The organism is Streptomyces sp. NPDC014891 (genome assembly GCF_043081085.1).
Taxonomy (GTDB): Bacteria; Actinomycetota; Actinomycetes; order Streptomycetales; family Streptomycetaceae; genus Streptomyces.
Genome location: NZ_JBIBWF010000015.1, coordinates 1 through 113,167, shown reverse-complemented (window position 1 = coordinate 113,167; position 113,167 = coordinate 1). Strand labels below are relative to the sequence as shown.

Here is a 113,167-nt window from a genome sequence, read left to right as displayed (position 1 = left end):
TGCACGAACGTCACGTCGCCGCGCCGCTTGGCCATGAGGGTGAGGGCGGCGGTCATGTTGCCGCCGACGGAGTCGCCCGCGACGGCGACCCGGGTGCCGTCGAGACCCTCGTGGTGGCCCTCGCGGGCGATCCACCGGGCGACGGTGTAGTTCTGCTCGATCGCCACGGGGTAGCGGTTCTCGGGCGACAGGTCGTACTCGGGGAACACGACGGCCGCTCCCGCACCGACCGCGAGTTCGCGGACGAGCCGGTCGTGGGTGTGGGCGTTGCCGAAGACCCAGCCGGCTCCGTGCAGGTAGAGGACGACGGGGAGGACACCGGTGCTGCCGTGGGGGCGGACGATCCGGGCCCGGACCTCGCCGGTGGGGCCACCGTGCACGGTCACCCACTCCTCGTCGACGGCGGGCATCGCCGTGCCCTCACCGCTCTGCACGTCGTCCACCGCCTTGCGGCCTTCGGCGACGGGTATCTGGTAGAGGAACGGCGGCTGGGCGGTGGCGTCCGCGAACGCACGGGCGGCGGGTTCGAGTACGGGCTGGTCGGTCATGGGGTTCTCCTTGAAGGGTGTGCGCGGCGCTCCGCCGCGCACGGCTCGGGCTTGTGGGGGGCTTCAGACGAAGCGCAGGTCGGCGAGCTGCTGCTCGTAGGCGGTGATGTCGTCCGTGGGCTCGTCCCGGGGCGGCCGGGCCGCCATGAGCGCGGCGAGTTCGGTGCCCGCCCGGCGGACGCGGCCGGACAGACCGTCGTCGTGCGCGGTCCCGCCTGCGCCCCAGTCCTCGGAGGCCGCGAAGACGGCGGTGGGGACGACGACGGCGCGGAGGTAGGAGAAGAGGGGCCGCACGGCGTGTTCGAGGACCAGGGAGTGGCGGGCGGTGCCGCCCGTGGCTCCCGTCAGGACCGGCGTCCCGGTGAGGGCGTCCGGATCGATCACGTCGAAGAAGGACTTGAAGAGACCGCTGTACGAGGCCGCGAACACGGGAGTCACCACGATCAGGCCGTCGGCCGCCGTCGTCGCGTCGATCGCGGCACCCAGCCGGGGTGCGGGAAAGCCGGTGAGGAGGTGGTGGGCGATGTCACCGGCCAGCTCGCGCAGCTCCACGATCTCCGTGGTCGCCTCGTGGCCCCTTCCGGCGAGCGCGTCGCGGGTGGCCTCCGCCAGCCGGTCCGCGAGCAGCCGGCTGGAGGAGGGCGTGCTCAGTCCCGCGGAGACGATGGTCAGCTTCACGCGGCGGGCACCTCCCGGAGAGCGCGGAGGGACGCGTGCGTGGGCGCCTCCGGCACACCGGCCGGGCGCCCCTTGGCGAACTCCTTCCGCAGCACCGGCACGACCTCCTCGCCGAGGAGGTCGAGCTGTTCCAGGACGGTCTTCAGGGGCAGCCCGGCGTGGTCCATCAGGAAGAGCTGCCGCTGGTAGTCGCCGACGGTCTCCCGGAAGGCCAGGGTCCGTTCGACGACCTGCTGGGGTGAGCCCACCGTGAGCGGGGTCTCCTCGGTGAAGTCCTCCAGGGACGGCCCGTGGCCGTAGACGGGTGCGTTGTCGAAGTACGGGCGGAACTCCCGCACGGCGTCCTGGGAGTTCCTGCGCATGAACGCCTGTCCTCCGAGGCCGACGACGGCGTCCTCCGGACGGCCGTGACCGTGGTGGGCGAACCGGCGGCGGTACAGCTGCACCATGCGCCGGGTGTGGTGGGCGGGCCAGAAGATGTTGTTGTGGAAGAAGCCGTCGCCGTGGAAGGCGGCCTGCTCCGCGATCTCGGGGGACCGGATGGACCCGTGCCAGACGAACGGCGGGACGCCGTCCAGCGGCCGCGGTGTCGAGGTGAAGGCCTGGAGCGGCGTACGGAAGGTGCCCTCCCAGTCCACGACGTCCTCGCGCCACAGCCGGCGCAACAGGGCGTAGTTCTCCTGGGCGAGCTCGATGCCCCGCCGGACGTCCTGCCCGAACCACGGGTAGACCGGGCCGGTGTTGCCGCGTCCCAGCATGAGGTCGACCCGGCCGTCGGCCAGGTGCTGGAGCGTCGCGTAGTCCTCGGCGATCTTCACCGGGTCGTTGGTGGTGATCAGCGTGGTGGCGGTGGAGAGGATCAGCCGCTCGGTGCGTGCGGCGATGTAGCCGAGCAGGGTGGTCGGCGACGACGGGACGAAGGGCGGGTTGTGGTGCTCCCCGGTCGCGAAGACGTCGAGGCCGACCTCCTCGGCCTTGACCGCGATGGCGATCATCGCCTTGATGCGCTCGCGTTCGGTCGGGGTGCGCCCGGTGGTGGGGTCGGGGGTCACGTCCCCGACGGTGAAGATGCCGAACTGCATGGGTGGTTCGCTCTCTGGACTCGTACGGTTCCCCCGCGGGGAACCGTGGGGCCGGGGTGACGGCGGAACCCGCGCGTCGCCCCGGCGGATCAGCGGTGGGACGTCACTTCGCCAGGAAGGCGAGGAGGGCGCTGTTGACCTCCTCGGCGTGCGTCCACAGCAGACCGTGCGGGGCGCCCTCGATCTCGACGTAGTCGGCCGAGGGGAGCGCCTTGTGGAAGGGGCGCGCGGTGCCGTCGGCCGGCAGGATGCGGTCGGCCGTGCCGTGCAGGATCAGGGCCGGCACGTCGACCGCCGGGATGTCGGCGCGGAAGTCGGTGTACCAGGTCGCCGGCGCGGCGGACGCGGCGAAGGAGCCGCCGCGGGCAGCGGTGTCCCAGCTGTTGCGGAGGGCCTCCTCGCTGATGCGGGTGCCCAGGTTCTCGTCGAGGTTGTAGAAGTCGTTGAAGAAGGCCGTGTAGTAGGCGTAGCGGTCGGCCTTGACGGAGGCGACGACCCCGTCGAAGAACTCCTGGGGGGCGACACCGTCCGGGTTGTCGTCGCTCTTGAGCAGGCAGGGCTCGAGGGAGGCCAGGAAGGCGACCTTCGCGACGCGACCGGAGCCGTACGTGGAGACGTAACGGGCCACCTCGCCCGTGCCCATCGAGAAGCCGACGAGAACGGCGTCGTTCAGGTCGAGGGTCTCCAGCACGGTGTTCAGGTCGGCGGCGAAGGTGTCGTAGTCGTAGCCGGTGGTCGGCTGGGAGGACTGCCCGAAGCCGCGGCGGTCGTACGTGATCACGCGGTGTCCGGCATCGAGCAGCGCCGCGGTCTGCCGCTCCCAGGAGTGGCCGTTGAGAGGAAAGCCGTGGATGAGGACGACGGGCCGCCCCGCGCCCTGGTCCTCGTAGTACAGCTCGATCGGGGCGGTGTTCTCCTGGCCCACGGTGATGTACGGCATGAGTGTCTCCTCGGTGTGTCGTGGCTGGTCCGCGCCTCTGTGCGGTGCGGATGACCGTCACGCTACGAGCGGGGAGAGGGCGCCTCTTGTCGCGTCACGCACTGGGTCTTGTCCGTGAGCGCAGTGTTCGGGCGCGCCCACTTCTGCCTGCGGTTCTGCCTGGAGAGGGGCTCGGGCCGCTGCTTGGCTGTGAGGAACGGGAGGGAACCGGCGGACTGCGGCCTTCCGGGCGGATTCGGCGCCTGGTTCCCCGACCCCGGCCTCCCTCGACGACTCCCCTGAACGACTTCCCTCGAACGGACATGACGTGAGCGTGCTGGTGACGACCGCAACCGTGCCGGCCCCGGACAGGGCCGCCTACTGGAACGACGCGGTGAGCAGGACGCTGGTCCCGGTCGAGGTCTCGCCCCGGGGCGACGGACCGCTCGACGGCCGGATCACGACCGACCGCCTCGGATGTCTCCAGGTCTCCACGGTGGCGGCCGACGCACAGCGGATCCGCCGCACGCAGGCGCTGATCGCCAGGTCGCCGCAGGCACGGGTGGCGGTCGCCGTCCAGATCTCCGGCACCGCCACCTTCAGCCAGGACGGCCGATCCGCCGAGACGGGGGAGGGGGACCTGGTGCTGTACGACACGACCCGGCCCTTCTCCTTCGACTGCCCACGGCAGTTCGCCATCCGCGTCTTCCACCTTCCGCGCCGTGCGCTGGGTGTCCAGGACACCGCGATCCGCCGGGCCACGGGTCGCACCATCGGCACCGGGGACGGCTTCGGCGCGGTACTCCTCCCGTTCCTGACCAACCTCGCCTCCTCGGCCGCCGGCCACCCGCCGGCCGTCGCGCACCGGCTGGCGGGCATGGTCGTGGAACTCTTCGAGACCTTGATCGCCGAGCAGGCGTCCCGCTCCGGCGCCGGGGACGCGGACACACCGGGCCACCTGGTGCAGCGGGTCCGCGAACACGTCGACCGGAACCTGGTCGACCCGGACCTGTGCCCGGAGGGCCTCGCCGCGGCGCACGGGATCTCCGTCCGCTACCTGCACCGGCTGTTCGAGGCCGAGGGGATCACGGTCAGCCGGCTCATCAGGCAACGCCGCCTGGAGGAATGCGGCCGTGAACTGGCGGGCCGCGGCAGAACGGCTCCCACGGTGTCCGCCGTGGCCCAGAGATGGGGCTTCGTCAGCCCGGCCCACTTCAGCCGCGCCTTCCGCGCGGCCTACGGGGTGACGCCCAGCGAATGGCGCGCCGGGGGCAGGGGACGGCCGGAGGCCGACCTGGTGTCGGCTGCCGGGTAGATACGAGCGGGGCCCTCAGCCTTCCCTCCGCGACCGGCGGGCGGCCGCGGCGTCACCGATCGCGGGCCACAGGCTCTCCAGCCAGGCTTCGGCACTCCGCGCCGCAGGGAGACCTGGTGGCAGGAGGTCATGCACGGCGACCGTCTCGGGCTCCACGTCTCGGCAGCGAGCCACGGTTGCCGGCTCCTCCGACCCCCGTGCGGCCGCCGACACACTGCGGAGGAACATGACGTTGGCCGCCACGAGCCAAGGCTGCCGTTCCATGCCCGCCACACCCGAGGAACCGTCGTTCCCGCTGGCCAGGGCCCATGGATCCGGCGCCAGGTAGCGCACCGTCCCCACGCCCGTGAAGGCCGCGGCGGCCGTGCACATGGAGCAGGGCTCCTGCGTGCTCCACAAGGTGAGGACGCTGAGATCCCACTCGGTGCGTGCCGCGGCCAGAGCGTTCATCTCGGCGTGCGCAAGCGGCGTACCCCGCAGCGGGCCGCCTCCGGGGGCGTCGTCATAGGCCTGGTTACGGCCTTCGGCCCGCACCATGCCGACGGAGTCGGCGAGTACGGATCCCACCGCCAGCCCGCCGGCGACGAGTGCCTCGTACGCCAACGCCAAGCAGCGCCTCACCGCGTCAGGCGCGGCTGCCCACTCCACATCGAAGTTCCCCACATGGGCAAAGATCTCATGCCGCCGGACGACCCGTGTCGTACGGGGGCGGACCATCGGCAGCGCTCGATCCACGAGCTGAGATGCGTGGTCTGGCACGGGTTACGGGGTGCCACCCCGTCGCGTGAACGGATCACCTCGGGGTCGAACGACGGCGAGGGTGCACACGAGCGCCGGGTCAGTCACCGGCCTCGTTCGCGGACTTCCTGCTCAGGAACTGCTTCGCCGCCGCAACCGCTTCTCCGGGCGAGCACCGTGCCGCGGGTGTCTCCCGGCGCGACGACGACCGCGCCGGCCCCGCCCTCGGGGGCGTGGACCGGCGCGTAGATGCCGCGGGCAGCCGTCTCGTCCGGGTCGATCTCCTCCCACCGTCACCCCGGCGGCCGGCGACTCCGCCGACGGCCATCCGCACGGCGATGGTGCCGGCCCGGCCGCCGGCCCGCCTGGCTGCTGCGGCCGCTCCGGCGGCGGGCTGCATCGCCGCCCGCCGGCCCCGAGCACGACGGCCTCGTCCTCGTCCGCGTCCGTCAGCCGCGTACCAGCGGAGTGTCCACCAGGTGCTCGGCCAGGAACCAGACCTGCGCCTCGCCTGTGCGGATCACGTCGGAGACCAGCAGATCGGCGCTGCCCTCGTCGCCCTCACCGGAGAGCCTGGCAGCCGCGTCCCGGGCGTCGATCAGGATCCGTTCGTGCGCGTCGAGCAGCCGTGACAGCATGACCGGCACCGGTTCCACGCCGTCCGGCGGCCGGGGGATCGCCGTCAGTTCCGCGACGTGCCGCGGGTCCCCGACGGCCACGCCTCCGAGGCTCTGCACCCGCTCGGCCAGCGCGTCCACGATGGCCAGCTGGGTCTCCGCGTGCTTGTCCAGCATCAGGTGGAGCGAGTAGAAGGTCGCTCCGCGCATGAGCCAGTGGTGCTTCTTGTAGAGGGAGAAGAGGATCTGGGTGTCGGCGAGAACACGGTTGAGGCGCTGGCAGGCGTACATACGTGTGTCATGGCCGAGGCCGATCGGCAGCTGCTTGAGGGTGCCGAACGCCTGGATCTCTGCGCCCTTCTGATGCAGCAGCGGCTGACCGCCACCGGCCTGCGTCGTCGTGAGGGTGTTCATGGGTGCTCCGATTTCGGAAGGAGGGGAGAGGGAAGGGGACGGCCGCCCGGTCGGGGGTACGCGGGCGACCGGCCCCGGTCCGAGGGGGGCCGCGCCGGGCCGTCAGCGTTCGGCGGGCGCCGGGGCGGCGGGGCGGTGCAGGACGAGCCGCGCGAGCAGGCCGGATCCGACACCGGCCCCGAGCACCACGGCGGCCCACCACAGGGGGTACGGCGTGAGGCCGAGGGCCGCGTCGAGGGACCATGCCCCGGGACCCAGGGCGGCGAGCGCCGCGGCGGTGCCGATGAGGACGAGCGGGTACTCGTACCCGTCGTGCTGCACCCACAGGCCGTTGTGCCACTTCACGGTGAGCGCCACGGTCATGACCCCGACGGTTCCCGCCGCGGCGAGCGGCGTGAGCAGACCGGCGGCCAGCAGCAGGCCGGAGCCGATCTGGCCGCCGCCCGCCGCGAGGGCGGTGAGGACACCGCCGCGGAAGCCGTCCGCGCGGAACTCCTCGGCGCCGCCGTCGAGTCCGTCGCCTCCCAGGTGCGAGCTGACCTTCTGCACACCGTGGCCGGCGACGAGCAGTCCCACCAGCAGACGCAGGACCAGAATGCCGGTGTCCACGGAGGTCAGCCGGCCGCGTGCGCGCCGATGACGGCCTGCGCGTACACGACCCCCAGGCCGTACGCGCCCGCGTGGGCCTTGACGATCTCCATGACCGCGCCGTACGTCTCCTGGCGTGCCCAGTCGCGCTGCAGCTCGAGAAGGACCTGCACCCAGGTCACGGGGACGGCGCCGGCGGCGGTCATGCGCTGCAGCGCGTGCTCGTGGGCGGCCGGGGTGACGCCGCCGGAGGCGTCGGCGACGACGTACACCTCGTATCCCTGGCCGAGGGCCGAGAGGGCGGGCAGCACCAGGCAGACCTCGGTCCACAGCCCCGACAGGACGATCTTCCTGCGCCCGGTCGCCCTCACCGCCGCCACCAGTGCCTCGTCCTCCCAGGCGTTCATGGTGGTGCGGTCGATGATCTCGTTCTCGGGGAAGACCTCGGCGAGCTGGGGCAGCAGGGGACCGGAGAAGGACTCGGCGGCCACCGTGGTCAGGACGGCCGGTACGCCGAACGCCCGGGCCGCCTTGGCGAGGCCGACGGTGCTGTTGATGATCGAGGCCCGGTCACCGCTGCCGGTGCCGAAGAACATCTGCGGCTGGTGGTCCACGAAGAGCATGACCGCGTTGTCGGGCGTGAGCAGGTCCTCGCTCGGGGCGGCCTGCACCTGGGCGATGTCGAACATGAGGGGTCCTTTCGAAGCTGTCGGAGCGTGCCCGCCGCGTGGCGCGACGCGGCACTCCCGCAAGCTACGAGCGGCCGGAGCGGTCGCGTTGCCCTCCCGCGCACAGGGGCTGGCACGTCAGCGCACAACCGGTCGAGAACCCCGTGCCGCGCCGCGGACGGCGTCGCGGCGGGGCACACGTCAGGTCGCCGGGGCTGCCCCGTTCCGCATCGGGGGGACCGGGCACGGACCGCGTCACCCCTCCGACTCGGCGAGGCGCTCGCGGGCCTCCGTGAGGCGGGTGGGATCGGCGGTCGTGCCGAGGGCGAGGCACCGGGAGAAGGAGTCGCGGGCCTCGTCACGGTGGCCGGCGCTCAGCAGGCAGTTCCCCAGGTGGACCAGGGCCCGGCTCTCCATGGCCGTGTTGCCGCTGCTGCGGCAGAGTTCCACGGCACGACGCAGGTGATCCGCGGCGTCGGACCAGTTCCCCAGGCTCGCGTGGGCCCCACCGATGGTCACCTGCAGATTGGTCCGGGTGAACGCGGCGATGTGGGGCTCGATCCGCTCACCGGCGTGGTCCAGGAACGCAAGGGTGTCCAGGATCTCCTTGATCGACTCCTCGTGCAGCCCTCCGTCCACGAGGATCTGCCCGTGTTCCACCCGGCACTGGAGAGCGCCGTGGAGGTCACCGGCGGTCTCGAAGAACGCGGCCGCCTCCCGGTTGTGACGTGCCGCCTCCGCGTAGTCGCCGAGCAGTCGGAAGGCCCAGGCGGTGTACTTGTGGGCCCAGCCCTGCTGCGGGAGGTCGCCTGCGCGCTGCGCGGCCGAGAGCGCCTGCGCGGAGCGGTCGAGACTGTCCTGGTGCCGGCCTTCGCAGACGAGCAGCGCCCAGGCGTGGTAGTTGAGGTGGGTGGACTGGAGGAGGGGGTCGCCCAGGGCCTCGGCGCTGCGGGCCGCGGTGGCGAACACCTCGGGCCAGTGCCCCCAGAAGATCCACTGGTCGGAGAACCAGTGCAGGGCCTCGGCGACCTCGACGACCCGCGCGTGGTCGCCCTCGGCGGCAGCCGCGCGCAGGGCGGCCAGCCAGTTGGGACCCTCGGCCTGGAGCCAGTGGCGGGCCTTGTCCGCCGTGGACAGGTCGATCGTCCCCCGCCACGTGGCGGGCGGAGCCCCGTGGTCGGGCTCGTACCAGCGGCCCGCCATCACCGTGTTCTCCAGCAGCCAGCGGTGCAGCGCGGACCGTGCTGCCTCCGCCACGCCCGAGGACTCCTCGGCCCGCAGACGGCCGCGGGCGTACAGGCGCAGCAGATCGTGGAAGCGATAGCGGTCCCGGTCCGTGTTCAGGAGACCCGTCTCGACGAGCTCCTCCAGCGTGTCCTCGGCGTCGAACAGCGACTGCCCGGTCAGCTGCGCGGCCCCCGCGGCCCCCGCGTCCGGGCCGTCGACGAGCGACAGCAGCCGGAACATGCGGGCCGCCGTGGGGGTGAGCTGGCGGTACGACAGATGGAAGGCGGTGGACACGTGGACGTCGCCGGCCGTCAGCGTGTCCAGGCGGTGCTCCTCCATGGACAGCCGGTCGGCGAGGCGGCGCACGCTCCATCCGGTGCGCGTGGCCAGCCAGTTCCCGGCCACTCGCAGGGCCAGCGGAAGGTTTCCGCAGTGCCGGGCCACCTCGGCCAGGGCTCCCGGATCCGACTCCGCGCGCTCCCGTCCCACCAGAGTGGTCAGCAGCGTGTCCGCCTCAGCCGAAGACAGCTCGCCGAGAGCGAGGCGGTGCACGCTCTCCAGTCCCGCGAGCATGCGCCGGCTCGTCACCAGCACCATGCTCGCGCCCGAGCCCGGAAGCAGCGGACGGACCTGCGACTCGTCGTGCACGTTGTCCAGGACCAGCAGACAGCGCCGCTCGGCCAGCACCCGCCGGCACAGCTCCGGATGGCCCTGCGCGCCGGCCATGGCCAGGTCGCGGTCGGCCACCCCGAGCGCCTTCAGCACGCGCAGCAGGAGCTCCGCCGCGTCCGGCGGATCCTCGTCCGTTCCCCGGAGGTCGAACAGCAACTGCCCGTCCGGGAAGCGCGGGGCCAGGTCCTGGGCGGCACGCAGAGCCAGCGTGGTCTTCCCCGTGCCGGGCTGCCCGGACACGGCCACGACCACCGGCATCCCCGGGGACTCCTGCTCGGCCAAGGCCGTCAGCCGTGCCAGTTCCGACGCGCGCCCCACGAAGTCGTCGATGCCGCGGGGGAAGGCACGCAGGCCTGTCGGCTGCGGGCGGGGCATGCGCCCGGTCCGGGCGGTGGTGAGCAGCCGCTCCCGCTCGGTCGTGGTCAACTGCAGCCCGTCGGCGAGTGCTGCCACGGTCCTGCGCTGGGGAGTGGCGACCCGGCCCCTCTCCAGGTCGCCGATCCCGCGGACGCTCACTCCCGACGCCTCCGCAAGCGCCTCGAGCGTGAGCGAGGCCTCCAGACGCAACCGCCGCAACAGTGCCGCGAACTCCGAATCGGCGCCGGTCACCTGTTCGTTCCTCCCACCACAAAAGATCACATGAAGTGACTATTCTGCCCGAGGTTCGACCCCCGCTCGTCCGTGCGAAGGTGCCCCGGAGGCGACCGTGATGAGCGGACACGGGACCGTGCACATGCTCCGCCGACGGAGCACCACGCCCACGCCGTCCGCGCGGGGACGGTACTGACCGAAGGCGGGGGAGCCGTTCGCGAGCGGTGCCGGACGGCCCGGGCGGGCTCGCGCGATGCTTCCCGACGTCGGGCGGTGCGGGAGGACGGAGGGCCGCGAGGAGTGACAGAACTCTTACGGCGCGGTGCGGGAGCCACCGCCGAGGGGCGTCCTTCCGTAGCGTTCCCCGCATGCGCGTACTCGTTACAGGAGGAGCCGGGTTCATCGGCTCGCACGTGGTGGACGTACTGACGGCCGGGGGACACGAACCGGTCGTGCTGGACACGCTGTTGCCGGCCGCCCACCCCCAAGCCCCCGACCTGCCGGACGCCGAGTTCGTCCGCGGCGACGTCAGGGACGCGTCCGTCGTACGGCGTGTGCTGCGCGGCGTGGACGCCGTGTGCCACCAGGCGGCGATGGTCGGTCTGGGGAAGGACTTCGCGGACGCGCCGGAGTACGTCGCCTGCAACGACCTCGGCACGGCCGTACTGCTGGCGGCGATGGCCGAGGCGGGGGTCCACCGGTTGGTGCAGGCGGGCTCGATGGTCGTGTACGGCGAGGGGCGGTACGCCTGCCGGGAGCACGGCGTCGTGCGGCCGGGTCCGCGGGCGGTGGCCGATCTGGAGGCCGGCCGCTTCGAGCCGTGCTGCCCGGACTGCGGGGCCGATCTGCGTCCCGGGCTGGTGGGCGAGGACGCGCCCGTGGATCCGAGGAACGTGTACGCCACGACGAAACTCGCGCAGGAGCACCTGGCCGCGGCCTGGGCGCGCGCCGTCGACGGTCGGGCCGTCTCCCTGCGCTACCACAACGTGTACGGACCGGGGATGCCCCGGGACACGCCGTACGCCGGTGTCGCCTCGTACTTCCGGTCGGCGCTGGCCCGGGGAGAGGCCCCGCGGGTGTTCGAGGACGGCGCGCAGCGACGGGACTTCGTCCACGTCCGCGATGTCGCGCGGGCGAACGTCGCCGTCCTCATCGGCCTCGACACCGTGGGGGAGGGTGGCCACACCGCCTACAACGTGGGGAGCGGCGACCCGCACACCGTGGGGGAGATGGCCGCCGCGCTCGCCGCGGCGCACGGCGGCCCGGCGCCGCTGGTCACGGGGGAGTTCCGGCTGGGCGACGTCCGGCATATCACCGCGGACTCGTCGCGCCTGCGGCGAGATCTGGGCTGGTGTCCCGCGACGGGGTTCGACGAGGGCATGTCGCAGTTCGCCCGCGCCGGACAGCGGGCCTCGGCCGGGGTCGGATAGCCCGTTCCCCAGCGATCACCGTGCGGCCCGCGACGGCCCGGCCCGCGACGGTGCCGCCAGTGACAGCGCGTGCCCCGCGAAGGCGCGCCCTGCGAGACGGCGCGGCCCGCAAGGGCGCGCGCCAGGACGGCGTGCCCCGCGCCGGGTCAGCCGGCCGCGTCGGCCACTGGAAGGGTGACCTCGAAGCGGCAGCCGCCCGGCACGTTGCTCACCCGTGCCTGCCCCGCGTGGGCCTCGACGATGCCCCGGACGATGGCCAGCCCCAGCCCCGCTCCGGCCGGGGGAGTACGGGCGGGGTTGCCGCGCCAGCCGGTGTCGAACACCTTCCGCAGGTCCTCCTCGGGGATGCCGCCGCACCCGTCGGTGACGGACAGGACCGCGGCCGACGGGGTCCGGTCGACCCGTACGGCGACGGTGCCGTCGGAAGGGGTGTGCCGGATGGCGTTGCCCAGGAGGTTGGACAGGACGCGGGTCATCTCCTTGCCGTCCACGTCGACCGGTACGTGAACGAGGCCGTCGCCGCACAGCCGTACGCCGCTCTCGCGGGCGAGCGGATCGGCCCCGAGGAGGGCGTCCGCCGCCAGGTCGCGGAGGGAGACCCGGCTGGGCGTCAGTTCGAGGGCGCCCGCGTGGATGCGGGACAGCTCGAAGAGGTCGCCGACCATGGTGCCGAGGCGCTCGACCTCGGTGCGGATCTGCCGGTGGTAGCGGGCGGGTTCGTCCGCGACCCCGTCCTCCAGCGCCTCTGCCATGGCCCGCAGCCCCGCGAGCGGGGTCCGCAGGTCGTGGGAGATCCACGCGACGAGTTCGCGGCGGGAGGCGTCCAGGGCGCGTTCGCGTTCCCGGGAGGCGGCGAGCCGGGCGCTGGTGGCGGCCAGCTCGCGGGTGACGGCGGCCAGTTCCGCGGTGGCCTGGCCGGGCGGCGGCGCGAACCCGCCGTCCGCGCCGAAGTCCCGGGCCGCACGGGCCAGGTCGCGGCCGCGGGCCACGACCCAGCGCCCGAGGAGCACGGCGGTGGCCAGGGAGACGACCGCGGCCATCCCGGCCACGAGGGTGACCACGTTCAGGTCGTGCGGGGAGAGGAACATGGCCCGCGCGACGGCGAGCGTCCCGGAGAGCATGGCGCCGACGGTGACCACCGCGACGACGGCCAACGACACGGCCACCGAGCGGTGCCGCAACAGGCGCAGCGCGACCGCGCCCAGCAGGCCCGCGCAGGCGGCGCCGCCGAACGCGTACACTGCGATCAGCAGGACGTCCTTCACCGCTGTACCCCTTCTCCGGCCGTCTCGAAGCGGTACCCGACGCCCCACACCGTCTGGATCAGCCGGGGAGCCGCCGGGTCGTCCTCGATCTTGGCGCGGAGGCGCCGGACGTGGACGGTGACCGTCGACAGGTCGCCGAAGTCCCACCCCCACACGTCCCGCATCAGCTCCTCGCGCCCGTGGGCCCGGCCGGGACGGGTGAGGAAGTACGCGAGGAGGTCGAACTCCCGCAGCGTGAGCGTGAGCTCCTGACCGTTCTTCGCGGCTCGTCGCGTCCGCGGATCGAGCTGGATGCCCGCCCCGGCCAGCTGCAGCGGTCCCGACGTCTCCGTCGCCGCGGTCCGGCTCCGGCGCAGGACGCACTCCACCCGTAGGACGAGCTCGCGTGGACTGAAGGGTTTGGTGACGTAGTCGTCCGCACCGAGCTCCAGACCGGCGATCCGGTCGTCCTCGTCGCCGCGGGCGGTCAGCATGATCACCGGGACGGCGCGGTCGGCACGCAGCCGCCGGCACACCTCCAGACCGTCGATGCCGGGCAGCATCAGATCGAGGACGACCAGGTCCGGGTCGAGTCGCCGCGCGGCCTCCAGGGCGGTCGGACCGTCGGCGGCGTGGTGGACATCGTGACCGGCCCGGCGGAGGTAGCCGGCGACGACCTCGGCGACGGTGGGGTCGTCGTCGACGACGAGTACCCGCGCGGGCGGGCCGGACGGGGACGTGCTGGTGGCCGTACTCATGGGGGCAAGCCTGGCACCGGTCGGCCTCCCCCGTCTCCGCTGGTCCGCCCCCGGATGGCGGACGTCCGCGTTTCGTAAGGAGTCGATGTCCGCTATGTCCCGGGAGAGTTCCTACGGTGGCAGCCGTGACCGAACATTCCGTGGACGTCGTCCTGCCCTGTCTGAACGAGGCCGAGGCACTGCCCTGGGTACTCGCCCGCATTCCCTCCGGCTGGCGGTCCCTGGTGGTGGACAACGGGTCCACCGACGGATCCGCCGAGATCGCCCGCTCCCTGGGCGCCACCGTCGTACCGGAGGCCCGCCGGGGCTTCGGCGCCGCCTGCCACGCCGGACTCATGGCCGCCGACGCCGAGTACGTCTGCTTCTGCGATTGCGACGCCTCCCTCGATCCGGGCCTGCTGAGCGGGTTCGTGCGGGCGGTCGCGTCGGGAGAAGCCGACCTCGTGCTCGGCCGCCGTCGCCCCCGGGGGCGCGGCGCGTGGCCCGCGCACGCGCGCGCGGGCAACCTCGCCCTGTCCCGCATGCTGCGCCGCCGCACCGGACTCCGCCTCCACGACCTCGGCCCCCTGCGCGCGATGCGCCGGGAGGAACTCCTGGGCCTGGGGTTGACCGACCGCCGCTCCGGCTACCCGCTGCAGATGGTCGTCCGGGCGGCGGACACGGGCCTGCGGGTCCGCGAGGAGGACGTGCCCTACCTGCCGCGCACCGGCCGATCCAAGGTCACCGGCACATGGCGGGGCACCTGGCAGGCCGTGCGCGACATGCGCACCGTCCTCGCCGAGCCGCCGTACGCCCCTGCCACCCCCGGCCCCGTCGAGCCGCCGTACGTCCCTGCCGTCCACGGCCACGCCGAGCCGACGGGAGAAGCACGATGACCGCGCTGACCACGGCAACGACGTCGACCCTGGCGACCGCGACGACCGCGACGACCGCGGGCACCGCGGCCACTGCGACGGCCGCGACGCCTGCGTCGACCGCGACCACCGTGTCGCCCACGGCGCCCGCGGCCACCGTGTCGCCCACGACGACTACCGCGACGACGCTGCTCGTGATCGCCAAGGAGCCCGTGCCCGGCCGCGTCAAGACCCGGCTCACCCCGCCGTTCACCCCCGAACAGGCGGCGGCTCTGGCCGAAGCCGCGCTCCTCGACACGCTGGCCGTCGCGGCCGCCACCCCGGCCGGCCGGCACCTGCTGGTCCTCGACGGCACCCCGGGGCCCTGGGTCCCACCCGGCTTCGAGGTCGTGCCGCAGAGCGGCGGAGGCCTGGACGAGCGGCTCGCGGCCGCCTTCGCCGCCTGCCCCGGGCCCGCGCTCCTCATCGGCATGGACACGCCGCAGATCACCCCGCAGCTCCTCTCGCGCGCCCTGGTCTTCGACGCCCACGACGCCTGGTTCGGACCGGCCGCCGACGGCGGCTTCTGGGCACTGGGCCTGGCCGCGCCGGACCCGGCGCTGCTCCTCGGCGTCCCCATGTCCGTACCCGAGACCGGTGCGGTGCAGTACGAGCGGCTCCGCGCGGCGGGCCTCCGCACCGGGACGCTGCCCCTGCTGCGGGACGTCGACACCGCCGCCGACGCCGACGAGGTGGCCGCGCTCGCACCGGCGGGCCGGTTCGCCGCCCGGTACCGCGAGCTCGGCGTGCGGTCGGCGGTGACCCGATGACCGCCCCTGCCGCCCCCAGGCCGCGGACGAGTCCCGGCCCGGCCTGGCGGGCCGACCCGTACGCGGTGGCCCTGCGCGCCGGACGAGGCCCGCTGTTCCTGCGTCGCACGGACGGATGGCTGCTGCCCCTGGACGTCGAGCGCTGGTGCGCGGGGACCGACGCCGGCGACGAGAGCGTGCTCGCCCGCTGTCGCGGCACCGTTCTCGACATCGGCTGCGGACCCGGCCGGCTCGTCGCGGCGCTGGCCGAACGCGGTCGTCCCGCACTCGGCATCGACGTGACGCCGGCCGCCGTGGCGCGGACGGTGCGCCGCGGCGGCACCGCACTGTGCCGCTCCGTGTTCGACCCCCTGCCCGGCGAGCGACGCTGGAACACCGCGCTCCTGATCGACGGGAACATCGGCATCGGCGGCGACCCCCGGGCCCTCCTGGAACGCACCGCCGAGCTCCTCGCCCGCGGTGGGCGCCTGGTCGCCGAGGCCGCCCCCGGCGAGGTGGACGAACGGTGCGAGGTACGTCTCGACGACGGCCGCGGCGGCCTCGGCACCCCCTTCCCGTGGGCCCGGCTCGGCCTCCCGGCTCTGCTGAGGCACGCCGAGGCGGCCGGATTGCGCACCGTGGACAGCTGGACGACCGCCGGTCGGCAGTTCGCCGAACTCGGCCTCGGGACACAGCGGGAGGCCCCGGCGCGGCCCGCTGCCGCTCCGTCGGGAGTCTCCTCGTGACCAGGCCTCCCACCGCCGGCCGGTGGGCCACCGTCACCACCGTCGTCCTCGTGGCCGCGTTGGTCGCCACCCTCGTCCTCACGCTCCGCCGGGACGACTTCGACGCCGATCCGGTTGCCTTTTCCCGGCGGTATGCCGCCTGCTGGATCCTCTTCGCGGCTGCCGTGTGGTCCCTGCGCCGGGCACCGGTCCGGCACGCCGCGGCCCTGGTCCTCGCCGGAGGCGTCGCCGTCGCCCTGACCGGGCTGGTCGGCCCGCCCCGCACCAGCACCGACGCGTACCGCTACGCGTGGGACGGCCGCGTGCAGGCGGCGGGCCTCTCCCCCTACGACCACGCCCCGGCCGACGCCGCCCTCCTGCCGTACCGCGACACCTGGCTGTTCCCCACCGGGGAGGCATGCGCCGGGCCGGACCTCGCGCCGGTCACGAAGGGCGTCTGCACCCGTATCAACCGCCCGCAGGTGCACACCGTCTACCCGCCGGCCGGCGAGCTGTACTTCCTCCTCGTCCACGCCCTCTCACCCGACGACGTACGCCACAAGGCCCTGCAGGCGAGCGGCGCGGCACTGGCCGTCGGCACGACCCTGGCGCTGCTCCGTGTCCTCCGCCGACGCGGCGACCCCCGCACCGCCGCCTACTGGGCCTGGTGCCCCGCCGTCGCCGTCGAGGCCGTCAACAACGCCCACGCCGACGCGCTCGCCGTCCTGCTGTCCGTCCTCGCCCTCGGCCTGGCGGTCCGCCACCGGGCCCGGGGCGGCGCACTGCTCGGCCTCGCCGTCGGGGCCAAGCTCCTGCCGGCCGTCCTGATCCCCGGAGCCCTGTCCGGAGTACGCCGAGCCCGCGACGCCGCCGCCGTCCTCCTTCCGACCGCCGCGGTCCTCACCGCCCTGTACGTGCCGTACGTGCTGCTCTCCGACTCCTCCGTCCTCGGCTACCTCGCCGGGTACGCCGACGAGGAGGGTTACCAGGACGCCGCCGCCGGCAACCGCTACGCCCTCCTCCGCCTGGTGCTCCCCGACTCCTGGGCGCTGCCCGCCGTCGCGGTCGGCATGCTCGCGATCAGCGCCCACGTGATCCTCAGGGGAGACCCGGAGCGCCCCTGGGCCGGCGCCCTCCAGGTCACCGGTACCGCGTTCCTCCTGACCACCCCCGGCTACTCCTGGTACGCCCTGCTCCTGATCGCCCTCGTGGCCCTCGACGGCCGCTGGGAATGGCTGGGCGTCGCGGTCGCCGGCGCGGCCGCGTACCTGACGGGGCGAGTCGTCCCGGCCGCCGGCACCGTCCTGTACACCGCCGCCGCCGTGGCCGTCCTGTGCGGGTGGGCCGCCCGCCGACGAACCCGCGGAGCGGGCCCGGCCCCGGCCCCTACGGCGGGAGCGGACGCACGAGCCTCCGCTCGCGAGCCCCTGCCGGACCACGAACGCGCGATCCACGGAGGCACCTCATGAACGGGCCCGACGACGCACCGACCTCCCAGCGGACCGCCCGTGGGGGAGCGGAACCCGAGGACGCCCCCGCGCGGACCCGGCGGCTGTGCACGGCCCTCGCCTCCGGCTGGGCCGCCGGGCCGCCGAGGGGCCCGTCCCGACCGGAGTTCTGGCGCAGCCCGCTGCGCGGCCCGTGGCTGACCGCGGTGTTCGGGATCGTGCTCCTCTTCGGCGTCACGATCCTCTTCGTCACCGGCCTGCTGTCGTACGCCGCCTACGAACCGGACCTCGCCCCGGTCAACGACCAGACCCCGGGCAAGGGATGGCTCGGGTTCTACCTCTTCACCTGGCCCACCTCGCCGTACTGGCTCTACCGGGTCACCCAGGGCGTCCACGTCACGCTCGGAGTCGTCCTCGTCCCCGTGCTGCTCGCCAAGCTCTGGTCGGTGATCCCGAAACTCTTCGCCTGGCCGCCGGTGCGGTCCGTCGCCGACACCCTCGAACGTCTCTCCCTGCTCCTGCTGGTCGGCGGCGCCGGATTCGAGTTCGTCACCGGCATCCTCAACGTGCAGCTCCACTACATCTTTCCGGGCTCCTTCTACACGCTGCACTTCTACGGCGCCTGGGTGTTCATCGGCGCCTTCGTCGTCCACGTCGCCCTCCGGCTGAAGCGGGCCGTGCGGGCCCTGCGCGCCGGGCCGAGACAGCCCGCCCCGGACAGCGAGGAGGCGGCCGGGCTCGTCTCGCCGAACCCGGCCGCTCCCACCATCTCCCGCCGAGGCGCCCTGGGCATGGTGGGGCTGGGCTCGCTCGCGCTGCTCGCCGTGACCGCGGGCCAGAGCATCGGCGGCTGGTGGCGCCGAACGGCCCTTCTCGCACCCCACGGCCAGGAGCCGGGAAACGGCCCGAACGGCTTCCAGATCAACAAGACCGCTGCGTCCGTCGGCATCCGGCCCAGCGACATCGGGCCGGGCTGGCGCCTGACCGTGCGCGGACCGGGCCGCCAGATCGACCTCACCTACGCACAACTGCTCGACCTGCCACAGAACGCGGCCCTGCTCCCCATCGCCTGCGTGGAGGGCTGGTCGACCACCGATCAGCACTGGAGGGGAGTCCGCCTCACGGACCTGGCCGCTCTCGTGGGCCTGGAGACGGACATCCCACCGGTCCTCGTCCAGTCCGTCCAGCGGGGCGGATCGTTCAGCTCGGTCGTCCTCAGCCGAGGGCAGGTCCGCGACGAGCGCTCCCTGCTGGCCGTACGGGTCAACGGAGCGGTCCTCTCCACCGACCACGGCTACCCGGCCCGCGTGATCGTCCCCGGAGCACCCGGCGTCCACAACACGAAATGGGTCACCCGCCTCACCTTCGGGGAGCCTTCGTGAAACCGCCGACCACCGGCTCCGCGTCCTCCTCGCTCCGCCGCCGCTACGGGGCCTCGCCGCTCCACCTGCTCCTGGTCCTCGTCTCCTTCGCCCTGACCTGCTATGCGGGGCTGCGTCTGCTCGACGGGGACACCCTCGGGGTGACCCTGTGGTTCGTCGGGGCCGCGCTCCTGCACGACCTGGTCCTGCTGCCGCTGTACACGCTCACCGACCTGGCCGCCCAGAGGCTCCTCGCCCGCGGCGGACCGGCAGAGGGAGCGCGCCCGCCGCTGACGGGGATCAACCACGTCCGGATCCCCGCATTCGTCTCCGGCATGCTGCTGCTCGTGTACTGGCCCCTGGTCCTCGGCCAGGTCGGCCACTACACGAGCAGCACGGCGCTCCCCGCCGACGTCTTCCTCCGGCGCTGGCTGCTGATCACCGCGTCCCTGTTCGCCGCCTCCGCGGCCGTCCTCGGTGTTCGGGTGTGGCGGAGGAGCAGGGACGGTCGGAGGGCACGGGGAGCCGGCGACTGACACGGGGGACGCGGTGACGGCGAGGAGGGGGCGAGGCCGTCTCCAGTGCCGGCGCCCGCGAGACTTCGGCGGTCTCGCGGGCGCGGCGGGCGATCGACGCCCCGGCTTCGCTCCGTGCTCCGACCGGTACGGAGAGCTCGTGGGCAGGATCGCGGTGTACCGGTTCGAGACCGGGGTATACGGCTGCCCGGACGACAACGGATCAGAAAGAGGGGGACCGCATGGAGCTGGTGGCCGGAGCTGCGGAGCGGCAGCTGGGGGACGAGGTCATGTCGGTGTCCGGTCTCTTCGAGGGCAACGAGGACATCGCCGGTGCGCGGCACCTGGCAGGCGCATTCCTGGACGACGCGCAGACGGCACACGGGGTGTGCGTGTCCGAGCGTGCGCGAGGCGCGGTGGAGCTGGTGGTGAGCGAGCTGGTCACCAACGCCCGCAAGTACGCGCCGGGCCCCTGTCTGCTGACCCTGGAGATCGCCGGGGGCACGGTCGAGGTGACGGTCTGGGACAGCAGCCCCGCTCTTCCGGTCCTCCTCGGCCCCGACCCGACCCGCATCGGCCGGCACGGTCTGGAGATCGTGACGGCGCTCGGGCAGAGCTTCTCCATCCACCGCGAACCGGTCGGCAAGCGCATCACCACGGTCCTGGCACTGACCGACGACACGGGCGCCGGCGGCTGGCTCTGACCACCGGACCCGGACCGGCTCGGCCGGACCGAAGATCGATTCACCGCGGGCGTACGACCTCCGGTGGCAGGAGCTTGCCGCGTGATCAGGCGGGGTACGCCGTGACCACTCCCGACACCGTGACGGTCTTCCCCGGCGAGGCCCGCGCCTGCCATCGCCCGTACCCTCGCTGACCAGGACCGTCCCCGTCGACATCGCGCTCGGCCCCTCTGCGACCCTGTTCCGTGCCGGTGAGCAACTCCGGCTCGTGGTCGCCGGCCGTTGGCTGTCTCCGCGCAATCCGCTGACCGGCCAGTTCCCCGCCTCCTACCGGACCCGCACCCGGGGGCGCTGCACGCTGCACTGGGGACCGGACCGCCCCGCCCACCTCCTGCTGCCCGTCATCCCCCCACGGGCATGAGCCGGCCGCCCACGGGTGAGCCCGCCCCTCGGGGAACGGCACGGCGGGGTCGGCCTCATGCCGGCGCATCTCAGACAGGAGTGTGGGGATCCACACGTCCGAGCACCTCGGCGAGGGGCGTCCCCGCCCGTGCCGCCGCGATGCGCCGGGCTCGTACCTGGGCCCGTGTGCGCGGACGGAACTGCGGGTCCTTGGCGCAACCGCAGGATCCACGGCCCTCGTAGCGCAGCCCGGCGTCGAGCACGGCCGCCACGACCGTCCACGCCTTGACGTCCCGACGCCGAGGTGCGGCGAAGTCATGGCCGGCGCAGAGCATGGGCTCCGAGCAGCGCGGGCATCGATGCCCGGCGGCGTCCGGGTGCCGCTTGAACGCGACACGGCACGCGGTGCACACGAAGTGCAGCTTGTAGGGCTTCTCGGCGTAGAGGCACACGCCGTCACACTACCGCCATGGCGATCGCCGGCCGGGGCTGTGATGACGGACGGCGCGGTCCTGGCGGGTCTGGCGGTTCTCAGGGCCGGTGGCCGAGGTGCCCGTCCACGGACCGCCGTGTCGGTGCGGCCGGCAGTGGGGGAGGCGGGGCAGTCGAGGTGCGCGACCTCGACGCGGTCGTCGCGGAACTCAGGCGGCGCGGTGTGGTCTTCGAGGACGTGGACCTGCCCGGGTTCCGGACCCGGGACGGGATCGCCGAGATCGACGGGAACCACCCGAGCAAGAGCGCCCGGGGCGAACGCGGTGCCTGGTTCCGCGACAGCGAGGGAAACCTGCTGGGCATCGGTGAACCGGTTCGGTGAGCGGACCTGCCGGTGACACCCCGGGTGCGGCGGTCGGCCCGGGGAGCCCGCCTCCCGGTCGTCCGCTCCGGGAGGACCGGGAGGCGATCGTGACGCTCGGTCAGAGCGAGGAAGGGAGGTCGAAGGAGCGCCGGCAGTGCGTGAGGAGCGCGCGGAGGGCCGGGTCGGGGCGGTCCTTCCAGACCAGGGCGAGCAGGGCCAGGGTGTCCACGTCGCCGAGTGGAACGGCGACGAGGCGGTCGTGGTAGCTCGCGGCCATCGACTCGCTGAGGACCGCGACCCCGAGCCCGCGGGCGGCGAGGCCGGCGACGGCGTCCGGGGCGCTGGCCTGAAGGGCGACGTCGGGGCGGAGGCCCTGTGCGGCGCAGGCGTTGTCGAGGACTGTACGCAGGCCGGTGCCGGCGGGCATGCACACGAGGGGGTGTTCGGAGAGGTCGCGCAGGGAGACGCGGTCCCGCTCCGCCAGGGGGTGTCCGGGCGGAGCCAACGCGACGAGCCGCTCGCTGATGATGGTCAGAGTCTCCAGCCCTTCGGACGCGGCGGTCGCCGTCCCGACGAGAGCCAGGTCGACGGCGCCGGAACGGACGTCCTCGACGAGACGGTCGGACCGGTCCTCCAGGAGGGCGAGTTCGATCCCGGGATGTGCCTGGTGGAAGGCGGCGAGGGCCTCGAACAGCGGGGTGACGGTGCAGCCGATGACCATGCCGATGGCGAGCCGTCCCCGGTACAGGCCGGTCACCTCGTCCACGGCCCGGCCGACTGCACGCGCGGCGTCCAGGGCGGCACGGGCATGATCGAGTGCGGCCTTGCCGGCGACGGTGAGGGTGGCGGTACGCGTCGACCGGTCGAACAACTCGGCGCCGAGCTCGCGCTCCAGCTGACGGATCTGGGCGCTGACCCCGGACTGGCTGATGTGAACCCGTTCGGCGGCCCGGGTGAAGTTCCGCTCCTCGGCGACGGCGACGAAGTACTCCAACTGCCTCAGTTCCATGACTGAGGATTCTAGTCACCAGAAGAACCATCTGTTGGACTTCTGGAAGGGCCAGGGCCAGGCTGGAAGCACGGAACGGAGCAGCAACCGAAGCCCGATGCAGGAGGAACACCGTGAGCGCGTACGAGAAGGCCATGCGGCCCGAGGACATCACCCGTCTGTTCGTCGAGCGGTCCAACGCCGGCGACGCGGCGGGAGTGGCCGCGCTCTACGAGGAGGAGGCGGTGATGGCCTATCCCCCCGGCGAGCTGACGGTCGGACGGGCGGCGATCGGCGAACTGTGGGCGAAGGTCCTGGCGAACCGCCCCCGCTTCGAACCGGAGCAGCCGCTCCCCACACTGGTCAGCGACGGCATCGCCCTCACGTCGACCCCACCGAGGGACGGATCCGGCGCGAGGGCGCAGGTCGTCCGCCGCCAACCGGACGGAAGCTGGCTGCGCCTGCTGGACCAGCCCGAGTTCACCCCGCCGACGCACGGAAGCTGAGCCCGAACCCTGAGGTACGAACCGTGCCCGGCGGCAGGCCGGGCGCCGCGGGGCGTCTGTGGCGGGGGAGTGGGGCGCCGGTAGCGTGCAGGATGGTCGTACCCGGTCGGGTACGGACACGTCTGCCCGGCACGGACCTCAGCAGACCGTCCTGGCGGGTAGCCCGGCCTCGGCGCGCCAGTGGACCAACGCGACGAGCTCAGCAGGCACGCTCGTACTCGACCTGCTCCAGCGGGTTCCCGTCGCCGAAGTCGTAGGCCCGTGTCCTGCCGCATTCGGCGAATCCGCACTTGCCGTAGAAGCGGCGGGATCGGGTGGTGTCGCGAAGTGTCCACAGGTGTACCCGGGTGAACCCGTCCTCGCGTACTCGGCGCAGCGTCTCCGTCATCAAGACGGCGGCCACGCCGCTGCCCCAGCTGTCGGGGTGGCTGTAGAAGCTGTGGATCTCCGCAAGACCCGGCCGGGTCGCGGACGGGCCGAACGACGACAGGGCCAGAGGCCGACTGCCGAGTTCCGCCAGCAGGATGGTCGCGGTTCCCTGCCCGATCCTCGCGTGCCATCGCCCCCGCCTGTCCTGGACGGCGGGGCCGGCGAACTCCGGTGAGAAGAAGGGGGCGTAAGCCGCCTCCCAGGCCGCGGCGTGGATCTCACCGAGGGCGTCCCCGTCGTGCGAGCCGGCGTGACGAACGTCGAACATCGGATCACCGTATCCGTGGACCTTGCTCCGTGACCAGGTGGTGGGGCACCTGCCGGACAGTGCGTCCTGCCTGTGGGCCGCGCCGCGAACGCAACCCGCCGCGGGGACCCGCCCGTCGGTCGTCCGGTCGATTGCTCCGGGCGCATGGCCGCCTCCTGGTCGCGGTCGCGAGGCAGGACCAGATCGAGCCCACGCGCGACGGTGACGCCTCCGATCCGGGATTCGCTGCCCACTACGACGGCATCCGACCCGGCCTCGCCACGTGGATTCGTCGCGTCATCGACGCCAACACACGCGCCCACGGCATCGACCCGGACACCGCGACCTGGCAGGAGAGCGCGAGTCCGGAAGGCTGAACCCGCCGCCGGCGCCCGGTGGCACACCCGTTCGGGCGTCCGGCCGCCGGTGCCCACTGCCATGGTTCACACTGGAGCTGTCCGTGTGGCGCACCCTTCACCGATCGGCAGCAGCTTTCGTGCGTACTGAAGATTCCAGGTCGCAGGCCCCCTACAGATGGGAGGCCTCCAGGGTCGGTTCTCTCGGTGGTCCGCTGCTCGTGTGCGACCTCGAAGCCTTCTCCGACTGGGGAGGGGCGGCGTACGACGCCGACTATGAACTGGAGCCGGCCTGCGATCACGCGCGGGCCTGGTCGGCGCTTCACCCGGACGACGATGACCTCGAAGCCGCGTTCGTGCGTTTCGGTGATGATGGGGCGCGTGTCGGCCTCGTCTGGGAGATGGACGGCGACGGGGCCGCGGAGGTCGCCCGCACTCGGAGCCGGAGCGGCGGCGACGACAACTTTCTGATCATGAGGTCGTGGATTCCCGCGGGCAGGACAGACGCGCCGCGCCGGCATGCTGCCCGGGCGGTGAGCGAGGAGCAGGTCGTGGGGCAGCTGACGCTGCGAAGCGGCAGGGTCGTTGTCGTCGCGACGGGAGTAGACGCCGACGAGACCGGCTCGTACGCCACAGCGCAGGAAAGGGAAGCGTCGATCCGCGCCCTCGGCCGGCTCAACCCACCGGTCCAGCTCAACCTGGACGGCCAACTGGGTCTCGGGACGGTGCTCTGGGCACGGCCCGGAACCTATCGCGTCACCTGCGGATGGCACGAAGGCAAGCGGGGACGGTACATGCCCGAGGAAGAGATGTACGGGCCGCCCCGGTCCTACGTCGACGAGGACTGGAGCTGCCGCTGGGTCCGCTTCACGTGGACTGGCGAGCCAGATCCTGTGAGAGTCCGGTTGGGTCGAGCCCGGCGCGAGGCCTGACCGTGGGTGGCTCGCCCTCGCTTCGGCGGTCGGGATGAGGATCGGGTGCGCCGTCGGAGCCGCGCCGGTGCCGGGGGCGACAGCTCCGGCACCGGCGTCTCGCTCACGCGCCGCCTCCCCGGAAGTTCGAGTCCGTCGCGTCCCGGACTCGTGAACCGGCTACACCCTTCGCGTCAGGAGACCGGCGTCGATGACCTCGGCGATCAGCGCCGCACCGCGGCTGTTCTGGTGGATGTGGTCGGTCGTGAGCACGAGGTTCCGACGCCGTGAGACGGTGTCGAAACCGCGGCGCAACACATGGTGTTGGAGAAGGACGCCCAGACCCGCTCTCGGGGGCGCGTCCCGATAGGGAATCGGCGGCGGATCCGCTCGGCGAAGCTCCTCGACCTGGCGTTCGTGGAGCGGAAGGTACGTGACCTCGTTGGCGGTCGCGACCCCGGCGATCATCCGGCTGTACTGCTCCGATGCCCGCGCCGCCGGTCCGTCGAGGCGCTGGCCGAGAACCGGGAGCGACAGCAGACCGATCGTCGCGTCGGTCTCCGCACGCAGTCGTACGACGATGCTTCCCAGGCAGTGCTGGAACCAGTCGGCAGACGGGCGTCGGGGGAGTTGCTTGCGCTTCACGGCCTCGTCGGTGCGGTAGCCGGGAAGGCCGGCCCGGGCGTCGTTGGTGCCGATCAGCACGGTGACGATGTCGGGCGGGTCCGCGACCACGGCGTCGAGGCGCTGCAGGAGGTTGTAGGCGAAGTCGCCGTTGGCGGCGTGGCGGGCGAGTCGCAGATCACCGGGTGGATGGCGCCGTGCGAGAGCGTCCAGGTAGTCGACGCTGATCAGCGCGCGGGTGAGGCTGTCGCCGAGGCAGGCGATGCGCGTCGTCATGACGCCTCCGGTCCCGGCCCGCCGTCGCCTTCGGTCGGGTGCGTCTCGGACCGAGTCCGGTGGTCGGTACCGAGGCCCGCGGTGATGCTCAGGATGGTCGACGGCCCGGTCATGTCGACCGCATGCCAGACGCCGGCCGGGTTCACGGTGGCCTCTCCCGGGCCCAGCAGAACGCGGTCGGCGACTCCGTCCAGGTCACGGCTGACCGTCACCGACCCGTTGAGGCAGACGATCAGCTCGTCACCGGCGGGGTGGCGTTCCCAGTGGTCGCCGGGGCCGTCGCCGTCGAAGATCATCACCATCCGGCCCTCGGCGCCGTCGGCCGCCACCGCGGCGCCGTAGGCCTGGAGCGCCTCCGGGTCCCAGCCGAAGCCCTCGACGAGCTTCGCCGTGGATCCGAGTCCGAGGTGCACGGGGGTGGTCCGCAGGGAGATGACGTGGTGTGCGTTGACGAGTCTCATGCCGGTGATCGTCACACCGCGGCGGCCGGCCGGTCTTGAAGGAATGGGAACGAAGGCCGAGGCGACGAGCGGTCGGGGGCCCGGCGTACCGCGGCGCCAGGATTCCGGTCCGCGGCTACCCCGACTCCAGCAGGACCTCGCCGTGACGCCACGCCGTCGGTGTTCGGCCCGTGAACTCGTTCCAGTCCCGTACGAGGTGGGCCTGGTCCGCGTAGCCGGAGATCGTCGCCACCTCGGGCCACGGCAGCCGGTCCCGCGCCGTCGCCAGGTCGTGGGCGTACTCGAAGCGGAGGACGCGGGCGAAGACCTTCGGGGTCAGCCCCAGCTCGCCACGGAACCGTTCGGTGAGGTGCCGGCGGCTCCAGCCCAGTTCTGCGGCGACGTCACCCACCTGGAGGCCGCCCCGTGCCGCGACGAGGCGGCGCCAGGCCTCGGCCACCTCGGGGCGCATCCGGCGCGCAGGGGCGCGGTCGGTGCCACGAGCGACTGCGCGCAGGAGCAACTCGTCGAGGACGGCGAATCGCGCCGGCCACGTCGATGCGGCTCGGAGCCGGTCGGCCAGTTCGGCGGCCAGCGATCCGAGCAGTTCATCCAGCGGAACCAGCCGGTGGGCGAGCACGGCGGCGGGCATGCCGTAGACGGCCCGCGCCCCGAGGGGCGTCAGCGCCACCTTCACACCTTGCTGCCGCCCGTCGTGGTGGATGGCAACCGACCGGCCCATCAGGCCACCGGCCACGCTGCCGAACCGGGTCACAGGGGACCCGTCGCCGACGCCCGCCGCCATCTCCATGGGCTCTGACAGGCTGATCACCGCGGTGAGCCGGCGACTCGGCGGGCCGCAGTGCACCCCCGTCGCGAGCCCGCGGAGGTCGAAACCGACGTACGAGTCGACGTACGGCCGTAAGGCGGCCGCCGGACGCGCACCGATCACGGGGGCCATGCGACTTCCTCCCTGCGCGACCTGGGAGCCGGCGAGCTCCGCAAGAACATGAACCGGAACCGCCACGCCGCTCGCGGATCCGGTCCCGCGATCACTCCCTGCGACAGGTCCTCGGGCAGGCCCCAGCATGCCACGCGGACGCATCGGCGTGGACAGGGGACCCTTCGCCTCTCCGAGGACTTCCATCGGACTGCTCGCCCCACGACCCGACGGACTTCTTGGAAACGGGTGCATGAATTGTGCCGTTTTCGTCTCCTATGCACCCTCCCGGTGAGAGGCTCCACCCGCATCGTATTGAAAATGAGTGTCATCGTCGTATAGAAGTACGACGTGCTCATCTCTCGACAGCGGCACGAGCGCCCGAAGGCCGGAGCCCGGCCCTTCGCGCTCACCGCACTCCGGCATCCCGCGGTCTCCAAGCTCCTGACGGACCACCGCACCCTGCTCGCCGACCTCCTTGACGGCCTGGGGTCCCCGCTGCACATCGTGCTGCCCGAGGTCTTCGAGGAGAACGTCAGAACACTGAGGCGCGCGTTCACCGAGGCCGGAGTCGTCGCCGACATCCTCTTCGCCAAGAAGGCCAACAAAGCCGACTGCTACGTCACTTCGGCCGCCGCCCTCGGCATCGGCGTCGACGTCGCCGGTGCCCCCGAGCTGGTCAAGGCGCTGGCCGGGGGAGTCTCCGGCCGGCGGATCGGGGTGTCCGGCCCGGAGAAGGACGACGCGCTGCACGCTCTCGCCGTCCACCACGACTGCATCGTCGCCGTCGACTCGATCAGCGAACTGAGGCGTCTCGCACGGACCGCGCGAGACGCCCGGCGGCAGGCCACAGTCCTGCTGCGCTGCCGAACGGCCGGACAGCCGAGCAGTCGCTTCGGCCTCTCCGCCGACGAGCGCCGGGCCGCCGTCGGACTGTGCGGGGAACTCGCCGACCACCTCGTCCTCCGGGGATTCTCCTTCCATCTGAACGGCTACTCGCCGGCGGAGCGCGCGACGGCCGCGCACGAGATGATCGAGCACTGCCTCGACGCCCGCCGCTGCGGCTCGCTCTCCGCCGAACTCGTGAACATCGGCGGCGGGTTGCCCGTCCGATACGTCGAGCCGTGGCTCTGGAACGAGTTCGTCGCACAGAACGAGCCCGCCCAGTACCACACGGCAAAGGACTTCGAGGAGTTCTATCCGTACGGGGGGCAGCCCGCCGATCAGGCCGTGCGCGCACTGATGGCGCACCCGGTCGACGGCGGCGAGAGCCTGTCCGCGAAGGCGAACCGCTACGGCATCCGCTTCGTCGTCGAGCCCGGCCGGGCTCTGCTGGACCAGGCCGGGTTCACGATGTACCGAGTCCAGCAGGTCGACGACCGGCGGGACTCCGACGGGTACGCCATCGTCACCGTCGCCGGAAGCAGCTTCAGCCTCTCCGAGCAGTGGTTCAACAGCGACTACCTCCCCGATCCCCTCCTGATGTCCGCCGGGACCGGCGCGGACCAGCCCTTCCCCGCGTGCGTCGCGGGCTCGACCTGCCTGGAGAGCGACATGGTCACCTGGCGCAAGATCGGCTTCCCGCGCCCGGTGCGCCGCGGCGACCATCTGGTCTACCTCAACACCGCCGGCTACCAGATGGACTCCAACGAGTCCCCGTTCCACGACGCACCTCTGCCGTCGAAGGTCGTCCTCCGCCTCGGCGACGACCGCGACGGAACTCCGCCGCGCTGGCGCCTGGACGGCATCCGCTGAGACACCGACTCCATCCGATACGACCAACCCCCGAGGAGAAGACCCGTATGTCCCCGAACCACGCCCCGCCCGGGCAGCTGTGGCTGTTGCCTCAGGTGCAGCAGGAGGGTCTCGACGTCGACCACCGGAAGGTGATCGAGGTCGTCGAACAGGCCTACCGCGCGCTGCGCGAAGACGGCTCGAACAATCCGGTCAAGACGATCATCGACGACCCCGACCACCGCTCACTGAGCTACTCGATGGTCGCCAGGGACGCCGGAAGCGGCACTGTCTGCTTCAAAGCGGTCTACGAGTTCGATCCCCGGCGGACGAGGGACGCCTACAGCTTCCACTCGTTCGTCTTCCTGGTCGACGACACCACGGGTGCCCCCATCGCGCTGATGGACGTGGTGAAGCTCGGCCCCCTGCGGTCCTCCGCCACCACGGCGCTGTTCGCCCGCGAGGCATGCCCCGACGCGCGGACCGCCCTCGTCGTCGGCACCGGCGTCCAGGGGCAGGCGGCGCTGCCGATGCTCGTAGCCGCGATGCCCGAGCTGGAGCGGCTTCAGGTGTTCGGTACGTACCCCGAGGGGCTGCGCGCCGTCCAGGAGAGCGTCGGCGGACGCGAGGTCGAGATCGTCACGGACCTGAGAGAGGCCGCGGGCGGGGCGGACGTCGTGATCGGCGCCGCGGGCCTGTCCGCCACGGAGGAGGTCCGGCGCGACTGGATGAAGCCGGGCGCGGTCGCCGTGCTCCTCGGCTACGGCGTGCACGCCGACGTGTGCCACGGCGCGGACCACCGGATCGCCACCGACACCGCCCAGATGCACGCCACCTGCGACGACCTGCGAGGCGAGGACGGCACCCTGCCGGCCGTGGACGCCCAGCTGCCGGACATCCTGCTGGGCCGGGCGCCTGCTCGACGCCGTCCGGAGGACGTGGTCTTCGCCTACAACAGCGGCATGGCGGTCACCGACGCCGCTCTGGGCCGGTACATGGCCGACCTCGCGCTGGCGAGCGGGCGCGGGGAGAAGGTCGACTTCTGGTGAGCACCGACACGACCGACACGACCGACACGACCGGCGCGACCGGCGCGACCGACAAGACCGACGCGACCGAAAAGACCGGCGCGACCCGAGCCGAAGAGGCGGGCGCCGGGTGGTGGGTCAGAAACTCGCGTGCGCTCCTGAGGCTCGCGCTCCCGCTGATCCTGACGAACTTCGCCTATGTCGCCCTGACCACCGTGGACATCGTGATGCTGGGCCGGCTCGGCGCGGTGGAGATCGCCGCCGCGGGCCTGGCCATCGCGCTCTTCAACCAGCTGCGCACGACCGGAACCGGCCTGGTGACCGGCGTGAGCAACCTGGTGGCCGAGGCACGCGCCCGGGACGACGGACCACGGATCGGCGCGCTCCTGTTCGCGGGATTCTTCTGGGCGACCGTCTGCGGTGTGGTGTTCAGCGTGGCGCTGCTGCTGATAGGACCGCTGCTCGTCCTGCTGGGCCAGGACCCGGAGGTCGTTGACAAGGCCGGTGAGTTCCTGGTGGTCCTGGCACCGGGCATGCTGCCCTGCCTGTGGTTCCAGAACCTGCGGCACTTCACGACCGGCCTCAAGCGCCCCGGCCCGCTCCTCGCCATCACGCTGGCTTCGGTCGGAGCCACGATCGGCCTCAACTACGTCCTCATCCACGGCGAGTTCGGGCTTCCCGCGTTCGGCTTCGTGGGAGTGGCGATCGCCACCGTCTCCGTGTTCCTGCTGTCCTTCCTGGCGTTCGTCGCGGTGATCCTGCGCGACAGCGTGCTCCGTCCGTACCTCACCTCGCTCCACGCATGGCGCTGGAACGGGGACGCGGTCCGGTCGGTCTGGCGCCTGGGCCTCCCCATCTCGGGCACCTACGCCTCGGAGGCCGGGTTCTTCAGTGTGCTCACCCTGGTCGTCGGCTCCCTGGGCGTCGAGGCCCTGGCCGCCCAGACGGTGCTCAACCAGATCGTCTACATCGTCTTCATGATCTCCGCCGGCCTCTCCCACGCGGCGTCGATCCACATCAGCGAGGCCGCCGGCGGCGACGACTACGTGGCGGCCCGCAGGATGGGCCTCCTCGTCACGGCGTGGGGCGTGATCACGACTCTGGTGGTCGCCGTCGTGTACCTGGTGATCCCGAACCAGATCGTGTCGCTGTTCATCTCCGCCGAGCACGCCGACAACGCGGACGTCATCGCGCTGACCGTGACCGGACTGCTCATCGCCGCCCTCATGCAGGTCTTCGACGCCACCCAGAACATCGGGAACGGCATCCTGCGCGGCATCGGCGACACCGGCGGCCCCTTCCGGATCTCCCTCGTCGGCTACTGGCTGATCGGCCTTCCCGCGGGCTGCCTGCTCGGGATCACGGCGGGCTGGGGTGTCGAGGGAGTCTGGACCGGCCAGACGATCGGCCTCGCGGCCACTGCCGCGATCCTCCTGGCCGCCTTCCTGCGACGAGTCGACCGGCTCCACCGCGAGACGTCCCGTGCGCCCCTCCCCGAATCGGAGTCGTCATGAACCCCATCCTCGCTCCGGCCACCTCGGCCTCCCTGATCCGTGAGGAGGTGGCGGGACTTCCCGGCTACGACCCAGGCGCCGATCCTGACGAGGTGGCCGCCCTCAGCGGCGCCGACCGCGTCATCAAGCTCTCCAACAACGAGAATCCTTACGGCGTTTCACCCGCGGTCGCGGAAGCCGTTCGCGCGGGACTCGCCGGCGGTGTCTCCCGCTACCCGGATCCCACCGGCAAGCGCCTGGCCCAGGCCATCGGCGCGAGCCTCGACGTGCGGCCCGAGCGCGTGGTGCTCGGCAACGGTTCGGAGAACATCCTGGAGCTGCTCTGCCAGGCCGTACTGGACCCCGGTGACCTGGTGGTCACCCAGGCGCCCGGGTTCAGCCTGCACGAGACCTTCCCGCGCGTCATGGGCGCGCGGGTCCACAAGGTCCCGGTCACCGCCGAGTGCGGGTTCGACGCGGCCGCCTGGCGCGGCGCGCTGGCCGCCGGCCCGAAGCTCGTCTTCCTCGCCAACCCGTGCAACCCCACCGGGGCGATGCTCACCACCGGCGAGCTGGAGCAGGTCGTGGACGCCACCCCCGAGTCGGCCCTGCTGGTGCTCGACGAGGCCTACGGCGAGTTCGCCCGCACCGATCCGGGATACCCCGACGGTCTTGAGGCGCTCCGCGCGCTGGACAGGCCGTGGATCGTGCTGCGTACCTTCTCCAAGGCGTACGGCCTTGCGGGCTTCCGCGTCGGGTACGGCGTCGCCTCCGACACGGCCCTGATCCAGGCGCTGGACCGGGTCCGTACCCCGTACAACGTGAACCGGCCCGCTCAGGACGCCGCCGTCGCGGCGCTGGGTGACGAGGTGCACCTGGCGGAGACGGTTCGCCGGACAGCCCTGGAGATCGCCAGGGTCACCGGCCGCCTGCGTGCCGCGGGGCTGGGCGTGGTCCCGTCCTCGACCAACTTCCTCTTCATCGACACCGGCCGCCGCTCCGACCGGGTCGCCCGCGAGCTGCACCGCGCCGGAATCATCGTCAAGGCGTGGCGCGAGCCGGGATACGAGACCTACATCCGAGCCTCCCTGTCCACCCCCGAGGACAACGACGTCTTCGTCGGGTGCCTGACGGAGATCTGCGCGAAGGACACGATGTGATCAGGACCAGGATGTCCGACCTGGTGGGGCGGACGCCCCTGCTCGAACTGCACACCGCGGAAGGCGGGGCCACCGTCCTGCTGAAGCTGGAGCAGTTCAACCCCACCGGAACCGCCAAGATCCGGATGGCCAGGAACATGGTCGACGAGGCGGAGGAGGCCGGCCTGCTCGCCCCCGGCGGATGGCTGGTCGAGTCCACCTCCGGCAACACCGGACTCGGCCTCGCGCTCATCGCCGCCGAACGCGGCTACAAGTTCACCGCCGTGGTCGACAACCACTCCAGCGCGGACAAGCTGCGCGGCATGCGCGCCTACGGCGCCGACATCCTCAACGTCGCGGGCGACGAGGGCGGACTCGCCACCGCCGAACGCGACACCACGGCCGAGCGCCTCGCCGCCGAACACGGCGCCTACTGGACCGCCCAGCACCGCAACCAGGGCAACCCCAACGGCTACCGGCCGCTCGCGCGCGAACTCCACGACGACCTCGGCGACGACATCCAGTACCTGTACGGGGCCGTCGGCACCGGCGGTTCGCTCTGCGGCACCGGCCGCTTCCTCCGCGAACGCATCCCCGACCTGAAGATCATCGGAGTCGAACCGGAGGGGTCCGTCCTCTTCGGCGGCCGGGGCGCGCCCTACCACCAGTCCGGCACCGGTACGCCCGAGGGCTCGGAGATCGGTCCCGTCGTCGACTACGAAGTGATCGACCAGGGGCTCAAGGTCAGCGACGCGGAGGCATTCGAGACCTGCCGCTTTCTGGCCAGGAACTTCGGTGTCCTGATAGGCGGTTCGGCGGGCGGGGTGGTGTACAAGGCCCTGGAACGGGCGCAGAGCGCGCCGCCCGGATCCACCATCGTCGTGCTGGTCTGCGACGGCGGTGACAAGTACCTCCACACCGTCTTCGACGACGACTGGATGGCCGCCCACGGCCTCTTCGACGAGCAGGTCGTCCACCGGCTTGCCGCTCTGCTGCGGTAAGCGCGCGGCCTGTGCGCCGGCCGGGATCCCCGCCGTCCAGGGGCCCGCCCGGAGGCTCCAGCCACCCTTCTTCCCTTCCCTGCGAACTGATAGTCTGCGCATAATGAAAACGAAAATGATTACCATAACTACCGCGGCTCTGGCGGCGCTCACGATCACCGGATGCGGGACGGGCACGTCCTCCGACTCCGGGGCGAAGGCCGAGGGCACGGCCGCGGCGACGACCGCCACGCCCTACCCCTTCACCCTCGAGAACTGCGGCACCGACGTGACCTACAAGGCCGCGCCGCAGAAGGTCGTCACGCTCAACCAGACCGCCGCCGAGATCCTCATCCATCTCGGCGCGGGCGACCGGATCGCCGGCACGGGCTACGAGATCGAGAAGACGCCGCCGGCGATCGCCGCGCAGTACGAGAAGATCCCGGTTCTGTCCGCGCCCGGTGCCGAGATCAAGCACGAGAAGCTGCTGGAGGCACAGCCGGACTTCGTCTACGGCTCCTTCGCCAGCATGTTCACCAAGGAGCAGTCCGGTGAGCGCAAGCACCTTCACGACCTGGGCGTTCCCACGTACCTGACCGAGTTCGACTGCACGTACCACGAGACCGTGGCGAACGCGGACTTCCCGATGCTGTTCGAGGAGTACCGCCGACTCGGCAGGATCATGGGCGTGCCCGATGCCGGCGAGAAGCTGGCCACCGAGCAGAAGGCCGTGGTGGACAAGGCGGTCGCCTCCGTCCAGAAGCGCGACAAGCCGCTCAAGGTGATGTGGTTCTACTCCACCTACGAGGGCACTCCGTGGGCGGCGGGCCCCGGTGGCCTTCCGCAGCACATCTCCAAGCTCGTGGGCGTGGAGAACATCTTCGCCGACGCCAAGACCAAGTGGGCGGAGGTGAGCTGGGACGAGGTCGCCGCGCGGAACCCCGACGTCATCATCCTGGCCGACGTGACCCGAGGCGAGCCCAACGACACCGCCAAGGAGAAGATCGCGCTCCTCAAGAAGGACCCGCTCACCAGCAAGCTCGCCGCGGTGAAGGGCGACAGGTTCATCACCATCCCCGGCAGCCACATGGACCCCAGCTACGGCAGCGCGTCCGCCGTCCCCGCGCTGGTCGACGGTCTGAACAAGCTCGGCTGACCCCTCCACCATCATGACGACGAGTTCACACACGACCGCCTCGCGCACCGGAGACCCGATCACCACCGGTGAGAAGGCTCCGGTGCGCCGGCGGCGCACCGCGACCGTGGCGTTCTACCTCCTGGCCGTATCCGGGCTCCTGGTGTCGATCGTCACCGCATCGCTGTTCGGGAGCGCGAACATCCGGCCGCTGGACGTGGTCTCCACGATCCTCCGGCACATCGGTCTCGACGGCATCGCCCCCACTCCGCCCCTGCCGGGCCTGCTCGACGCCCTGATCTGGGAGTCCCGCTTTCCCCGTGTCCTGCTCGCCGTGGCCGTCGGCATGGCCCTCGCGGTCTCCGGCGCGGTCCTCCAGGCGGTCACCAGGAACCCCCTTGCCGACCCCTACCTGTTGGGAGTCTCCTCCGGTGCGTCCACCGGCGCCGTCGCCGTACTCCTGCTGGGCATCGGCGGAAGCATCTCCCTGTCGACGGGAGCCTTCGTGGGAGGTCTGGTCTCCTTCGGCCTGCTGCTGCTCCTGCTCGGCGGTGGGCGCGTCGCCAGTCCCTCCCGCGTGGTGCTGACCGGCGTGCTCGTGTCCCAGTTCTTCGCCGGGGTCACCTCGGTCATCCTCATGGTCAACGGGGACGCCAACTCGACCCGCGGCTTCACCTACTGGCTGCTCGGCACCCTCGGCGGCGCCCGATGGGAGGGGGTGACCGTCACCGTCCTGGTCATCCTGGCCGGGGTGATCGCCCTTCAGTTCTTCGCGCCGGCCCTCGACGCCTTCACCTTCGGGTGGGACTCCGCGGCCGCACTGGGCATCAACGTCACCGCCGCCCGGATCTGGCTGATGGTACTGACCTCGGTGATCACGGCCGCGGCCGTGGCGGCCTCCGGGGCCATCGGCTTCATCGGCCTGCTCATCCCCCATGGCGTCCGCGTCGTGACGGGACCGACGCACCGCTCGCTCCTCCCCCTCTCCGCGATCGTCGGAGCCGTCTTCCTCATCTGGGTGGACGTGTTCGCGCGGACGGCGTTCGCACCCCATGAACTGCCCGCCGGCGTCATCACCGCGCTGCTCGGCGCGCCCGCGTTCGCGCTGGTCCTGAAGCGTCTGGAGGCCTGATGGGCCACATCACCGCCCGCCGGCTCTCCTGGTCGGTCAAGGGCCACCGACTCCTCGACGACATCGACATGGCGGTCCACGACGGGAGGGTCGTAGGACTCCTCGGCCCCAACGGCTCCGGCAAGTCGACCCTGCTGCGTCTGCTCGCGGGGCTGCGGAAGCCCGACACCGGAACCGTCCGCTATGACGACACCAGCCTGAGCGACCTCGGCCGCCGGGTGCTGGCCCGACGGCTCGCCGTCGTCGAGCAGGACGTGTCCGCCCACCACCACGTCAACGTCCGCCAGGTCGTCGAACTCGGCCGCACCCCGTTCCGCGGCCGCTTCGACGCGCTGACCGACCACGATCGGCGGATCGTCGACGAGGCGCTGGAGCGCACCGAGATCGCCGACAAGCAGCACCGGAGCTGGCACACCCTCTCCGGAGGGGAGAAGCAGCGCACCCAACTCGCCCGCGCCCTGGCTCAAAAGCCTCAGGAGATCCTGCTCGACGAACCCACCAACCACCTCGACATCCGTCACCAGCTCGAACTCCTCGATCTGCTGACCTCGCTGGACGTCACCTGCGTGGTGGCCCTGCACGACCTCAACCTCGCGGCCCGGTACTGCGATCACGTCGTCCTCCTCGACCAGGGGGAGGTGGCCGCGGCCGGCACGCCGGGAGACGTGCTGACCCCCGACCTCATCAAGCGGGTCTACGGCGTGGAGGTACTCGTCGACCGAGAACCCGTCACCGGGACCCTGAGGATCACCTACACGGGCACGGCCGCCCGGACGGCAGCCGCGGTGGCCACCACACACCGCTGACGCCACCCGCACGGGCAGGCACACCGACGCTCTCGGCGGGCCTGCCCGTGCCGCCCCGGGGCGAGTCGAACCGGGCGGGTGCGTGCCCGAGGCGCTTGCGCGACGGCACGGGACCTACGTGTGCTGACGGCGCGGTGATCGTCGGTGATGGCCGTCCGGGGGGTGCCGTACGACTCACCGGGTCCGCGGGGCGACCAGGTTCGGCCTGGTCTCGCGCGGCTGCGATACGTGGGCCACGAGAAGGAGGAGTACGCCGCAGCCGGCGACCACGATCCAACCCGGGCGGGACGCGTGGGCGAGCTCCGCCGGGCCGGTCGCCGTGACCAGGCCGCCGGCGAGAGCGATGCCGATGGCGGAGCCGAGTTGCCGTGCGGTGGAGGTGATCGCCCCGGCCACGCCGGCCCGGGCGGCGGGCAGTCCGTTCACCGCGGTGTTGGTGATCGGGGCGTTGGCGAAGCCGAACCCGATGCCGATGAACGCGTAGGCGGCCAGAAGCAGCAGGACGTTCGTCTGCGGAGTGAGCCGGACCAGGCACAGCCCGCCCGCCGTGACGAACCCACCGGCGAGGAGCAAGGGCAGCCGCGGCCCGGTGCGTCCGACCATGCGGCCGGACCACGGCGCGCAGACGGTCGCTCCGACGGCCAGCGGCAAGGTGGCCACACCCGCGGCCAGCGGCGTCCAGTCCCGGGTGTGCTGCAGATAGAGGGTGTTGAGGAGCAGCGTCATGTTCAGGGCGACGAAGACGGCCACCGCGCCGACGACGGCACCGCTGAAGACCGGGCGGCCGAAGAGCCGCGGATCCATCAAAGGCTCGGCCCGGCGTGACTCGACCCACACGAATGCGGCTGCCGCCACGGCGGCCCACACGTATCCGATCCATGCCGCAGGCGACGTCCAGCCGATGCGAGGCCCTTCGATCAGGACACCGACCACGACGGCGAGGAGCAGGGTCAGCAGGACCTGTCCGGGCAGGTCGAGCCGCCGGGCCCGCTGTGCCCGGGACTCCGGTACGAACACCGCGCTGAGCAGCAGAGCGGCCGCGATCACGGGCGCGTTGACCCAGAACAGGGCCCGCCAGTCGAGCCAGGCGAGCAGCGCCCCGCCTGTGACGGGCCCGGCGGCCATGCTCAGCCCGAACACCGATGCCCAGATGCCGATGGCCTGCGCCCGTTCCCTGGGGTCCGGCATCGTGTTCACCACGATCGCGAGCGCCACGGGGCTGAGCATCGAGGCGCCGACGCCCTGGAGGGCCCTGGCCGCGACGAGTACCCCCGCCGAGGGAGCGACCGCACAGAGCAGTGAGGCGGCGCCGAACACGGCCAGCCCGACCTGGAACACCCGCCGGCGTCCGAAGCGGTCCGCGAGCGCGCCGGAGGAGATCAGCAGACTGGCCAGGACGAGGGTGTACGCGTCCACGATCCATTCGAGACCGCGGGTGTCGACGCCGAGGCCGCTCCCGATGGCCGGCAGGCCCACGTTGACGATGGTGGTGTCCAGGCCCACCAGGAACATGCTCAGGCAGCAGACGGCCAGCACCGTCCAGCGTCTGCGCGCACTCAGTACGGGTTGAACGGGGTGTGTCGTCGTGGTCATGGTCCACCTCTGACGTCCGGAAACGATGTCCGGGCAAGGCTCGTCCCAGGCGACCCGCGCAGCCCATCGGTTTTGCGGACACTGCAAAACTGGACCCATGAACACAGGATCCACGGACGCGGAGCTCGAGCGGATACTCGACGGCATCGGGCCCCGGCTGCGCCGACTGCGCCAGGACCGGGGACTCACGCTCGAAGCGCTGGCGGCGACGACCGGGATCTCGGTCAGCACGTTGTCCCGGGTCGAATCGGGGAGACGCCGTCCCACTCTCGACCTGCTCATCCCGCTGGCACGAGCCCACCGCGTCGCACTCGACCAGCTGGTGGCCGCGCCGGCCAGCGGAGACCCTCGGGTACACCTCCAGCCCCTGCGCAAGGAGCGCGGAAGCATTCTCGTGCCCCTGACGCAGTACCCCGGGCGCGTGCAGGTCTTCAAGCAGGTACTGGCGCCCCGCCGGCCGGAACCGGTCACCCACGAGGGCTACGAGTGGCTCTACGTCCTCGCCGGGCGGCTACGCCTCATCCTCGGGGAGAAGGACTTCACGCTGGGGCCCGGCGAAGTGGCGGAGTTCGACACGACCCAGCCGCACTGGTTCGGACCCGCCGACACGAGCGCCGTCGAGATCCTGCACCTCTTCGGCCCCCGAGGAGACCAGGCCGTCGTCCGCGCCGGCCCGTCCGCCGACGCCACGCCGACGCCGCATCCCCTGCCGGGCACGTCCTGAACGCGCACCGAAAGAGGGGTGCCGAGTCGCAGCCTCGGCACCATCCGACCCCGCACCGTCCGGGGGCGTACCGGGTCAAGCGGTGCTGTGGCTGCGACCACCGCTCGACCCGGAGAGAAGGCCCTTCGCGCGCAGCTCCCGCCGGAAGGCTCCGCGCTCACCCCTCAGGGCTCAGCAGCCCGCGCCGGTACGCCTCGGCGAGCCGCTGCGGCACGGAGTAGGTCACGCTGTCGATGGTGATCGGCACGAGCTGCGGCGTCGTGGCCGTCTACCCGGGTCTGCGCCGGGTGCCTTGTCCGAGGCCGGTCAGTCGTACTCCCGCAGGAGTCCGTCCACGTACGCCTCAAGCCGTCCGGCGAGCACTTCGGGTGTGAGATCGTCCCGGCCCAGTTCACGCCACGGGCCGGCCAGCTTCGCCGCGTCCGGGCAGTAGTGCAGGGCGTCGAGCAGCCGCCAGTACAGGTGGGCGGGGTGGTCGCCGAGGCCGTGGCCGCCCTGTGCCTCGTACCGTCTGCGGAAGTCCCACCCGTAGGCGGGCCCGTGCAGCAGCGCGAGCGCGGTCGAGCAGTGCGCCACGTCCAGGTCGGCAGGTCCCCAGGAGGCCTCGACCCAGTCCACGACCCCGGCGATCCGCAGTGCGGAACCGGCGCCCGTGAAGAGCACGTTCCCGGGGTGGAAGTCGCGGTGCAGGAAGCGGCCGGCGTACGGCGGAGGGTCGCGGCGGATCACGTCGACGGCTCGCTCCCACAGGGGGCCGTCAGGGGCGCGGACGTGTTCAGGGGAGGTCCACGCCTGGTACGTGCGCGGCCTTTCGTCCGGAACGACGCCGTGGATGCGGACGAGCTGGGCGGCGAGCAGGTCGAGACGCCGCTCGAGGTCGTCCTCGTCCTCGTCCACGCGAACGCCGCCGGGCAGCGCCGACATCAACAGGGTGGGGTGGTCGCAGTGCTCGGCTGTCGCGTCCACGGCGACCAGAGCGGGCGCCGGGATGCCCCCCTGCCCGGCGAGCTGCCTCAGGACGGACGCTTCGCGGGCGAGGAGCCCGGGACCGTGGCGGCGGAAGAACGGTTTGACGAAGGTCCGTTGCACCAGCTCGGCCCCGTCGTCGAGCGTGAGCCGGCGCATCTGGGAACTCCAGCCACCGGACAGGAAGCGTGAGTGCGCGACGGTGCGGCCGCTGCCGACCTGCCGGGCGACCCACGCATGCGTGGCCGACCAGCCCCGTCCGTCGAGGCCGGTCAGCACCGCCCTCACGAACCTCTGCCGGTCCTCGCCGTGATCGCGGAACCACGTCCCCAACCGATGCTGCGCATCGGGAAGATCGAGCCGCGTGTACTGAGATCGGGAGGTCAGCGCGTCCTGCACGGACTCGGTCACGGCGGCGGGGATCACCGCGTCCGTACCGGGTACGGCGAGCACCGCCCGGCCCTCGTACGCCCGCAGCGCCCGCAGCGCGGGCGCGTCCCGCCAACTGTCCGGGCGCCGGATGATCCGGCTGAACTGCCCGTTGCCTTTGCCGAAGGGAACGCCCCAGGCGTCGGCGGCATACACGGTGGGCGCACACCGCCCCAGCGCTGCCACCCGGTCCCCGTAGTGGGCGACGAGATCCGCGACCGTCTGCCCGCTCATGCTGAAACCCACGAGGACCAGCGGCCCTTCCGTCCCGGCGTAGGCGTCGATCACCGCGACGGCCTGCTCGAACCGTCGCCGCAGGCTCGACTCGCCGAGCGTTCCGGTGCTGCCGCCGTGCCCGGAGAAGTCGAAGGCGACGCCTCGGCAGTCGCGGTCCACGAACTCCCGCACCACAGGGAGCAGTGACTCCATGCTGCTGTCGCCCGCGCCGTGCAATACGACGGCGGTCACCCCGGATGGCCCACCGCCGCCGCATACGCCGCGGAGCCGCTCACCCTTGTGGTCGTGCGTGAAGTCGCAGAGCATGCACCCCATTCCCTCACGCCATGGTGTCCCTCCCATGAGGGAACGTCATCTTCGAGGGCCCTGGCGTGCGGGCCGTGGCGGCCGTGCGGGCGAAGCGGTCGAGGCACAGCTCTGCCACGAACGGGTCGAACCCCGCGAAGCGGGTGTGCGGCAGTCCTTTCGCGCAGCCCGCGCAGGTCGTCACGGAACGGCTGGTCAGCGCACCCGGCCCCGCCCGGTCCACGCCCCGCTCGGCCGCCGCTAGCAACCGCTCGCGCACGTCCGGCGTCGCCACTCCACGCGCTCCTGCGCAGGGCGACAAGTGTCAGGTCATGCGTGGCCGATCCACCGCCACGCGCCTGCGGTGACTTCGCCCGCCTGCCCTGGCTTCTGCCCGGGTCGAGTCACAAGATGCCTGGCAGACGCCGTGGGGACGCGAGCCGCGAACCGCGGGGGATGCGGGAAACGCTCCTTGACCGACGCGCCGCGGAGCCATAGTTTCGTGCGCACCGACTCGTGAGTACAGAAAGGGGGCGAGGGCGGATGTCGATCTTCTCCGACCTGAATCGCCTCGCTCACCGGGCCGCCTGGGTCCCGGGTCGGGTGGCGCACGGCTGCTGACGCGCCGCCGTTCCGGCGGGCCCGTCGTGGCGCCGCCGACCCCCTCTTTCCCGACTTCCCTGTGACTTCACCGTTCCCCGCGGCGTGTCGTCGTGTGCATCCGACGCGCGCCCGGGACGGTTCTCCCACTGCGCGCCGTCTCCCGCCGCGCACCGCGACAGAAGGCCAGACATGAGGACCCTTCCCCTGCCTACACCCCTGCACCGAAGCGAGGAACCGTCGTGACCGAGGCGCGGATCACCGTCAACGGGCTCCAGACGCCGATCGCTCCGGCCCCGGCCCACACCACGGTCCTCGACTTCCTCCGCGAGCGCGGCCTCACCGGCACGAAGGAGGGCTGCGCCGAAGGCGAGTGCGGCGCCTGTTCGGTGCTGGTCGCCCGCCCCGGCGTCCACAAGCCCACCGACTGGGTCGCGGTCAACGCCTGTCTCGTCCCGGTCGCGGCGCTCGACGGCCAGGAGGTCGTCACCGCCGAGGGCCTCGCCATCCCCGGAGAGCCCAGCACGCCGCCCACGCTGCACCCCGTGCAGGAGGAGATGGCGGTCCGCGGCGGCTCCCAGTGCGGCTACTGCACCCCGGGATTCGTGTGCAGCATGGCGGCCGAGTACTACCGCCCCGGCCGAGGCCCGCACGACGGGCCGGAGGCCGCGTACGCCCGGAGCACCGGCCTCGGCACCGAAACGGACGCCCACTGCCCCGGCTCCGCTACCGACGCCGAGCACGGCCCCAACGGCTTCGACCTGCACGCGCTCAGCGGCAACCTCTGCCGCTGCACCGGCTACCGGCCGATCCGCGACGCAGCGTTCGCCGTCGGGGAGCCCGCCCCGGAGGACCCGCTGGCGCGGCGCCGCGACCAGGCCCCGCCGGAGCCCGCCGCCACCCGCTACACCACGGACGACAGCACCTTCCTGCGGCCGGCGACCCTCGCCGAGGCGCTCCGCCTCCTGCGGGAGCGCCCCGACGCCGTACCGGTCGCCGGCAGCACCGACTTCGGCGTGGAGGTGAACATCCGCTCCCGCCGCGAGCGTTGCGTCGTCGCCATCGACCGCCTGCCCGAACTGCGGTCCCTGCACCTGGCGTCCGATCACATCGAGATCGGTGCCGGCCTCACGCTCACCGAGATCGAGCGTCGCCTGGACGGCGAAGTGCCCCTGCTGGCAGCGCTCTTCCCCCAGTTCGCCTCCCGGCTGATCCGCAACGGCGCCACCCTCGGCGGCAACCTGGGCACCGGCTCCCCGATCGGCGACAGCCCGCCGGTGCTGCTCGCGCTGGAGGCCTCCCTGGTCCTCGCCGACGCCGACGGCGAACGCGAGGTCCCGCTGGGGGAGTACTTCACCGGCTACCGCCGCAGCGTGCGCCGCCCCGACGAGCTGATCCGCGCGGTCCGCGTCCCGCTGCCGCTCGCGCCCGTCACGGCCTTCCACAAGATCGCCAAGCGCCGCTTCGACGACATCTCCAGCGTCGCCGTCGCCTTCGCGCTCGACATCGACGCCGCGGAAGGCGTCGTCCGCAAGGCCAGGATCGGCCTCGGCGGCGTCGCCGCCACCCCGATCCGCGCCCTCGCGACCGAGGCCGCCCTGGAGGGCAGGCCCTGGACTGCGGAGACCGTCGAGGCCGCCGCCCGCGTGCTGCGCGGGGAGGGGACGCCGATGGACGACCACCGGGCCAGCGCCCTCTACCGCTCCGCGATGCTCGGCCGGAGCCTGTCCAAGCTGTACGCCCAGACCACCGAGGCGGTGTCGTCATGAGTCATCTCTCCGAGCGTCCCGAGAAGGCGCTGGTCGGCGTCTCCATGCCCCACGAGAGCGCCCACCAGCACGTCACCGGCACGGCTCTCTACACCGACGACCTGGTGCACCGCACCAAGGACGTGCTGCACGCGTTCCCCGTCCAGGTCATGAAGGCCCGCGGCCGGATCACCGCGCTCAGGACCGGGCCCGCCCTCGCCGTTCCCGGCGTCGTCCGCGTCCTCACCGGCGCCGACGTCCCCGGAGTCAACGACGCCGGCATGAAGCACGACGAGCCGCTCTTCCCCGACGAGGTCATGTTCCACGGCCACGCCGTGGCCTGGGTGCTCGGCGAGACCCTGGAGGCGGCCCGGCTCGGAGCCGCGGCCGTCGAGGTGGAACTCGACGAGAAGCCCGCCCTGATCACCCTGCGGGAAGCCATCGAGGCCGACAGCTACCACGGCGCCCGGCCGCTCATGGAGACCGGTGACATCGACGCCGGCTTCGCGGACTCCGCACACGTCTTCAGCGGAGAGTTCCAGTTCGCCGGACAGGAGCACTTCTACCTGGAGACCCACGCGGCGCTGGCGCTCATCGACGAGAACGAGCAGGTCTTCGTCCAGAGCAGCACCCAGCACCCCTCGGAGACGCAGGAGATCGTCTCGCACGTGCTCGGCGTTCCCGCCCACGAGGTCACCGTCCAGTGCCTGCGCATGGGCGGCGGCTTCGGCGGCAAGGAGATGCAGCCGCACGGCTTCGCGGCCGTGGCCGCGCTCGGCGCCAAGCTGACCGGCCGGCCCGTCCGCTTCCGGCTCAACCGGACCCAGGACCTCACCATGTCCGGCAAGCGCCACGGGTTCCACGCCACCTGGAAGATCGGCTTCGACGCCGAGGGCCGCATCCAGGCCCTGGACGCCACCCTGGTGGCCGACGGCGGCTGGAGCCTGGACCTGTCCGAACCGGTCCTCGCCCGCGCGCTGTGCCACATCGACAACACCTACTGGATCCCGCACGCCCGCGTCGCCGGTCGCGTGGCCAGGACCAACACGGTCTCCAACACCGCCTTCCGCGGCTTCGGAGGCCCGCAGGGCATGCTGGTGATCGAGGACATCCTCGGCCGCTGCGCCCCGCTCCTCGGCCTCGACCCGGCAGAGCTCCGGGAACGCAACTTCTACCGGCCGGGCCAGGGGCAGACGACCCCGTACGGCCAGCCGGTCACCCAGGCCGAGCGCATCGCCGAAGTCTGGCGGCAGGTGAAGGAAGACGCCCGCTTCGCCGACCGCAGGCGCGCGATCGACACCTTCAACGCCACGCACCCGCACACCAAGCGGGCCCTCGCGATCACCGGCATCAAGTTCGGCATCTCGTTCAACCTCACCGCCTTCAACCAGGGCGGCGCGCTGGTGCTGATCTACAAGGACGGCTCCGTCCTGATCAACCACGGCGGCACCGAGATGGGCCAGGGCCTGCACACCAAGATGCTCCAGGTCGCCGCGACCACGCTGGGCATTCCGCTGCACAAGGTCCGGCTGGCCCCCACACGTACCGACAAGGTGCCCAACACCTCGGCGACCGCGGCCAGCGCCGGCACCGACCTCAACGGCGGGGCGATCAAGAACGCCTGCGAGCAGTTGCGCGCGCGCCTGCTGCGCGTGGCGGCCACCCGGCTCGGCGTCCACGACTCCGACGTGCGTCTCGTCGACGGCGTCGCGCGTGCCCTGGGCAGCGAGGAGGAGTTCGCCTGGGACGACCTGGTGCGGACGGCCTACTTCCAGCGGGTGCAGCTGTCGGCGGCCGGCTACTACCGGACCGAGGGCCTGCACTGGGACGCCGCCTCCTTCCGCGGCTCCCCGTTCAAGTACTTCGCCCACGGCGCGGCCGCGACCGAGGTCGAGGTGGACGGCTTCACCGGCGCGTACCGCGTCCGGCGCGTGGACATCGTCCACGACGTCGGCGAGAGCCTTTCCCCGATGATCGACATCGGGCAGATCGAGGGCGGCTTCGTGCAGGGCGCCGGCTGGCTGACGCTGGAGGACCTCCGCTGGGACACCGGCGACGGTCCGCACCGCGGCCGGCTGCTGACCCAGGCCGCGAGCACGTACAAGCTGCCGAGCTTCTCGGAGATGCCGGAGGAGTTCCACGTCAGGCTGCTGGAGAACGCCACCGAGGAAGGCGCCGTGTACGGCTCCAAGGCCGTGGGCGAGCCTCCGCTCATGCTGGCCTTCTCGGTCCGCGAGGCGCTGCGCCAGGCCGCCGCGGCGTTCGGCCCGGCCGGCATCAGCGTCCACCTCGCCAGCCCGGCGACCCCGGAGGCGGTCTACTGGGCCGTCGAGTCGGCCCGTGAGGGCGGGCAGGACGGCGACGGGCAGGGCGTCGTACGCGTCATCGGTACGCCGGGGGACACGGCAACGGCGAAAGCCCCCGCGGCCTCGGCAGCCCCGGGAGCGGCGGCAGCGCCGGGCGGGCCGGATGCCGTAGCGGGCGCTTCGGAGTCCGTACCGGGCGTGGCGGGCACGTCGGAAGCCGAGGGTGCCGCGGAAGCGAACCCCCTGAGCCATGCCTGACATGACCTGGATCGCCGCGGTCGCGCGGTTGCGGGGGCGCCGGGAGGCCGGCGTCCTCGTGACCGTCGCGACCGTGCGCGGCCACGCCCCCCGCAAGGCAGGCGCCAAACTCGTGGTCGGACGGACGGACACCTGGGGCTCCATCGGCGGTGGCAACATCGAGGCCGTCGCCATCGACCGGGCCCGCGAACTGATCGACACGCCGTGGGCGGAGCCGGAGCTGATGGAGTTCGCCCTGAACGACAAGGTCACCGGCCGGCACGGGGTCCAGTGCTGCGGCGGCACGGTCACCGTCCTCCTGGAACCGCTGCCCGTACGGCCCGCGGTGGCCGTCTTCGGCGTCGGCCACGTCGGCCTGGAGCTCGCCCGCATCCTGGCCCGGCACGACCTGGACCTGCACCTGGTCGACACCCGCCCCGACATGCTCCTCGCGGAACGGCTCGCCGTCCTCGACGACGCCGTGGCACAGGTCCACGTCCACCACACCCCGCTGCTGCCCGAGGAGGTGCTCGGAGAACTCGCCCCCGGTACGCACGTGCTGATCGCGACGCACGACCACGCTGAGGACGCCGCCCTGTGCGACGCGGCCCTGCGGACCCCCGAGCTCGGCTCGATCGGCCTGATCGGCTCCGCGGCCAAGTGGGCCCGCTTCCGGCAGCGTCTGGCGAAGGAGGGCGGGCACGACGAGGCCGTGATCGACCGGATCAAGACGCCGATCGGCCTCCCCGACATCACCGGAAAGGAACCCGCGACGATCGCCGTGAGCGTGGCGGCGGACCTCCTGCTGACCTTCCAGAAGACCGATGGGGGATAGCCGTCTCCCGGACGGTGCCGTGGTCCGGCCGCGCTGGGCGCTGGGGGAGGGCCGCGGACGCGACCGCGCTCGGCGGGCGACGGGCGACCACGTACCCTCACTGTCAGGTCACTTGACACCAGGGCATCCGGTCCGGGGCAGACGGCCTTGGGACGGATGACCCGTGATGGCAACTGAGACCTCCCGCCCGGCCGGTGAGCTGCCGCCGGCCGTGTTCGATCCGGCGCGGCTGGCCGCGGTCGCGGACACCGGCCTGCTGGACACCGCGCCGGAAGGCACGTTCGACGATCTCGCGCAGCTCGCTCTCGCGATCACCGGCGCCCAGAAGGCGTTCTTCACCATCGCCGACGGCCGACGCTCGTTCTGGAAGACCGCCCTGGGCATGGACCCCGCGGCCGGACGCGAGAACGACATACGGGACAGTCCCTGCCACATCCTGATCGGCACCGGCCGGGAGCTGATCGCCGAGGACGCCGCCCATGACCCCCGGATCAAGGACCTCGGCGCCATCGGCGCCCTGGGCATCGGGGCGTGGGCGGGCTACCCGGTGTTCTCACCGGACGGGCACGTGCTCGGCGGGTTCTGCGTGGTCGACCGGAACGCCCGCCCCTTCACGCCCGTCCAGTCGCAGGCCCTGCGGACCCTGGCGAGGTCGGTCTCCTCCGAGATCGCCCTGCGCCATGCCCTGCGCCAGGCCCGTGCCCGCGGTGAGGCGTCGGCGGCGCTCGCCCGCACCTTGCAGGACAGCCTTCTGCCGCCCCGGCTGCCGAAGGCGCCCGGCATGGACGTGGCCGCGGTGCATCTGCCGGCCGACGCCACCGGTGCGGTCGGGGTCGAGGTGGTCGGCGACTTCTACGACCTGTTCCACACGCGCGGCCTCGACTGGTGCGCGGTGATGGGAGACGTCAGCGGCAAGGGCATCGAGGCCGCGAAGGTCACCGCGCTGGCCCGCTACACCGTGCGCACCGAGGCCACCCAGCACAGCGATCCCGCCACGGTGCTGCACCGCCTGCACGAGGCGATGGTCGACCAGCAGATCAGTGATCGGTTCCTCACCGCCGCCCTGGCCGTGTTCCGCCCCGACTCCGAGGGGCTCGCCGGCCGCTACGCCAGCGCCGGCCATCTCCCGGCCCTCATCCGCCGGGCGGACGGCGCCGTCGAGGAACTCCACGCCGCCGGCAGGCTCCTGAGTCCGCTGCTGCCCGCGTCCCGCGACCAGCACGCCGTCACCTCCTTCCGCCTGGAGCCGGGCGACGCCCTGCTGCTCTACACCGACGGCGTCACCGAGGCCCGCGACCGCGACAGGGGTCCGTTCTTCGGAGACGAGCGCCTCGCCGCGTCGCTGGCCGCGACCCGCGGTGCCACCGCCTCCGAAACCCTCGACCGCCTGTGGCGGGAGGTCGCCGACCACTCGGGAGGCCACGCGGTCGACGACACGGCCCTGCTGCTCGTCCGTGTCCCCCCGCGCATCTGACACGGCGCCCACGGGGAAGCGGTACGGATGCCGCCGCGGCCCGCACGCCGGGTTCGGGCCGCGGCGACGGTCCCGTGCCTCCCCGAAGGCGTGCCGGTCAGGCAGGGCCGAAGGCGATCAGCGTGCCGTTCTGGGCGGGGGCGAAGAGCCGGCCCTGCGCTGTCGCCAGGCCGGGGACCGTCCAGCCGTTCCAGTCCCGCTCCGCGACGACGTTCTCCATCGGGTGCGGTGCCTCGCCGAGCCGGTAGGACCACGCCTTCGCCCCGGTCTTCTCGTGGAGGACCACGAGCTCTCCGGTGCCGTCCTGTACGTAGACGTAGCCGCCGGCGACCAGGCGGACGGTGGCGGCCTGCCGAGGGCTGGTGTACGTCCACCGTGTGGCGTATCCGGCGGTGGTGTCGAGGGCCCGTACGACGCCGCGGTCGGCGATGTACACGCGGTTCGCTCCGAACGCGGGCGTGGCGTCGGCGGGCAGGCGGCGCAGGACGTCTCCCGTCCGGCGGTCGTAGGCCACGGCGTCGGAGTCGTCGCCGAGACTGTTGCGCAGCCACAGCGCCCCGGCCCCGAGCGCGACGGGGTTGCCTCCGGGGCCGGACATGTCCGGAACGTCGAAACGGCGCAGTTCCTTGCCGGTGGCCCGGTCCAGGAGCTGGTAGGCGAGGTTGTCGAAGCCGATCCAGACGCCCGCCTCGTCGACGACGACCGGAGCCCAGCCGTTCTGGAGGAGAGGCGTTTCCCACAGCCGCCGGCCGTTCTCCCCGCTCAGGGCGACGGCCTGGCCGCGCCCGTCCTGCGCGTAGAGGACGCCTCGGTACCAGGTCGGCGGGTACTGGGAGAAGCCGTTGCGGAGGTCGACGGTCCACTTCACGACCCCGCCAGCCGGATCCCAGGCGCGGATCTGGCCACTCATCGTCTGCGTGTAGAGGAGCCCGCCGCCGAAGGTCACGGTCGCGCCGGGTTCGCGGGTCAGGAACCTCTGCGGCCACAGCGCCTTGCCCGTGGCCGCGTCGAGCCCGACCAGCTCCATACGGGGACCGCCCTCGTCCCCCTGGTCGGCGTTGACGACCGCGAACACCCGGCCTCCCACCGCCACGGGTGCGGACACGACCGAGCCGAAGTCGCGCGACCACAGCTTCTTGAACGGTGGCCTGGCCGTGGCCGCCGGCACGAAGCTGTCGTGGCCCGGAGTTGCCCGGTAGCCGAACGTCGCGTCCGAGTACATGGCCGCCGCCGATGAGGGAGGCGGCGTGACGGACGAGGCCGGGGACGCCGGCCCGGTGACCAGCAGGGCGCCCGCCGCGGCGACGACAGCCGCATCTCTCATCGAACCAGGCAGCGACATCCTCACAGCACAACCCCCATCGAGAAGCGTCGAGTTGACGCACCGGCGCAGTCCAGGCCCGGCTGCCCACCTTCGGCCCGCCCATGCATCAGCTGTGAGGGCAGTGCGTCCGCGGGGGATCAGACCCGGTCGAGCCGGGGGCTGCCGTCGAGCACGGCCAGTTCCCTGCTGCCGGCCTGGCGTTTCCACTCGGGCGCGACGGCGGCGTAGGTGGTGACGTCGTGCCAGCTGCCCTGGGTGCGGAAGAGTTCGCGAAGCGTGGCTTCGGGGCGCAGGCCCGCGGCGTGCATCAGCTGAGGCATGTGGTGGTGGTCGCTGCGATGGCCTGCCCAGATGCGGTGCAGACCCAGGTGGCCGAAGCCGTAGGCCATGAGGAGCCGACCTGCTTCGTGCCCGTGGCCGCGTACCGGGGCGCCGGGCAGCAGGACCAGGCTGGTGAGCATCGCGTTGCTGCCGTAGTCCTCGACGAGGAGCCCCATGGTACCGACCAGGGTGTCCTCGCCGGGGGCGCAGACCGCGAGGGTGTACCTGCGGCGCGGGTGGGTGTGGGGCTGGGCCAGGGCTTGGGCGAAGGCGTCGTGCGCCTGCCCGGGGTCCATCCGTTCGATGCCCAGATAGCGTGTGAGGACGCGGTGGGTGAGGATCCGCGCGAACGGGTCGTGGTCGCCGGCGTGCAGCTCCCGCAGCCACAGATGCTCGCCGTGGAGTTCGGGGACCCGGTTCACCGACCTGCTCCGTGGGGGACGGGTGCGGCGGGGGCGGCGACGAGCTCTTGGAGGTCGAGGCGGTGGCGGCCCGAGGGGAGCGGTCGGCCGAGGAGGATGCGGCGGGCGGCGTCGGTGACGAGGGCGGCGCCGAGCATCACCCCGCTGGCGAGCTGCGGCCAGCTGGAGAGCGTGCGGCCGACGCGGGTCAGGGCGTCGCTCATCGCGGGACTCAGCGTGCTCTCGTCGACGATGTCGAGGAGGAGACGCAGGGCCGCGTCGCGGTCCAGATCCCGTACGTCGGCGGCGGTGACGGCCCCGGTACGGCCGTGGAAGAGCGGACGTCCCGGTTCGAGGTCGAACCGCTCGACGTCCAGCACACCCCGGTCGTTGGTGTCCATGAGGACGGGGATCCGGCGTGCGCGCGCCTGTTCGCGGGCGGCGACCTTCACCCAGGGGGTGTCGCACTCCTCGATGAGCAGGTCCAGCCCCTGTGCGTCCTGCCCGTCGCCGAAGAAGTCCCCGAGTGAGTCCTCGGTGATGCCGCTGCGGAGGATCTCGATGTCCAGGTAGGGATCGAGTTCGTACATGCCGCGCGCGCAGAGCACGCTCTTCTCCACGCCGACATCGTGGACCCCGGCGCGCAGCCTGTTGAGGTTCGACAGGCCGAGCCGGTCGAAGTCCGCCAGTCTGAAGGCTCCGCCGACACCTTCCATGGCGCAGGTCAGGGCGGCGCTGCTGCCGACCGACAGCCCGATGACACCGATCCGTCGCCGCAGCAGTCCCTGCTGCTCCTCGCGCGTGATCTTGTCCCTGTTGCGGTCGGTGCGTACCAGCCGGAACTCGGATTCCGGCAGGACGTGGACCAGTCGCCCTGACCACGGGTACCAGGCCCACCTGCCGTAGGTGTCGGGACGGGAACCGAGGACGTCGGCGACCGCGTGGGAGCGTGAACGGCCGCCGAAGGGGTCATGGGGCGTCAGGCAGCTCAGGAGTTCTTCGATCTGATCCTCGATGCGGTCGTGCAGCTCGCGCAGACGGTGCGAGTCCCGCAGTTCGGCCAGGGCCGCCGCGTCGGCCGGCAGCGACGCGTCCAGGAGCACCGGACGAAACGATTCCCCGGCCTGACGGGGACCGGGCAGGGGGAGGCGGTCCGGCAGGCCGGACGGCAGGGGGTGCGTCATGACAGGGACGCTAACAACCAGAAGATCTTGAACCGGGATCCGTCACCCGGAGGGGCGCACTCGAATTGATCTTCTACCTGAATGCGCCCCCCATGCCCTTTTGCGCCCTCTGGGGCGCGGGGGCGTGAGGCGTGGGCGCCCAGGCGGCGGTACGCCGACAGCTAACGACCCTTTGCCCTCCGGGTAGTTGGGGGGTCGGCCCGGGGTGGCCGCGAGGAGGGGGCGAGGTCGTATGTGCAGTCGGGCGGCAATCAAGGACAGTTTGGTCTGGACCTCTTGACGGTTGGTCTAGTCCTTTCTAGGGTCGCGGGGACGCTGCGGTGGGTGCCGAGCAGGGACACCACGCACTCAGGGACACGTGGCGTTGACAGGCCAGGGGACAGCCCTGCCTGCCGGACCTCACACGAGGAGACTCCTTGAGTACCCCCACGCGGCGGCGCCGCACCCGATCGGCTTCGAGCTTCCTTCCCCACCTGCGGTCCAGGACCTTCGCGGGTGCCACCGCGCTGCTCCTCCCGCTCGCGGCCATGGTCGGCCTCGCCGCCCCGGCGGAGGCCGCGGCCTCCGCCACCGCCGTATACACCAAGGCCTCGGACTGGGGTTCGGGCTTCGAGGGCAAGTGGACGGTGAAGAACACCGGCACCACGACGCTCACCTCCTGGACCGTCGAGTGGGACTTCCCCGCGAGCACCAAGGTCACCTCGGCCTGGGACGCCACCGTCACCAGCTCCGCGAACCACGTCACCGCCAAGAACCTCGGCTGGAACGGCACCCTCGCCCCCGGCGCCTCGGTCTCCTTCGGATTCAACGGCAGCGGCACCGGAGCCCCCACCGGCTGCAAGCTCAACGGCGGCGCCTGCGACGGCACGACCACCCCCGGCGACAGCGCCCCCTCCGCTCCCGGAGCGCCCACCGCGAGCGGTCTCACGGACACCTCGGTGAAGCTCTCCTGGGCCGCGGCCACGGACGACAAGGGCGTCAAGAACTACGACGTCAAGCGGAACGGCACCACCGTCGCCACCGTCGCCGGCCTCACGTACACCGACACGGGCCTGAGCGCCGGCACCGACTACAGCTACACCGTGGTCGCCCGCGACACCGCCGACCAGACAGGCCCCGCCTCCGGCGCCACGCCCGTCCGCACCACCGGTGGCGGCGGTGAGAACCCCGGCGGCAGCGGCAAGATCAACCTGGGCTACTTCACCAACTGGGGCTCCTACACGGTGAAGAACCTGGTGTCCTCGGGCTCCGCCCCGAAGATCACCCACATCAACTACGCCTTCGGCAACGTGCAGAACGGCAAGTGCACCATCGGCGACCCCTACGAGGACTACCAGAAGGCCTACACCGCCGCCCAGTCCGTCGACGGCGTCGCCGACACCTGGGACCAGCCGCTCAAGGGCCACTTCAACCAGCTGCGCAAGCTCAAGGCGCAGTACCCCCACATCAAGGTCCTGTGGTCGTTCGGCGGCTGGACCTGGTCCGGCGGCTTCGGCCAGGCCGTCCAGAACCCCGCCGCCTTCGCCCAGTCCTGCCACGACCTGGTCGAGGACCCGCGCTGGGCCGACGTCTTCGACGGCATCGACCTCGACTGGGAGTACCCCAACTCCTGCGGCCTCACCTGCGACACCAGCGGCCCGGCCTCGATCAAGAACATGATGCAGGCCATGCGCGCCGCGTTCGGCCCGAACAGCCTGCTCACCGCGGCCATCACGGCCGACGGCTCCAACGGCGGCCGGCTCGACGCGGCCGACTACGGCGGCGCCGCGCAGTACATCGACTGGTACGACGTGATGACGTACGACTACTTCGGCACCTGGGCCGCGCAGGGGCCGACCGCTCCGCACTCCCCGCTGACCTCGTACCCCGGCATCCCCGCGCAGGGCTTCAACTCCGCCGACGCGATCGCGAAGCTGAAGGCCAAGGGCGTCCCCGCCTCCAAGCTGCTGCTCGGCATCGGCTTCTACGGCCGCGGCTGGACCGGCGTCACCCAGTCCGCGCCCGGCGGCACCGCGACCGGCCCGGCGGCCGGCGTCGAGCCGGGCAACCAGTACTACAAGGTCCTGAAGACCAGCTGCCCGGCCACCGGCACCGTCGGCGGCACCGCGTACGCGCACTGCGGCACCGACTGGTGGAGCTACGACACCCCCGCGACCGTCGGCACCAAGATGGCCTGGGCCAAGAGCCAGGGCCTGGGCGGCGCGTTCTTCTGGGAGTTCAACGGCGACACCGTCGACGGGGAACTCGTGAACGCGATCAGCAACGGCCTGAAGTAACCACCCGGTACGACCGCGAGTACGACCACGTGGCCCGTCCGTCCCCATCGCGGGGCGGGCGGGCCACGTTCCGTTCACGGGGCGGGCGAGCCGCGTTCCGTTCACGGGCACGCCGCCACGCCTCACGCCGGGGGAGGGGAGGGGCTCATGCCGCCGGAGACGTCTCCTCGGTGGTCAGCACGGTCCGTGCGAGCTCGCGCAGCCAGGTGTGGGCGTGGTCGGTGTCATGCCGCTGGTGCCACGACAGATAGAGGGGCGCCGGCGGCAGCTCGAAGGGCAGGAGGAGGACGACCAGGCCGGGATCGGCGATCGCGGCGCGCGTGGTGGTTTCGGGGACGGTGACGACGAGGTCGGTACGACGCGCGAAGGCGAGAGCGGAGGCCTCCGTGGGCACGGCCGCCACGACCCGGCGCGCGAGGCCGAGTCGGGCGAGGACGTCGTCGATGGCGTTGCCGAGGTTTCCGCGTCGCGAGACGGTCGCGTGTTCGGCGGCGGCGTAGTGATCCGCCGTGAGGGTCCGATGCCGGGTGAGGGGGTGTGCCTGTCTCACGACGGCGACCAGGCGGGTCTCGCCCACCTGCTCCGTACGGAGGTCCGGAGCGCCGGGGCGGTTCGCGTTCGCCTCCAGATCGACCTCGCCGCGTCGCAGCGCAGGGGTGTCGGTGCTGGACTCCGTGACGAAGCGCAGCCGTACGCCGGGAGCCTGGGCGCGTACGGCCCGGAGGAGCGCGGGGCCGTACAGGGCGACCAGCGAGTCGTGCCAGCGGAGGGTGAAGGTGCGCTCCAGCGTCGCCGGGTCGAGTTCGCGGCTCGGGGCGAGAAGACCCTGGACCTGGTGGAGCACTTCGTGGACCTGCGCGCGGATGGCGACGGCGTAGGGCGTCGGCGTCATGGTGCGGCCGGTGCGCACCAGGATCTGGTCCCCGGTGGTGCGCCGGATGCGCCCCAGGCTCCGGCTCATCGCGGGGGCGGTGACGTGCAGACGCGCGGCGGCCCCGGCCACACTGCCCTCCTCCAGCAGCGCGTCGAGCGCGGTGAGCAGGTTCAGATCCAGTTGCATGGCAGTCATCCCAGCCGTGTTTGACATGCACTTGATGCTAATGCCGGGGCTCCGTAGCGTCGTCACCACGGCGCAGGACGCACCTCAAGGCCTGGCCCGAAGGCTTCTTCGACCACCCCTGCTCAGACGGGAGCACACCCATGTCCGAAACCCTCCAGACTACCGCCACCGCCGTACCCGGCTCCGCCCCCGCCCCTTTCTCCGCATCCGACGCCCGCCTGCTCACCGAGACGACGCACGCCGTGCGCGAGGCGGGTGCGGCGCTGCGCGAGCGGTTCGGCCAGGTGGTTCCGTACCAGTCCCGGCAAGAGCTGATGGACGCGCTCGCCGCCAACGACGACACGGCCCTGCGCATCCTGCGCCCCCGCCTCACCGGCCTGCGCCCCGGCGCCGGCTGGGTGGAGGACGAGCTGGTCGGCGGTGCGCTGCCGTCCGGCGAGTGGTGGGTCGTCGACCCGGCCGAGGGCAACGTCAACCACCTGCACGCGCTGCCCGAATGGGCGGTGACCGCCACCCTCGTACGCGACAACCGGCCCGTGCTCACCGCGGTCCACCTGCCGTCGACCGGCCAGACCTACACCGCGCTCGCCGGCGCGGGCGCCCACCTCGACGGCCGCCGGCTGCACGTCTCCCGGACCGAGGACCTCGGCCTGGGCATCGTGGCCACCAGCCAGGCCCGGCCGGACGAGGACGAGGGTGTCGTGAGGCGCGTCGGCTCCTCGATCACCGCGATGCTCTCCGACGCGCTCGTCGTCCGCGTCGCCGTACCCGCGACCCTGCACCTGCTGGACGTGGCCGCCGGCCGGACCGACGCCTTCTGGCAGTTCGCCGGCGCCCGGGCGGACCTGCTGCCCGGCGCGCTGCTCGTCACCGAGGCCGGCGGACGGATCTCCGACGCCGACGGCCGCCCCTGGACCCCGCAGAGCGCCGGATTCCTGGCCGCCGCGCCCGGCGTCCACGCACAGGCCGTCAGCAGCCTCTCCCGCTGACCGCCCATTGCCGCGCCCGAACACACGACAAGGAGTCCCACCCTCATGACCACGATCGCCGTACTCGGAAACGGCCGCGTCGGCGGCAACCTGGCCGCCGCCCTCACCCGTGCGGGGCACGAGGTGACCGTCGCGGACAGCACACCGGGCGCCGCGGCCGAAGCCGCCCGACGCGCCCGGATCGTCATCAACGCCACTCCGGGTGCCGGCTCCCTGGAGCGGCTCGCCGCCCTGCGCGACGAACTGCGCGGCACCCTCCTCGTCGACGTGGCCAACGCCACCACCGACGGGCCGGACGGTCTGCCCGCCGAGCTGCTCTACCCCGGCTCGAGCCTCGCGGAGCAACTCCAGCAAGCGCTGCCCGAAACGCACGTGGTGAAGACCCTCAACACCATGCTCTTCCCGGTGATGACCGCCCCGGCGATGCTCGCCCACGCGCCCACGGTGTTCCTCTCCGGCGACGACGCCCGGGCCAAGCAGGCCGTGCGGGAACTCCTCGCCGACCTCGGCTGGCACGACGAGTGGATCACCGACCTGGGAGGGATCGGGACCGCCCGCGCGACGGAGGCCGCGATCCTGTTCGCGCCCCACGTGATCCGCTCCGACGGATTCGTCCCCTTCGCGGTCTCGATCGCCCGCTGATCCGCTGCCCCGCCGCCCCGCGATCCGGAGGCCACGCGTCGGCGAGTTCGACCAGCCCGTCCCCAGGCGTGCGGCGGAGGCCCTCCGCCGACGCGCACGACAGAGGTCAGGGGGAGGGGCGCAGCCCTGCGAGCAGGAGGGCGACCAGACGCCGCGGGTCGTAGCGGGGGTCGGTGTCGGTGCCGATGCAGAGGTTCCCGATGCCGCGCATGAGGGTGTAGGCGTCGAGGTCGGGTCGGGTCTCGCCGGTGGCGACCGTGGCGTCGAGGAGCTCGGCGCACACGGGCAGCAGGCGTTCGAGGAAGTAGGCGTGCAGCGTCTCGAAGCCGGCACTGTCGGCCTGCATCGCCGCCGCCAGGCCGTGCTTCGTGACCAGGAAGTCGACGAAGAGGTCGACCCACCCTTCGAGCGCGGCGAACGGGGTCGGGGCGGATGCCAGCAGGGCCGGTCCGGCTTCGGCGCAGGTGTCGACCTGGTGACGGTAGACGGCGATGACGAGGTCGGCCCGGCTGGGGAAGTGCCGGTAGAACGTGCCGAGTCCGACGCCGGCCTTCGCGGCGATCTCGCGCACCGGCGCGTCCACGCCCGAGGTCACGAAGACCGCGGCGGCCGCGTCCAGCAGCGTCTGCTGATTGCGGCGGGCGTCCTTGCGCTTGGACGCGGCCGAACCCGCCGGGCGCGTACTGCTCTCGTCCACCGTGCACTCCCTCTCGTGACGTCCTTGCAAAACGGAACGTCGTTCCGTATCGTAAGTGGAACAAGGTTCCGTTTCATCTGATGATGTCAGACCGACGGACCGACTGCCAGCTCTACGTGTCCGCGCCCCTCATGCGGGCGCGGGAACCCGTGAGCACCATCCGCTCCCGCCACACCCGGCCCCGCGACGCAGCCCTCCTCCGGCCGCCGGGGCGCCGACGAGCGAGAACTCCGATCGGAAGGCACTCCCATGTCCCACCCGAACGCCCCGGCCGCCCCGACCACCTCCGCCGCCCGGACCCCAGCGGCGGCGACCGCCACGGTGGTCTCCGTGAAACCGGTCGGCCTCACCGCCCCCGACAGCCGGGGAACAGACCTCCAGGTACGCGTGTCCGCACCCGCGGCGGGCGGAGACCTGCCCGTCGTGGTCTTCTCGCACGGCTTCGGCTGGTCGATGGACGGCTACGCCCCGCTGGCCGACCACTGGGCAGCCCACGGCTTCGTGGTCGTCCAGCCCACCCACCTGGACTCCCGGCGGCTCGGCATCCCGGCCCAGGACCCGCGAACCCCGCGCATCTGGCGTCATCGCATCGAGGACATCACGTCCGTACTGGACCACCTCGACCTCCTGGAGGCGTCCGTCCCCGGCCTCGCCGGGCGAGTCGACCCGAGCCGCATCGCCGTCGCGGGTCATTCCTGGGGAGCGCAGACCGTCAGCACCCTGCTCGGCGCCCGCGTCCTGAACGCCGACGGCGCACCCGGCGAGGACATGTCCGACCCCCGGGTCACGGCAGGAGTCCTCCTCGCGCTGACCGGCCTGGGCGACGATCTGACCCCCTTCGCCGCCGAGCACTTCCCCTTCATGAAGCCGTCGTTCGACACCATGACCGCCCCGGCCCTCATTGTCGCGGGCGACCGGGACCAGTCCCACCTGTCCACCCGCGGACCCGACTGGTTCACCGACCCGTACACCCACAGCCCCGCCGACAAGAGCCTGCTCACCCTCTTCGGCGCGGAGCACTCCCTCGGCGGCATCGCCGGATACGAGATCGCCGAGACCACCGACGAGAACCCGGCGCGCGTCGCCCTCGTGCAGCACCTCACCACGGCGTTCCTGCGCAAGGCGCTGCTGGGCGACGACGCCGCCTGGAAGAAGGCGGACGCCGCGCTGGAGGCAGAGCCCGCCCCGCTGGGCGAGCTGACGAGCAAGTGAGCGATCGCTCCACCACCGGCGATCGACACCCCCTAGGGGGTGTCTTGTCGATCAGGCCGGGCTCGCGGGGGCTGGCACCGCGCCTCGCCGCGTTGTCGTCGGTCGGCATGGTCCCCCGTAGCCCTTCGGGCACGGGAGGTGCCCCCACCGCCATGCCTCCCTCCTCCGCCTTGCGATCCACGGCACCAGCCCCCGCTCCCTGATCCGGCCTGATCGACAAGACACCCCCTAGACCCAAGGACACCTGATGATCCTCGTCACCGGAGGCCTCGGCTTCATCGGATCCCACACCGTACGCGCCCTGCTCGACCTGGGCGAGGACTGCGTCGTGGTCCAACGCCGCGCCCGCGCGCTTCCGCCCGTACTGGCCGGAGAACCCGTACGGGTCGAGCAGGCGGACATCACCGACCGTGAGGCCCTGCTGGCCGTCGGCCGACGCCACGACATCACCGGCATCGTGCACCTCGCCGGCTCCTACCCCTGGCCGCCCGTCCCCGACGCGCCCGTCCAGGCGACCCGAAACGCCCTGGGCGGCCTTCTGAACATCGCCGAGGCCGCCCAGGAGTGGGGCGTCAGGCGCCTCGGCATCGCGAGCACGATCGGCGTCTACTTCGGCGCCACGAACGACGGACCGCTGCGCGAGGACGCCCCGCTGTCGATGACCGCGGCCGTCTCCATCCCCACCTTCAAGAAGGTCGGAGAGATGCTCGGCGGCTTCCTCGCCGACACCACGGGCCTCGACATCGTCAACTACCGCATCTCCGGCACCTGGGGCCCGCTCGGGCACCTGGACCCCTTCTTCGCCGCCCCCGCCCTGGTCCACGCGGCGGCCCGCGGCACCGCCACGGACCTCGGCCACCTCCTCCACCCGGCCCACGCCGAAGACGGGCTCGACCTCACCTACGTCAAGGACACCGGACGGGCGATCGCCCTCCTCCAACTCGCCCCCACCCTGAACCACCGGACCTACAACATCGGCTCCGGCCAGGCCACCACCAACGCCCAGATCGCCCACGCCATCAGGAAGACGATCCCCGACGCCCAGGTCGACCTCGAAGCAGGAGGCGGCGCACCCCACCTGGTGCTCGACATCAGCCGCCTCATGGCGGACACCGGCTACCGCCCCGAGTACGACACCGACCGCGCGGCAGCCGACTACATCGCCTGGCTGCGCGCGGGCCACGAGAACTGAACGCGGTCGCCGGAGTGCGGCGACTCCGGCGCGGAGCAGCGACGCCCCTGCCGCGACGCCAGATCAAGCACACCATGACCGAACCGAGGAACCAGGGCGCCAAGCACCGAAGCCGGGGTGACAGGGGCGGTCGGCACACCGCTTGGGACAAGACGTTCGTGACGAATGTCGGGAGGACGTCGGACGGGTCGGCCGCACATGATGCGGCCAGACGCGTGGGCGGGGAGACAGGCCCTAAGGAGCGGTGAGTTCGACGACGACGTCGTACACCGCGGGGTTCGGGGTGATCGGCTGCTTGGTCTGCTCTCGTGCGGCCTGCGTGCGCGACACGAAGTCGGGGTCGGCGGTGGCGGCCTCCCATGCCTCCTGGCTCTCCCAGCGGGAGACGTTGACGAGCTGGAAGCGCGAGTCCGAGGAACGGGCCCTGTGCATACGGGAGTCGATGAAGCCCGGCTTGTCACGCATAAGCCGCGCCCGCTGCTCCCACTTCACGACGAACTCGTCGAGCTCGGCCGCATCGATCTCGAAGACGTTGATGAATGTGACGGACGAGCCTAAAGCGTTGGGCGCCTGGATGCGCTGCGGTTCCGTGGTCATGTCGGCAGCCTAACGACACGTCCCAACGGGGCGCCGTCCGCCCCTCATCCACCGGACACGCCCGTACGCAAGACCGGACGATTCCTCACCGTCGTCGGCGTAGCTGTAGAGGAGCGGCCCGCTTGCACCCCCGATGCGTTTCCGTAACTGGAGCCAGTGAGAACCTGGCCGTGGTGGAGAGGGCACGGGGCAGTCGCAGAGAAGCGCCCCCTGGGCCCTGGACGCGGGGGTGTGCAGCGCCTCTCGCGGGGCAGGCGGAGTTGAAGACGAGAGCTTCACGAGGGCGCGGGGTGAGTGTCATGCACGCGACAGTTCTGAAGTCCTTCCCGGCCGGAGCACCCCGCGGCGCCTGGCCCGCCGAGGAGTACGCCGCCGCCCGGCAGCGCGAGGGCGTACCGGCCACCGTGGTCATGGACCTGGAGTCGGACTGCTTCCTGGTCGTCCTGCCGGCGCAGTCTGCCGCGGCGAGCGGCCCAGTCGTCTCCTGACACCCGCGCCGGACGCTGCGGACGCACGCCGGCCTCGACGTTGCCGCGGAGTACCGCCCCGTCGTCCCGTGAAGTCGGCACGTGGTCGTTCCGGCAGCGGTCGGGCCGTCGATGCCGCCCGGCGTCGTGCGCCCGCCCGCATCCGCTCCCGGTGCGCGCGGGGTCAGCCCTGTCGAGCGCTGCCGCCTTCCGTGGGGCCGTAGCGTGCGGTGCTCTGTCCGGTGAGCAGCGCCCAGTAGCGGTCGCCGTAGGACCAGTGCCACCATTCTGTCGGGTAGTTGACCAGTCCGGCCGTGGTGAGGGCGGCGGACAGTGTGTGGCGGTTGGTGCGGGCCTCATCACTGATGTCGGCGGCGTCGGTGTAGCAGGCGCCGTTGCTTTCTTCGGGGCTTGCGTTCATTCGCGTGCCCAGGTCGAGCTCGCGCCCGTCGGCGTCGGCCAGTGTGAGGTCGACGGCGGCGCCGGCACTGTGGGGAGCGATCTCGGGCGGTGAGACGTAGCGGCTGGCCGCCGTGTGGATGCGTTGGTCGGACCAGTCCGGGTGATCGGCCCGCAACTGGCCGGCGTACTCCTGGAAGTACGCGCGCTGGAGCGAAGGCGGCCGGTATCCCTCGACGAACAGCAGCCGTAGGCCCCGCGGGAGCGCCGCCTGCGCTGTGAGGAGCCGTTCGAGGACGCCTTCCCGTAGAAGGGCGAAGGCGTCCGCGGGATCCTCCTTGCGCGTATCGACCAGCAGAGAGCCGCTACGGCGGACATCGACGAGAGGCTCACCGCACTCCACGACAGGTAGGGCCGCGACGGCGGGGTCCGACATCAGGACGATCTCACTCATGAGGCGATCATGCCTCAGCACTCACGTCGGCCGCCTTGGCGGTCCGGGATCCGTGCGGCACATCATGACGTCGTAGGCATGTAGCGCATACACAGCACACCGACTGAACACGCTCGGTGCCTCTACGGGGACGAGTACCGTCCGACCCCCACGTGATCAGCAGCGTCGACGGTCGGCGTCCGCCTCGCTCGGGCATCAGCCGGGTCAGGCCGCCCGCCCCGGCGACGTGCCCGAGCCGTTCGCCGGGGCGGTGCCGCCGAGGCGGTGTCTTGGTGTCCGGCTAGGGGCCGTCCCGTCAGGTACGGGTCGCCCTTCTGCCGCTTTTCATGAGGGTGTTGACGATGTGTGTGCGGCTGCGGCGGCCCTTGAGGAGTCTCTCGGCGGCGAGACCGAAGGCCAGAGCGGGGCCGAGGAGGCCGAGCGTTTCCCCGCTGGCCAGCGCCAGTGAGGCGCCGGCCAGACCGAGGCCGGTCTCGGCAGCGGCCCAGGCCAGGGAACCGGGTCGTTCTGCGGTGGCCGGCAGTCTGCGGCGGATCGCGCGTAGGAGTGCGGGCAGGGCGTCGTCCGCTGCTGTCGTGTCGCCGGCGCGTAGCGCGGTTTGGAAGGCGTCGCGTTGCCGGGTCACGGTCTCGTCCTGGTGGATCTTCGCGATGTCCTGCCAGCCCAGCCCGGCGACGGCCGCGAGGCGATCGGGCGCCATCGAGTGTGCTCCCGCGCCTGTCGTGTCGGGGCCTCCGGGCTCGAACAGGGCGTCTGTGGGGTGGCCGAGGTAGAGACCGATGTCGGCAGCCTGCGGAAGCGAACGTGGGGATGCACCGTCGGTGCCCAGGGTCCGCTGCACCGCCGCGTTCCAGGCCTGTGTCGCGGTGTTCCATATCGCTGTCGTATGGGGCGAGTCCATCGCCTCAAGCCGGGCGAAGAGCACGGACCTGCGGTGCCGGTCCGCCGGCTCCACGTGCGCGTCGAGAAAGGCGAGAGTGTGTTCCACCGGGGCGTAGTCGCGGGCGGGAAGCCCGGGCAGCGCCGCCACTTCCTCCAGCACGTCGTGGTAAGTGCTCGGGTGTGTCACCACGCTCGTGCCCAGTGGCACTCCCGCCTCACGGGAGAAGTGGTGCAGGGTCCAGGCCACGGCCTCCAGCCTGCGCCGGATCGCCCCGCCCTCCTCGTACCGTGAGCCCAACGCGGTACCCCGCGCGAACAGCGGCCCGGGATTCGCGTCCCCGCGCGCAAGAACCTCCTCGGACAGCCGGACCAGGGGCTCCGCGGTGTCGAACGACGACGAGAGCCAGCCGGGCTGCAGCGCACGCTGCAGCCCGGTGGCGACCAGGGCGAAGGGGTCACTGCCGGCCGGAGCGGCGGTGGTGCAGCGCAGGAACGAGGGGCAGCCGCGCACGAAGGACCGGAAGTCCTCCGTCTCGAACAGGGCCTGTACGGCGTGGCTGTCGATGAGCTGTACGTCGCTGAGCACCACGGTGTGCCCCAACAGTGCCTGGATCTTCAGCATCACGGCCAACGACGTGTCCTGCGGACTCCACCCGGACACGCGCAGATGCTCACCGTCAAGCCAATGGGCATAGATCTCCATGGTTCCCCCGTCCCCCTGCCCGGCGAGGGACACCCCCTCGGGAGCAGACCCTACGGGTATCCTGCCAACCACGCTGACAATCAGATCCGTTGGGATTCGAGTTCGCATCCAGCGCTCCCTGAAGGCGCAGAATCGTGGGGAAGGTTCGGCGGATCGGCGGATCGGCGGGAGACGCCGTCGACGGGCTTGCAGCGCCCACCCGCCGACCTGGTGCGCGGATGGCCGGACCCTCGTAGGGTGGACTGCTCTGATCGATTCCGGTCAAGCCCGGCAGCACAGGGTGGTGGATCCCCCTCGCCACTCACTCCATCGGGCGCTCGGCCTGTTGTAGCAGTGGACTGTGCCCCAGCCCCACGAGGGGAAACCGCGAGACGACTGCGGCTAGGATCTGTGGCGGCATCGCGTGTCGGTCACCGGCCGGGTGAGGCCCCCACGTAGCTGCCTGTCCGGTGGTCGGGCAGGCCGCGGTCGACGGGGCCGGCCGGTGTCAGGTACTGGTGAGTTTGTCGAGGTCGGGGGCGTAGACGGTCATCCAGTGCGGGTTCAGCCGGTAGTAGACGACCTCGCGGTTCCAGTCGAAGGCGTCGTCGTCGCCGTAGTGGTCCTGCAGGTAGGCGAGGAGTTCCTGCCAGTCGGCCGTGGGCTCGGCGCCCTCCGGGTTCATCTCCTCCACCGTGCCGTGGGTGAACACTCCGAGGTCCTCGCCGCGCAGGTGCGCGACGCTGGCGGCCGGACGGGCGGCGAGATGAACGGCTTTGGCGGCGGTACGTGCCGTGCCGAAGTGCCACCGACCGTGCAGGAAGTGCCCGTCGGCCCCGCTGATCCGCGGTTCACCCTGTGCGGTGACCGTGGACAGGGCGAGCGTGCACATACCGGTGAGAACCCCGGTGAGCTGCGCCGCTGTGATGGTGCGGCCCTCGACGATCGAGCGGAGGTGTGCGGTCGATCGTGAGAGGGAGGAGCTGAGGAGTGACTGGAGCGTGTCGAGTTCTTCTGGGGTTTCGCGCATAGGCCCATGGTCGGCCGTAAACCCGACATCCTCTGTCGTCATTGATGAGACAGCTTTGATGAGGCAGCGCAGGCATCGCGATGCACGCGCGGGCGCTCGGGGGAGTGTGGGGATCGTCGTGCGTGGCGGCCGTCCTCGCCGGCCCGGCCGCCACGCCGCGATCAGGGACCTACGGGTCGGGAATGCACGATCGGCGGTTCGAGCATCACGATGTCGGAGGGGTCCGGCACGGGGCCCCCGGGGACCTGGCCGGGGTGGTCGACGATGCCGGTCGCCGTGCGGGCGTAGGACTCGGTGTGGCCGCCTGGGCCGTGCGACTCCCTGCGCAAGCCGCGGTACGCGTACGTCTCGGGGTCCAGGTAGAGGTACTCGAGGGTGTTGTCGCGGTCGTGGAAGTCGAACGCGATCGTGAGGCTCGGCCGGCCGGCGGCGTCCTTCATCAGTGTGTCGACCAGCTCGGCCCCGGGAATCAGGGCGAGCGCGCGGTAGAGGGCGGCGTTGATCTCGGGTGGGATGTTCGGCGCGACCCGCAGGATGTAGAGGATCCTGGCGAACCGAGCACCGGAGGTGGCAGCCTCGGGTAGTTCGTCGCGGAAGTCGTGCATCCTGTTCGGGCCGGCGTCGGGACGTGTGCTGGGGTCGTAGCCGGCGGCGAAGTAGGGGTCCTTGCTCACCCGTGCCAGGAGCTCAGCCGGCTCGGTCGGCAACTGGGAGAGAACCCGCCATGTCTTCCGCGGGTCTTCTCCGATCTTTCCCAGGCGCAGGAACTCGATGTTCTCCGACACGAGGACGGCGGTCCGGCCCTGACTCTCGGGCGCCTCCCCGACAGAGGCACCTTGGGCCCCGTCGTACCGCGCCCAGGACGTGCGAGGACCGCAGATCGACTCGCAGACCACGGTTTTCGTGTACACCCATTGGCGCAGTCCGGGCTCACGGCCCGACCCTTTCGCCGCGCCGAGCGCGGCGGCGTCCAGGACCTGCGCGACCGTCACGGCGCGTACCGGACGCGGGCGGTCGCCTGGGAGATCCGCAACACCGTCGCGGCCTCCTTCGTCGTCAGGCCGTCCACGGCGACCAGGTCGATCACGGCGCGCAGCGGCGCGGACAGCACCGCATGCCGGGCCAGGAGCGCCCGGGCCTCCCGCTCGGCGTCGATCCGCTCCTCGAAGCGGAGCATGTCCTCCTCGTCGAGCAGCCGGCGCCCGTTCAGCGCGGTCACCGCCTCCCGCTCACGCGCGGTGTGACGTGCGTGAGCGGCCAGGGTGTTGCGGGCGATCCCGTGCAACCAGACGCGATGCGTGCCGCGCCCGGCGTCGTGGCTGTCGAACGCCTCCAACGCGGCCACGAACACGTCCGCGGTCAGGTCCGCGGCGGTATGCCGGTCGGTGGTTCTGCGGGTGACGTATCCGAGGATCGTATCGAAGTGCTCCTCGTAGACGTCGCTGAACGGAGTACGGCTCCGTCCAGGGTCGTGACCGGATCTGTGCACCTGGGCCCTCCACAAAGGTTCTGCAGTCTGTCACTCCTTACTTGGCTCGGGAACAGTGATCCGTTACTTCGCGCAGGTCAGCGGCCTGCTGCCGCGCACGGTCGAGCTGCGACCGCAAGCAGGCAGGACAGGGCGGGGTCTACCAGGGTGGGCGGGTGTCGCGGAGTGCTTCCGGGGTCTGTGCGGGCAGGGGGTGGCCCTGGTCTGTGCGCAACAGCATGCCGGGGTCGGGGTCGGGGTCGTAGTCCTCCGCGGACGGTGCCGGCCGGTGGAATCGCTCGGTGCGCGGGATGGCGACTTCCACCAACCGGCCCTCGTGGAACATCCATAGGCCGAAGCAGTCGTCGTCCTGGTCCCGGAGCAGGACCTGCACGGTATGCGGGTTCGGCCACGCCAGCGATTCCAGGTGCCTGAGCAGGCCCCTGCGGTGGTGCACTTTGTCGAGCTCCAGGGCCCACCCGAACTCATAGCCATGGTGCCCCTCGATAGGGACGAAGCGACCCCGCCACGTGCGTTCCGGGTCGTCCTGGGTCAGTGGGTGCATCACCTCGTCCGACCAGCGGGCGAGCACGATGACCTCTCCGTCTCTACTCATGCCGGAGTATCACCGGATGCGCCGGATCCACTGCAACTGAATTCGCTCGCAGTCGCCGCCGGGAGCCGAGCGACGAACAAGGTGCCCAGGCAGGTCAGTCGAGGGGGCCGAGTTCGGAGCCGATCCGGCATCGCGACAGCTCATGGCGAGGTGTCGCGATGCCGTGGTCCGCGTTGCGGGCTCTGTTCAGGGGGCGTCTAGTAGTAGATGCCCTGGGGAAGGTAGTAGTCGTACATGCGCTGGCGTGTGGCCAGCGGCTTCGTCCAGTTGCCGGTGCCGCGGTACAGGTGGGGGTGGGTTTGTGTGTCCACTGCCATGAGGTCCCCGCGGCCGTCGCGGTCCTGGTCTCCGACGCCGATGATCTGGGTGAAGTCCTGCCAGCCGCCACCGATGCGGGTGCGTGACGCGAAGGTGCCGTCTCCCTTGCCGAGGTAGAGCCACAGGACGCCGTCGCGGTCACGGGCGACGAGGTCGCCGGCGGGGGCGCCGGCGAGGTTTCCGACCGCCGCGATCTTGTTGTAGGTGTTCCAGCCACCGCCGACACGGGTGCGTGCGGAGAACGGGGTACCGGCCTTTCCGGTGCCCTTGTACAGCCACAGAATGCCGCTGCTGTCGGTGGCGACCAGGTCGGTGTGTCCGTCGCCGGTGAGATCGGCGGCGGAGGTGATCTGGTCGTAGACGTTCCAGCCGCCGCCGATCCTCACCCGGTGGGTCAGCCCGGCGCCGTTGCCCTGGTGGAGCCAGAGGACGCCGGTGCGGTCGCGGGTCAGGATGTCGGCGTGGGCCGTGCCGCCGACATCGGCTGTGGGGACGATCCGGTCGTACACGTTCCAGCCGGTGCCCAGCAGGGTGCCGGGGGTGGAGCGGGCGATCCAGTCGCGGGCGGCGCCGACGACGGTGTTGGCCGCGAACGTGCCGTTCTCGGAGAGACTCAGGACGTCGGGGAGGCCGTTGTCGTCGAAGTCGTGGCTGACGGCGGCGCGTTGCACGCGGAAGGCGCCGGTCTCCTTCAGGTCCGGTCCGATGCCGTTGCCCGGTTTGGCGGTCAGCTGCCAGGTCCAGGCCCCGTTGGGGACGGGCACATCGTCGTCGAACTCGCCGTCCCAGATCTCCTCCTTCGCGCCCTGGTTGGAGAAGAGGTCCAGGCGGACGGTCCGTCCGCTGGCCACGTGGGTGAGGGTGGCGGTCGCGGAGGCGTTCGTACTGCTCAGACGCCAGGACAGAGTCGTCCAACTCTGCTTGTCGAAGTCCAGGACGGCCGGGACGTCGCTTCCCAGCAGCGCCAGTGCGGTGGACCGGCCGGTGCTCGCCACCCGACTGGCCACCGGCACGCCGTCCGCCGCCGGGGCGATCCGGTACATCCCCTCGCCCGCGGCGACCGTGCCGCCCTGCACGAGCACGGTGCCGTCCGGGCCTGCCACCGACCGCGTGTAGGCGTCGAGGACCGTGACGGACCGCTCGTCCGTCAGGGAGCGCGCGGTGACGGCGTACAGCGGGTTCCGGCCTACGTTCGGGGCGTCGTGACCGGCCTGACCGTAGAGCACCCATCCGCCGACCAGCTCGACCTGCACGTTCCCGGCCTTGGTGAGAGGGATGCGCAGTGGGTCGGCCGCTGATCCGCGGCGGCTGACGACGACGGTGGCGGTGGTGGTCGTCGGCCGCTCGACCCAGGCCAGATGCGTGGGCGAGAGCGCGACGTCGCCGACGGGCTGGGAGGGCGTGACCTCCTGCACCACCGCGCGCCGGGGGACGTCGACGACGGCGAGGCGGGCGCCGCTTCCCGCGGTCGCGGCGGGATCGGTGTACGTCACGACGGCGGTGTCGGCGGTCACATCCCCGACGGAGGTGATGTCTGCGCCGGCGGGTATCCCTGCGATCACCTCGTCCCTGAGCCCGTCGTCCGTCTTGCTGACGACGTGCAGGGAGTCGCCGCCGGTCGGGTCGGCCCGCTGCACGAAGACCGAGGACTGCCCGACGGCCCGCCCCCGCTGGTAGCCGACGCCGAGCGTGGCGATGTCCAGGACCACGGGCGGGGCGCCGGTGGCCATGTCGATGACGGTGTGGGTCGCCCCCGGCTCCGCCTCGGTGAGCAGATCGGTTCCCGAGGTCTGCAGGAATCCGACCGGGGTCGGCAGTTTTCTCGTGGAACCGTCCGCGTACCGAGTCCAGGAGTACGTGACTGGCAGGCGGTCTCCGTACCAGCTCAGGAAGCCCGACGGTCCTGCCCCTGCCAGACGGCTGCCGTCCTTGAGGAGAGGCGGCTCCTGCAGCGTCCCGGCAGGCGCGCTCACCGGGAGGCCGGCGGCGAGGGCAGGGTGCGTCAGGGCCCCGGCGGTCACGGCGAGGACGACGGTGACGGCCGCGCTCAGAACACGCGGGGCGCTGCCTCTGTAGTGCTTCACGGGTTGATGCTCTCCGAGGTCTCAAGGGGAATCCAGAGAGAGATCGGAGAACACGTCCGAGGAACTCGCCCCTGGTTTCAGAGACGCAGCAGTTCCACGCCCCGCCCACAAGACTCTGGAATGTCCTGAAGGGTTGTACGCGAGATCGACCACCGGAAACCAGTACGGCAAGCGCCCACGGGGAAGCCGGCCAGTGCGCGCCGCCGCGGGGCCATGCGGGGCGGGGCCGGTGACCGATGACCGGCTCACGAGGAGGCCCCCGCCGTTTCCGGAGCTGCGCTGTCCGGGCGGCGGGGGCCTCAGGGGATGAAGGCGATGTCAGGGAGCGTCAGCCAGGGATCGACATGTTGAGGGGGCTGGCCTGCGGCGCCGATTCGGTGCCGTCGGCGGCCACGGCGGTGACCAGGTAGTAGTAGGTCCGCAGTGGCGTCAAGGGGCCGAGGTCCGTGTACATCGGTTCCGTCAGGCCCGAGGCGATGCGGTTCGCCGGGGCGAAGACGCCCGAGTGGGACATGGACCGGTACACGTTGTACGAGACGGTCATGCCCTGGTCGCACGTTCCGGGCTCCCAGGCGATCCGGACGGCGGGGCCGGCGTCGACGGCGGTCCCGGTGATACGGGGAGTGGGAGGCGCGCTCAGGACCGGGCACGGGACGAGGGCCTCGGCCATCGGCGAGAAGCCGGACCACTTGCCCTGCGTGCTGACGGCGCGGACCACGTATCGCCAGGTCCTGCCGCCGGGCGGATTCTCGTCGGTGAAGGTCGTCCCGGTGAGGATGGGGGAGATGTCGTAGGCCTGCGCGGGGTCCGTGCCGGTCGTGCGGTACACGTAGTAGCCCTGCAGGTCGGCCGCCGTGCTCGCGGTCCACTCCAGCCTGACCTTGCCGTTGTCCAGGGTGGCGGTCAGCGAGGCAGGCGCGTCCGGGATCGGATGGACCGGCAGGCGCTTGCCGTACACGGTGCCGTAGCCGGGCTGGGGCAGGCGCGAGACGTTGCCGGCCTCGTCGACGGCGAGGACGGTGTAGCCGAACTGCACACCTGCCGGGGTGCTGGTGTCCACGTACGCATCGCCCCACACGCTGGCGATCTGCTCCCATCCGTCGAACGACTGCTTGCGCATGACGACGTAGTGGTTCGTGTCGTCGCCGGTGTTCGGCGTCCAGGACAGGTGCACCCCGTCGGTCTCGCTGTACGCCCTCAGATCGCGCGGCATGGAGGGCGGGGTGGTGTCGCGGACGCGGGTGGCCGAGACCGTCGCCGAGGGGTCCGACTCGGTGCCGAGCGGCGTGACCGTCCGGACCTGGTAGTAGCGCACCTGGCCGGCGACGGCCGTGACGTCGTCGTACAGGGCGTTGGGGGCCGGGCTCTCGGTCAGGCGGGTCCACGGGCCGGTGGCCGCGTCGGCGGCGTAGACGTGGAACCGGTGCGACGCGTCCGCGGTGTACGTCCAGCCGACGCTGTTGCCGTCGAGCCGGCCGCCGGCGAAGACAGCGGTCGGCGCCAGGGGCTTGGCCTCGGGCACGTCGAGCCTGACCGGTGCGGAGTACGCGGAGGTGTTGCCCGCGGCGTCGCGGGCGCGCACGCGGTAGTGGTAGGTCGTGGCCGGGACGACGCTCGGGTCGGTCGTCTCGGTGCCGGTCGAGGCCATGCCGACGGAGGCGTACGGGCCCGCGGAGGCGAGGGACCGCTGCACCTCGTAGGCGCTTGCCCCGCTCGCCGGGGACCAGGAGATCCGGGCGCCGGCGCCGTAGGGGTCGTGCGTGGCCCTGAGGCCGCCGGGCACGCCGGGAGGCGTCTTGTCGGCGCTGACGACCCTGGTCAGGGCGGACAGCGGGGACAGGTTGCCGGAGCGGTCGAGGGCGCGAAGCGCGTACTCGTACGTGGCGCCGGTGGCCGGCGGTGCGTCGGTGTACGTGGTGCCCGTGAGGGTGGTGGTGTTCAGCTGGCTCCACGTGCCGGTGCTGCCCGTACGACGGTAGAGGCGGTAGCCGGACAGGTCCATCTCGTAGTTGCGCGACCAGCTGAGCGCCGACTTCAGGGTGGACGCCGTGTAGGCGGCCTTCAGGCCGGCCGGGGCCAGGGGCACTACCCTGTCGTGGGCCGCGCCGATGACCGGGGCATAGCCGAAGGAGACGTTGGCGGTGCCGGTGAAGGCGGCGAAGTCCACGCGCAGGGTGTGGCTTCCGCGGGGGATGGTCAGCCGCAGCGTCTTCTTCTGCGTCGAGGTGACGTTGCGCCACAGGTCGATCTTGCGCACGCCGTCGAGGTAGACGCGGGCGCCGTCCTGGACGGCGAGGTTGAGGTCGAAGGGACCACCGGAACCGAAGTTGCGCGTGGTGCTCCACCGGACGCCGAAGTTGTCCTTAGGCAGCGTGACGCCGGCGGGGTCGCCGAGGCCGTAGTTCTCGGCGACGGAGGTGTCGCAGGCGGTGGCTCTCGGGGTGCCCGTGAGGGTGGTGTTGGCGAAGTACTCGGCCTTCCACACGCCGGACGCGCAGGTCACGGCAGCCTGAGCGGTGCTGGGGAAGGCGAGCCCGGTAAGGGCGGTGGCCAAGGAGAGCATGGCGGCACCGGCGGTGCGGCGTGCCACGCCGAGGGATATGCGCATCTGCTGACGGTCACACTTTCGATCGAAGGCGGTGCGAGGGACGGCTCATGTCGACGTGATCGTGCCATTTCGCGACCTCGTTCGAAAGGGGGTTGTTTGGAGGCAACTCATCCGCTTTGCCGTTGACACCAGGAGGACTTGGGCAAGAGATGACGCAGCGTCACTCGACGCCGGAAGCCCGTCCAGGAGCCGTTTCCTTCCGGACGGTCACACCACGAGACGCCGGTACGGATCCGGAACGGGGCCCCGTCGAGCACGCGGTGGTGACCGTTCCACCGCCAACGAGAGTCCGAAGAAGACCTGCACGATGCGCAGCGTGGTGTACCTCTCTGTGCTCCCGCTCGGGATCCGGGAGGCCGGCCACGCGTGCGGCTCAAGGAGTGAGGAGGTGGACGGCGGGGAGACTCCCGGCCTCTGCGGCATCCTGATCGATACTCAGCCTCGTGTATGCGCCCAACGCGGTGAACACCAGGGTGGGCAAGCGCGCGCTGTGCTGCTCGTAGGAGGCGGTCACCTCGTCGGCCGTGGCGTCGGGGAGGGAGGGAAAGACGGCACCGGCGGCGGTGAGCGCCGCGTCCAGCGCCGACTCGTGGCCGGTGGTGGTGCCGAACTCTGCGCGCCGTACCACCTCGTCGCCTTCGACGTGCAGGATCGCGGCGGGCGGGCTGTACAGGTTCCGGCTGGCGCACAGGATCTCTTCGCCCGGGCCGGGGCGCATCGAGGGGACACGGCGGAAGCCGGTTGCCCAGGTCGCGGCGTGGTCGTTCTCCAGCACGTACGTCCACTCACCCTCGCTGCCGTACATGGCGTAGGCGTAGCGGGTGGGGTCGTGGCCAGGCGGCGTCGGCCGGTCACGCAGTTCGGCCAGCGGGGTGCGGGCGGCGAGCTGGTCGAGGTCGGCCCCGAGGTTGATGAGGAACTCGTCGGGGTCGATGCCGCGGGCGAGGGTGAGGGAGATGCCGCCGCGCATGCCGGGGACGGGCGTGGCGGTGTGGGCGTGGGCGCCTATCCAAGTGAGGCCGTCGGTCATGGAGGGGGTCCGTCCGCTGGAAGGGGCGAGTTCGAGCCTATCCTCGCGCTTCCAGCGTGTTAGCCGCCCGGCCGGCCGCCTGCGTGCGGGCCACATCGTCGATGAAGCACGTCACAGCGCCGACCCCGTCCGGCTGATGGAACTCTTAGGCCGGTCCGACCTCTCCGCCGCCAACCACGTCCTGCCGGCACACCGCGACAAGAAGAACGGCCCATCGCCCCGTGGCCGGCTACGGGGAACACCTGAGCATCAGGACAGTTTCCACGCGAGAAAAGTGGTGTGCGCAGGGAGCGGGGCTGGCGTACCGTGAACGGGTTCCTGCGCCGGAGTCATCGGTGGTGGTGAACCGACTGCCTGTTTCCTTATCTATCGATCTTGAGGTGACTTCCTATAGCCCAGGCCATGTAGCCGTCCGTGTTCCCCGCGTGCTGAGTTGTCGCACGTGTCCGGGGGCGGACGTCGCGCTGGCCTGAGTCGCGTCACCCTCCCCCGCAGTCCTCTGTCTTCTCCCGGGTGCAGCTCTGCCGTCTGCCCCGGGATTCGCGTTCTCCGACCCCGGTCTGGCTGTCGGCCTGGGCTTCCCGGTCCTTCGGATCAGGAGTTTCCCCCTCGTGTCATCCTCCGCGCTCAACCCTGAGCCGCAGCACACCACCCCGTCCCCGGACAGCTCAGCACCACATCAGCCGAGAATGGCCTCGGCCGCCCGGATCGCCCTCTTGGTCCTGCTGACAGCCGAGCTCATGGACCTCCTCGACCAGTCGGTCGTGCTGACCGCTCTGCCCGCGATCCAGGAGTCGACCGGCGCCGGGCCGTCCGCGGTGCAGTGGCTGACCACCGGCTATTCACTGCCCATCGCCGTCGGGCTGATCACCGGTGGTCGCCTCGGCGACCTCCACGGCCGGCGCAGGATCCTTCTGGTGGGCACCGTCGTGTTCACCACGGCCTCGCTCCTGTGCGGCCTGGCGGCCGGGCCGTACGAGCTGATCGGCGCCCGCATGCTCCAGGGCGTGGGAGTGGCGTTGATGATCCCGCAGGTCCTGGCCACCCTCCATGTCACCTTCGACGGCGAGAGCCGCAGCAAGGCGTTCGGCCTGTACGGAGCCGTCCTGTCCATCGCCAACGTCCTGGGCCCGGTGATGGGCGGCCTGCTCACCGAGGCCGACCTCTTCGGGCTGTCCTGGCGGCCGATCTTCCTGGTCAACGTACCCGTCGGCCTCGCCGTGCTCTTCCTGGGGCGCACGTTCATCCCCGAGTCGACGGCGCACAGGGCCGCCCGGCTTGACCTGACCGGCATGGCACTGTCCGCGCTGGCGATCATCCTGATCGTCTTCCCCCTCTCCGAGGGCCACCTCCATCACTGGCCACTGTGGTGTTTCGCCCTGCTCGGTGCGGGGCTCCTCGTGCTGGGCGTCTTCCTGCGCCACCAGCAGCGCAAGCAGGACGATGCTCCGCTCGTGCCGCTGTCCCTCTTCCGGAACCGGCAGTTCTCCGGCGGCACGGCCGCGCAGCTGGTGCACGGCTTGTTGTGCGGGCTGTTCTTCATGACCTGGAGCCTCTACCTCCAGCAGGGCCTGGGCATGAGTTCCCTGCACGCGGCCCTGGCCTTCGTGCTGCTCTCCCTCGGAGAACTGGCCGGCGCGGCCATCGCAGCGAAGAGCGCCGGGCGCTTCGCCCGCCGTCTGCCCCAGACCGGAACCCTCGTCACGATCACCGCGACGGCGGGCTACGGTCTCCAGGCCGCCGCCGGCGAAGGGGAGCTGACACTGCTGGGGATGGCCGCTCCGGTCGTACTGATCGGCTTCGGCCTCGGCATGGTCAGCGGCCCGCTCGCCGACCTGTCGCTGGCCCGGGTCCCACACGAGGACGCCGGGGCCGCCTCGGGCCTGTTCAACACCGCGATTCACCTGGGCATCGCCCTCGGTACCGCACTGACCGCCCTGGTGTACTTCGCCACCACCGCCGGCTCGCCCGAGCCCGTACTCAACCGCGAGGCGTTCATCTCCGTGCTGTGGTGGGTCGGTGCCCTCCTCGCCCTGATGTGGGCCCTGATGTTCTGCCTGCCCAAGCGTGCGAGCGACGAGGACGGCTGAGTCGCCTTCGACGGCTGCGGCACCCAGCCCGGGGTGCCGCAGCCGCTCGGCCCGCCAGGACGCCGCCGACCACGGTGACATTGTCGCGGCCGTGCTGGACGGCGAAGCCGTTCAGCGTTCAGCGGCGGACTGGCGTTGGTAGATGTCTGGGATGCCGTCGGCGTCGGCGTCGGTGGTCTCCTCCTCGTAGAGCCGCTTGTAGACGGTGTTGCGGCGGCGTAGTACGACGGCGGCGAGGAGGGCCGCGGTCACGGAGCCGATGAGGACGGCGGCCTTGGCGTGTTCGCCCGCTTCCTGACCGGGGAAGGCGAGTTCGCCGATGAGGAGGGCGACGGTGAAGCCGATGCCGGCGAGGACGGAGAGGCCGAAGACGTCGGCCCAGGCGAGGTCGGGATTGAGCCGGGCGCGGGTGTAGCGGGCGGCGAGGTAGGTGCCGGCGAACACGCCGAGGATCTTGCCGGCGACGAGACCGAGGGCGACGCCGAGGGGTTCGGGCCGGGTGAACACCTCCCCGAGGGCCGGCCCCGAGATGGACACTCCGGCGGCGAACAGGGCGAACAGGGGGACGGCGACACCGGCGGAGAAGGGGTGGAGCAGGTGGGAGGTGCGGGCGCCGGGGGAGGCCTTCTCGCCCTGATCGGCGGTGGTGCGCAGGATCAGGCCGATGGCGACGCCCGCGACGGTGGCGTGGACGCCGCTGTTGTACATCAGAGCCCAGACGGTGATGCCGAGGGGTACGTACCACCACCAGCCGCGGACGCGGAGGCGCTGGAGGGCGTAGAAGACGGCGAGACCGGCGAAGGCGCCGCCCAGGGCCCAGAAGTTGAGGCTGCTGGTGAAGAAGACGGCGATGATGAGGATGGCGCCGAGGTCGTCGACGACGGCGAGGGTGAGGAGGAAGGCGCGCAGCGCGGACGGCAGGTGGGTGGAGATGACCGCCAGCACGGCGAGGGCGAAGGCGATGTCCGTGGCCATGGGCACGGCCCAGCCGTCCAGGCTGCCGCCACCGGCGGTCGCGGTCAGGACGTACAGGCCGGCGGGCACGACCATGCCGCAGACGGCGGCGACGACGGGCAGCGCGGCGGTGGCAGGTGTGCGCAGTTCACCGACGACGAGTTCCCGCTTGAGTTCGATGCCCGCGACGAGGAAGAAGACGGCGAGGAGGCCGTCGGCGGTCCAGTGCCCGACGGACAGGTCAAGGCCGAGGGAGGGTATGCCGAAGTGGAAGTCGCGTATCTGCTCGTAGGCATCGCTCCAGGGGCTGTTGGCCCAGATCAGTGCGACGACGGCGGCAGCGAGGAGGACCAGGCCGCCGATGGTCTCGGTGCGCAGGGCGTCGGCGATCGCACGGCGTTCGGGCCAGGGCAGCAGGCCGAGGAAGGAGGAGCGCTGCGGGGGCGGGGCGGCGTTCATGGGGGGCGTCTCCAGTGCGTCGGCGGGTCGCGGGCACACGGCCCCGAGGACGCCGACCAGACTTCCCGGCACACCCCGCGCCTGCTCCCTCGATGCGCTGAGGGGCTTCTTGACGCGTTCCATACACCCTATCGGGAGGGCCGGGGTGCTGCCAGGGTGGGTTTGACGTGCGGTGATGTGGTGCGGGCAGGGGACAGGGCCCGTATCCGCCCAAGGCGCGGGGGAGGGTACGGGCCCTGTCGTAGGAGCCGGGCCGCCGGGGGGACGGTCAGACGGTGGTCTTCACCGGCTCCTGGTCTTCGTCCTCGTCGGTGTCCGTCTCCAGGCCGGCGTCGCGGCGGCGGACGAAGTCGAGGAAGGTGCTGAGTTCCCGCTTGACGACGGGGGCCAGCAGGTACAGGCCGATGATGTTGATGACGGCGAGCATGAAGAGCACCGCGTCGGCCATGTCGATGAGGGTCTGCAGGGTCAGCAGGGAGCCGCCGACCGCGAAGAGGGTATAGAGGACCTTGAAGGTGAGCTCGCTGGCCCGGCTGCGGCCGAACAGGTGGGTCCAGGCCTTCATGCAGTAGTAGCCCCAGGTCAGCACCGTGGAGATGGCGAACAGCATCACGGCGATGGTGAGGATGTAGGGGAACCAGGGCAGGACGGTGGCGAAGGCGTCGGAGGTGATGGTCACGCCGCCGATGGACTCGCCGTTGCGTGCCTCGCCCCAGCTGGCCGGATTGGCGATGACGATGGTCAGCGCCGTCATGGTGCAGATGATGACGGTGTCGATGAACGGCTCCAGCAGGGCGACCAGGCCTTCGGACGCGGGGTGCTTGGTCTTGACCGCGGAGTGGGCGATCGGGGCGGAGCCGAGGCCCGCCTCGTTGGAGAACGCGGCCCGCTTGAAGCCGATGATCAGTGCGCCGAGGACGCCGCCGGCGACGCCCTCCGGGTTGAAGGCGCCTTCGATGATCGTGGAGATCGCGGAGGGGATCGCGGAGGCGTTGACGGCGATGACGACCAGGCAGCCGATGATGTAGATGCCGGCCATCGCCGGGACGAGCGCGCCGGTGACGGTGGCGATGGAGCGGATGCCGCCGAGAAGCACGATGCCGACGAGCGCGGCGACCAGGACCCCGAAGAAGAGGGCGCCGCCGGAGCCGCCCATCAGGCCGTCCTCACCGCCGGTGACGGAGACCAGCTGGGCGTAGGACTGGTTGACCTGGAAGAGGTTGCCGCCGAAGAGGCCGAAGAACAGGACGAATGCGGAGGCGAGGACCGCGAGGACCTTGCCGAGGGTCTTGCCGCGGGCGCCGAAGCGCTCGGCGAGGCCCTTGGGCAGGTAGTGCATGGGGCCGCCGGAGACGGTGCCGTCGGAGTGCACCTCGCGGTACTTCACACCGAGGGTGACCTCGACGAACTTCGTGGCCATGCCGAGCAGGCCGCAGAGGATCATCCAGAACGTCGCCCCGGGCCCGCCGATCGAGACGGCGACGGCGACACCGGCGATGTTGCCCAGACCGACGGTTCCGGAGACGGCGGCGGTCAGCGCCTGGAAGTGGTTGACCTCACCGGTCGAGCCCTTCTCGTCGTACTTGCCGCGGACCACCTTCAGGGCGAGCGGGAACTTGCGTATCTGGATCAGGCCGAACCAGGCCGAGAAGACCAGACCGGCCACGACCAGCCAGGCGACGATCAGCGGGAGCTCGGTGCCGTTGACCGGCACCGAATAGAAGACGACGTCTCCGAGCCATGCGGCGATGGGCTCGAAGAATCCGCTGACGGCCTCGTCGACGGAGTCGGTGAAGGAGTCGAGTGACATGTGGCAGAACCTCGATGGCGCAGACCGGTCCCGTGCGGAGGGCCGGTGTGTGGTGGCGGGCTGTGAGCGAACGCCGTTGTCCGATCGGCGACCCGTGGCGCCACCGGTCCGCGGACACGGATCGGGGAGGGGCGCCTTGGTCGTGCAGGTGTGGCGAGAACTGCAGGTGGTGCCGCGACCTGGTGCGGCCGCCACTCCGGACGTCCGGCGAGGGGTGGGCCGGATGCGGAGTTGCGTATTCCTAGCACGCTCTTTACGTTCTCTTTAGTGATGCACATCACATCTGAGCGACCTGTATGCCGTCCGTCCGCGTCTGGTGACCCGATCGTTATCCGGATCTGAGGTTCCCCTGAGCGAACAGGCCCCCACACCGTCGCCTCCCCGGCGGCCCGCGCGGTACGACGAACCCGGTCAATTCGGACGCGTGAGCGTCTCGGTCCACCCAGGGGCGGGCCTCGACAGCAGACCGATCCCCGCACCGTCTGCCGCGGACCCCGATCTTCAGCGAGCGCCGTGCCATGCGAGCGCAGCCGCACCCTGCTGGTCCTGCTCCTGCCGGCGACGGCGGCAGCCCTCGTCACGGCGCGGCATCAGGGTCGATCAGACCCTCCCCTTCAGGAAGCCTCCGCCGAACCCGCAGGTGCGCACCTCCGGGCCGTGGGACCGCCCTGGGAGGTCCGCGTTGTCGACCGGGGGCCTCCGGGGCCTCCGGGGGCGGCCTCCGGCGGCACGTAGCGGCATCGCCTACCGCTCCCTGTGGGACTTGAGCCCGTACACCGCCCGCTACCGACTCCGACGGGACAGGGACTCTGATCCCGGCTCCCGAGCAGAACCATCTGCCCGTGTCCTACCCGGCTGAACCTCCCCGCTCGTGATTGTTTGGACGCATGATGAGCAAGGTTCGCGCCCGCGTCCTGCCGGCCTCTCAACGCCGCTCGCTGGACGAACTGACGCAGGATCTGATCCTGTCGACCGGGGACACCACGTCCAAGCGCTCGGCCTTCTGGACGATGCTGACACTGTCTTCGATCATCGCGGCCGGCGGAGTGCTCACCGACTCGACGGCGACCGTGATCGGCGCCATGATCATCGCTCCGCTCTCCACGCCCATCATGGGCATCGCACTCGGATCGGTGCTGCGCCGACGCACCGGATCGGTCACGATCGTCCTTCTCGCCTGCCTGCTGGTGATCGCGATCGGAATCGTCATGTCGACGGTTCTGCCCAGCAGCTACGACCTGTTGTCGAACAGCCAGATCTCCTCCCGCACGTCACCGGACCTGATGGATCTGATCGCCGCCCTGGCCACCGGCTTCGCCGGAGCGATCGCCCTGGCCCGCCGGGACGTCGCCGCCGTGCTGCCCGGCGTCGCCATCGCCATCTCCCTCGTCCCGCCCCTGGTCGTGGTCGGCGTGTGCCTGGGGCAACTGTCGGGATGGCTCGCACTGGGCGCCCTGGCACTGTTCGTATCGAACCTCTTCGCCCTGGTCTTCGCCGGCATGGTGGTCTTCGCGGCGCTCGGATACGCCGCGGAGGCCGATAAGGCAGCCGGGCACCCGGCCGGCAGGGCGTCCGTCGCCATGGCCCTGCTGTTCGTCGTCGTGTTCGTTCCGCTGACGGCCAACACCGTCGCCACGCTCCTGCTGAACGTCTGGACCGGCCGGACCAAGGAAGCGGCGCAGCAATGGCTCGCGGACGAGTCGGGCGCGTCGGTGACGAGTGTCGACGCGAATTCGCGAACGATGTACATCCACGTGCGGAGCCCGGGAGACCTGCCGCCCGTGCAGTCCTTGATCGACCGGCTGGAGGGCCAGATCCCGGACGGGATCCCCATCGTGGTGGACGCCTCGCGCGGGCGGCGTATCGACGCTGGGAAGGTGGGCGGATGAGTGCCGGCCCAGCTGGGCCGCACTGCGCGGGTGACCCCTGACGGCTGCGGCGGGGCCGTAGCGCGGAAAGGCGAAGCGGCGCGCTCCCTTTCACTGCGCCGGCCTCGGGAAAGACGAGTGGTCGGGACGCGCTCGACCACTGTGCCCCGCCCGCCGCCGCCCGGTCCTCCCATCGTGTCACGCGTGGTCTCCCTCATGACGGTCCTGGAGTTGCGGCCGGGGCGGGTCAGCGCTGTGCGGGCTCGGTGCCCGTCTGCTGCTGTACGCAGTGTGGGCAGCGTTCACGGCCGTCCCAAGCGGACCAGCCGAAGTCGGTCGGGGTGAGGGCGTGGCCTTCGAGCTCGTTGCGGACGGCTTCCCGGTACGCCCAGACGGCGTCGAGGTAGGGGTGGTAGACGTCGTGGAACGCTGGGGTGGAGATACCCGCGCCGGTCGCGACGGTCCTGCGCAGAGCCCGGAGGCACTCGAACATGGTCTGGCCTGCGCCCGCGATCCGGGCGCTGGCGTCGAGGAAGAGGCGCTCGCGGACCTCGTAGATGCGCGCGTCCGTCAGTGCCAGGCGGGTCGCCTCCTCCAGGTCGGTGGACCCGGCGCCGCTCTGGGCGAGGCGGCGCAGTTCGGTGTGGGCCGCGCCCGCCGCCGCGATGAACTCCGTGTAGACGTCCCGGCGGCGCGCCTGAAGACTGCGGCGGTGTTCCTGGCGGGTACGCAGACGGTCGGCCAGCACCGTGCCCGCTATCGCGATCAGACCGCCGCCCAACGTGGCGACCAGCGTTGCCCACTCCACATGCGCTCCCAGCCGGTGCGGGCGCCCCCGTGGTGCCCTCCCGCAGATCATGCCCGACGGCGGGGCCGGCAGAGGTGGCCTCGGGTCAGATGCTCGGCCGGGACGGCTCCGCCCGCGCATCGCCGGATGTGACCCGGCGGCCCGTACGGCGGGAGCGCGTGCTGGGGGAATGGGGCACCGCTTGCGGGAGGGGCTCGGCGGCCGGTGACAGGCCGGCCGTCCTGTGCTCTGATGACCGGATGGAGTTCGCCGTGTTCGTGACGCTGCCTGGCCTGGTGATCGTGCTGACCCTGGTTGCCTTCGCCGACCAGCTGCTCCGCATGAGCGGGCGCGGCAGGCGCACCGGCCAGGTCTCCTCGACCGGCTTCGAGCAGCTGCACGCCACGTTCTCGCAGGGCAAGCAGAACGAGCTCAAGGAACGTCAGAGCGCGCTGGTGATGCGGGACGACGAGGAGGACGGCGCCCCGCCGCACCGTTCCACGGTGGACCTGCAGGGCGGACGGGCCGTCATCAGGCTTGGCCGGCCATAGCGCCCGTGGCCCGCGTCGTCCTCTCCGGCAGCAGCAGGGGGCGATGTCGCTGTCCCGCTCGATGACCATGAAGTGGTTCTGCAGGCCGAAGGCCGGGCCCGCTGGCAGAGACGACCGACGCAGAGGCCGGTCAGTGAACGCGGTCACCGCACTCCGCCGGGAGCAGTACGGCGCCGGGCAGCAGTTCCGCCGGATGCCGCCCCCTCACCCGCAGGCATGCGTCAGCAGAGCCGTCCACCGGCGGGTACTCCAGGACGACCTCCTCCAGTAGGGAGACTGTGCCGCCGGCATGGAGTTCCGCTGCGTGTGCGCCGCTGGGGAGACTGCCTGCCAGAGCCCCGAAGGCCGCCGTGTCCTGGCTGTCGGCGGCGCACTCTGCGATCTCGAAAAGCCAGTGCTCGGCCGCACCGTCGACGAGCGCCTTGCCCCTTCGCCCCATGCTGATGAGAAGCGCTGAGCGGGTTCGCACCTGGTGTGCGATGGCGCAGCAGATCGGCACGGCTGTGCTGTAGGACGTCGTCACCCGCCGGTACTCGTCGTGGGGATAGCACGCCAGGGCCTCGTCGATCAGCCCCAACGCGACGTCCCGAGCCGGCGGGTGCCCCTTCTGCGCGATGTCCAGGAGCAGAGGGGCCGCGACCGCTGCCGCCGGAAACACCGCGGCACTGTGACCATGCAGGATTCCGCCGCCACCGAGCAACGAGCCTCCCGCAGCCGCCTGGACGAGGTTCGTCGCACCCGTCAGCGCGCGCAGACCCCGGGCAGCACGCGCCGGTTCGTACCAGTCGGGATGGCCTGGTATGCCGCCCCAGTCCACCGCGTCGATCGCATCCCTCACGACAGCATCCTCGCACCTGACCACCATCCTCAAGGCGCCGTGGTGCCCTTGACCCTCGACCACAGGCCACGGCTCAGCAGCACACGTCATCAGACGGACAGGCTAGTAATTGATTCGGGTTGCGAGCTTCTATACATTCGCAACGTCCACGTCGCCGTGAATGGCCTGGGAGACGCGATGCCCGAAGAGAACGCCGGAGACCGAAGCGCAAATCAGTATGCTCGGATCATCACATTGGCTGCGGCCAGAATTCAGATGGCTGATCTGCTCGGCCGTATTCAGGGTAGACGATCAGGTTTTGTAAGCGCCGAGCTGGACAGGATTATCGGCGATCTGCAGCCCATGGGTGACAGTCTCCGACTCGGAAACGCAACCGGTCTTTTCGCGTTCCCTGCCGCCGGCGGCCCCGGCGAGGCGGGCGAAGAGGCCGCCGCCGACCTTGCCGCGTTCGGCGACATGCTTCGCGAGGCGGCCAGCGACTTCGCCGACTTCGTGACGGACGTCCTTGCGGCCGGCAAGATCCTTCCGGCGGAAGCGGCAGTTCCTGAACTGGTCGCCTTGGCGCACCTGGCCGATGAAGTGAGTCGGGGTGCGAGCGTCGAGGATCTCGCAGAGATCAAGCAGCAGATCATCTCCTCGTACTCTTCACGCCTCTCCGGAGGAGAAAAGTAAGCCTCCCGCCCGGGGGGCTTCTGGCTGGTAAGGAGGGAGCGGTCGCATGTCACAGGTCTGGGAACTCGGAGTGTGCATCTGTCTGGCGCTCTGGTGGGTCGCTTCCGCCGTTGCACAGCACAAGAGAGTTCGCACCTTCCTGCTCTCCTGGTGGGACAACTGCTGGATCAGTCCCCTCCTGCCGGTGTTCACCTTCTTTGCGCCGCGCCCGGCCTCCCGCGACTTCTACCTCTTGATTCGCTCGTGGAACGACGGGGAAGCCGGACCTTGGCGCGAGATCGAGGTGGGATCCTCGTGGCGGTGGTTCCACTGTCTCTGGAACCCTGGAAAGCGCCAGGGAAAAGCTCTGTCCGACATCGTCAACAACCTCCTGACCGAGCCGCCGAAGTCGGACGTGCAGTTAGTCCTCCATAACTCCTACCTTCAGCTACTCTGCCTGGCTTCCTCATTCCACAGAGGAGAAGCCTCCACCCACGTACAGTTCATGGTGCTCGCCGCAGGCGGACACAACTCCGATGAGGCTCCCGCGGTCACCCTGCTCTCGAACCTGCACCGGCCGGCTGCTAAGAAGGTGACGCGCGATGACAACCGAGTCCGCGCTTGATCTGACGCAACGACTTATCGGATTCGCTGCATGCATCACCGCTCTCGAAGCCGCAGGAGCGCGATCACTGCTGCCACAACAGGGTCTGCTCTCGTGGAGAATCTCAAGGCTCCGCCGGGTCGATACAGCCACCGGATCCACCGGAACCATCCTCGGATTCCTCTTCGACGGCCACAGAGTCTGGGCGACCTTCTTCGTACGGGCCGCGCTCGGCTGCGCCCTGATGTTCACGGATCAGACCTCCCTATCGGCGCTCCTCTGCGGAGCACTGGTCGCTCTGATCCTGCTCTCCCACCTAGCCACGCCCCAGGGGAACGACGGCTCGGATCAGATCACGCTGATCTCCTCCACCGCTCTGCTGCTGGCTCGTCTTTCGCCCGCAGACTCTCTGGCGCAGCAAGCCTGCCTGGCTTTCATCGCCGCCCAACTGACACTGGCGTACTTTGCTGCCGGCGTAGCCAAGGTATTCGGCCCTTCCTGGCGTGCCGGAACCGCGGTGGCCGAAATCGTCTCCACCCGAACGTACGGCGCGAAATGGATCGCCCAGATCGCAAGACGCCGACCCGGGTCCTTCGTCTGCGCTACGTACGGCACCGTGCTGTTCGAGGTGGCGTTCCCCGTGGTCTTCTTGCTGCCGCCAAGTTTCACCGCCCTGTTCCTGGGGGTAGCGATGTCGTTCCATGTGTGCGTGGCCTTCCTCATGGGGCTCAACAGCTTCGTCTTCGCCTTCGCAGCGACCTACCCTTCGATCATCTGGGCACAGGAGACCCTGCACTCCTGATGCCGATCCCCAACACCGCGGTGGTGCCGCATCTACCCGGTGCTGCCGACCCGGTGACACACGTCCCAGTCGAGGCAACGACTACCTGGTCGGCATGGGCCGAGTAGGTGAGCAGGTCTGACCCCGAAGACCCCTGTCGACACGTGTCGTCTGTCGTCTGTCGACCGGGCCCTGCCCGTGGTGAGAGCGCGAGCCGAACGCGGCATCGCGCGTCTCGAGTGCTGCCGTGTCCTCCGCCAACCCCCGGCCCCAGCCGAACGGCATGACCGCCCTCGCCGCAGCCGTCCTCACCGGGGACCGTCAACGCGCAGCATGATCAGTGCACCGACAGGCCCAGGCGATTCCTGGCGTTGCTGAGGTCCGCGGTGAGCGCGTCGCTCACGGGATCGCCAGCGCGTTCCAGTGCGTCGACGAGGACGGCGGCTCCGGCCAAGGCGCTCTCCTCGGCCTCGCGCAGCGGCACGGTCGCGGTGGAGTCGCCGGTGTTGAAGGCGGTCAACCGGCGTGCGGCATCGCAGAGAAGAAGTGCCTCCCAGAGGGCGCGCAGTGCCGCGTGTGGGCGATCGGATGCGATCAGCTGGTGGCCGATCCGGGCGAGCGAAGTGACCTGGCGTGGAACAGCGTCGACCACGTTCATCCGGCCGGTGGCCGAGAACCTGGCCCTGTCACCGCCGCAGAGGGAGAGTCGTAGCGTCCGGATCTCCAGCGGATCCAGGCCGCCGGCCCCCACACCGCCCGCGAGCCTCGTGGACGCCGTCCGCTCCGCTTCCAGCAGTACCTCCCGCAGACTCGGCGCAAGCGCCGCCCCGACCTCCCGCTCCATCTCCGCAACCCGGTCGTGCGACCCGCGGGCGGCCATGGCAAGATGTTCGGCCGCCTCCGCCTCCCGCCCGGCCTCTCTCAGATGGACACCGATGCGTGCATGAGCCCGAGAACTCCCGACCCCGCCGAGTTCCGCGGCCTCCAAGATCACGCCGTCCACGGCCAGCGCCGCGTCCCACCGCCCACGCGCCGCCTCCAGCATGGACACGACCGGGGCGGCGAATCCGATCGCGTACGGGATCGCCTCAGCGCCGATCCGGCCCATCTCCCGGTATCGAGCGAGGGACTCCTGGCCGCATTCCAGAGCCAGTTCATGGTCCCCTACGCGCAGTTGGATCACCGCCCCGACCGCGAGGATCCGCGCCACGTCCCCGGACCGATCCGAGAGGGGAGTGAAGGCCCCCGCCCGCATGTACCCACCGATCGACATGTCCAGATCGCTGAGCGCACTGAACGGGCGGCCCCACTCGGCATAGGCTCGGGCCCGTCGCAGCTGGACATCGGCCACCAGCACGACCGCGGAAACGGGACCCGACTCCTGCAGGTCACCCCTCTGCTCACCCTCCTCTCGGGTGGGGAGCTCCTCCGATTCCATCCGCTGGTACAGCTCCTCGGCCTGGTCCAGGGCTACGACCGCACCGGCCGCGTCTCCGACATCAGTCCTGGCCCGCCCCATGGCGTAGAGCAGTCCCGCCCTGGCCCGGGGAACCTCAGACAGGTCCGGGGAAGCGGTGTCCAAACGGTCCAGAGCGTGCTGAGCCCGCGCGAACTCGGCCAGCGCCTGTGCCGGCCCCTGGCCCTGCTCGGCGGCGAGCCCCCGTTCGTAGGCCGTCCGGTACTCACGGATCGCCTGCTCGGCACGATCCCCGCCCTGAGAGGCTCCACGCCGCCGAAATATCTTCATCTTCCGTACGATCCCCTTGGGTTGACTGCATCCGGCCGTCCCGTGAAACGTCGGCATCCTGTCACGGCGTCGACAGCGGATGCCTTCGTTCCGCGCCGAAGGGGTCTGTCACAGGGCTCCCGGCCGACCTGCGCCGGGGCATCGGTCTGCGTGTGTGTGGGCGAGGCGCGAGGCACCTGGCGCTGAGAGCGGCCTTCCTCCGCGCGCCTCGGCAAGCCCTGCTGCGAGCGCACCGCGACGCCGGCGGCCACCGTGGCTACGGCCTGACCCCGTACGGCGGGGCCATGGTGCTTCGGCTCAGGGCACACCCCATCGGAGCGCGACGCCCCTTCACCGGCCCCGTACGTTCGCCTGCGGCGGGGTCGGCAGCGGCCCTGGCCACGCCGTTCACCTTGCTGGACGCCAGGGGGTCTTGTCAGTGCCTTCTCCTACGATGTGGTCCATGAGCATGATCGGGCACTACCTCCGTCTTACCCCGGCCGAACTCGAGCGCGCGTTGCAGGAACCCGGCTGGGCCGCCGAGCACGCGCACGCGCAGTACGGCGGCGATGAAGCGGCCGCTGAGGCGCGGGTGCATGAGACGGACAAGGCGTGGCACGCCCTCGACTTCCTGCTGGGCCGGCGTGGGTTTCCGGTGGACGTGGTCTTCGGGGAGGCGGACATGCCCTGGCCGGAGGGCGAGGACTGGGGGTACGGTCCGCCCCGGCTCCTCACCGCCGACCGGGTACGGGCTGCTGTGGATGCCCTGGAGGCCCACGCTCCCGACAGTCTGACCGACGGTGTCACCCCGGCCGATCTTGCCGCCGCGGAGGTCTATCCGCAGATCGTCTGGGAGCGCGGCGAGGAACCGGACTGGGTCGCCGCCCACTGGGCCGACCTCGCGAAGTACCTGCGCGCCGCGGCCCGGGAGGGCGACGCGATACTCCTGTGGATCTCCTGAGCCGAGCGGATCGAGGCTCTCCCAGAGGGGGCATTGTGCGGCTCAGGCGAGTGCAGAGTCGACCTGGGGCGCGCTGGGGAACGAGCATGTCAGGCTGCGTGATGCCCCTGCGGGGTGGTGGCGGGGCGCGGCTGCTGAGCCTGGAGTCCAGTGCGAGAGGCGAGGAAGAACCGGCGGACGAGCAGGCTGCGGATGACGCGTCGCTCCACTGGCCGTCCGTCAAGCATCCGCGGTGGAAGCGGGCCCCCGTCACGACCTCTGCGCATGGCGCCCGGTCGGGAGCGAGTGCGCGGCCGGGTAGCCTCGTGGACGTCTTGAGTCCCGCCGTGCCGGTCCCTTTCCGATGGCCGGCCGGCTGCGTCCGGAGGATCTGTGTCGGCCGTCTCGCTGTCGTCGCCCGGGGTTCAGGCCCTTCTTGTGGAGGCCCGGAGCCGTACGGACGCGGTGGTGGCTCCTTTGCTGGAGCGGGTGGATCCCGAAGCCGCGGGGGTGCTTGCCTATCAATGGGGGTGGCGGGGGACCAGGGGCGAGCTTGTCGCCGGGGGTGGACGGGGGAAGGCAGTGCGCGCGGCGCTCGTGTTCGCGGCTGCCCGCGCCACGGGGGACGGTCCGGGCAGCGAGGACGATCCCTTGGTCCGGGCCGGTGCAGCGGCTGTGGAGGTGCTCCACACGCTCTCACTCCTCCACGACGACGTGATGGACGGCGACGCGCTGCGGCGGGGCAGGCCGGCGGCGTGGAAGGTCTTCGGTGCCGACGTCGTCGAGTCCGCGGTGCGTGCTCTGACCCCCGACGCTCTGGAACTGGCTTTCCGCGACGTCCTGGGTGTGTCCGGCCGGCCGGGGATTGCTCCGCCGAGGCTGGCCGGGGCCGCGCGGGCCACCGGACTGCTCGGGGACGCGCTTGTGCGCCTGGCCCAGGGGCAGGCGCTCGATCTCGCCCTGGAGGAGGAAGCCCGTTGTGACACCGCCACGATTCTCCGGGTACACGCGGACAAGACCGGCTCCTTGTTCGCCTGCGCCTGCGCGTTGGGGGCCGCTCCCGAGGCCGCCGGTGATCTGGCTGTGTTCGGGGAGAACCTCGGCATCGCCTTCCAGATCGTCGACGACGTCCTCGGCCTCTGGGGTGATCCTGCGGTCATGGGGAAGCCGGCCGGTGCCGATCTGACAGCCCGCAAGAAGTCCTACCCGGTGGCCGTGGCCCTGTCCGGGGAGGGTACGCGCCACGACGTCGCCGGTACGGGAAGGCTGCGCGAGCTCTACGCGAGGCCCGAGCCGTGGACGTTGGAGCAGGCCGGCGAGGTACGGCGTCTCCTGGACGGCTCGGGTGCCCGAGGTGTGGCGGAGGCGGCGGCGAGGGCTCATGAACGCAGGGCGCTCGACGCTCTCGCCCGGGCCTGCCCGCCGTCGCGGAAGGCGGGTGACGATCTGCGGGCGCTGGCGGCCTTCGTCACAGGACGCGCGTACTGATCACCTGGTGATCGTCCAAGGAGCCGGCCGGTCGAAGGCGTTGGGCAGGCCCGCCGCGTGCAGCGCGTCGTCCAGGAGCCGTAGCCGTTCGAGTTCGGGAGCCTCCGGGCGTCTTCGCACGACACACTGCGGCGCCCGTGAACCCGCTGTTTGAAGAAGGGCGTTGACCGCGGCCTTGGCGCTCTGGTCGGCGGCCTCCATCGTCGCGAGGTTGAGGTCGACGTCCACGTGGTCCCGGCCTGGAAGAGGTTGGGTATCTTGCCCGCGGGCCGGGGGCGCCAGCGGCGCGAGCCCGCCGTGCTGATCAGAAGCGGTTCCGCGTTGCGGGCGAGGGCCCCCGGTTCGGTGGGCCACTGGATCGCCGGGTCCGTGAAGCAGGAGTGCACCAGGTCCGGGGCGAGCAGTTCCCGCCCGTCGAGGCGCAGCGAGTCCGCCAGCTGGTGCCACACCTCCCGGATCGCCTCCTCGCGGGTGCACGCACGGGCGGGTTTGCCGGTCAGCGGGCCGGGCACGGCCCACGCCGACACGTCCACGGACAGGCAGTCGCGGACCGTTCCGTCGCCGTACCGGTCCGCGAAGTCCGGACCGGACCAGAACTGGGCCTGGGCGACGGAGGTCAGGGCCCACGGCGAGTCCACGTGGATGATGTGCCCCCGGACGAGCGGAGTCGGTTCGCGCAAGAAGAACTGCATGCCGGTCATCCAGTCCGTCTCCAGCCTGTCGATGTCGGGCAGCGAGTCGTCCAGCTCGCACACCTCCGGGCCCAGGGTCCGTACGGCTGTCTCGGCCGGAACCGCGCAGACGAACCAGTCGGCGTCGATCTCGCGCAGAGCACCGGAGGGGGTGCGGACGGCGGCGGCACGCACCGCACCGCCCTGCGTCCGCAGCCGGATCACCCGATGCCCCACCAAGAACCGCACCCCGAGCCCGGCCAGATGGGCGGCCCACGGGCCGATCCACGCCTCCGTCGTCGGGGCGTCCAGGACACGGTCGGCCTCCGCGTGACCGGAGCCGCCCAGCAGTCCCGACCAGAACTCCACCTGTGTACGCCCGATGGACGCGACGCTGGCCACTTCGGCCTTGGCCGCGACGAGACTGCGGGTCGGACCGATCACGCAGAGCCGCCGGTACTCCTCCGAGGCGGTGGCGCCCGCGGTGAACTCCCACCAGGTGGTGTTCTCGAACTCGTCGTCGTGACGCGCCGCGCCACTGGTGGCGTAGACGAGCAGCCGGTTGGCGAAGTGGGCGCTCTCCGCCGAGGTCAGTCCGGGGGTCCTGGCCAGCAGCCTGCCCGCCGCCCGCAGCGTCGCCTCGACGCTGCGGGCCGCGGGGCCACCGGAGATGTCCACGACCACGCCGTCCCGGCCCCGGTCCCGCGCGTACAGCACCTCCGACGTGGCGACCAGCCGATCGGCGACAGTACGCCCGGCGCCACCGGCACCGGCTCCTGGAGAGGGAATCCGGGCCATCGTCTCGGTGACGTTCCGGTAGAACCCGGGGAAGAAACGGAAGCCGTGCTCCCCGGGAAGGTCACGACGCCCCTCACGGCCGGTGCCCAGGACCGGGATGCTGCGTGCCTTGCCGCCCAGGGCACGCGCCTCAACCACCGTCACGGAGAAACCGCGCTCGGCCAGTTCCATAGCGGCCGTCAGGCCGGCCGGACCACCGCCGATCACGACCACCCGGCGTCCGGCGAGTGTTCCCGCTGGCCCGGCCGCCGCCGTCCCCATGCCGCTCGCTCCCGTTCGTACTCGCACGCCCGCCCCCGATCCGTCGCGTCGCGGCGCGGAAGGTCTGGGCGCGCCTGGGCAACATCACCACACCGGCGGGAACACGCGCCAACCGAGCACGGACGCCGGCCTCGCCGAGACCGGGCCCGGTGAGGCGGACGCGCCTTCTGGGAAGACGTGGTGGAGGTCCGGGGCGGCGATGGGGACGATGCCGCGCTGCCGCCGGTGCGCTGGTCGCGATACAGGCTCAGGCGGCCGCCGTCGTCCTCGCCTTGGGCTTCGACGCCCCGTCGTCGTCGGCAGGACACCACGCTGATCAGCGAGGTCCCGCTTGCGCAGGAAGACGTCATGAAGGGCCGCGGCGTCGTCAGCATCGCGGCGACCCTCCCTTCAGCTCCCGGCACCGGGCGCGGCCGGCGCAATCGTGATCGCCGTCGATTACGCGGCCCTGTCTGAGGAGCTGGTCGAGCGTCTCCCCGACCTGGTGCGCCGCGAGTGCCTGGCCGTCGGCCTGAGCGGCGCGCTGCACTCGCACATCGACCTCGGCACAGAGCCCCGCCGGGGCCGGCAGCGCGATGTGTCGGCATGATCGGCGAGGGGGGCACGCGCAGGTCCTCGTCCAAGGCGTGACCGTGTCTCCCTCCTGAACCTCCTCGACGGGGTGTCCAGGCGCGGCGTCACCGTGCCCGTACCGTCGCGGTGCTAGCTTGGCGCGCGGCACAGGAGCCCGCCGACGGCCCGAGGCCGTCCCCTGCCCGCCGACGAAGGCTGCGATGTCCCGACGCCTGTCCCCCTCGCGTCCCACAGCGGCCCTGCTGCGAGGCCGTGCGGTGGCGGGCTTCGGGGACGGCACGATGGTGCTGAAGACTGTGGCGGCGGCGCTGCTGTCGGGGTGGGCGGCCGATGCCCTCTTCCACCTGCCGCAGCCGATGCTGGCTCCTGCCGGTGCCATCCTGACCGCCCAGGTCACGCCGTACGGGACCCTGCGCAAGGCGGTGCAGCGCGCCGCCGGAGTGGTGCTCGGCGTGCTCCTGGGCGCCGCCGTGGCCACCCTCCTGGGTTCCGGCGCGCTCGCCTTGACGACGGTGATGCTGGTGGGCATGTTCGCGGGACGGTTGCTGCGGCTGGGAGCACAGATGCACCAGGTCGCCCTCACGGGCATCCTCGTCCTGGGCAGCGGCGAACTCGTCGGTTACGGCACCGCGCGGGTGGAGGACAACATCCTCGGCATCCTGGTGGGCACGGCCGTCGCGCTGCTGGTGCCCACGCCAGGGTTCGTCGACCCGGAGCCGGCATGATCGGCACCGTCGACTTCAATTCCGGCACCCTCTACCGCTACGCCGCCCTCGGCATCCACCAGCTGGCGGACAACCTCGGCCAGGGCCTGCGCGAGGACGAACCGGTGGCCACTCCGGTCCGCCGCGCCGTCGAGGCGTTCACCCGCAGCTTCATCGATTCCCTGCCCAAGGGAAAGATCAACACCTTCGGCAACCACACCCTGCCCGAGGCCGTAGTCGTCAAGCTCCGCACCACCCGCCCCATCAGTTTCGTCTCCGCCTTCGAAGAAGCAGTCCGCGGCGACCAGGGTGGCCACGTCCGCGAGGCAGTCGAGCGACTGGCCGAGTACATCCCCGACATCGAGCGCAAGTACGGCGACGACACCTCCACCCTCACCTGGATCCTCAGGGTCGGCCCCAACACCCAGAAACTCAGCGGCATCGGCACCGAAACCGAAACGCTGGGCGACCTGCTCACCGCCGTAGGCCACGCCGTCGCGGAGCGCCTGGAGACGCCCGCATGAGCGTCCTGACCCTCAGGCTCGCCGGCCCCCTGCAGTCGTGGGGGGCCTCAGCCCGCTTCACCCGCCGCACCACCGAGTCCGCCCCCACCAAAAGCGGCGTCATCGGCCTCCTTGCCGCCGCCCGCGGCATCCAAAGAGACGACGACCAGCAACTGCAGCCACTGGCCGACCTGCGCTTCGGCGTCCGCATCGACCAGCCCGGCACCCGACTGCGCGACTTCCAGACCGCCATCCACTGGCCGACCGAGAAGTCCATGCCGCTCTCCGACCGCTTCTACCTCGCCGACGCCGTCTTCGTCGCCGCCGTAGAAGGCGACCTGAACCTCCTCACCGACCTCCACGACGCACTCAAGGCCCCCGTCTACCCCCCCTTCCTCGGCCGCCGCTCCTGCCCCCCGGCCCAGCCCGTCGAACTCAACCTCCACCCCCACCACGACCTGCTCCAAGCCCTGACCAGCGAACCCTGGCAAGCCTCCCCCTGGCACGCCAGACGACACCGCACCGGCCCCCGCATCACGCTCCCCGTACTCCTCGAGGAACCGCAGAGCTCCATGACGGCCGAAACCATCCGCGACCAGCCCATCAGCTTCGCCGCCCACCACCGCCGCCACTCCCTGCGCACGCTCGTGCGCCACGACATCGACATCCCCCACCCCCACACGGCACCCTCCACACCCCCACACGACCCTTTCGACGTGCTGCCCGAGGAGAGCGCCTGATGTACCTGACCCGCTTCAGGGTGAACACCGCCCGCACCGCAGCCCGCCGCCTGCTCTCCTCCCCCCAGGTCCTGCACGCAGCCGTCATGTCCTCCTTCCCCACGCTGCTCCCCACCGACCACCCGGCAGCGGACGCACCCCGAGTCCTGTGGCGCCTGGACCACAACGCACCCGGCGAAGTCCTCCTCTTCCTCGCCAGCCCCGAAGCCCCCGACCTCACCCACCTCGTGGAACAGGCCGGCTGGCCCACAGCCATGATCGACACCCCCGGCTGGCAGACCCGCTCCTACACCCCCCTGCTCGACCGCCTCGCCGTGGGGGAGCGCTGGAGCTTCCGCCTGACAGCCAACCCCGTCCACCACATCCGCCGCACCGACGACGAGCCACGCAAACGCACCGCCCACCTGACCCCCCACCACCAGATGGGCTGGCTGCTGGACCCCGAACGCCAGCAGCGCGGCGGCTTCCGCATCCTCGAGAAACCGAAAGACAAGCGCCTCCTGCCCGCCGGCACCACCCACCAGGGCCGTGAGCACCACGGCGACCGCTACGAACTGACCGTCCGAGACCCCCGCTCCCACGCGTTCGACAGATCCCGCCACTCCGGCGCCAAGCGCGGCAGGACCGTCACCCTGGTCACCGCCACCTTCGACGGCCGCCTCGAAGTCACCGATCCCGGCCTCATGCGCCGGACACTCACCCACGGCATCGGCAAGGCGAAGGCCTACGGCTGCGGACTGATGACCCTGGCACCCCTCCCACAAGGAGAGACCCGGTGACGACCGTGTCCCAGCGCGGTGCACTCACCCCGCGTGAACTGACCCGCGCGAGCGACCGCCTGTCCTACATCTACCTCGAGCGCTGCACAGTGCACCGGGACGCCAACGCCATCACCGCCACCGACGCCAACGGCGTCACCCACATCCCCTCGGCGACGATCGGCACCCTGCTCCTGGGACCCGGCACCCGCGTCACCCACCAGGCCATGAGCGTCCTCGGCGAGACCGGCGCCGCCGTCATCTGGGTGGGAGAACAGGGCGTGCGCTACTACGCCAGCGGACGGGCGCTGAGCCGCTCCTCGGCACTGGCAGAGGCCCAGGCCACCCAGTGGGCCAATGTCCGCTCCCGCCTCTCCGTCGCGCGCGCCATGTACCGGCTGAGATTCCCCGACGAGGACCCCAGCGGAGCGACCCGCCGCGAACTACTCGGACGCGAAGGCGACCGCGTGAAGAAGTGCTACCGCGCCCAGGCCGCGCGGACGGGAGTGCACTGGCGCGGCCGCAGATACGTCCCCGGTGACTTCACCGCCGGCGACGCGGTCAACCAGGCGATCACCGCAGCGGCGCAGTGCATGTACGGCGTCGCGCACGCCGTGGTCATGTCCCTGGGCTGCAGCCCGGCACTCGGGTTCGTCCACTCCGGACATGAGCTCTCCTTCGTTCTGGACGTCGCCGACCTCTACAAGACGGACATCGGCATCCCCCTCGCCTTCGACGTCGCGGCCGAAGGAGAGGAGGACGTCGGCTCCCGGACACGCAGGGCACTGCGCGACCGCATCCACGAGGAATCCCTGCTCGACCGCTGCGTCGACGACATCAAACGACTCCTCCTGGGCACCGAACAAGCAGGGGAGACAGACCTGGACGGGGCCCGGGACGTCGTCATGCTGCAAAGCGACCGCGGCGGACAAGTAGCGGCCGGCTGGAACTATGGCGACAGCACCCCGCCCGGTGAGGAAAGCCGCTACGAAGACATGGCACTGACCTGGTGACCGTCATCGTTCTGACCAACTGCCCCGCCGGCCTACGCGGATTCCTCACCCGCTGGCTTCTGGAGATCTCCGCCGGCGTCTTCATCGGAAACCCATCGGCAAGAATCCGCGACGCCCTGTGGAACGAGGTCCAGCAGTACGCCGGCCAAGGCAGGGCACTGCTCGCCCACACAACCAACAACGAGCAGGGATACACCTTCCGCACCTTCGACCACGCCTGGAACCCAGTCGACCATGAAGGCCTGACCCTCATCCACCGCCCCTCCGTCAACGGCACCGATCCGCCGACGAACACCACACCCGACAAGCCCGGATGGAGCAAAGCCTCCAAGCGACGAAGGTTCGGACGCCGGTAAGGGAGAAGGAGCATCCACCTTCCCCTACCGGCTTATCCGAGCTACCGGCAGCGAAGAGGGTTCGGCCCCGTGCGAGCGCCCTAGCACAGCTGGGGCGGCTGACGTCGACCAGGCGTCGGCCAACGTCTCACCCCCTCCGTGCAGCCTGCGCCCTCCAAGGACACGATCGCGGCGCGTCCCCCATTTCACGCCCCTGGTGGTCGGCACGCGTATCAAGGGACCACGCTCCTCGAGGTGATGTAGATCCGCAGCGCTGCAACACGTTAGAGGTGATTTGCCCGGTTCGGTGAAAGTGGTTGGCGCGGGGCCGTGCGTGCCGTAAAACTGCAGGTCAATAAGTCTGCTCCCCGCGCCCGCGGGGATGGTCCCGTGACCGTGACCGGGGTGCCGGGGTGCGGGCCCTGCTCCCCGCGCCCGCGGGGATGGTCCCCGGGGGCGGGTCGGGTCAATAGAGGGGTTACAGGTTCCGCTTGAGTGGAAGCTTGACTTGAAAGTCTCCTCTTGTCTGAAAGGCGCCAGGTAGATCGTTCCAGAGGCGCAAAGCCCAAAGCGTCACTGGCAGACCGTGTGTCTGTTCACGCGGTGGGAGTGAAGACGCTCCTGCCCCATGTTCTGGTTTGCCTTGAAGGTGGCTGGGATCTTGGCCGGAAAGGTTTGGGTCAAGCGGAGTTCAGATGACATGCTGATCATTAGGAGTCCTGCAGCACTGCTTCAGAGAGCGGTACCCACGGTGCCCGGCCGTCGAGCACGGGAAGAACTCAGGACTCCGCACTGTCCGGCCAGCCGCTCCGAAATCCTTTACCTTATGCCTTCTGTATGCGAGTCTTCTTCGATTCCCCCTATATCGAGGGGCGGTGCTGTACTCGATCCGTCGGCGACCAATCCCAGGCGGAGCTATGGAGTCAGCTGGCTTATCCCGCTCCTCGGGGCCCTTGCTCTCGGTTTATGGGGGTTGTCACGGCAGGGCAGCGTCTGGCGGGACGAGGCCGCGACCTGGCAGGTGGCCACACGCTCAACGCCTGAAATCTGGCACCTGCTGCAGAACATCGACGTCGTACACGGGGCCTACTACCTGTTGATGCACGCGCTGTTCGAGTGTTTCGGAGCCGGCACCACAACCCTCAGACTCCCCTCGGTCATAGCCACGGGGATAGCGGCCGCATGTGTCGGGCGCATCGGAGAACGCCTGGCGGGAACATGGGTGGGCATTGCCGGAGGGGTGGCATTCGTCCTGCTTCCCGCGGTGCAGTTCCATATGCAGGAGGGACGGCCTTACGCCTTTGTTGCAGCCGGGGCGGCGATCGCGACCCTGCTCCTCGTGATGGCGCTCCAGCAGCGAGGCCGGGCTGTGTACTGGGCGGCATACGGCGTCGCTGTGACGGTGAGCGGACTCCTGAACTGGCTCTCGCTCATGATGCTGTCCGCACATATGGCGACGCTGCTCTGGGTACGGGCCGGCCGCGGTGTGTGGAAGCCGTGGACCGTAGTCTCCTCGGCGGTCGTGATCTGCGTGCTCCCTCTCATCCTTTTCAGCCGGGGGCAGTCCGGCCAAGTGTCCTGGATCCCGCCGCTGACCTGGCATATGCTCATTGGCCCGGCAATCCTGTTTCTGATCGGCGGGACTGGTGCACTGCTGGACCCCTCCCGAGGAGTGGGGCGACTGTCCGCAGCCGCGGTGGGGTTACCGCTATTGATGATCCCGCAGCTCGGTCTCATCGGTCTGTCCCTCATTCAGCCGTTGTACCTGGAGAGGTACGTTTTGTTCAGTGAGCTGGGACTTGCACTGCTGATCGGCAGCCTGATCGGCTCAGCGCTACAGGCAGTCCGGTCCAGAAGGCCCGGGCTGGCCGATTTGGTCGTTCCTGTCGTGGTCGTCTTCGCAACGGTGGGACTGCTGCCGCAGTTGTTGGCCAAACGATCCCCTGCGAGCCGGGTCGACGATGTCCGGGCCGTTGCGGCTGATGTCCAGCGATTGAAAGAAGCCGGGAATGTCGTCCTCTTCATCCCCTCAGCACGCCGGGACACCAAGTCCGTCACCCCGGATGACTTTTCCGGTCTGCGGGACATAGCCCTGGCGCAGAGCCCCGAGGCGTCCGGGACTCTGAAAGGCGTAGAGGCGGACCCCGGCCGGATCCGAACCGCGATGCTTGCTGAGCAACGGATACTGCTGGTGACAGACGTTCCGGGGATACCGGTGAATACCGAGCGGGACAAGACGAAGATGTCCGTACTGAAGCAGTACTTCGCGATCGTGGCCGTGAAGCGGACCCACGGGCGACAGGTGAGGGTGTACGAGCGGCTCGGACCGTCGCGGCAGTGAGCCGGACCGCTGGTTACTGAGCTGGTCGAGGCGGCCGACGAGAAGCAGCTAAAGGGGACCTCTTCCAGCAGCGGCCGTCGCAGGGGTGGGGCACGAGGGAGCAGATCCTCAACCCCCGCCACTCCTCCAAGATGTTCCGCGACCGTCCAGCGCCCGGCCGAGGAGTACGAGACCCTCTATGCCGGGCAGGAGGCATCCGCCCGGGAGATCGCCGCCCAGGGGCCTTCCACAGGGGCATGGCCTCCCATCCGCGGATGTCCGCCAGCCCGCGCGGGCTTCCGGAGTTGGCGCCGAAGAAGAACCCCGGAGTTCCACGGCTGCGAGAGCCCGGCGGTGACGGCGTCGAGGTCACGCTCCAGGTGCCGGGCGAATCGCTGGAGGCTGGGCAGGTCGGCGTTGGCCGCGGCCTCGATCCATGCCGGCAGTGCAACCCTCCTGCCATCGCTGGTCGAGGTAGGGCTTGAAGGCATCGATGACTTTGGGCGGCAATCGGTGATCGCTGTGCCTCAACTTGTCGACGAGTTTTGACGGCGCTGGAGGACTCCCCAGCTGTCGCTTGTGCCCGGACTGTGCCCGCGAGGTTCAGGCGACGGATGGACGCCTTGGATCGGTCGAGAGGATCCCGTGCTCGTCGAAGAGCCGCTCAAGGGCCTCGTGACCGTGCTCGCGGCGGTATGCCATCTCAGCTGCGGTGACCGGCAGGGCCCAGAGGATGCGGGCATGGCCGTCCGGCAGCGGGCAGTGCTCCAGGTCAGGGTCATGGAAGTAGGGGAGGCTGATCAGCAGGTGGTCGCACTGGGACCCAGGCAGCCACGGCTCCCCGATGGGCAGGCTGTGCTCGACATCGAGGTGGTGATCGGCGTGGTAGTAGGCGGTCATGGCCAGGAGCTCAGCAAAGCGTTCGTCGCGGACGGGAGCGGTGAGGACGAATTCGAGGCCGTGGCCGTCCGTCTCGACCGTGGACCAGCAGCCGGCGGTGATGTAGGCCCAGCTGTCGGCGCGCGGTCCTGGGCTGACGGTGAGGATCCGCAGGTCGGGAACCGCTTCCCTTCGTTCAGGTCCCAGGTCGTAGTCGCTGATCGTGATCATGTGGCCGGTGAAGAAGTCGCGAACGTGGGCCTCGACGCCTGCTATCGCCCGCTGGTTGCGCTCGCTCTCGAACATGATGGAGAGGATCTCACGACTGGCCCAGGTGTCCTGGCTGTGAGTCCGCCCCGCCGCAGGCAGGGCGGACTTGGATGGTTCAGCTGGCCTTGACCGGTTCCTCAGCTCGGGCTCGGGTGCTGGCGAGGCGGTAGGAGTCGGTGCCGGTCTCGATGATGGTGCCGTTGAAGGTGAGGCGGTCGACGATGGCCGCGCAGAGGCGGGGGTCGGTGAAGGTCTTCGTCCAGCCTCCGAACGACTCATTCGAGGCGATCGCGACGCTGTTCTTCTCCTCGCGTTCGGTCAGGACGGCCCACAGGGGATTCGGCTGCTTCATGTCGCAGCCCGGACGGACGACGGCCCGACTGGAGTTCCGACGGGCTCGCTGGCTCGCTGGACGGGTGTGTGCCAGGGCTCTTGCCTGGTCGAAGGCGTGGCGAAGGGCTTCACTCGTTCGTGTGGGGAAATGCCAGTTACTCCTAGATTTCAGGAGCACGTCAGCCGGCAGACCGCCGTTGACGACCGAAACGCCCCCGTGGCCGCCCTGGTGGCCAAGAAGCCCTTCATAGCACTGGGCCTGCGCGCGGGCGCTCTACGAAGTGACCGAATCCTGGACGAAGCCCGGCACACCGCGGATCCGATCCACCTCATCAGAGTGTTCGGGATCGCACCCACAACGGCCATGAAGTACCTCGGTGCCGCGCACCCCGCCCGACTTCGTCCCGACCCCACACGCCCGTGAACGGGCCCATGCTCCTCGACGGAGCAGGAATTCGCGTCATCGCCGTCGTGTGGGTGCGACAGGATCCAGTCATGGATTATCGGATCGAGTGGCCTGCACCCATGGACGAGTACGACTGGGCGATGCAGGAAGCCAAAGGCTGGCTGGACGTGACGGTCGTCTGGGGCGGCGGCCGGCGAGTCGTCGAGGTGTATGACCCAGTTCGACTTGCGCAGTCGGTAGCGAGTGACGTCGCTCGGATCGGGCGCTTCACGGCGAGAAGTCTGCCGGTGGTCCCGAGTCTTACGCCCGAGAACATCGAATCGGCGATATCCGCGATCGCGGACGAGAGCTTCTTTGAACCCGGATAGCGGGATCTGGCGTAGCGTCAGAGAGTAAGAGCGGTCTGCCCGTAGGTACTGCAGAACGTGCAGTCACAGCTGGCGAGGGAGTTCGCCCTGCAATGGGCGGTCGGCCAGTAACGGGACCCACAGGGCTCTGGGGCCAGCAGCGTCCCATCGCGGGGCACCGTCCTGTCGCACCAAGTGCAGCGGACCTCTGCGGGGACGCTGGCCTCCTGCAGCCGCCGGGCCGCGACCGCCGCCCGGTCGAGCGGGGCCTCCTCCAGAACCGTCACAGGCGCACGATCCAGCAGGAGCTTGGCACGCCACAGGCTCAGTCCAGTCACCGCTCTGACCGCCAGCAGGGCTTGCTGACCGCCACCCCCGGATTCGGTCACAACCACGGTGAACCCTGGATCCTCCACTGACGCATCTCCTTCGGCAACCGGACAACCGGCCCCAGTATGTCGACGGACAGATCCATCGTCTCGCCATATTCTGCGTCGGTAGATTGCCGACAAACCTGCTGGTCAAGCCCACTCAGGAGAGCTGTGGAGCGGTGGGTTCGACGCAGACCTGCTCCAAGAATCTGCGAACTTGTCGGAATCGGCCGGCGACGGTCTCCCGGAAGTCCGCCTCGGCCATCTCCCCCATGAACCGGGTGGAGCCGCAGATGACGACGATCGGCAGGCCGAGGTCTCGCTTCGCGGAGACGAGGCGCTGTTCGGGAGTGAGTAACTGGGAGTCGGGCATCAGCGCTTCTCCTCGCTGGTCGGCGTGGGGGTGGGGGAGTTGCTCGCATCGGCGGCCGCGGGAAGCGGCACCCACGTTCCGGTCAGCCGGTCGAGGCCCACCCAGGTGCCGTCCGCGCGTCGGTCGGCGTAGACGTGGGTCTGCTGGCTGCGCGCGGTCCAGACGGTGACGCCGCCGGGGACGCCAAGGTCGTCCAGGAAGTCCCGGGCCTCGCGGAAGGGGGTGGAGCGCTGATCGCGACCGGCAACCCGGATGACCTCCCCGTCCGGCTTCGTCCGGGTGGTGCTCTCGATGTGTCGGCGTACACGTGAACGTGGCTCTGGCAAGATTTTCGTAGGCGGAGATCATCTCGGTGAGATGGTCGGCCGGTCGGCATAGCGTCGTCGGAGGTGGGCGATCAGGACGACGCGGTGTCTGAGGAGACGGACGCCGGCGCGTCCGGCCATGAGGCGCTTCTGCAACTTGACGTCGGTGATGCGGCCCTCGTTGACACCTGAGTTGTAAGGGGTGGTGATGCCCTGGGCGACGGCATCCCGGTCTTCGCGCAGGGCTCTGGCGAGGCCGGTCAGCGGTGCGAGTCCGGTGTTGGCGAGGTCTTCCAGCCACTCCGGCAGGGATGTCGCGTCGCGGTTGTCGAGCATGTCGGCGAATCGGCGGACCAGGTCATGGGCGGTCCTGAGTTCAGGGCAGTGGTCGAGGAGGCGGGGCAGACGGTCGTTGATGTGCGGGCCGCGGCGGTGCGGGTGGGTGGTGATCCATCGGGCAGCTTCTCGTGGTGAGGGCGGTCGCTCGCGTGGCTCGTCAATGGGCAGGCCCTTCCGGAGGGGCGCGACGGCCATTTTCACGCGCTGGTAGTGGCCGAGGTAGCCCTTGGTCTGCAGTTCTTCGTGCAGGATCTTCGCGCTGTGTTGTCCCTCGTCCCAGCGTTGTTGCAGGTAGTCGAGGTAGAAATCCAGGGTGGAGGGCTTGCGTGGAGGGCGTCGCACGACCTCCTGCCAGGTGTGGGCTCGGGCGTACTTGCTGACGGTGCGGCGGTTCAGGCCGAGCTCCCGGGCCACGGAGCTGTGGCTCCGACCAGAGCGGGTCAAGGTCTGAACGGCTTCGAAAAGCCTTCGGGCGTGGCGCTCGGCTCGCGTGTCCGCGGTGGTGTTCTCGACGGTTTCCTCGACCCGTGCGGAACCCGCATCGCCGATCGGAGGCGGTGCTGCGGGCAAGCAGCCGCGGTGGGCTGAGGCGATGTCCTGCACTCGGCGGGAGAGGCCCTGCCATAGGTGAAATCGGTCGCTGACCTGCACGGCGTCCGGGGCGCCGGCGGTGATGCCCTGCCGATATGCGAGGGAACCGTCACGGCAGGCGACCTCGACACCTGGGTGTTCGCGGAGCCAGCGGCCGAGCCGTTCCGCGTCACGTCCTTCCCAGAGAGTGAGCGGAAGCCGGGTGGTGGCGTCGACCAGGAGAGTTCCGTAGGTGTCGCCGTAGAGTGCGAAGTCATCCACCCCGAGCACCTGGGGCGTGACCAGGGGCGGCAACGGCACCCGCATCAGCTGGGACAGGACGGCGACCCGCGAGAGCCTGATTTTCAGGATCCGAAGCATCCGGGAACCGCCCCGGCCGGCCAGCACGACTCCGACGTCCTCCACCAGGCGCTGCAACGCCGGTGTCCGCCGCTGGTAGCGCACGGTCAGCCCCGGTACTTGCTCGGCGAAGGTTGCCTTCGAGCAGGCTATGTTTTCGCAGTACAGACGGCGTACGGACAAGATGATGCGTAGAGGCTTGCCTGCGAGCGTGACATCGGAAAGGCGCCGTGTATAGCGGCTGTGGCACCACCCGCTGAGCTGTCCGCATCCCGTACATCCCGCCGGAACACCGGATCTCGTGCGGGCCCGGACCACCACCACAGCATCAGAGACCTCGACCGAGACCACGAGCACGTCAGACAACTGCGGTAACAGACTGACCAGTTCACCAGGGCACAGTCAAAGGCTGCCCGCCCCGCAGACCGACCGACCCTCCTGACGAGATGATCTCCGCCTACGAAAATCTTGCCAGAGCCACGTTCACGTGTACGCCGACACCACCAGAGCCAGACGGGCTTGTTCACTCCTCCGCTGGGCAGCTTCGCCACCGTCAACCGGATCACGGTGCCCTCGATGATCGGCAGGGGGCCTTTGTGATTTCCCCATGCCGCTCTGCGGGTCAGCCGGGGGTGGAGCCGGTCCCAGGCGGTCGCGGTCGCTGTCCCGTACCGGTCGGTGTCGGTCAGGGTCACCGCGGTGGCCTCGCCCCAGGTCTCGGGGCGGCCGAAGACGAACTCGCCGCCGTGTTTGGGTGGGCGCCCGCCTTGCGGCGGGCAGATCCACGGCACCCGGACCGGCTTGCGCATCACCCGGTCCGAGCGGAGTCGGCCCAGCACCTCGACCGGCATGTCCGCGAGGAGGTGGGCGATGCGGGGTGCGTCGTAGCCGGCATCTAACACAACCAGGACGTCCAGGTCGCCCGGCCGCCACTGGCCAGCCTCGACGAGCCGTTCGACGACCTCCTGGATCTGCTCGGCGGTGACCGCGGCCAGATCGGCGCCGGGCTCCAACCGAATCGCGTCCAGCAACGCCGTCCACGACGTGCGACCGGTCTCCAGCACGGCCACGATCGAGTACGGCCACCCGGGCACCATCTGGTGCTTGCCCAGGCCCCGGCCGAAGGTGTGACAGAACGACCGGTCCGAGCACGTGTCGGCGTCCGGACGCAGCCACGGCGAGACGTCCACCGCCAACACCAGACGGCCGTCGGCGGCCCCGGGGCAAGGGCACGCCCGCCAAGGCCCGGCGGAGCCGAGCCACGTCGATCCGGCCCCGGTTCAGCCCAGCGTAGAGGGCTCCGTGTCCGCGCCGATGCTCGGGCGCGAGGGCCAGATCCACGAGCGTGCGGACCGGCCCGTCGGTGCACAGCAGGGCGTCGCACAGCTCGAAAAGGGCGTCGCTCCGGGAGACCAAGCACGCGTACAGCTCGGATCGGAATGCCGTCACCGCCGCAAACGCGTCTCGTTGAACCTTGTGCTCGACCAGTTCCACGATTCCGGCCTCCAAACCGCGCCGACCCTTCCCGCAGGATCAGGTCCCGGCCCCTCGGACATGCCGTGAACACGGGAAACCCCGAACAAGTTCGAGCCCCGTTAGGCGGCGGACCAAAAACGTCAAGCTCAGGGGGAAGGGAACTCAACCCGCGCACAGGTACTACCTGGAGTACCTGCCCTTGAGGTGCAGGACGCGCTCCGCTCCCTCCAGGCCGCAGCCGCCGGCGGCCGTCAGCCACCGGGTGCAGCGCCTCGAGCTGCCCGGCCGCCGACCGTTCTGCTGCTCCTGGTGGTGAAGGGCGCAAGACGCTACTGCACGTCGGGCGAGAAACGCGGCGCAGCATTCGCACGGCTTAGGCGAGTAGATGCGAGGTGAATTCGTGGTCGTGCGTGATGAGTGACCGGCCGTCCGGGCGCGCGGTTGGGCTCGCTGTCCGCGGGCGCAACTGCGCTCAGTGCGGGAAGTGGTGTGGCAGTTCCGTGGTGAGCGCGGCCGCCGCGGGGGAGAGCCAGCGTCGGTGGTGGCGGGCCAGTTGGACGGTGACGTCGGGGAACTGCGGGCCGGGCACCTGCGTCAGGCGGCCCGCCGCGAGCGCGTCCGCGACATTCGCGTGGGCCAGCAGGCTGAGGCCGAGGCCTGCGGCCACGCAGGACCTGGCGGCCTCCAGACTGCCGAAGCGCGTGATCCGGGGCGGCGCGCCCTTGGCGGCGGCGAGCAGCCGCTCGATGAAGCGGTCGCTGTAGGAGCAGCCCTGCTCGTGCAGGAAGTAGTCCTCGCGGGCCAACTCCGCCCAGTCGGTGGGCGAGTCGGAGGCGCTGCGGGCGGCGACAGAGTGCTCGGAGGAGCAGACCAGCACAAGCGGCTCGCGGGCCAGTGGCGAGCACTCGATGTCGCGGAAGGCCGCCTCGTCCTCCAGCAGCAGGGCCAGGTCCACCTCGCCGGTGCGGAGCGCGGCGACGGCGGTTGCGGTCCCCATCGTGCGCAGGTCCACCTCAATCCCGGGGTGGCTGCGCCGCAGCGCGGCGATGACTCCCGGAAGCCGTGCGGACACCAGCGTCTCGCCGGCCGCCAGCACCACGCGTCCGGTCGCAGGACCGCACGCGCCACCAGCCGAGGCGGCGACCGCCCGCAGCTGGGACTCGGCCTCCAACACCGCCTCGGCCTGGGCCAGCACCTCGCGTCCGGCGCTGGTGAGCACCACCCCGCGCGGCAGCCGGTCGAACAGGCGCACGTCGAGCTCCTTCTCCAGCGCCTGCACCTGGGCGGTCACGGTGGACTGGACAAGGTGCAAGCGCTCCGCGGCGGCAGTCAGGTTCTCGGTCCGGGCGACGGTGGCGAAGGTGCGCAGCAGTCGGGTGTCCATGCAGCCGACGATATCGATTGCCATCGGGTACTGCGGTGGATTCGATCGATATCCATCGTTGGTATGGATGTCTACGCAGTGCCACAGTAGGCGCATGAGCCTGAAGACACGCCCGGAGACCCTGCGCTACACCGCCTTCACCACCGACCCCGCCGGCGGCAACCCGGCTGGCGTAGTGCTCGACGCGACCGCACTCGATGATGCCGCCATGCTCGCGACCGCCGCCGAAGTCGGCTACTCGGAGACCGCGTTCGTCACCGCCGCAGACCACGCGGCGCGCCGGTTCCGGCTGCGCTACTTCAGCCCGCTTGCCGAGGTCGCCTTCTGCGGTCACGCGACCGTCGCCACCGCAGTGGCTCTGGCCGAGCGGATCGGCCCCGGCCCGCTCGTCTTCGACACGCCGGTGGGGGAGATCGCCTTGGACACCTCGGCAGAGCCCGCAGGCTCCGTGACGGCGACGCTCACCAGCGTCTCCACCCGCTCCCGACCGGCGAGCGACGTGGAGGTGAACGCCTCCCTTACGGCCCTGCACTGGTCTTTGGAAGACCTTGACCCGGCACTGCCGCCGCACGTCGCCTTCGGTGGAAACGAGCACCTGGTCCTGGCCGTGGCTACCCGCGAGCGTCTCGCGGCCCTCGACTACGACTTCGACGCTCTGGCCGAGGTGATGCACCGTCACGGCTGGACCACGCTCCAGCTGGTCTGGCGAGAGGCCCAAGAGCTCTTCCACGCCCGCGACCCCTTCCCGATCGGCGGTGTCGTCGAGGATCCGGCCACGGGCGCCGCGGCCGCCGCCCTCGGTGGCTACCTGCGCGTCCTCGGTGGCCTTCCGCCCTCCGGTGCTTTCACCATCCGCCAGGGGGAGGATCTCGGTCGGCCCAGCCTCCTGCGGGTCGAGGCCTCCACGACGGACTCGCGCGTGCGGGTGAGCGGGCAGGCGGTGGCGATCACGGGTGCGAGCGCGAGCACCGGCGGGGGGAAGCCTGAGCGGACCGGTGGCGCTGCACGTAGCGTTCATTCACGCCGCACGCAGAGTTGAGGAACGCTGCATGCTCTGCACGCGATCGGCGCCGCGCCCGTGGAGGGTGCAGCGCCGATGCCCGTGGGAGCAAGCCGGCCGGATCAGCTGACGGCGTGCAGCGAACCGCGCCTCTTCGGCCGCGCCCTTCTTCACGGCGGCCGCGGCCGCCCGCTTCTTGCGCTGCTCGGCGAGCTGGTCCAGATAGGCGGCGACGGCTCGGTGGTAGTCCGTCACGTAGGTCTTGCTATCCAGCCGGTCCACCTTGAGCCTCGCCTTGACGGCGTCCAGGGCGTCCTCGGGGGAGTTGTAGCCGGCCAGCATCGGGTTGATCTGGTAGACACCGTTGCGGACCTTCTTCACGAGCTTGGCGGCTTCCCGAGCGGCTTTCAGGACCGCTCGGCGGACAGCCATCCTTCCAGGCTTGACGTGCATTCTTCCGGCTCATGGGTGGCCGCTACAGTTGCGTGCCATGGGGGATCTAGTTCCTGTGGATCAGTGCCGGGAGTGCAATCGGCCACTGGATCTGCTCAACAAGAATCGACCGGAGCTGTTCTGCAGCCGCTGGCATCAGGTGAAGTACTGGTTGGAACAGTTCCTGGATTCCGCCATGAGCTAAGGGCTGTCCCGTAACTGGACGGCGCCCCCTTGCCGATCCCGGATCGGACCGTGTCAGTGGCTGATGACAGGATCGAGGGGTGCTGATCAAGGGATACGATGTCGGCCCGTTGGTGCCGGGCGAGTCACTGCTGGTCCACCCGGGCTTCTGGTCGAACTACCTCCTGGCGATGTGCAGCGACGGGGGGTGTGCCGAGCGCTCGGTCCCAGAGTGGTTCGGCGAGGACGGCGCCGATGTCGATGCCGTGTCCGAGGTCCTCTTCGATCCTGAGCGCTGGCCAGCGTTCAGGGTGCCGGCAAAAGACAGCCCCGAAGCCGTGGTGATATACCGCAACCTGGATGGCGATTACGGCACCGACTACCTCCTCACCCATCCAGGCAGAAGCTGCGCCGAGCAGATCGCCAGCTGGGACGGAGATTTCTCGGGCACTGGGCTGTCATGGCACGAACTGATCCGGATCGCTGACAGCCCGTCGCGTGCGGACGAAGGCGTCCAGGACACGGCCCCCCGCTTCCTGCTGCTGCTTCCCCTCCTCACCGACCCGGACGTGCCGGAAACAGCATCAGTAAGGCTGATCGCCGCGCTGACCGCAGTCGGCGCGCCGCAAGACACTGCCTCCCTCGCGGCGGAGCACCTGCTGGCGCACCTTACGAGGAGGTCCGGACATGACCCGGCGTGGACGTCTCCGCTGAGCGGGAGCTGAGAGGCGGACCAAGCCGCTGGTCATACCGTGGAACGATCTTGGTATGGCTGGTGTGATCACGGCGTCGGAATCTTCCTGGACAGCCCCGTTCTCCGGGCTGAGTCCTGGCGCCTTCGGGAAGCTGGTAACGGTTCCGCGGCGTCAGGGTGCGGACGCGGCCCGCAAGGGCCGGCCGTGGAGCCTTCCGCTGGAGGACCGGGCCCTGCTGGTCGCGGCCTACTGGCGAACGAACCTCGCCATGCGGCAACTGCCCCGCTGTTCGGGGTGTCGAAGTCGGCGGCGGACCGGATCATCGACCACCTCGGGCCGATGCTCGCGCTCCATCCCCACATGCGGTTCGCCAAGGACACCGTGGTCATCGTCGACGGCACCCTGGTCCCCACCCGCGACCACTCCATCGCCGAGCGGTCGAACAACTACCGGTACTCCCCAACGACCAGATCGTCATCGATGCCGACACCCGCCTGGTCGCCGTGGTCGGCCGGCCGCTCGCCGGGAACCGCAACGACTGCAAGGCGTGGGAGGAATCCGGCGCCAAAGCTGCCGCCCGGTTGCTGTGTCGGGGTGCGCCCTCCTCCGTACTGGTTCGAGGTACGCGATGCCGGTGCACAGGCCGGCTGAGCGCCGCGGTGCAGCCCTGGGTCCGCCCTGGGGCCTGCCCACCAGAGTGAGCGTCAACCGCACACCGCCGACCCGGCGGGCTGCCCAGAGCCGCTGGGAAGCGATTGGCCCTGGTCAGAGCCGCTGCCCGGGCCCCACGACCGTGAGTCCCACTTCCTCGGCGAGCCAGTGCGCGTAGGGCTCTCTCGTGTGGACGCCGCCGAAGACGGCGCTGCGGACATGGACGAGGACGGTGTAGTCCTCGGCGAGCACGTCGAGCTTGCGGGTATGGGTGTTGAAGAGGAGCGTCACCTCAGCGTGCTTGGACTCGCCGTGGAAACCCGCCTCGGGCGACTCCGGCCAGCACAGCGTCTCCCAGTTGATCCAGCCCACATTCGAGCCGATCACTGCTGTGAACGCATCCTCGATACTGCCGACCGGCAGCTCACTCAGCCCCCATTCCACCGGCATCCGCCCTTCATACGCGGCCGGATCGGTCGGCAGACCCGGCCCCTGCACGCCGACGACCAGACCAGGCAGCCCCTCCCGCAGCACCCCACCGCGCTCCTCACACTTCGCCTGCCCCTGGAACCACCCCTCAGGTATCTCCTTCGCCACACGCCACACCTCGGCGACGGAACGAAACTCCGCGTACACGGAGACCTCGGAGTGGTCACAACGGCCGAACTCCATGAGCCGGCGCGCAGTACTGAGGGCCAGAGCCAGGTCAGGGGAGCAGAAGACGGGGTAGGCGACGTCGTGGGACATGCGAGCACTGTGCCACGCCCGTCACCCCAGGTCATCATGGTTTGGGATGGCGCCTCGTTCCGTAACTACCGGTTCACGGCGAACGTGCAGGTCGTCATCGATGCAGACACCCGCATGTATCGCAGCGGCCCGGCCAGCGCCGGGCAACAAGGTGGATGTCCACGTAGCGCCCAGCGGCAACTCCGGGTTGTCGCTCTCCCGACCGCTACAAGCCGTCGGGGGCACTGATGCCGCGGCGACGTCCGCGGGCGCACAAGCCCGAACGCCCGAAACGGCCCACCGAATGAGCCGACAGGTCGTCACGAGAGATCGAGGCTAGCTGGGGCCGCGACGTCCGCCGACCCTTGTCGCCGCGGCGGACGCCGGGCGTTCGTCTTGGGAGAGAAGAAGCAGAACTCCATGGAGGCCACCGTCATCGCCGACCACCAAGGCCGCATGCTCTGGACCGATGCCCTGCGGCCAGGCGGTCACGTCGCCCAGAGAACCGGACGAGATCGCTTTGTCGCACGTCCACGCAGCCGGAGAAGAGGCCCAGCACCGCCACTCATCGAAGCGGATCACCGTCAAACACGCGCTCGCCGCCCACAAACGCTGGAGGCACCAGCGAGAGATCCTGCCCGCCACCTACCGGGCCATCGCCGACCTCGTCTCCGACCAACCACACCGCCAACGCCTGACCGCGACCCCGATCAGGCACTCATGCCTCCACCCCGATCACACACCAGCTCGTGATGCGAGGGCCAACGGGTTCGGCCGGGGGACTCCTCGTCCCCCTGACGGCAGCTGTGTCAATTGGGCCAGGGGGACGAGGAGGCATTGGTCAGAGGGTGATCATCAGGGTGCCGTCGTCGAAGTAGGTGCCCATGTTCTTGCGGACGGAGACCTCGCCGTTGCCGATCACGTGGATGTACAGGTCGGCCTTGCCGTCACCCGTGGTGTCGCCGAAGCGGAGCCGGCCCAAGTCGTCGCCGGTGACGAAGCGGCCCCAGCCGCTGCTCCAGAGGGTGCCGCTGTCGAAGTAGGTGCCCAGGTTCTTGTGGACGCTGACGTTGCCGTCGGTGCCGTGGATGATCAGGTCGGCCTTGTTGTCACCGGTGATGTCCGCGAAGTACAGCCGCCCCAGGTCCTGGCCGGTGACGAAGCGGCCCCAGCCTTTCGACATGACGGTGCCCGCCCCGAAACTGCTGCCGAGGTTGCGGTGGACGACCACCGCGCCGTCCGTGCGCTGCAGTACAAGATCGTCCTTGCCGTCGCCGTCTATGTCGGCGGGCGTGACCTTCTCACGGCTGACGATTTCCTTCACCCAGCCGCCCAGCCCGTCGACACGGGTGTAGACCCGCCTCGCCTTTCGTCCGCCACTGGCCGATCCATTTGTGGGCGGTAGCCCGGGAGATACCCATCTCGGTCGCGACATGCTGAGCGGACTCGTTCGACCAGCAGTCTCCTACCGAAGACGGTCAGCCGGGCATAATGGTGGGGCACGAAGACCTCCGTGCGGTGAGGCCTCCCGCAGAATCCGCGCGTACCTGCGCCGCCGCGGAATGCGCTGCACCATCCCCGACCAGGCCGACCCCCCTGCGGACGGCGGGAGCACGCCAGGCGGTCGTGGACGGTTCAGACGCCTACCATGAATTGAACGCAGATGATCTTTACCAGAATGGCGAGGGCGAACAGGGTCGAGTACCCGGTGTTGACCCGGCTGTCTGCGGCTCGCGTGTTGGCGTAGGCGAGAATCGCTGGATTCCCCACATAGCCCGACAGAAGACCCATTGTGCGGGCCTTGCTCTGACCCAGCAGCCCGGCGAACAACACCATAAGGGTGTAGCTCACCACGGCACCGGCGCACAGAACCGCGATCAGTTGCAGCCCAAGAACCGAGAACGCGTTCTCTCGGAACGCATAGCCCGAGGTGAGACCCACCGCTGAGAGGAAGAGCAGCAGGCCGATCTGTCGCAACGTCAGGTTGGCTCTTGTGGGCAGCGTCCACACCAGAGGGCCCGTGCGACGGAGCCAACCGAGGATCATGCCCGCCACGAGGGGGCCGGCCCCGGTCCCGAGCGCAAGCGTCGCGCTGCCCACGCTGACGGAGGGCACTCCCAGGAGGAATCCGAGGCACAGGCCCAGGCCCAGGCTTACCGCCGAAACCTCACTGACGCGTGCTTCCCTGTCCCCCAGATAGCGGCTGACCTCAGCCTCACGCTCTTGGGGCATCACGACCCGAAGCCGGTCATCCAGATGAAGGACAAGACCGTCGTGGGCGAGCATGTCGATATCGCCGCGCCGCACCCTGCTGACGAGCGAACCGAACCGCTCGGCCAGACCCAGTTCAGCAACAGTGCGGCCGGCCAGAGACGGATCCGTGAGAAGAACGCGACGATAGCCGACACTCGAACGGTCATCGAGAAGGTGCACGGAGGCGGGCAGTCCCAGGTAGTCCACCGCCGCCTGCACGTCACTCTCGCCGCCGACCACCTCGACCAGATCACCGGGCTCCAGACGGCTGATGCCCAACGCGACCCGCGATGCACCACCCGGCGGTCGGTGTTCGCTGGCGAGAACCCTGTGAGCACTCACACCCGGGACATCATCCCACTGGGCTCTACGGGTGACTTCCACAGAGCGTGTGACGAGAGCGGACGGGAGCTGCGAGTCGGGGTCTCGTCGCCCTGCCCACTGCCGACGCCCGGCGATAGCCGCGAGGAAGAGAATGGTGACGATCACCGCGAGCGGATAGCCGATCGCATAGCCGACAGCCGGCTGGGAGGGATCGTCAGCGGCTCCCTGGGCGGCGGCCAGCCCAGGGGTCGTGGTGCCGATGCCGGCATAGCCGCCGGCCAGGAACGCGCCATCGATCCCGAAGCCCTTTCCGGCGACCACGACGACGACGGCAGTGATCACGAGGGCCGCCGCTGCGCCGGCCATGACCGCAAGCTGGCCCCGCAGCTCCCGAAAGAACGCCGGCCCAGCCTCCAGCCCTACCGTGTAGACGTAGAAGGCAAGACCCAGTGCGGATACACCTGCGGGAACGGCAGGTCCGATGTCCTTGTCGAGTGCTCCGACCATCAGTCCGACAAACAGAACGCCCGCCGCGCCGAGCCGAACCGGTCCCAGTCGGACCATACCCAGAAGCGAACCCACTGTGATCACCGCGAACACAGCCACGAACGGGTTGTCGGCAAAGAACTGCCACATACCGTTGAAGTCCTTCGAAAGACGAGGATGAACCATCGCACCACCGCGGTCCACAAGGCGGCTGGGCCATTGGAAAACACGGGGGCGGCCTGGCTGAACGCGACACGCGGGCTCGGGCGTCGCGTGATCGGATCGCTAGCCACCGCCTGCCTATCGTCTGAAGGGACCGGCAAGGGCAGGGAAGCCATTGCTGGATCACAACCCTCGGGTCGTCGCCCGGCACCAGGACGTGGGCCCCTCGGCGGTCGCAAGTGCGGGCTTTCTCGGAAGAGCGGGTAGGAGACGAAGCGCTCCCCGAGATGGGCTTTACCTTGGGGGGCGTGAAGGAGGCTCTCGACTCGCACCTAAGTGTGGAGCTGGCCATGAACGTCACGCGGCGGCGCGCTGACGACCACGAGAGAGGGGCTACCCGATGCCCTGCCGATCAGGCGCCAGAGCGAAACTGCGGTCGGGTTCGGTTGTCGTCCGGATCATAAGGTCGTGGAGGAGCTCGCGATGGCGCAGTAGTGGAGGGTGCCGCTCGGTCTGCGTAAGGGAGATTAGATCATCGATGCCGGCCAGTATGCGGCGGGAGACCTGTGGGTTGCCCGGGCAGCAGCCGCGGATCTCGGCGAGCCCGAGATCGACGAGAGAGGTCCAGCTCGGCAGAGGCTGCAGGAGCCTTACCTTTTCGGATCGGTCTCTGTGAACTGTCGTTCCCAGGGGACGCTGGCCAAGTACGGCCAGCAGCTGCACGATCCGGTCCAGAGCCTGTACGGCGGTGGTCGGGTCGTTGACCGCGGGTGAGAGGGCGCGCAGGGCAATGTCGGAGAGTTGTCTCAGCCCGAATGCCAGGTCTGTGCCGTCTGTGGTTCGCTCCACTCCGACGGCTACGGTGTTCCTGATCGTTGCGTCCGGAAGGGACGTCGCGCCATGAACGGTGAGGACGGGAGTCCCTGGCACGAGGAAGTCGCCGACGCGAGGAATGATCTGCAGTACGGTGTCGTGTTTGCGTGCCACTGCTACCAGTCGAACGATGTCGGCCTCCTGCAGTACGCCTGCCTGGCCTCGGTAGGGGAGGCTGGCAGTGGGAGGACCTGTACCCAGCAGCTCGTCTCCGTCCAGCGTCTCCGGCAGATCGGCGATGGTCTTCAGCGATTCCCTGGCGATCCGGGCGATCACGTGGCCTACTCGCATCAGGCGCAGCGTGGCGTTCACGTAGAAGACGAACAGCAGCAGACTGAGCCCGACCATGAGCAGGGTGAGCGCTGACTGGACCAGCGGTACCGACGTCAGAGACTGTGGGTTCGGTGCGCTGTCATAGGAGGTCATGACCAGCAGGGTCAGGACGAAAGTCGCGAGGAAGACGGCGAACGTCGCTTTGCTGATCCGGCTGCGGACGAACAGGCGCACCACTCGAGGGGTGAATTGACCGCTCGCCATCTGGACTGCGACCAGGGAGATGCTGAAGACGACGCCGATGAACGTCATCATCGCGGAACTCACGGTGCTCACGACGTTCTTGGCGTCGTCGGTGAACCGCTGAAGCTGTTCGAGGAGTGCGACGTCTTCACTGCGCTTCAGCGCCTCGACAATGGCCGAGTCAAGTTCCTCCGCAGCCAGCCAGACAACGAACACGCCAGCCATGGCGGCCGCGGGAGGGAACCAGAACGTGTCACGAAGGTGTCTTCTGAGCTGGGTGAACAGCATTCGGCGGGACGGGGCACGCGTCACGCCTCTGTCCATCATGCTGAGACAATAGAGCTGCCTCCGTCCCCCGCACCGTCTGCGAGGCGTCTGCGGTGTGGTGTGTCGCTGACAGGACCTGAAGAGTCCCGCCGCCGTAGGGCGCTCAGTAGCAGCCAGCTTGGGCAGGTTGAGGGTGACGCTGCCCTTGGTTGCTCGACGGGCTGGCGTTCATCGGTCTGGCGCGCCGCCCAGAGCGTCCTGGACGCGCTGACGGGGCCCGTTCCATCGTGCATCATGCCGAGCCGCTCGCTCTGCGCTGCGATGTGTCTTTCTTGCGTGCGCTCCGTAGAAGCGCCGCGCCCACCAGGATTCGGGACGGGCGAGCCTCCAGGCTCCCACCATGGCGGCAAGGGGGATGAACATGCCGAAGACCGCAAGTCGAAGCTTCCCTTTGGCAATGCAGAGCAGGGACATGAGGATGTGCCATGCGAACGAGGAGACGGTGATGAACTGGCTGGTGTCCTGATCGGTCGCGAACGGAGCGGAACCGAAGGGAACGAAACCGCTCACGAGCATCAGCCCCAGGGCGGCCGTGAGGATCACAGCCTCGACACTCTTTCGGCCTTGCTCGCTCCAGTAGACATCGTCCAGGTGGAGCAGCAGAGCGAACTCGTCAAGAACGAGACCTGCTCCGGCTCCGAAGAGCAGAGCTGCCACGCACGGCCAGAGTCCTTGGGTGGTGGAGGCCACGGCACCGAAACCACCGCAGACCATAAGGACGACGCCGGGCACGACGTGGTGGATGTGCAGGCCGCCAGCGGAGACGTTGCCGAACGGGCCGCGGCCCGCCCGGATGAGCCGAGTGATCACACGGGTGATCGCGAAGGTGAGCACGAAGGCCGCCAGCGCGACGAGTAGGGGCAGTTTGCCCGCGTCGATGACATCACGTCCCCACCAGTCCATGTCAGCTCCTTCCATTCCTGACACCACGGGCTGCCGCCGCATGCGTGACGTACCGCTGGGACGGAGTTACGTCGTGCGGGTCGCCTCGGCCCCCGAGCGTGGGTCGGGACGGCTGGAAGACCCGGGCCGGCGGCGCTGCTCGTTTGCCGGAGCGTGCGGACCGGGCAGGACCGGCAGCGCAGCGATTCCTGCGTGCGGGAAGTCGACGCGCGGGTTCATCGGCCGCTCTCCAGGTGTCGGTGGTGCAGCCACTTCGGCAGCCGCGGGGCCTCCAGGAACCCCTCCGCCCGGCCGGCCGCGAGGCCGATCCGTGGCAGGTCCGCACTCTTCTCGAAGAGCATGAATCGGGGCTCCCAGATCGGTCGGTACTTGGCGTTGGCGCGGTACAGCGACTCGATCTGCCACCAG

General features: G+C 70.6%; 100 protein-coding genes and 10 pseudogenes (1 of these 110 cut by a window edge). 52 read left to right on the top strand and 58 right to left on the bottom strand.

Annotation, left to right across the window (positions count from 1 at the left end):
• The 4 genes from ACF09E_RS33265 to ACF09E_RS33250 all read right to left on the bottom strand — a co-directional run.
• Positions 1 to 548 carry the 5' portion of an alpha/beta hydrolase gene (locus ACF09E_RS33265; protein ID WP_392209671.1) on the bottom strand. It extends 406 nt beyond the left edge of the window, so 548 of the gene's 954 nt are visible here — the first part of the coding sequence; it begins with the start codon at positions 546 to 548; its stop codon lies off the left edge, out of view.
• 63 nt (positions 549 to 611) lie between these two features.
• The gene (locus tag ACF09E_RS33260; RefSeq protein WP_392209670.1) at positions 612 to 1,226 is read right to left on the bottom strand and encodes an FMN reductase; all 615 of its coding nucleotides are present in this window, start codon (positions 1,224 to 1,226) and stop codon (positions 612 to 614) included.
• Complete coding sequence (locus tag ACF09E_RS33255; RefSeq protein ID WP_392209668.1) at positions 1,223 to 2,308, bottom strand: LLM class flavin-dependent oxidoreductase; 1,086 nt, start codon at positions 2,306 to 2,308, stop codon at positions 1,223 to 1,225. Before ACF09E_RS33255 ends, ACF09E_RS33260 begins: the two co-directional genes overlap by 4 nt.
• Positions 2,309 to 2,411: 103 nt before the next feature.
• Positions 2,412 to 3,248, bottom strand: a complete 837-nt coding sequence (locus ACF09E_RS33250) for an alpha/beta fold hydrolase (RefSeq protein ID WP_392209666.1) — start codon at positions 3,246 to 3,248, stop codon at positions 2,412 to 2,414.
• Positions 3,249 to 3,555: 307 nt separating this feature from the next.
• Between ACF09E_RS33250 and ACF09E_RS33245 the strand changes: the two genes are divergently transcribed.
• Positions 3,556 to 4,542, top strand: coding sequence for a helix-turn-helix domain-containing protein (locus ACF09E_RS33245; RefSeq protein WP_392209664.1), 987 nt, complete (start codon positions 3,556 to 3,558; stop codon positions 4,540 to 4,542).
• A 15-nt stretch (positions 4,543 to 4,557) separates the two neighbouring features.
• On the opposite strand, the gene ACF09E_RS33240 is transcribed toward ACF09E_RS33245, so the two are convergent.
• The 5 genes from ACF09E_RS33240 to ACF09E_RS33220 all read right to left on the bottom strand — a co-directional run bounded on the left by ACF09E_RS33240 (position 4,558) and on the right by ACF09E_RS33220 (position 10,075).
• The gene (locus ACF09E_RS33240; protein WP_392209662.1) at positions 4,558 to 5,205 is read right to left on the bottom strand and encodes a nucleoside deaminase; all 648 of its coding nucleotides are present in this window, start codon (positions 5,203 to 5,205) and stop codon (positions 4,558 to 4,560) included.
• 524 nt (positions 5,206 to 5,729) lie between these two features.
• Positions 5,730 to 6,311, bottom strand: coding sequence for a Dps family protein (locus tag ACF09E_RS33235; RefSeq protein ID WP_392209660.1), 582 nt, complete (start codon positions 6,309 to 6,311; stop codon positions 5,730 to 5,732).
• Between the two features lie 102 nt (positions 6,312 to 6,413).
• The gene (locus ACF09E_RS33230) at positions 6,414 to 6,920 is read right to left on the bottom strand and encodes a DoxX family membrane protein (RefSeq protein WP_392209658.1); all 507 of its coding nucleotides are present in this window, start codon (positions 6,918 to 6,920) and stop codon (positions 6,414 to 6,416) included.
• 5 nt (positions 6,921 to 6,925) lie between these two features.
• The gene (locus tag ACF09E_RS33225; RefSeq protein ID WP_392209656.1) at positions 6,926 to 7,588 is read right to left on the bottom strand and encodes a hydrolase; all 663 of its coding nucleotides are present in this window, start codon (positions 7,586 to 7,588) and stop codon (positions 6,926 to 6,928) included.
• Between the two features lie 234 nt (positions 7,589 to 7,822).
• Positions 7,823 to 10,075, bottom strand: a complete 2,253-nt coding sequence (locus ACF09E_RS33220) for an ATP-binding protein (protein WP_392209654.1) — start codon at positions 10,073 to 10,075, stop codon at positions 7,823 to 7,825.
• A gap of 350 nt (positions 10,076 to 10,425) precedes the next feature.
• On the opposite strand from ACF09E_RS33220, the gene ACF09E_RS33215 reads away from it, so the two are divergent.
• On the top strand, positions 10,426 to 11,487 hold the full coding sequence (locus ACF09E_RS33215; protein WP_392209652.1) for an NAD-dependent epimerase/dehydratase family protein: 1,062 nt from the start codon (positions 10,426 to 10,428) through the stop codon (positions 11,485 to 11,487).
• 146 nt (positions 11,488 to 11,633) lie between these two features.
• Here ACF09E_RS33215 and ACF09E_RS33210 read toward each other — a convergent pair whose 3' ends face one another.
• A complete protein-coding gene (locus tag ACF09E_RS33210) occupies positions 11,634 to 12,752 on the bottom strand; it encodes a sensor histidine kinase (RefSeq protein ID WP_392209650.1) in 1,119 nt (372 codons plus the stop codon).
• The gene (locus ACF09E_RS33205; protein WP_392209649.1) at positions 12,749 to 13,489 is read right to left on the bottom strand and encodes a response regulator transcription factor; all 741 of its coding nucleotides are present in this window, start codon (positions 13,487 to 13,489) and stop codon (positions 12,749 to 12,751) included. Before ACF09E_RS33205 ends, ACF09E_RS33210 begins: the two co-directional genes overlap by 4 nt.
• 125 nt (positions 13,490 to 13,614) lie before the next feature.
• Between ACF09E_RS33205 and ACF09E_RS33200 the strand changes: the two genes are divergently transcribed.
• From ACF09E_RS33200 to ACF09E_RS33170, 7 genes are all read left to right on the top strand, one after another.
• Positions 13,615 to 14,364 carry a glycosyltransferase family 2 protein gene (locus ACF09E_RS33200; RefSeq protein ID WP_392209647.1) on the top strand — a complete coding sequence of 250 codons (750 nt, stop codon included), beginning with the start codon at positions 13,615 to 13,617 and terminating at the stop codon, positions 14,362 to 14,364.
• A gap of 137 nt (positions 14,365 to 14,501) precedes the next feature.
• A complete protein-coding gene (locus tag ACF09E_RS33195; RefSeq protein ID WP_392209779.1) occupies positions 14,502 to 15,152 on the top strand; it encodes a DUF2064 domain-containing protein in 651 nt (216 codons plus the stop codon).
• A complete protein-coding gene (locus ACF09E_RS33190; RefSeq protein ID WP_392209645.1) occupies positions 15,149 to 15,877 on the top strand; it encodes a class I SAM-dependent methyltransferase in 729 nt (242 codons plus the stop codon). The genes ACF09E_RS33195 and ACF09E_RS33190 overlap by 4 nt, the downstream gene beginning before the upstream one ends.
• The gene (locus ACF09E_RS33185) at positions 15,874 to 17,325 is read left to right on the top strand and encodes a glycosyltransferase 87 family protein (protein WP_392209643.1); all 1,452 of its coding nucleotides are present in this window, start codon (positions 15,874 to 15,876) and stop codon (positions 17,323 to 17,325) included. The genes ACF09E_RS33190 and ACF09E_RS33185 overlap by 4 nt, the downstream gene beginning before the upstream one ends.
• On the top strand, positions 17,322 to 18,686 hold the full coding sequence (locus tag ACF09E_RS33180; RefSeq protein WP_392209641.1) for a molybdopterin-dependent oxidoreductase: 1,365 nt from the start codon (positions 17,322 to 17,324) through the stop codon (positions 18,684 to 18,686). Before ACF09E_RS33185 ends, ACF09E_RS33180 begins: the two co-directional genes overlap by 4 nt.
• On the top strand, positions 18,650 to 19,201 hold the full coding sequence (locus ACF09E_RS33175) for a hypothetical protein (protein ID WP_392209639.1): 552 nt from the start codon (positions 18,650 to 18,652) through the stop codon (positions 19,199 to 19,201). Before ACF09E_RS33180 ends, ACF09E_RS33175 begins: the two co-directional genes overlap by 37 nt.
• A 221-nt stretch (positions 19,202 to 19,422) precedes the next feature.
• Positions 19,423 to 19,884, top strand: a complete 462-nt coding sequence (locus ACF09E_RS33170) for an ATP-binding protein (protein WP_392209637.1) — start codon at positions 19,423 to 19,425, stop codon at positions 19,882 to 19,884.
• A 470-nt stretch (positions 19,885 to 20,354) separates the two neighbouring features.
• Here the strand turns inward: ACF09E_RS33170 and ACF09E_RS33165 are convergent, their stop codons facing one another.
• A complete protein-coding gene (locus tag ACF09E_RS33165; protein WP_392209635.1) occupies positions 20,355 to 20,717 on the bottom strand; it encodes a hypothetical protein in 363 nt (120 codons plus the stop codon).
• A gap of 95 nt (positions 20,718 to 20,812) precedes the next feature.
• On the opposite strand from ACF09E_RS33165, the pseudogene ACF09E_RS33160 reads away from it, so the two are divergent.
• Positions 20,813 to 21,079 (top strand): annotated as a pseudogene (locus ACF09E_RS33160) (VOC family protein); the annotation flags it as partial.
• A 100-nt stretch (positions 21,080 to 21,179) separates the two neighbouring features.
• On the opposite strand, the gene ACF09E_RS33155 reads toward ACF09E_RS33160, so the two are convergent.
• The gene (locus ACF09E_RS33155) at positions 21,180 to 22,070 is read right to left on the bottom strand and encodes a LysR family transcriptional regulator (protein ID WP_392209633.1); all 891 of its coding nucleotides are present in this window, start codon (positions 22,068 to 22,070) and stop codon (positions 21,180 to 21,182) included.
• 113 nt (positions 22,071 to 22,183) lie between these two features.
• On the opposite strand from ACF09E_RS33155, the gene ACF09E_RS33150 reads away from it, so the two are divergent.
• Positions 22,184 to 22,555 (top strand): YybH family protein, encoded by a 372-nt coding sequence (locus tag ACF09E_RS33150; RefSeq protein WP_392209631.1) that lies wholly within the window; start codon positions 22,184 to 22,186, stop codon positions 22,553 to 22,555.
• A 199-nt stretch (positions 22,556 to 22,754) separates the two neighbouring features.
• Here the strand turns inward: ACF09E_RS33150 and ACF09E_RS33145 are convergent, their stop codons facing one another.
• Positions 22,755 to 23,252 (bottom strand): GNAT family N-acetyltransferase, encoded by a 498-nt coding sequence (locus tag ACF09E_RS33145; RefSeq protein ID WP_392209629.1) that lies wholly within the window; start codon positions 23,250 to 23,252, stop codon positions 22,755 to 22,757.
• 556 nt (positions 23,253 to 23,808) lie between these two features.
• On the opposite strand from ACF09E_RS33145, the gene ACF09E_RS33140 reads away from it, so the two are divergent.
• A complete protein-coding gene (locus tag ACF09E_RS33140) occupies positions 23,809 to 24,519 on the top strand; it encodes a hypothetical protein (protein WP_392209627.1) in 711 nt (236 codons plus the stop codon).
• Positions 24,520 to 24,678: 159 nt separating this feature from the next.
• Here the strand turns inward: ACF09E_RS33140 and ACF09E_RS33135 are convergent, their stop codons facing one another.
• From ACF09E_RS33135 to ACF09E_RS33125, 3 genes are all read right to left on the bottom strand, one after another.
• Positions 24,679 to 25,398: an SGNH/GDSL hydrolase family protein gene (locus ACF09E_RS33135; RefSeq protein ID WP_392209625.1), complete on the bottom strand. Its 720-nt coding sequence runs from the start codon at positions 25,396 to 25,398 to the stop codon at positions 24,679 to 24,681.
• On the bottom strand, positions 25,395 to 25,859 hold the full coding sequence (locus ACF09E_RS33130; RefSeq protein ID WP_392209623.1) for a cupin domain-containing protein: 465 nt from the start codon (positions 25,857 to 25,859) through the stop codon (positions 25,395 to 25,397). The genes ACF09E_RS33135 and ACF09E_RS33130 overlap by 4 nt, the downstream gene beginning before the upstream one ends.
• A 115-nt stretch (positions 25,860 to 25,974) precedes the next feature.
• Positions 25,975 to 26,799, bottom strand: a complete 825-nt coding sequence (locus ACF09E_RS33125) for a helix-turn-helix domain-containing protein (RefSeq protein ID WP_392209621.1) — start codon at positions 26,797 to 26,799, stop codon at positions 25,975 to 25,977.
• Between the two features lie 330 nt (positions 26,800 to 27,129).
• Between ACF09E_RS33125 and ACF09E_RS33120 the strand changes: the two genes are divergently transcribed.
• The 8 genes from ACF09E_RS33120 (at position 27,130) to ACF09E_RS33085 (ending at position 36,225) form a co-directional block, all read left to right on the top strand.
• A complete protein-coding gene (locus ACF09E_RS33120; protein WP_392209619.1) occupies positions 27,130 to 28,533 on the top strand; it encodes an alanine racemase in 1,404 nt (467 codons plus the stop codon).
• 47 nt (positions 28,534 to 28,580) lie between these two features.
• Complete coding sequence (locus ACF09E_RS33115; protein ID WP_392209617.1) at positions 28,581 to 29,561, top strand: ornithine cyclodeaminase; 981 nt, start codon at positions 28,581 to 28,583, stop codon at positions 29,559 to 29,561.
• A complete protein-coding gene (locus tag ACF09E_RS33110) occupies positions 29,558 to 31,054 on the top strand; it encodes an MATE family efflux transporter (protein WP_392209616.1) in 1,497 nt (498 codons plus the stop codon). Before ACF09E_RS33115 ends, ACF09E_RS33110 begins: the two co-directional genes overlap by 4 nt.
• Entirely contained in the window at positions 31,051 to 32,193 is a 1,143-nt protein-coding gene (hisC, locus tag ACF09E_RS33105) for a histidinol-phosphate transaminase (protein WP_392209614.1), read from the top strand. The genes ACF09E_RS33110 and hisC overlap by 4 nt, the downstream gene beginning before the upstream one ends.
• Entirely contained in the window at positions 32,190 to 33,173 is a 984-nt protein-coding gene (locus ACF09E_RS33100) for a PLP-dependent cysteine synthase family protein (protein WP_392209612.1), read from the top strand. Before hisC ends, ACF09E_RS33100 begins: the two co-directional genes overlap by 4 nt.
• A 115-nt stretch (positions 33,174 to 33,288) precedes the next feature.
• Positions 33,289 to 34,308 carry an ABC transporter substrate-binding protein gene (locus ACF09E_RS33095; protein WP_392209610.1) on the top strand — a complete coding sequence of 340 codons (1,020 nt, stop codon included), beginning with the start codon at positions 33,289 to 33,291 and terminating at the stop codon, positions 34,306 to 34,308.
• Between the two features lie 82 nt (positions 34,309 to 34,390).
• A complete protein-coding gene (locus ACF09E_RS33090; protein WP_392209777.1) occupies positions 34,391 to 35,419 on the top strand; it encodes a FecCD family ABC transporter permease in 1,029 nt (342 codons plus the stop codon).
• Positions 35,419 to 36,225, top strand: coding sequence for an ABC transporter ATP-binding protein (locus ACF09E_RS33085; RefSeq protein ID WP_392209608.1), 807 nt, complete (start codon positions 35,419 to 35,421; stop codon positions 36,223 to 36,225). Before ACF09E_RS33090 ends, ACF09E_RS33085 begins: the two co-directional genes overlap by 1 nt.
• A 174-nt stretch (positions 36,226 to 36,399) precedes the next feature.
• Here the strand turns inward: ACF09E_RS33085 and ACF09E_RS33080 are convergent, their stop codons facing one another.
• Complete coding sequence (locus ACF09E_RS33080) at positions 36,400 to 37,818, bottom strand: MFS transporter (RefSeq protein ID WP_392209606.1); 1,419 nt, start codon at positions 37,816 to 37,818, stop codon at positions 36,400 to 36,402.
• A gap of 97 nt (positions 37,819 to 37,915) precedes the next feature.
• Here ACF09E_RS33080 and ACF09E_RS33075 point away from each other — a divergent pair, with 97 nt between their 5' ends.
• Positions 37,916 to 38,542 carry a helix-turn-helix domain-containing protein gene (locus ACF09E_RS33075; protein ID WP_392209604.1) on the top strand — a complete coding sequence of 209 codons (627 nt, stop codon included), beginning with the start codon at positions 37,916 to 37,918 and terminating at the stop codon, positions 38,540 to 38,542.
• 157 nt (positions 38,543 to 38,699) lie between these two features.
• Here ACF09E_RS33075 and ACF09E_RS33070 read toward each other — a convergent pair.
• The 3 genes and pseudogenes from ACF09E_RS33070 to ACF09E_RS33060 form a co-directional block, all read right to left on the bottom strand.
• Positions 38,700 to 38,807, bottom strand: a pseudogene (locus ACF09E_RS33070) (50S ribosomal protein L32); the annotation flags it as partial.
• Positions 38,808 to 38,848: 41 nt separating this feature from the next.
• The gene (locus ACF09E_RS33065; protein WP_392209602.1) at positions 38,849 to 40,480 is read right to left on the bottom strand and encodes an alpha/beta fold hydrolase; all 1,632 of its coding nucleotides are present in this window, start codon (positions 40,478 to 40,480) and stop codon (positions 38,849 to 38,851) included.
• 67 nt (positions 40,481 to 40,547) lie between these two features.
• A pseudogene (locus tag ACF09E_RS33060) lies at positions 40,548 to 40,754 on the bottom strand (TetR/AcrR family transcriptional regulator); the annotation flags it as partial.
• Positions 40,755 to 41,301: 547 nt separating this feature from the next.
• Here ACF09E_RS33060 and ACF09E_RS33055 point away from each other — a divergent pair.
• From ACF09E_RS33055 to ACF09E_RS33040, 4 genes are all read left to right on the top strand, one after another.
• Positions 41,302 to 42,828, top strand: a complete 1,527-nt coding sequence (locus ACF09E_RS33055) for a xanthine dehydrogenase small subunit (protein ID WP_392209600.1) — start codon at positions 41,302 to 41,304, stop codon at positions 42,826 to 42,828.
• On the top strand, positions 42,825 to 45,371 hold the full coding sequence (gene xdhB / locus ACF09E_RS33050) for a xanthine dehydrogenase molybdopterin binding subunit (RefSeq protein WP_392209598.1): 2,547 nt from the start codon (positions 42,825 to 42,827) through the stop codon (positions 45,369 to 45,371). Before ACF09E_RS33055 ends, xdhB begins: the two co-directional genes overlap by 4 nt.
• 1 nt (position 45,372) lies before the next feature.
• Positions 45,373 to 46,185 carry a xanthine dehydrogenase accessory protein XdhC gene (gene xdhC, locus ACF09E_RS33045; RefSeq protein WP_392209775.1) on the top strand — a complete coding sequence of 271 codons (813 nt, stop codon included), beginning with the start codon at positions 45,373 to 45,375 and terminating at the stop codon, positions 46,183 to 46,185.
• 166 nt (positions 46,186 to 46,351) lie between these two features.
• Positions 46,352 to 47,659 (top strand): PP2C family protein-serine/threonine phosphatase, encoded by a 1,308-nt coding sequence (locus ACF09E_RS33040; RefSeq protein WP_392209596.1) that lies wholly within the window; start codon positions 46,352 to 46,354, stop codon positions 47,657 to 47,659.
• Between the two features lie 97 nt (positions 47,660 to 47,756).
• Here ACF09E_RS33040 and ACF09E_RS33035 read toward each other — a convergent pair whose 3' ends face one another.
• The 3 genes from ACF09E_RS33035 to ACF09E_RS33025 form a co-directional block, all read right to left on the bottom strand.
• The gene (locus ACF09E_RS33035; protein ID WP_392209594.1) at positions 47,757 to 48,983 is read right to left on the bottom strand and encodes a PQQ-binding-like beta-propeller repeat protein; all 1,227 of its coding nucleotides are present in this window, start codon (positions 48,981 to 48,983) and stop codon (positions 47,757 to 47,759) included.
• A gap of 137 nt (positions 48,984 to 49,120) precedes the next feature.
• On the bottom strand, positions 49,121 to 49,726 hold the full coding sequence (locus tag ACF09E_RS33030) for a GNAT family N-acetyltransferase (RefSeq protein WP_392209592.1): 606 nt from the start codon (positions 49,724 to 49,726) through the stop codon (positions 49,121 to 49,123).
• Complete coding sequence (locus ACF09E_RS33025; protein WP_392209590.1) at positions 49,723 to 50,889, bottom strand: ThiF family adenylyltransferase; 1,167 nt, start codon at positions 50,887 to 50,889, stop codon at positions 49,723 to 49,725. The genes ACF09E_RS33030 and ACF09E_RS33025 overlap by 4 nt, the downstream gene beginning before the upstream one ends.
• 416 nt (positions 50,890 to 51,305) lie before the next feature.
• On the opposite strand from ACF09E_RS33025, the gene ACF09E_RS33020 reads away from it, so the two are divergent.
• Complete coding sequence (locus ACF09E_RS33020; RefSeq protein ID WP_392209588.1) at positions 51,306 to 53,165, top strand: glycosyl hydrolase family 18 protein; 1,860 nt, start codon at positions 51,306 to 51,308, stop codon at positions 53,163 to 53,165.
• A 145-nt stretch (positions 53,166 to 53,310) separates the two neighbouring features.
• Here the strand turns inward: ACF09E_RS33020 and ACF09E_RS33015 are convergent, their stop codons facing one another.
• The gene (locus ACF09E_RS33015) at positions 53,311 to 54,225 is read right to left on the bottom strand and encodes a LysR family transcriptional regulator (RefSeq protein WP_392209586.1); all 915 of its coding nucleotides are present in this window, start codon (positions 54,223 to 54,225) and stop codon (positions 53,311 to 53,313) included.
• Positions 54,226 to 54,365: 140 nt separating this feature from the next.
• Here ACF09E_RS33015 and ACF09E_RS33010 point away from each other — a divergent pair, with 140 nt between their 5' ends.
• Positions 54,366 to 55,214: an inositol monophosphatase family protein gene (locus ACF09E_RS33010; RefSeq protein WP_392209584.1), complete on the top strand. Its 849-nt coding sequence runs from the start codon at positions 54,366 to 54,368 to the stop codon at positions 55,212 to 55,214.
• A 45-nt stretch (positions 55,215 to 55,259) separates the two neighbouring features.
• Entirely contained in the window at positions 55,260 to 55,856 is a 597-nt protein-coding gene (locus ACF09E_RS33005) for an NADPH-dependent F420 reductase (RefSeq protein ID WP_392209582.1), read from the top strand.
• A gap of 106 nt (positions 55,857 to 55,962) precedes the next feature.
• On the opposite strand, the gene ACF09E_RS33000 is transcribed toward ACF09E_RS33005, so the two are convergent.
• Positions 55,963 to 56,553 carry a TetR/AcrR family transcriptional regulator gene (locus tag ACF09E_RS33000; protein WP_392209580.1) on the bottom strand — a complete coding sequence of 197 codons (591 nt, stop codon included), beginning with the start codon at positions 56,551 to 56,553 and terminating at the stop codon, positions 55,963 to 55,965.
• A gap of 249 nt (positions 56,554 to 56,802) precedes the next feature.
• On the opposite strand from ACF09E_RS33000, the gene ACF09E_RS32995 reads away from it, so the two are divergent.
• A complete protein-coding gene (locus ACF09E_RS32995; RefSeq protein ID WP_392209578.1) occupies positions 56,803 to 57,765 on the top strand; it encodes an alpha/beta hydrolase family protein in 963 nt (320 codons plus the stop codon).
• A gap of 247 nt (positions 57,766 to 58,012) precedes the next feature.
• Positions 58,013 to 58,957, top strand: coding sequence for an NAD-dependent epimerase/dehydratase family protein (locus tag ACF09E_RS32990; RefSeq protein ID WP_392209576.1), 945 nt, complete (start codon positions 58,013 to 58,015; stop codon positions 58,955 to 58,957).
• Between the two features lie 234 nt (positions 58,958 to 59,191).
• On the opposite strand, the gene ACF09E_RS32985 is transcribed toward ACF09E_RS32990, so the two are convergent.
• Positions 59,192 to 59,554, bottom strand: coding sequence for an antibiotic biosynthesis monooxygenase family protein (locus ACF09E_RS32985; protein ID WP_392209574.1), 363 nt, complete (start codon positions 59,552 to 59,554; stop codon positions 59,192 to 59,194).
• A gap of 299 nt (positions 59,555 to 59,853) precedes the next feature.
• Between ACF09E_RS32985 and ACF09E_RS32980 the strand changes: the two genes are divergently transcribed.
• Positions 59,854 to 60,042 carry a hypothetical protein gene (locus ACF09E_RS32980; protein ID WP_392209571.1) on the top strand — a complete coding sequence of 63 codons (189 nt, stop codon included), beginning with the start codon at positions 59,854 to 59,856 and terminating at the stop codon, positions 60,040 to 60,042.
• 163 nt (positions 60,043 to 60,205) lie between these two features.
• On the opposite strand, the gene ACF09E_RS32975 is transcribed toward ACF09E_RS32980, so the two are convergent.
• The 9 genes from ACF09E_RS32975 to ACF09E_RS32935 form a co-directional block, all read right to left on the bottom strand.
• Positions 60,206 to 60,874, bottom strand: a complete 669-nt coding sequence (locus tag ACF09E_RS32975) for a M15 family metallopeptidase (RefSeq protein WP_392209569.1) — start codon at positions 60,872 to 60,874, stop codon at positions 60,206 to 60,208.
• A 295-nt stretch (positions 60,875 to 61,169) separates the two neighbouring features.
• Positions 61,170 to 62,459 carry a hypothetical protein gene (locus ACF09E_RS32970; protein ID WP_392209567.1) on the bottom strand — a complete coding sequence of 430 codons (1,290 nt, stop codon included), beginning with the start codon at positions 62,457 to 62,459 and terminating at the stop codon, positions 61,170 to 61,172.
• Between the two features lie 487 nt (positions 62,460 to 62,946).
• Positions 62,947 to 63,468 (bottom strand): pyridoxamine 5'-phosphate oxidase family protein, encoded by a 522-nt coding sequence (locus ACF09E_RS32965; RefSeq protein ID WP_392209565.1) that lies wholly within the window; start codon positions 63,466 to 63,468, stop codon positions 62,947 to 62,949.
• Positions 63,469 to 63,629: 161 nt separating this feature from the next.
• A complete protein-coding gene (locus ACF09E_RS32960) occupies positions 63,630 to 64,460 on the bottom strand; it encodes a hypothetical protein (RefSeq protein WP_392209563.1) in 831 nt (276 codons plus the stop codon).
• On the bottom strand, positions 64,457 to 64,957 hold the full coding sequence (locus ACF09E_RS32955; protein ID WP_392209561.1) for an RNA polymerase sigma factor: 501 nt from the start codon (positions 64,955 to 64,957) through the stop codon (positions 64,457 to 64,459). Before ACF09E_RS32955 ends, ACF09E_RS32960 begins: the two co-directional genes overlap by 4 nt.
• Positions 64,958 to 65,096: 139 nt before the next feature.
• Entirely contained in the window at positions 65,097 to 65,552 is a 456-nt protein-coding gene (locus ACF09E_RS32950) for a hypothetical protein (protein WP_392209559.1), read from the bottom strand.
• Between the two features lie 197 nt (positions 65,553 to 65,749).
• On the bottom strand, positions 65,750 to 67,954 hold the full coding sequence (locus tag ACF09E_RS32945; RefSeq protein ID WP_392209557.1) for a VCBS repeat-containing protein: 2,205 nt from the start codon (positions 67,952 to 67,954) through the stop codon (positions 65,750 to 65,752).
• A gap of 328 nt (positions 67,955 to 68,282) precedes the next feature.
• Complete coding sequence (locus ACF09E_RS32940) at positions 68,283 to 70,562, bottom strand: fibronectin type III domain-containing protein (RefSeq protein ID WP_392209556.1); 2,280 nt, start codon at positions 70,560 to 70,562, stop codon at positions 68,283 to 68,285.
• Positions 70,563 to 70,935: 373 nt separating this feature from the next.
• Entirely contained in the window at positions 70,936 to 71,592 is a 657-nt protein-coding gene (locus tag ACF09E_RS32935; protein ID WP_392209554.1) for a hypothetical protein, read from the bottom strand.
• 689 nt (positions 71,593 to 72,281) lie between these two features.
• Here ACF09E_RS32935 and ACF09E_RS32930 point away from each other — a divergent pair.
• On the top strand, positions 72,282 to 73,682 hold the full coding sequence (locus ACF09E_RS32930) for an MFS transporter (protein ID WP_392209552.1): 1,401 nt from the start codon (positions 72,282 to 72,284) through the stop codon (positions 73,680 to 73,682).
• 111 nt (positions 73,683 to 73,793) lie between these two features.
• Here the strand turns inward: ACF09E_RS32930 and nhaA are convergent, their stop codons facing one another.
• Together nhaA and ACF09E_RS32920 are read right to left on the bottom strand one after the other, a co-directional pair.
• Positions 73,794 to 75,095, bottom strand: coding sequence for a Na+/H+ antiporter NhaA (gene nhaA, locus ACF09E_RS32925; protein WP_392209550.1), 1,302 nt, complete (start codon positions 75,093 to 75,095; stop codon positions 73,794 to 73,796).
• 268 nt (positions 75,096 to 75,363) lie between these two features.
• Positions 75,364 to 76,905: an alanine/glycine:cation symporter family protein gene (locus ACF09E_RS32920; RefSeq protein WP_392209548.1), complete on the bottom strand. Its 1,542-nt coding sequence runs from the start codon at positions 76,903 to 76,905 to the stop codon at positions 75,364 to 75,366.
• A gap of 887 nt (positions 76,906 to 77,792) precedes the next feature.
• Between ACF09E_RS32920 and ACF09E_RS32915 the strand changes: the two genes are divergently transcribed.
• Positions 77,793 to 78,794, top strand: a complete 1,002-nt coding sequence (locus tag ACF09E_RS32915; RefSeq protein WP_392209546.1) for a TIGR00341 family protein — start codon at positions 77,793 to 77,795, stop codon at positions 78,792 to 78,794.
• Between the two features lie 226 nt (positions 78,795 to 79,020).
• Here the strand turns inward: ACF09E_RS32915 and ACF09E_RS32910 are convergent, their stop codons facing one another.
• A complete protein-coding gene (locus ACF09E_RS32910; protein WP_392209544.1) occupies positions 79,021 to 79,581 on the bottom strand; it encodes a CchlQ in 561 nt (186 codons plus the stop codon).
• A gap of 239 nt (positions 79,582 to 79,820) precedes the next feature.
• Here ACF09E_RS32910 and ACF09E_RS32905 point away from each other — a divergent pair, with 239 nt between their 5' ends.
• Positions 79,821 to 80,111 (top strand): DUF6191 domain-containing protein, encoded by a 291-nt coding sequence (locus ACF09E_RS32905; protein ID WP_392209542.1) that lies wholly within the window; start codon positions 79,821 to 79,823, stop codon positions 80,109 to 80,111.
• A gap of 130 nt (positions 80,112 to 80,241) precedes the next feature.
• On the opposite strand, the gene ACF09E_RS32900 is transcribed toward ACF09E_RS32905, so the two are convergent.
• A complete protein-coding gene (locus ACF09E_RS32900) occupies positions 80,242 to 80,949 on the bottom strand; it encodes a hypothetical protein (RefSeq protein ID WP_392209540.1) in 708 nt (235 codons plus the stop codon).
• A gap of 177 nt (positions 80,950 to 81,126) precedes the next feature.
• Here ACF09E_RS32900 and ACF09E_RS32895 point away from each other — a divergent pair, with 177 nt between their 5' ends.
• The 3 genes from ACF09E_RS32895 to ACF09E_RS32885 are packed head-to-tail and all read left to right on the top strand — an operon-like array spanning position 81,127 to position 83,006.
• Complete coding sequence (locus tag ACF09E_RS32895; protein WP_392209538.1) at positions 81,127 to 81,621, top strand: hypothetical protein; 495 nt, start codon at positions 81,127 to 81,129, stop codon at positions 81,619 to 81,621.
• Between the two features lie 46 nt (positions 81,622 to 81,667).
• Positions 81,668 to 82,225: a hypothetical protein gene (locus tag ACF09E_RS32890; RefSeq protein ID WP_392209536.1), complete on the top strand. Its 558-nt coding sequence runs from the start codon at positions 81,668 to 81,670 to the stop codon at positions 82,223 to 82,225.
• Complete coding sequence (locus ACF09E_RS32885; protein ID WP_392209534.1) at positions 82,203 to 83,006, top strand: hypothetical protein; 804 nt, start codon at positions 82,203 to 82,205, stop codon at positions 83,004 to 83,006. The genes ACF09E_RS32890 and ACF09E_RS32885 overlap by 23 nt, the downstream gene beginning before the upstream one ends.
• A 316-nt stretch (positions 83,007 to 83,322) precedes the next feature.
• Here ACF09E_RS32885 and ACF09E_RS32880 read toward each other — a convergent pair whose 3' ends face one another.
• Positions 83,323 to 84,732, bottom strand: a complete 1,410-nt coding sequence (locus ACF09E_RS32880) for a hypothetical protein (protein WP_392209532.1) — start codon at positions 84,730 to 84,732, stop codon at positions 83,323 to 83,325.
• Between the two features lie 442 nt (positions 84,733 to 85,174).
• Here ACF09E_RS32880 and ACF09E_RS32875 point away from each other — a divergent pair, with 442 nt between their 5' ends.
• Both ACF09E_RS32875 and ACF09E_RS32870 read left to right on the top strand, forming a co-directional pair.
• Entirely contained in the window at positions 85,175 to 85,672 is a 498-nt protein-coding gene (locus tag ACF09E_RS32875; RefSeq protein ID WP_392209530.1) for a YfbM family protein, read from the top strand.
• Between the two features lie 372 nt (positions 85,673 to 86,044).
• Positions 86,045 to 87,139, top strand: coding sequence for a polyprenyl synthetase family protein (locus tag ACF09E_RS32870; protein ID WP_392209528.1), 1,095 nt, complete (start codon positions 86,045 to 86,047; stop codon positions 87,137 to 87,139).
• On the opposite strand, the gene ACF09E_RS32865 is transcribed toward ACF09E_RS32870, so the two are convergent.
• Positions 87,031 to 88,896, bottom strand: a complete 1,866-nt coding sequence (locus tag ACF09E_RS32865; RefSeq protein ID WP_392209526.1) for an FAD-dependent oxidoreductase — start codon at positions 88,894 to 88,896, stop codon at positions 87,031 to 87,033. The genes ACF09E_RS32870 and ACF09E_RS32865 overlap by 109 nt on opposite strands.
• A gap of 397 nt (positions 88,897 to 89,293) precedes the next feature.
• Between ACF09E_RS32865 and ACF09E_RS32860 the strand changes: the two genes are divergently transcribed.
• From ACF09E_RS32860 to ACF09E_RS32825, 8 genes and pseudogenes are all read left to right on the top strand, one after another.
• Positions 89,294 to 89,458, top strand: a complete 165-nt coding sequence (locus tag ACF09E_RS32860; protein ID WP_392209524.1) for a hypothetical protein — start codon at positions 89,294 to 89,296, stop codon at positions 89,456 to 89,458.
• Positions 89,459 to 89,642: 184 nt separating this feature from the next.
• On the top strand, positions 89,643 to 90,167 hold the full coding sequence (locus ACF09E_RS32855; protein WP_392209522.1) for an aromatic acid exporter family protein: 525 nt from the start codon (positions 89,643 to 89,645) through the stop codon (positions 90,165 to 90,167).
• A pseudogene (locus tag ACF09E_RS32850) lies at positions 90,155 to 90,670 on the top strand (type I-E CRISPR-associated protein Cas7/Cse4/CasC); the annotation flags it as partial. The gene ACF09E_RS32855 and the pseudogene ACF09E_RS32850, both read left to right, overlap by 13 nt.
• The gene (gene cas5e / locus ACF09E_RS32845) at positions 90,667 to 91,389 is read left to right on the top strand and encodes a type I-E CRISPR-associated protein Cas5/CasD (protein ID WP_392209520.1); all 723 of its coding nucleotides are present in this window, start codon (positions 90,667 to 90,669) and stop codon (positions 91,387 to 91,389) included. The pseudogene ACF09E_RS32850 and the gene cas5e, both read left to right, overlap by 4 nt.
• Complete coding sequence (gene cas6e, locus ACF09E_RS32840; RefSeq protein ID WP_392209518.1) at positions 91,389 to 92,168, top strand: type I-E CRISPR-associated protein Cas6/Cse3/CasE; 780 nt, start codon at positions 91,389 to 91,391, stop codon at positions 92,166 to 92,168. Before cas5e ends, cas6e begins: the two co-directional genes overlap by 1 nt.
• Positions 92,165 to 93,160: a type I-E CRISPR-associated endonuclease Cas1e gene (cas1e, locus tag ACF09E_RS32835; protein WP_392209516.1), complete on the top strand. Its 996-nt coding sequence runs from the start codon at positions 92,165 to 92,167 to the stop codon at positions 93,158 to 93,160. Before cas6e ends, cas1e begins: the two co-directional genes overlap by 4 nt.
• Positions 93,157 to 93,516, top strand: coding sequence for a type I-E CRISPR-associated endoribonuclease Cas2e (gene cas2e, locus ACF09E_RS32830; protein WP_392209514.1), 360 nt, complete (start codon positions 93,157 to 93,159; stop codon positions 93,514 to 93,516). Before cas1e ends, cas2e begins: the two co-directional genes overlap by 4 nt.
• A 607-nt stretch (positions 93,517 to 94,123) precedes the next feature.
• Positions 94,124 to 95,836, top strand: coding sequence for a glycosyltransferase family 39 protein (locus ACF09E_RS32825; protein ID WP_392209512.1), 1,713 nt, complete (start codon positions 94,124 to 94,126; stop codon positions 95,834 to 95,836).
• Between the two features lie 582 nt (positions 95,837 to 96,418).
• Here ACF09E_RS32825 and ACF09E_RS32820 read toward each other — a convergent pair.
• Both ACF09E_RS32820 and ACF09E_RS32815 read right to left on the bottom strand, forming a co-directional pair.
• Positions 96,419 to 97,000, bottom strand: a complete 582-nt coding sequence (locus ACF09E_RS32820; protein WP_392209510.1) for a suppressor of fused domain protein — start codon at positions 96,998 to 97,000, stop codon at positions 96,419 to 96,421.
• A gap of 79 nt (positions 97,001 to 97,079) precedes the next feature.
• Positions 97,080 to 97,298, bottom strand: a pseudogene (locus ACF09E_RS32815) (ATP-binding protein); the annotation flags it as partial.
• A 524-nt stretch (positions 97,299 to 97,822) separates the two neighbouring features.
• Here ACF09E_RS32815 and ACF09E_RS32810 point away from each other — a divergent pair.
• The gene (locus ACF09E_RS32810; RefSeq protein WP_392209508.1) at positions 97,823 to 98,071 is read left to right on the top strand and encodes a hypothetical protein; all 249 of its coding nucleotides are present in this window, start codon (positions 97,823 to 97,825) and stop codon (positions 98,069 to 98,071) included.
• Between the two features lie 17 nt (positions 98,072 to 98,088).
• On the opposite strand, the gene ACF09E_RS32805 is transcribed toward ACF09E_RS32810, so the two are convergent.
• From ACF09E_RS32805 to ACF09E_RS32780, 6 genes and pseudogenes are all read right to left on the bottom strand, one after another.
• On the bottom strand, positions 98,089 to 98,439 hold the full coding sequence (locus ACF09E_RS32805; RefSeq protein ID WP_392209773.1) for a ribosomal protein L7/L12: 351 nt from the start codon (positions 98,437 to 98,439) through the stop codon (positions 98,089 to 98,091).
• Between the two features lie 142 nt (positions 98,440 to 98,581).
• Positions 98,582 to 98,794 (bottom strand): hypothetical protein, encoded by a 213-nt coding sequence (locus ACF09E_RS32800; protein WP_392048492.1) that lies wholly within the window; start codon positions 98,792 to 98,794, stop codon positions 98,582 to 98,584.
• Positions 98,794 to 99,120, bottom strand: coding sequence for a hypothetical protein (locus tag ACF09E_RS32795; protein ID WP_392209506.1), 327 nt, complete (start codon positions 99,118 to 99,120; stop codon positions 98,794 to 98,796). The genes ACF09E_RS32800 and ACF09E_RS32795 overlap by 1 nt, the downstream gene beginning before the upstream one ends.
• Positions 99,121 to 99,138: 18 nt before the next feature.
• Positions 99,139 to 100,719 carry an ISL3 family transposase gene (locus ACF09E_RS32790; protein ID WP_392209771.1) on the bottom strand — a complete coding sequence of 527 codons (1,581 nt, stop codon included), beginning with the start codon at positions 100,717 to 100,719 and terminating at the stop codon, positions 99,139 to 99,141.
• 149 nt (positions 100,720 to 100,868) lie between these two features.
• Positions 100,869 to 101,862 (bottom strand): annotated as a pseudogene (locus tag ACF09E_RS32785) (transposase); the annotation flags it as partial.
• Between the two features lie 454 nt (positions 101,863 to 102,316).
• Entirely contained in the window at positions 102,317 to 103,228 is a 912-nt protein-coding gene (locus ACF09E_RS32780; RefSeq protein WP_392209504.1) for a LysR family transcriptional regulator, read from the bottom strand.
• 94 nt (positions 103,229 to 103,322) lie between these two features.
• Between ACF09E_RS32780 and ACF09E_RS32775 the strand changes: the two genes are divergently transcribed.
• On the top strand, positions 103,323 to 104,267 hold the full coding sequence (locus ACF09E_RS32775) for a PhzF family phenazine biosynthesis isomerase (RefSeq protein WP_392209502.1): 945 nt from the start codon (positions 103,323 to 103,325) through the stop codon (positions 104,265 to 104,267).
• Here ACF09E_RS32775 and ACF09E_RS32770 read toward each other — a convergent pair.
• On the bottom strand, positions 104,247 to 104,660 hold the full coding sequence (locus ACF09E_RS32770) for a hypothetical protein (RefSeq protein WP_392209500.1): 414 nt from the start codon (positions 104,658 to 104,660) through the stop codon (positions 104,247 to 104,249). The genes ACF09E_RS32775 and ACF09E_RS32770 overlap by 21 nt on opposite strands.
• A gap of 284 nt (positions 104,661 to 104,944) precedes the next feature.
• Between ACF09E_RS32770 and ACF09E_RS32765 the strand changes: the two genes are divergently transcribed.
• Positions 104,945 to 105,568, top strand: coding sequence for a hypothetical protein (locus ACF09E_RS32765; protein ID WP_392209498.1), 624 nt, complete (start codon positions 104,945 to 104,947; stop codon positions 105,566 to 105,568).
• Between the two features lie 43 nt (positions 105,569 to 105,611).
• Positions 105,612 to 106,113: pseudogene (locus tag ACF09E_RS32760) on the top strand (transposase family protein); the annotation flags it as partial.
• A gap of 190 nt (positions 106,114 to 106,303) precedes the next feature.
• Here ACF09E_RS32760 and ACF09E_RS32755 read toward each other — a convergent pair.
• The gene (locus ACF09E_RS32755; RefSeq protein ID WP_392209496.1) at positions 106,304 to 106,936 is read right to left on the bottom strand and encodes a hypothetical protein; all 633 of its coding nucleotides are present in this window, start codon (positions 106,934 to 106,936) and stop codon (positions 106,304 to 106,306) included.
• Between the two features lie 321 nt (positions 106,937 to 107,257).
• Between ACF09E_RS32755 and ACF09E_RS32750 the strand changes: the two are divergent.
• Positions 107,258 to 107,594 (top strand): annotated as a pseudogene (locus tag ACF09E_RS32750) (IS5/IS1182 family transposase); the annotation flags it as partial.
• Between the two features lie 162 nt (positions 107,595 to 107,756).
• Here ACF09E_RS32750 and ACF09E_RS32745 read toward each other — a convergent pair.
• The 6 genes and pseudogenes from ACF09E_RS32745 to ACF09E_RS32720 all read right to left on the bottom strand — a co-directional run.
• The gene (locus ACF09E_RS32745) at positions 107,757 to 108,239 is read right to left on the bottom strand and encodes an FG-GAP repeat domain-containing protein (protein ID WP_392209494.1); all 483 of its coding nucleotides are present in this window, start codon (positions 108,237 to 108,239) and stop codon (positions 107,757 to 107,759) included.
• Positions 108,240 to 108,264: 25 nt separating this feature from the next.
• Positions 108,265 to 108,418 (bottom strand): annotated as a pseudogene (locus ACF09E_RS32740) (helix-turn-helix domain-containing protein); the annotation flags it as partial.
• A gap of 132 nt (positions 108,419 to 108,550) precedes the next feature.
• Positions 108,551 to 110,128, bottom strand: a complete 1,578-nt coding sequence (locus ACF09E_RS32735; protein WP_392209492.1) for an aspartate:alanine exchanger family transporter — start codon at positions 110,126 to 110,128, stop codon at positions 108,551 to 108,553.
• A gap of 405 nt (positions 110,129 to 110,533) precedes the next feature.
• The gene (locus tag ACF09E_RS32730) at positions 110,534 to 111,856 is read right to left on the bottom strand and encodes a DUF2254 domain-containing protein (RefSeq protein ID WP_392209490.1); all 1,323 of its coding nucleotides are present in this window, start codon (positions 111,854 to 111,856) and stop codon (positions 110,534 to 110,536) included.
• A 168-nt stretch (positions 111,857 to 112,024) separates the two neighbouring features.
• On the bottom strand, positions 112,025 to 112,759 hold the full coding sequence (locus tag ACF09E_RS32725) for a hypothetical protein (protein WP_392209488.1): 735 nt from the start codon (positions 112,757 to 112,759) through the stop codon (positions 112,025 to 112,027).
• Positions 112,760 to 112,974: 215 nt separating this feature from the next.
• Positions 112,975 to 113,167: pseudogene (locus ACF09E_RS32720) on the bottom strand (hypothetical protein); the annotation flags it as partial.

Excerpts from the sequence above, each read along its gene's own strand:
- ACF09E_RS33145 (WP_392209629.1), bottom strand. The coding sequence starts at position 23,252 with ATGTTCGACGTTCGTCACGCCGGCTCGCACGACGGGGACGCCCTCGGT.
- ACF09E_RS32855 (WP_392209522.1), top strand. The coding sequence starts at position 89,643 with ATGTCCCGACGCCTGTCCCCCTCGCGTCCCACAGCGGCCCTGCTGCGA.
- ACF09E_RS33025 (WP_392209590.1), bottom strand. The coding sequence starts at position 50,889 with ATGACGCACCCCCTGCCGTCCGGCCTGCCGGACCGCCTCCCCCTGCCC.
- ACF09E_RS33235 (WP_392209660.1), bottom strand. The coding sequence starts at position 6,311 with ATGAACACCCTCACGACGACGCAGGCCGGTGGCGGTCAGCCGCTGCTG.
- ACF09E_RS32885 (WP_392209534.1), top strand. The coding sequence starts at position 82,203 with ATGACAACCGAGTCCGCGCTTGATCTGACGCAACGACTTATCGGATTC.
- ACF09E_RS33225 (WP_392209656.1), bottom strand. The coding sequence starts at position 7,588 with ATGTTCGACATCGCCCAGGTGCAGGCCGCCCCGAGCGAGGACCTGCTC.
- ACF09E_RS32810 (WP_392209508.1), top strand. The coding sequence starts at position 97,823 with ATGGACGAGTACGACTGGGCGATGCAGGAAGCCAAAGGCTGGCTGGAC.
- ACF09E_RS32735 (WP_392209492.1), bottom strand. The coding sequence starts at position 110,128 with ATGTGGCAGTTCTTTGCCGACAACCCGTTCGTGGCTGTGTTCGCGGTG.
- hisC (WP_392209614.1), top strand. The coding sequence starts at position 31,051 with ATGAACCCCATCCTCGCTCCGGCCACCTCGGCCTCCCTGATCCGTGAG.
- ACF09E_RS32990 (WP_392209576.1), top strand. The coding sequence starts at position 58,013 with ATGATCCTCGTCACCGGAGGCCTCGGCTTCATCGGATCCCACACCGTA.
- ACF09E_RS33170 (WP_392209637.1), top strand. The coding sequence starts at position 19,423 with ATGGAGCTGGTGGCCGGAGCTGCGGAGCGGCAGCTGGGGGACGAGGTC.
- ACF09E_RS32985 (WP_392209574.1), bottom strand. The coding sequence starts at position 59,554 with ATGACCACGGAACCGCAGCGCATCCAGGCGCCCAACGCTTTAGGCTCG.
- ACF09E_RS32980 (WP_392209571.1), top strand. The coding sequence starts at position 59,854 with ATGCACGCGACAGTTCTGAAGTCCTTCCCGGCCGGAGCACCCCGCGGC.
- ACF09E_RS32905 (WP_392209542.1), top strand. The coding sequence starts at position 79,821 with ATGGAGTTCGCCGTGTTCGTGACGCTGCCTGGCCTGGTGATCGTGCTG.
- ACF09E_RS32875 (WP_392209530.1), top strand. The coding sequence starts at position 85,175 with ATGAGCATGATCGGGCACTACCTCCGTCTTACCCCGGCCGAACTCGAG.
- ACF09E_RS32965 (WP_392209565.1), bottom strand. The coding sequence starts at position 63,468 with ATGCGCGAAACCCCAGAAGAACTCGACACGCTCCAGTCACTCCTCAGC.
- ACF09E_RS32940 (WP_392209556.1), bottom strand. The coding sequence starts at position 70,562 with ATGCGCATATCCCTCGGCGTGGCACGCCGCACCGCCGGTGCCGCCATG.
- ACF09E_RS33180 (WP_392209641.1), top strand. The coding sequence starts at position 17,322 with ATGAACGGGCCCGACGACGCACCGACCTCCCAGCGGACCGCCCGTGGG.
- ACF09E_RS32780 (WP_392209504.1), bottom strand. The coding sequence starts at position 103,228 with ATGGACACCCGACTGCTGCGCACCTTCGCCACCGTCGCCCGGACCGAG.
- ACF09E_RS33115 (WP_392209617.1), top strand. The coding sequence starts at position 28,581 with ATGTCCCCGAACCACGCCCCGCCCGGGCAGCTGTGGCTGTTGCCTCAG.
- xdhC (WP_392209775.1), top strand. The coding sequence starts at position 45,373 with ATGACCTGGATCGCCGCGGTCGCGCGGTTGCGGGGGCGCCGGGAGGCC.
- ACF09E_RS32975 (WP_392209569.1), bottom strand. The coding sequence starts at position 60,874 with ATGAGTGAGATCGTCCTGATGTCGGACCCCGCCGTCGCGGCCCTACCT.
- ACF09E_RS33040 (WP_392209596.1), top strand. The coding sequence starts at position 46,352 with ATGGCAACTGAGACCTCCCGCCCGGCCGGTGAGCTGCCGCCGGCCGTG.
- ACF09E_RS33190 (WP_392209645.1), top strand. The coding sequence starts at position 15,149 with ATGACCGCCCCTGCCGCCCCCAGGCCGCGGACGAGTCCCGGCCCGGCC.
- ACF09E_RS32730 (WP_392209490.1), bottom strand. The coding sequence starts at position 111,856 with ATGATGGACAGAGGCGTGACGCGTGCCCCGTCCCGCCGAATGCTGTTC.
- ACF09E_RS32915 (WP_392209546.1), top strand. The coding sequence starts at position 77,793 with ATGATGAGCAAGGTTCGCGCCCGCGTCCTGCCGGCCTCTCAACGCCGC.
- ACF09E_RS33155 (WP_392209633.1), bottom strand. The coding sequence starts at position 22,070 with ATGGAACTGAGGCAGTTGGAGTACTTCGTCGCCGTCGCCGAGGAGCGG.
- ACF09E_RS32725 (WP_392209488.1), bottom strand. The coding sequence starts at position 112,759 with ATGGACTGGTGGGGACGTGATGTCATCGACGCGGGCAAACTGCCCCTA.
- ACF09E_RS33035 (WP_392209594.1), bottom strand. The coding sequence starts at position 48,983 with ATGAGAGATGCGGCTGTCGTCGCCGCGGCGGGCGCCCTGCTGGTCACC.
- cas6e (WP_392209518.1), top strand. The coding sequence starts at position 91,389 with ATGTACCTGACCCGCTTCAGGGTGAACACCGCCCGCACCGCAGCCCGC.
- ACF09E_RS33215 (WP_392209652.1), top strand. The coding sequence starts at position 10,426 with ATGCGCGTACTCGTTACAGGAGGAGCCGGGTTCATCGGCTCGCACGTG.
- ACF09E_RS32770 (WP_392209500.1), bottom strand. The coding sequence starts at position 104,660 with ATGGCTGTCCGCCGAGCGGTCCTGAAAGCCGCTCGGGAAGCCGCCAAG.
- ACF09E_RS32920 (WP_392209548.1), bottom strand. The coding sequence starts at position 76,905 with ATGTCACTCGACTCCTTCACCGACTCCGTCGACGAGGCCGTCAGCGGA.
- ACF09E_RS32755 (WP_392209496.1), bottom strand. The coding sequence starts at position 106,936 with ATGTCCCACGACGTCGCCTACCCCGTCTTCTGCTCCCCTGACCTGGCT.
- ACF09E_RS33065 (WP_392209602.1), bottom strand. The coding sequence starts at position 40,480 with ATGCTCTGCGACTTCACGCACGACCACAAGGGTGAGCGGCTCCGCGGC.
- ACF09E_RS32895 (WP_392209538.1), top strand. The coding sequence starts at position 81,127 with ATGCCCGAAGAGAACGCCGGAGACCGAAGCGCAAATCAGTATGCTCGG.
- ACF09E_RS33015 (WP_392209586.1), bottom strand. The coding sequence starts at position 54,225 with ATGCAACTGGATCTGAACCTGCTCACCGCGCTCGACGCGCTGCTGGAG.
- ACF09E_RS33135 (WP_392209625.1), bottom strand. The coding sequence starts at position 25,398 with ATGACGACGCGCATCGCCTGCCTCGGCGACAGCCTCACCCGCGCGCTG.
- ACF09E_RS33255 (WP_392209668.1), bottom strand. The coding sequence starts at position 2,308 with ATGCAGTTCGGCATCTTCACCGTCGGGGACGTGACCCCCGACCCCACC.
- ACF09E_RS33085 (WP_392209608.1), top strand. The coding sequence starts at position 35,419 with ATGGGCCACATCACCGCCCGCCGGCTCTCCTGGTCGGTCAAGGGCCAC.
- ACF09E_RS33250 (WP_392209666.1), bottom strand. The coding sequence starts at position 3,248 with ATGCCGTACATCACCGTGGGCCAGGAGAACACCGCCCCGATCGAGCTG.
- ACF09E_RS32930 (WP_392209552.1), top strand. The coding sequence starts at position 72,282 with ATGGCCTCGGCCGCCCGGATCGCCCTCTTGGTCCTGCTGACAGCCGAG.
- ACF09E_RS32775 (WP_392209502.1), top strand. The coding sequence starts at position 103,323 with ATGAGCCTGAAGACACGCCCGGAGACCCTGCGCTACACCGCCTTCACC.
- ACF09E_RS33205 (WP_392209649.1), bottom strand. The coding sequence starts at position 13,489 with ATGAGTACGGCCACCAGCACGTCCCCGTCCGGCCCGCCCGCGCGGGTA.
- ACF09E_RS33005 (WP_392209582.1), top strand. The coding sequence starts at position 55,260 with ATGACCACGATCGCCGTACTCGGAAACGGCCGCGTCGGCGGCAACCTG.
- ACF09E_RS32890 (WP_392209536.1), top strand. The coding sequence starts at position 81,668 with ATGTCACAGGTCTGGGAACTCGGAGTGTGCATCTGTCTGGCGCTCTGG.
- ACF09E_RS33175 (WP_392209639.1), top strand. The coding sequence starts at position 18,650 with ATGGGTCACCCGCCTCACCTTCGGGGAGCCTTCGTGAAACCGCCGACC.
- ACF09E_RS33080 (WP_392209606.1), bottom strand. The coding sequence starts at position 37,818 with ATGACCACGACGACACACCCCGTTCAACCCGTACTGAGTGCGCGCAGA.
- ACF09E_RS33075 (WP_392209604.1), top strand. The coding sequence starts at position 37,916 with ATGAACACAGGATCCACGGACGCGGAGCTCGAGCGGATACTCGACGGC.
- ACF09E_RS32950 (WP_392209559.1), bottom strand. The coding sequence starts at position 65,552 with ATGAGTAGAGACGGAGAGGTCATCGTGCTCGCCCGCTGGTCGGACGAG.
- ACF09E_RS33130 (WP_392209623.1), bottom strand. The coding sequence starts at position 25,859 with ATGAGACTCGTCAACGCACACCACGTCATCTCCCTGCGGACCACCCCC.
- ACF09E_RS32820 (WP_392209510.1), bottom strand. The coding sequence starts at position 97,000 with ATGTTCGAGAGCGAGCGCAACCAGCGGGCGATAGCAGGCGTCGAGGCC.
- ACF09E_RS32995 (WP_392209578.1), top strand. The coding sequence starts at position 56,803 with ATGTCCCACCCGAACGCCCCGGCCGCCCCGACCACCTCCGCCGCCCGG.
- ACF09E_RS33095 (WP_392209610.1), top strand. The coding sequence starts at position 33,289 with ATGATTACCATAACTACCGCGGCTCTGGCGGCGCTCACGATCACCGGA.
- ACF09E_RS32935 (WP_392209554.1), bottom strand. The coding sequence starts at position 71,592 with ATGACCGACGGCCTCACTTGGATAGGCGCCCACGCCCACACCGCCACG.
- ACF09E_RS32800 (WP_392048492.1), bottom strand. The coding sequence starts at position 98,794 with ATGCCCGACTCCCAGTTACTCACTCCCGAACAGCGCCTCGTCTCCGCG.
- xdhB (WP_392209598.1), top strand. The coding sequence starts at position 42,825 with ATGAGTCATCTCTCCGAGCGTCCCGAGAAGGCGCTGGTCGGCGTCTCC.
- nhaA (WP_392209550.1), bottom strand. The coding sequence starts at position 75,095 with ATGAACGCCGCCCCGCCCCCGCAGCGCTCCTCCTTCCTCGGCCTGCTG.
- ACF09E_RS33010 (WP_392209584.1), top strand. The coding sequence starts at position 54,366 with ATGTCCGAAACCCTCCAGACTACCGCCACCGCCGTACCCGGCTCCGCC.
- cas5e (WP_392209520.1), top strand. The coding sequence starts at position 90,667 with ATGAGCGTCCTGACCCTCAGGCTCGCCGGCCCCCTGCAGTCGTGGGGG.
- ACF09E_RS32880 (WP_392209532.1), bottom strand. The coding sequence starts at position 84,732 with ATGAAGATATTTCGGCGGCGTGGAGCCTCTCAGGGCGGGGATCGTGCC.
- ACF09E_RS32825 (WP_392209512.1), top strand. The coding sequence starts at position 94,124 with ATGTTCTGGTTTGCCTTGAAGGTGGCTGGGATCTTGGCCGGAAAGGTT.
- ACF09E_RS32970 (WP_392209567.1), bottom strand. The coding sequence starts at position 62,459 with ATGGAGATCTATGCCCATTGGCTTGACGGTGAGCATCTGCGCGTGTCC.
- ACF09E_RS33125 (WP_392209621.1), bottom strand. The coding sequence starts at position 26,799 with ATGGCCCCCGTGATCGGTGCGCGTCCGGCGGCCGCCTTACGGCCGTAC.